Source organism: Clostridium sp. AF17-21AC, assembly GCF_003461365.1.
Lineage (GTDB): Bacteria > Bacillota > Clostridia > Lachnospirales > Lachnospiraceae > Coprococcus > Coprococcus ammoniilyticus.
This window is the reverse complement of the sequence record NZ_QTWY01000001.1, coordinates 403,701-519,043: the sequence shown is the minus strand read 5'-3', so window position 1 is coordinate 519,043 and position 115,343 is coordinate 403,701. Positions and strand designations below refer to the sequence as shown.

Genomic DNA, 115,343 nt, shown 5'->3' with positions numbered 1-115,343 from the left:
ACAGGATGTACACCAGTTGATCGGCATTTCTTTCTTATATGCCAGACCTGCCTTGAATAACTTCAGGAAGATCCACTGTGTCCATTTGTAATATTCCGGATCCGTTGTATTGATCTCACGATCCCAGTCAAATGAATATCCAAGGGAATGAAGCTGTGCCTTAAATCTTGCTACGTTATTCTTTGTTACTTCCTTTGGATGGATCTTGTTCTTGATCGCATAATTCTCGGTCGGAAGTCCAAATGCATCCCAACCCATTGGATAAAGAACATTATAGCCCTGCATTCTTCTCTTTCTGGCTACAATATCGAGTGCTGTATATGGTCTTGGATGACCAACATGAAGTCCCTGTCCGGATGGATATGGGAACTCAACTAATGCGTAATATTTTGGTTTACTGTAATCATCTGTTGCAGCAAAAGCCTTGTTATCATCCCAGACCTTCTGCCACTTCTTCTCAACAACTTTATGATTATATGCTGTTGCCATGTCATTTCCTCCTGAAAAATGTTTGTAAAGTGTAATAGGAGCCTAATCATATATGACCAGCTCCTACTATCTCTCTTATATTCTGATCGAATTAAACTCTTGAAAGATACTCGCCTGTACGTGTATCGATCTTGATCGTATCTCCTTCATTTACAAATAAAGGAACATAGAGTGTTGCTCCTGTCTCAACTACACAAGGCTTTGTAGCACCTGTAGCTGTATCACCCTTTACACCAGGCTCGCACTCTGTGATCAGTAATTCTACAAATAATGGTGGCTCTACACCAAATACAGAACCATTATGGGAAACAAGCTTACAGATCTCGTTCTCCTTAACGAACTTTAATGCATCTCCGATTGCTGCTTTATTCAATGGAATCTGATCGTATGTCTCCGGATCCATGAAGTAGTAAAGATCACCATCATTGTACAGATACTGCATATCTTTTCTTTCGATATGAGCCTTCTCGCACTTCTCTGTTGGACGGAATGTCTTTTCTACAACACCACCACTCTTGATATTCTTAAGCTTTGTTCTTACAAATGCAGCACCTTTACCAGGCTTTACATGCTGGAACTCTATAATCTGATAAATATTTCCTTCAAATTCAATCGTAACACCATTTCTGAAATCACCTGCTGAGATCATCTCTGCCATAATTTTCTTTTCCTCCTTAAGATATGAACTTCTTGTGACATTTTATAATATTCTACAGAATATTTCAACTACTTTTTACCAATTCACGGATTCCCGGACGATTGGTGGCCGTGATATGTCTCTTTCATAAGTCGCTTACGCTCTATTATTTTAAAAACAAAACATTGCGTATTAGTTTTTGCTTTTAATTAAGTACATAGTTTATACTATATTTTGCTTATTATTTCTTCCACTATATGCTCAGGAGTCAATTCTGTGACAGGGATTGTCAGATCTGCCGCACGTTCATATAACGGGGTGCGGTAGGTTAAGAGATCGCGTACCTTATGTTCCGGATTTCCGCCTGCCAGAAGTGGTCTGGTGTTGTCACCGGATAATCGTGATATGACTTCTTCCGGAGTGATCTGTAAATAAACGACTGTTCCAAGAGTTGCAAGCTCTACAGCATTCTCTTCTCGAAGCGGAAGTCCTCCGCCGGTCGAAAGTACCGCGTGTGTCAATGACGTATTTAATTCTTTTAATGTATCTGTCTCCAATTGTCTGAAATATGCTTCGCCCTTTTTACTGAATAATTCTGCGATCGTACAGCCACATTTTTCTTCTATATACTGGTCAGTATCTATAAATGTATATCCATATTTTTCAGATAAAAGCTGTCCAACTGTTGTCTTTCCGGATCCCATAAATCCTGTCAAAATAATATTATCCCGTGTTTTTTTCAACAGTTTCTGATAGATCATATCTGCTGTTTTCTCATCCACCGATATATCATTCCACAGTTCATATGCAATTATTCCTTGATATAACAGCATCTTCAGACCATTATAACTCTTTGCTCCTGCCTGTCTGCACAAAGACATAAATCTGGTACAGAATGGTTTATAGATCAGATCAATTCCCACTGATACCATCTGGTAAAATGCCGGATCTTCAATTATCACCTCATCAATATGCGGATACAGGCCCTTTGAAGTTGACTGGAATACAATATATTTTTTCTCCGGAAGTTTGTGATAGTCTTGAATGCTCATAGCAGTCATATTCTGCTTTCCAAAGAAATCATTCATATGATCTGCGATTGCCTGTGCTTTCGATACCGTACGGTTTAAGATATATACATGTCCTGCTCCATTTGCCCCACACATATAGGCTACAGCCTTTGCAGCTCCGCCAGCTCCTAAAATAATGACATCATGCGCATCAAGTTCTACTCCATAAGATCTCACCTCACGAAGAAGCCCCAGCATATCCGTATTATAGCCTTTATATCCATTTTCTGTCCGCACCAGGGTATTAGCAGCACCGATCGCCTGTGCCCCTTCATCCAGCTCTGACAAATATTTCATAACCTCATTCTTATGCGGTACAGTCACATTTAAGCCCAGAATATTCAGTGCATAAGCTCCTTTCACTGCCTCTCCAAGGTCTTCTGCTTTTGTGTGAAATGGTACATACACATTATTTAGTCCAAGTGTTTCACTTAATGTATTGTGGATCAGCGGCGACATTGTATGCTCTACCGGATCTCCTAACAGACCAAGCGTTCTTGTCTTTCCATCTATCATCATTTACCTCTTCTCCTTATGATCTGTCTTAACCAAAATGGCTTATTTTTTTCTCTTTCTTCCGCTCATATACATATGTCCTCTCACCGCATTATGTAATAAAAAGGAAACATTAACATAGTAGCATCTTCTGTTTGTTCTTACAAGAATTATTCCAAATATACAGAAATAAGGCGGACATTACTGCCCGCCTTGTAATATATAAGATTGTTTGTCAATTCTTATATTTGTTAAGCCAATACAAATTTTTTCGTATAAGCTACATCATTTGCTGCAACCTGAATTGCACTATCTGATTGTGTCAGATTGAACAATGGATCAGATGCTTTTACCTTGATCATTGTATAGATCGGTTTTGTCTTACCATTGTAGTATACTTCTACAACTATGTAGGTGTAGTTTCCACCATATGGTGCGAACAGTTCATCTGTTGGCTTCAGGTTATTGGAATCTGTAAACTTATCCTTAATCTGTATCTTCTTTGTCGATGCACTATCTTCCACAATGCCTGCTTTTTCCTTATCGGATGCCGGTGTATTCCAGATCATACGATCTGTACCCTCTGCATATGCTGGACGATTGTTTGCCATATCTGTATCATCATAATCCAGATCATAGTATACGTTAATTGCATCCACTGTTACATCATTTGGAACATTGATCTTGAAGTCGAATTCCGGTGATGTTGTCTTATCTGCTACTTCATCCAAATATACGGTCTTACCAATTGACTCAGATATCTCTTCGTCCTTTGCCATTTCTTTCTTGAAATCTGTATCAGGATCATAAACATATAATGTAGGTTTTTCCTTTACTGCTTCTGCACTGTTTACAATAACGTTGATGAAGAGCTTTCTTTCATCATTATTTCTTGTTGTAGGACCTGTAACCGATCCATGACCGGCTCCACAGTATGTAATTGCTCCGTTACCATAAGATGTTGTGTAGATGTAGTAGTTCTCCATTCCATCATATGGATCTGCTGCATACAGGGATGATCTCTTCTTCGCATCACTTGAGTTGTTAGAACCTGCCAGTGTATACCATACAGTTACATCGCCTGCTTCCAGATCAAGTGCATATACCTGCTGATGTGTACCTGAAATATTCAGGGAATCACCAATCTTGTATGGATACAATGTGATCAGACCTTCATTTAACTGTTTTGCCTTTACAGTCTGTGAATTTGCTGACTGATCAGCTGTTGATGATGCTGACCATGCTGTCGCACTCTGGAAATCACTCTGTGCATATACATATGGTAAGGTGTATGTTGCACCACCGCCACCATTCTTATCATAGTACAAACTGGTCATTGACAATGCACTTACATACATTCCAATGTTTCCAACCTTGTTATAGCTGGATGCGATCTGTGTCATATTAGCATTAATACTGTTTACAAGACTCTTTCCTGCGATTGAATTATTTACATATGGTGTAAGATAATACAGGTCAGCGTCCTCCGACTTGTATGCCAGTGATGTATTCTTGTCTGAATACGTTGGCTTGCCGCCCTCCTGATAAATGTATCCTGAGGTTCCAGCCTTTGCTTCTGTCTTTGTAAAATATCCGGTATCTACACCGCCCCAGTCGTTGATATATGAATATTGGTCATATGTTACTGCATCCTGATAAATATATCCTGTGGAACCTGCTGTAGCTGCCTTCTTATAGAATGTACGGCTATATCCTGCTGATACATCCATATAAACCTTATCTTTTTCCCAGCCATTCAATGGGCCCTTCCAGTCATGCGTTGTTCCGTATGTTTCCGGTTCATAAATATATCCATCTTCTGTCAATGTACCCTTTACCATTCCGGCCGGAGTACCTGATGAATTCTGTTTTGTATAGATATATCCATCCTCTGTCAATGTACCCTTTACAAGACCTTCCTGCGTAACACCTGTTACATATCCATCATTTACGACCTCATATGTATTGGCATTATTTGTAAGATCTACATGGAATCTGTTCATTCCAACAATATCAAGTAATGACTTTGTCAGATTAACAGCACCTGCATCTGCATACGGTGTCATTGTGTCATGGAAGAAGAATAAATCTCCACCATTTGATACATAATCCAGAATGTATTCACAAGTACGCTGCTTCAAGTCTACCTTGAATCCACCAAAAGAATCGGATGGACCAAGAACCAGAATTGAATACTGCTTCTTCATGAAATTTTTACCATAAGAACGTCTTAAATCTTTCTTATACACATCTAATGCATCTAATTCTTTATCCTTTGCATCTCTGTACTTCTCATACAGTTCTACAAATTCACTGCCGAACATTGTAGATGAAATCTTTCCGCTGGCAAATGTAATATCTGTATTTGTACTGTATACAGGCCAGAATACCATATAGTACTCACCGGTATCGATCGTATAATTAAGGAGATCGATCAGGTCACTGTTTGAAACAGATGACTTGAAACCACCAAGGAACGTATTATAAGTACCTCTTGCTCCATAATTTGTAGAACCTGTATATGTGCCCTGTAAGGACTGAATAGCACCCTTGATGTAGCTATCCAGGTCTTCTTTTGGCTTAACGGTCTCAGATACATATTTGTTATAAGCTGCCAAAGCAATTGTTGCATCTGTTGCATACTGCTTCTTGTTTCTACCTTCTACTGTACCGCCATTCTCCAGCTTATCTGCCTCTTCTACCCAGGTATCCAGACAGTCATATGTGTCTGCCTGATTATCCTTTGTTGTAAAGGCAGCTTTATCAGCTGAAGCTACTACCATATCAAGACTGATATCGTAATCCTCTGCTAAGGTATCTGCAAAATTTGAAAGATAATCATCATTACCCTTCTGTGAACCATAGAACAGATCTGTGTCATATGGAACGATACCAAAACGATTCTCATGACGTCCCAGACATTTATACTGTGCAACATCTGCTGTATCAAGTGCTGTCTGATTTGCATAGGTGTTATACTTCAGAATCTTATGTGCTGTCTGTGACTGAATATCAAAGTACAATGTATCTGTTGCTCCCCAGGATGTTGCTCCCTGTCCTTCTGACATGGTCTGAACCTGTAAAACATTGATATCACTGATTCCGTCTGTGTTGTTTACGATCTTGCAGATACCACGCTCTTCTGCAATGATATTATCCTTACTATCCATAATAAGGATCTGCCAGTATGCAGAACCGAAGAAATCCTGATCCAGTGCAACATTTACTGTCTTATTCTTTACTGCAGAACCGGATGTTCCTGTTGATGTATCTATATCACCTGTTACATAATAGTCAATCGTCTTATCATGATCAAACTGTGTATTCTTATTCTTGTCAATACAGATTGAATATTTATAACTCTTTTCCGATCCTGCTACAGAGAAGGTAAATGATAAATTGGTTGTCTTCAGATATGTGCTTGTAATACCCTCTGAATATTCAACCGGTGCACTTGTAACTGTAAGACGCGCTCTTGATGTAGACTGTTTAACAAGATTGTTAATCGCTGCATTTGTATCCTCTGAGAATACTGTTGCATACGACTTGATAGCCGTCTCATCTGTTGCATCCTTATACCATGTCTTCTGCTGTGCCTCTGAATCAAGCATTGTCTGCTTTTCAGCAATCTTATAAGTGTACAGTGTATCACCATACTGCTTATTTGAATTATCAATCTTCTGTGTATCGGTTGCATCTACGCCCCATAATACATTTGTTCCTTTGGATCTTCTGTTATTGATCACATTCAAAAGGTCATACATTCTGGATGATGGATCCAGATAGAAGTTCTTTCTTTCCAGCTTGCCTGCATTATACCAGTAGCCCTGACTCTTCTGCGCATCTGTAAGACCATTGCCGTCTGCATCTGTTCCATTTACCTTTTCAAATACCGAAGTCAGTTCATTGCCAACCATGATCGGTCTTCCAAGATTAACGTAAGATACAAGCTCATCATACTTATTCTTTGTCAGGTCATTACCATTTTCAACAACATATGTTGTCTTATACTTTGTTGAGCCAATCACCGGTGTTGCCATAAGCTCAGAACCTGTGATTGATCTTGTCATCTTGTAAGAACCGGTACCACCCATCTCCTTCAGAACACCTGTATGGTAATACATAACAAATGTAGGAATTGCGGATACTAACTGTTCTGCGCTTGGTCCGATATAAGCAAATACACTGGAATCGTATATCTTACTCAGATCTCTGTCCAGAGCGCTGATATCTCCACCGATATATACAAGGTCATATGTAGCAGCGATATCATCTGTCATACCGATCAGTGCCTCTGATGAAACCTGTGTAAGCTCAATATCTGAATATGAGATACCATCGATCGCATATGCAATCTTTGCCTTCGTCAGATCAAAATCATAATACTCACTGCCCGGTGAAAGCTCCTCCACTGCATAGCCCTCAGCTACATCCGATGGAACGGTATAATAATTACCATAGATTTTTTCTCCGTGTGTATTGGTACCATTTGTCCATGCACCGGATCCATTCTTAACCGATGAAGATCTTGCGAGTTCTTCATCAATTGGATAATCCGGCTGAATTTCCAGAACTCTGAATTTATTATCACTGCCTCTTCGGTATACACCGGCATTGATAATATCTGCGATCACCTTTGCTGATGGACTGTTGATAATAATCTTATCTGGATCACCTGATCCACCACCATTATTGTTTCCGGATCCAATACCGTCTCCGGCTTCACTGCTTGCGATTACATACACACCCTCTTCTACTGCTGAACATAACTTCTGGTATGCTGAATCACCGATCTCATCTTTATAATCACCTGATTCAATAAAGATAAAATCATACTCTGTAAAATCAATTACATTCGTTCCTGTAACTTTTGGCAACAGGACATCATTTTTATACTTTTTATACTGAGCATCTACATAAGCATATACCTGTTCTGATGTCTCAAAGATAAGATCATCTGTATATACATCTGTTGTATAGTTTGTCGGATCTGCTGTACACTTGTCTGCATATTCTTTATATTCATCGCAGTCATTTGTGTAGTCGTAAGCACCATCTTTGCTTTCTCCCTTTACAGAAACGATGAAATCATAGCCATTGCTTCCGATCACATAATCCTCGGTAATTGCATCCGGATTCGTTGCCGGATCAGAGCCATCGCCTGTGCCGGTGTTATCGCCTGTGCCGGAATTATCGCCTGTACCTGCATTATCACCTGTGCCGGAATTATCGCCTGTGCCGGTGTTATCGCCTGTGCCGGAATTATCGCCTGTACCTGCATTATCACCTGTGCCGGAATTATCGCCTGTACCTGCATTATCACCTGTGCCGGAATTATCGCCTGTACCTGCGTTATCGCCTGTACCGGAATTATCACCTGTACCGGAATTATCGCCTGTACCTGCGTTATCGCCTGTGCCTGCGTTATCGCCTGATGTATCAGAATCATCTCCATTGTCTTCATATGAAGATGGATCCACTGTTGCCTCCAAAAGAACACTGTAATCATAATCAGCATTTACTTTAGGAAATCCATATTCATATGTATAGATACCTGTCTCTTCATCATATGATCCATTTCCATCTTCACCGGTTGTAAGTTCACATGCCAGAACTGTACCATCTGTATTACCAGCCAGTTTGCTTGCTTCTCCCTTTGGAGTTACAACCAGATAAACAACAGAGCCTGCAAGATCTCCCTTAGACTTGATCGTACCGGTAATCTGCTTTGCAGCAACATCCTGGAAATAAGTCTTAGCAAGATCATTTGCTGTATACTTTGCTCCCTTTGAGCTGTCAACCGCATTTAACAGATCCTTACTCTGAATCTGATAGATATTTGCTCCACTTGGAACGAACTTATAACCCTTACCGGCATAAGCATCACTTGTAAAGTCGCTGTTTGGAGCCTTTACTACTGACTCCCATATCTGTTTCTTGCTGTTATAAACATAATTTTCAGCAGAGCACTGCGGTGCATCATTCTTTGATGCCAGTTCTGAGAACATACTGTTTGATGTACCGTCTGTGATCACCAGAACATTTGCATTATCAAATTTCCATTCATGTCTGGAACCTGATATGCCCTGTGTATTTCCAGATATCTTTGCGTATGCAGAATCGACCTTATCGGTCTTATTATTTAAGAAGTTTTCCATCTTATCATCTGTATACCATTTATAATATCTGTTCTTATTGATATAATCCTTTCCGCCTTCTGTTGCAGAACGTTCAGCAGTCAGAATAAAGTCCGATATTGTCTTTGTGGTATTTGTCATTGGATCTGACTTGTTACCACTTGCTTCTTTATAAAGGACATTGAAGAAACCAGGTTCTACACAGAGAACATTATCTGTTCTTCCCTTTAATGTCTTTGTTACATATTTGTATGCCAGAGATCCCATACGATACTGGTCATTATTACCTGTGATCTTTTCAGGCTCCGCTGTACATAATGCATATCGATCAAAGATGATCGGATGCTTTCCTGCATATACATCCAGCCAGTTATATAAGCTCTCGCTGATATCTGTACCGCCTGCAGCATAATCATTTGCTGTTGTTGCAACGATATAGATAAAATCCGCATTTGCAAGTATTTCCTGTGCCTCTGTACCCATGCCGTTCAGATCACTGACTGTTTTAGTCGTCAACTGAACTGCACCCGGTGCCATATCATCTTTAATATTCTTATAACCATTGAAAACTGCATATCTGAAGTATTCTCCATCATATACATATTTCCACAGATCAGATGTGCCTTTATATCCTGCTTCATCACTGATCTTTCCTGAGTAACCGGAAGCAGTCACAATCTCTGTCATTGATGTATCTGCTGTTGCATAAGATCCCAAACCATCCGGAAGGATCTGAACAATGTGATACTTATCCTCTCCTGTCTTCTTCAGACTGGAATCGTTTGAGTTAAGAATCGCCTGATCAATGTTTGAGCTGCCCACCAATGTTGAACTGCCACTTGTGTCCGCTTCACTTTTTTCAACAGGAGTTCCAGAATTAGCCAACGTAAAGTTTACGAATATAGCACATACTATAAGTGTAAATATTATCGCTACAGATGATAATACTACTTTTCTGTTCTTAAACACTATTTCTTTCCTCCTTAATCCCATGTATGCTTTTTAAGCACATATGAATTTCGAATGCCAACAACACCATTTATCTTATAAGATGCCGCCGTTGTTGAATCTTCAAGTTCCAGTGTAATTGCAATACTGTCCTCGTCCGGATTGATCTGTAATTTGAAATCCTTTACATCCTTACAAAGAACAGTGCCATCTGCTTCACTTGCATCAGTGATTCTATCTGATTGCGGTGTTTTAAACACATAAAGCTTTTTTTCGGTCTTATCATATGTGATCGTACAGGTCGTGATAACACTGTCACCGTTACTCTGTAATGCAGATGCATAATCTACTTTCAGATATAACTTCCCAGAATCATCCGGAATAATATATGTCGTGTCATCTGTCGATGGTGATGTGACATCACCAAACGACTTCATATCTGCAATATCATAACATGGACCCTTTGGTGTAAGACCAGCTCCACCCGCTTTCTCGATATAAACAGTACGTCTTCCAATACCACCAGCAGAAATTAATTCACCTCCGCTGCCCTTTGTATCTGTATCATCCGGAACAATAAATACTCCGGAAACCGGGCTGTAAGATGTGACGCCCGCTGATGTAGTAGCCACATATGCGCTTCCCAATATCTTCACATCAGTCGCACCCATGATCATATCTGATATGGTATCATATGTTTCACCGGCTTCGTTCTGTATTTTCTTTCTATTTGTCATCTTTCTATTGGAGGATACCACTGTACCAACAAGTGAGGTTACCGCAACCATGAACACACTTAAAATTCCAATGTACAGTACTAATTCAATGAAAGTGAAACCTTTATTATTATTTTTCTTCACGCTTCACCCCTCCTCATGATCCTGTGTAATGGCTGCCTGTTGCCTGATTCAGTGTTACCTTTCCAACGGCATCATTGGATCCGTCCTTATAAAAGGTATATACACCACTTCCGGTTTTTACAGAACCATCTGACTTATTAAACTTAATGATCATAGATGAAACTTCACTTCCTGCGGAAGAACCATTATTTGAATAGTAAATCGTTACACGATCCAGAATCTCACGATCCTTTGAAGTATCTTCTGTGAAATCCGATCCATTCTTGCTCTTACCATATACCAGGTTATATTTTCCATCTACTTTTTCCAGTTTCATTGCCCAATCGCTTTCCTGTGTTTTTGTCAGGGACTGCAGAGTTGACAATTCCTGATTGAACGACTCCTTTGATGAAGTCGCACGAGCTGTCCGTATCGAAGAAATCGACACTGCCGCAAGTCCTGACATAACTGCGATGATAGCAAGAACAATAATCAATTCAACAAGGGAATATCCGGAATCATTTTTTATTTTTCTTATCATATTCACCCCTCCTACTCTACATTCTTCTTCCAGTTCTGGAATGCAAGAATGTCGCTATAAGAGATGTCTGATAAGCTTGAACCAGAAACCTCTGAATTGTTTTTATCGTCTACTTTAACATAGTTCTTTAAGATCTCTCTTGTGATCAGACTCAGATCTTCTACATCACTCTTGGAACACTCTTCCAGTACAGTTGCTGTAAAGGATGCGTCTGCTGAGATATCTACGCTGCTGTTACAGATAATCTTTGCACCTGATATGATCATTCCTCGGAATGACTTTACACTCTTATCAAATGTTACATTACCACCACAGATAACGATACCCTGTAAAGCACCATCAGCGGCTGTGGATTTTAATGTTACATCATTTGCATTGATGATAACAACTGCATTTGTCTCTGGCTCTACCTTGTTGATACTAAGATTTTTGGAGAAGATCTTATCATAATCAACATATTTGGTAAGAGGTGTCAGACTGTAGTTGTAATCAAATGTATCAAGGTTCTTTCCGTCAGATCCTTTGATCGGAGCGTATGTGTATGTACTTCCGTTCTTTGTATATCCGGCCACTTCCCATGCAGAAACATCTGTATCTGTATCATCCTTTTTATCTACTACAGACAGATGATCTTTCATATTGATATACATATAATTGATCTGATTGCTGACCTTCTCCTCTTTGCTAAGAGTGGTCTGATCACCAAGTGCCTCTGAATTCTTTTTAATATCTGCAAATGTATTATTATTCTCTGTAATACCCTTATTACCAAGTAACACTGAGAATGTCTTTGATCCTGTTGCATTTTTTAATGCTGTATCAACCTGCAGAGATGTATCTGCAGATGCCTTAACAAATAATGAATTGTCACTGTTCTGAGCAGTTACAGCTCCACTTGTTTTGATCTTGCTTCCATCCACATCACCATCTTTGCTTGGCAGAAGTAATTTAACTTCAAAATTTTCATAGTTAGCAACATTGTACAATTTCTTTTTCGTTTCATCGATGCCTGTGTTTAAGAGATCATAATACTTCTCTACAAACTCCTCAGCATCGTTTACTCCATCCTTATCTTTATCGCCATCCTGAATGTACAGATAATAATAATCATGTCCGGAAACTGTCTCCTTGATTGCTTCTACAATATAATTATTAGATGTGAGCTGTTTTACGAAATCAGTATACAGCTTGTTAATTTGGACATCATTTGAAAATGTCTTAGGGAACTTTAATGTTACATGTGTATAACCGTTCTCATCCACAACCTCAGTATTATCATACAGATCCCACTGTGTCAGGAAGATCAACTGATTGGACTTAACATCAAGAGACTGACCGGTTGAATAATCGTTTAATGCTGTGAATGCATAATCAGAATCTTTCGTAAGACCAAAGTTTTTTCTTTCTTTCTCATCTGTGATCGTATTTGCTGCGATCTTGGAGAATTCGATATAGGACTTACCTGCAATATACAGAGATTCCAGACTTGAAAGATCCAGAGTTGAATTCTTTCCATTGACAATGATCGCACTGTCACTGAAGTGTGATTTTAATTTGAATCCTGTTGCAAGGTTACCGGATGTACGAAGAAGGTTAATGCTTCTTACGTCATCTGCTGTATAGCTGTATCCAAAATAAGTTCCTCTTGTAAATGTAAGCTCAGATTTCTCTGCATTCAGCTCTGTATCATCATATACATAAGCATTTGCTGCCGCTTTGATCTGTCCGCCCTCATCACCTCCGATGATGATGTTATCGGTCCAGAGTTCTGATAACAGGGATGTACGTCCTGAAAGATTAATCTTCGCACCATCAAAAGCTGCGAGAGATCCTGAGTTAACGATAATATCGGAGTTCAGTGTCAGATTCGCTCTGTCACCCTGTACAAAGATACCGGAATATGCACTCTCATCTGTTGATCCCCATTTGGTTTCGACTGTACGGCTGTATTCATTTGTTACCTTTGTATCTGTTTTTCCGTTATAATCTTTATTGTAATAGTCAGAAGCAGTATAAATATTACCCTTTATATTTACTTCTGTATCTGCTGCTGTTCCGGATACCTGAAGTCCCATATCAGCAAGCAATGCATAATTATATAAGCTGTCACTGTTTGCACCTGCCATATCAAAAGAAACATTATATTCCGGTTTCTTTAATACAAGATCGGTTGTGATCGTCTGTACATAGGTTCCAGGTGCCATTGCTCCGCTTGCGGAATCTGTGCTGCTTAATGTAATCGTACGCTTTACACCAATATTTCTGAATGTAATCTCTTCGATATTATTCTCATCGATCGTATTGGCGCTTGCTACACCTGTAACTTTTCCATTCTTTCCAGCTACATATTTGATGTACTTTTCACGACCTTCTTTATCCTTGAATACAATTCTCAGATTGTCACAGGCAAGTGATACATCCGGATCTGTAATATAGCCCTTTAAGGTTTCGATCAGAGTTGGCATATTGCTGAATGTCTTATCTGATTTGATACCCTGCATAAAGAACTGCTTAAACAGATCATTCGCTTCATCTTCTGTCAGATTGTTATACTGACCATCCTTGTAATACACAACAATCTCAGCCGTTGTCGTATACGCGGAATACAAATGCTCATTTGTCGCTGCACCAATTCCGGCATATATCTCATCCATGGCTTTTTCAACACTGTAAAAGTTATTCAGGGAATTCAGCTTATAAAAACGAAGTTTATATGCCAAAAGAGTTCCCATTAACAATGCTGACACCAGTATGCTTAAGAAAGTTGCTGATACAATAACAAGGACAAAACTCGAGCCGCGGTTATCCGCTAATTTAAGCTTGTTTTTTAACTTTTTCAGCATCTCTTATTTCCCCCTTGTTCCTGATATTTCTGTCTTATTGCCATTACTGTCTGTCAATGTAACATGAATATCATACAGGTATGTTTCATCACTTGTATCATCTGATGTGTTCTTAACTTTAATAGCAGTTGTATCTGTTTCATCATACTCAGTTCCGAAGTTTGAATATGCCTCAATCTTTCCCTTGGTATCATCACCAGTGCGGTTCACATATACCTTAACAGAAGAAGGCGAACTTGTATGACTGGTGCTCTGGTAAACCAGACTGTCAATACTGCTTACGCCAAGTGTATCGCAAATAATCTCCTCATATTTCGGATCAATTGAAGCAATTGTTTCAAATAAGTAGATCTTTGCTTTTTCATCATCATCAAGTCCTGATGTCTCAACTCTGATATAATCATTATTACAATATACACCATTACATACTGCAGGTGCATATAACAGATAGATTGGAGGAAGTGTCTTGTATTCCTTCTGATATACAATTCCCTCTCCATATTTTCCATCCGGTTTATAGGTATCGCTTGCAATTCCATTCGCGTATGCCTTAATGATAGGATTAAACGATGGTTTATCCTGATATTCTACAAAACACTGTACCATATAACCGGATAAAGTCTTTGAAACCTTAATCGTGGTTGTTTTCTGGAACGAATCATTATCCAGATAGGTAGCACCGGACAGATACTGATTATATAAAACGGAATTTCCCTTTAAGATATCCACTTTCACATCTTTAAAATATGCCGCTGCCTGATTATCCAGACTGTTTCCTTCTATACCACTGGTTGCTCCCATATAGGTTGCTCCAGCAATGATCGCTGACTGCTTGTTATCAAGATTACGTACTGTACCAACACCTGATGTAAGGTGGACATACTCAGAACCGTCTTTCTTCAGGTCATTTGTATTGGCATCCCATACATATCCCTTTGTTGCAACTGCATGCGCAATATCATTTACAGTTACTGTGCAATCATACTTCTCGTATTCTCCCCCGAGCGATATTCCACTGCATGAATATGTATTAATGTGATAATCTACAGTTCCCGCACTTTCCGGGAGGGTATAAGTCTGTGTCTGGGAATCATCCAGACCAAACTCATAATTACCTGTAGAATTGCCATCAGGGATACTGATGGCACTTCCTTTCATATTTGCAGTTTTAAAGCTTTCCATGATCTCTTCAGCTTTTTCAATCGCATATTGTTTCTTTGTTGACTTCGTATTGACATTGATCGCTGAAATCAACTGGGCGGTAAGGGGAGCAATTAATATAGCAAATACTGCTACAGCTATGATTACTTCAATCAAGCTAAAGCCTTTGTTATTATTCTTTGCCATTCTTACTTCTCACTCCGTTCAAATCGAATCTACGGGTTGCAAGTCTACATCCTACTGATTGCTATCTGTAGTTGTAGTTGTCGTACTACTCTTTACGGTTGGATTTCCGAAAATATTATCTTTACCGGTCTGAACATTTACGTTAACCTGATCTGTGGTTCTGTCTCCACCTGTAACAGCATATTCAGAGAATGACATATCTCCTGTGTAATCACCAGTCTCCTCATCAAATGCGATTGAGATAGAGTCAACTGTCATACGGAAATCGCTCTTCTCGATGTAATCAACAACATCTTTAACAGACTGATAAGAACCTGAATATGTAACCGGGAAGCTTGCTGAATAGCAGTTGAAATTATTTTCTCCTGCTACTGCTGCAGTAGCATCTGTGCCAGCGGCTGCAGTCTCTGTTGTAGCTGCTGTTGTAGCTGCTGTAGTATTTGCATCTGTAGAAGCTGTTCCTGTTGCTGCACCATCTAATGTAGCATCACCAACAGCACCGGTTCCAAGTGTATAGAAGAGCTGTTCCTCTCCCATTGATACATCTGTGAAACGGAACTTATATTCGTCCTTGATCCCCTGTAAATACATGATTGTATTTTCCTGATAGATCTCTGATGGAAATTCTGCAAGGATTGCTTCATATTCTTTCTTATAGTTCTCTGTATCCTTGATGTACTGATCTCTGTTTACATCTTTTGCTTTCAGGCTGTTATAATAAACCTGCTGTTCATCCTTCTTTGAAACAAGCTCTTTACGGTCATCAAAATTGCTTAATGCCACAAATCTGATCGGCACAAATAAAATAACAACACCGAGTAAAAATAATAATAAATTTCTTTGTCCTTTTGTCATTGCATCCATGTTCTATGCCCTCCCTTACTCAGCTAATGTAGCATCTGTTTCAGTTGTATCAGCATCTGCCGCTGATGCGTCAACATAGATACACGTTACTGTGAAATCATATGTTATTTTACCTGTGTCTTCATCTACATTTTCTGTGATACTTCCAATGAATGAGTTATCAATACAGTCAATTTCTTTTAAGCTGATCGCAAGTCCTGCAATATCATCATATTCTGTTGCTGTTCCTGAAATTGAAACACCTGTTGAATCGGATTCAAATGCTGTGATATCAGTTCCCTTTGGCATCTTCTCTTCCAAAGCCGTGATAAATGTTACAACATTCTCATTCAAGTTCTTTGTGTAGCTGTACATGCTCATGGCATCAACATAAACGCTTTCTGCATTTTCATAATCCTTTACGATCGTCTCAATATCCTGAATAGAAGCGATCTTCTTATTTACATCATCCAGCTCTGTCTGTGCCTGATTCTTTAATACAAATGACACAGCCGTTAATCCGCCTGCCACTAACACAGCCAGGATCAGGAATGCAACTACCAGTGGAGTTGTATCCATCTGACCTTCCTTCTTGCCGGAAGCTCCGCCTTCTGAAATTGTGAATCCCATAGGTGCAAAAGCAGCACCGATTGGAACCATAAGGTATACAGGATTATATATCTTCAAATCAATCTTTGGGTCAAATTTGATATTGAATAAACTGTCCATAACTCTTGTTGAAACATTGAGCTGTACCTTGAAAAGACCATCAATTCCCTTGATCAGGGCGCCATCACCTGTCAGGAATACATCATCGATCGGCTTATCAGGATTCTTTGATGCAAAGAAATCCATTACACGGCCAATGTTGTTGATCAGGTAACGGAAAGATCCTGTGATCGCATTATCATCAAAATCAACCGTGATCAGTCTTTCATTCTGGAGTAATGTCATTGCTGTTGTAGCATCAACACCCTTTGCATCCATTACTTCATTTACAACAACATTGGTACCATATGGTACAGTTCTCTGTAACAGAAGGATATCTCCTTTTACGATATTAAGTACAGTAGATTCGCTACCTAACTGGATTACCATAGTCGTCATGTTCTCGCTGGTCTGTGTTTTGATCAACTGCAACATGGCATTTCCAATGTAATCAAGAGCAACTACCTTCAGTCCTGCAAGTGCTGCAACTTCATAATATGAACGAACCATACTGGTTGGTGCTGCAACTGCAAGAACTCTTAACTGTTTGTTATTTTCTTCATCAGTAACTGTCTCTAATACAGAATGGGATACTGTGTAATCCTCTATATTAACAGGGAAATACTCTGATGAGTTCGCATTAATAATTCCTTTAATTTTGTTTTCCTTAACGAAAGGTACAAGAACCTCTCTGTTAACGATCTTTGTAGAGGTAAGAACGAATATTGCGTTCTTGTTAGTGATTCCGTTTGCAGCAAGCTGTGATTTGATCGCCTCTGCAATTCTTTCCTTGTCTCTAATGAAACCATCTTCATAAGCATCTTCCGGTGTCTCGAAGATGATGGCATTATGAACTGTGGAAGTCTTTTTTTCAGAAGCTGTTACTTCTGTAATAGTAATACTTTCATTTGTGATGTCGATTGTTAAGACTTTGTTATTACTCGCCATTTTAAATAGCCTCCCTCGCTAATCAGTAGTTTTTTGTGGAATATGTATATTCCAATTGCCTGAGTACCAGCCTACAAGCTGTTCACCCCACTTAAAATAAAATACAATATGCCTGTATGTACAGGCTGAAAGGTAAACAATCTGTCACCTTTAATCATAAGCACACGGATGATTGACCCGTTCATCTTTCATGCCTATTTTTCAGTTTCCAGCTTCTTTTGTAAGCCGGCTGCCGCCATTAGTTCAATGCCGTTGTCATTCGCGTTTCTTCTTTCTACATTTATTCGTTTCAGACACAAACAATATAAAACCGCTGACTGCAAAATAGTCACTCGTATGTTATATAAATCTCTTCTTATTATATAAAGCTTATATAAAACGTGTGACCATGAAAGAGATGCCAACATGCATATTTTTCATACATGTTGACGTTCCATGTTGTTAGACAATTTTGAAGGGCGACAAACAAGATCGAAAAACGAGGATTCTTACCAACTTATTCATCACCCTTCTGATGTCTGACTGATGTAATGATTATCTGTTTAACATCAGATCCTTACATCTGTTCACTATGCCCGCCTTTTATTATGGCTGAGGTGAAACCTGCTGAGAACCAGCTTTAACGATAACTGTGTTACCAGCTACATTGATATCAACTGTGAATTCATTTCCTTTGTCGAAGTACTTTGAAGTAATTGTGCTGTTACCAAGAATGCTGCTGATCTCTGTGCTGAATGCACCGTAGCTTGACTTCAGGTCTGAAACGCTTGCGCCTGTAACGCCTGTTCCGATTGCAACCATTGCATCTTCATCTGACATAGCTGTCTGACATGCTGTACGGATTGTATCAGCATTTGAAATATCAGCACTTCTTCTTGACTTGTTGATGTACTTGATAAGGGCTGGTGCAAGAGCACCTGCAAGAATTGCCATAATAGCGATTACGATAATTAACTCTACTAATGAGAAACCTTTGTTGTTCTTCTTCATAATTGTTCTCTCCTTTTAAATTGATATTCTTTGTTGTTTGTTGATGCATCTTTCGATGCTATATTAAAACCAGCATCCTCGTACTGCCGGATCTAATCAATACTATAATATGTAATAGGACTTGTATTAGTACTGGTCAAGTGCACTGTACATACTCATGATAGGACCGTATACAGCCGCAACGATCATTCCTACGATACATGCAAGGACTACCATAATCAATGGTTCCATCGCTGCTGTCAGCTTGTTTGTTGCCTCTTCTACTTCTTCATCGTAGTAGTCAGCAACCTTACTGAGCATCTCCTCAATATCACCGGTTTCTTCACCGATCTTTGTCATGGCAGAAAGCATTGGGGGAAGCATTTCCATATCCTTTAATGGCTTGGAAAGTGGAATACCTTTTGCTACCTGCGTCTTGGCATCTAACAGACCATCGCGGATGATCTTGTTATCCATCATCTTTGCCACCTGTTCAACAGCATCGATCATGGAAATACCGGATGCCATCAGTGTACTCATTGTTCTTGCAAATCTGGAACATGCTGACTTGATCGTCAGGTTACCAAAAATCGGCATCTTGATCGCCATATTCGCGAAAAGCTGTTCGCCAACAGAACTTCTCTTGAATGCCTTGCAGCCAACAACGATAGCTGCAACGATGATGATCAGCAGCCACCACTTATGTATAATGAAATTACTTGCCGCTACCATAATTCGTGTTGCCAGCGGAAGCTGTGTTCCCATCTCCGCAAACATACTTGAGAAGTTAGGGATAACCATTACCATTACCACGATTACTACGATGATCATAACGATGAACACTACGATAGGATATGTCATCGCACCCTTGATCTTCGCCGATAACGCATTATCTTTTTCAAAGTGCTCTGTCAGTCTGTCGAGGCAGACCTCCAAGTTACCGGATAACTCTCCGGCTGCGACCATGTTGATCATGATCGGTGGAAATACCTCTGAGTTTACACGAAGTGCATCTGCAAGCGTTCCACCCTTTTCAACATATGTCTTTGCATCCATAACTGCTCTCTGCAGTGTTTTGTTTTCTATCTGGTCTCCCATCAGTTCCAGTGCTGATATAATCGTAACACCAGCTCTTATAACTGCTGAAAACTGTTTACAGAAGACTGCCAAATCTTTTGATTTTACCTTCTTCTTAATCAAACCCCCTGAAAATGGACTGTTCTGCTCTGTCAGGCTCATGATCGCATAACCATCTGCCTTCAGCTTCTTCTCCGCTCCATCTCTGTTCGGGGCCTCAATGGTACCTTTTTTATTCTTACCATTTTTGTCAACAACCTTGTAGTTAAATACTGCCATTGTTTCTCCTCCGACCCTGTCATATTTCTTCTTTTTTGTAATAGTTTTCTACTATTACCAGCTAAAAGTGCACGTAAATTCACGGACTTTTACATATACTATACTTGTTATATTACTATATTTCTCAACCACATTCAATAATTTCTTATGATTGCAGTTTTTTTTGTAAGAATTGCACAAAAGGATTGTACATCTTATTGTCCGTTGATCTTCTTTCTGAGATACTGCTGATCCTGTGCATATGTCATAGCCATCTCTCTGGTGATCGTGCCGGACGAGAACAGATCATACAATGCATCATCCATTGTGATCATTCCGAGCTGTCTGCTGGTCTGGATCGTCGACTGGATCTGATGTGTCTTCGCTTCTCGTATCAGGCTCCGAATCGCCGGTGATGCAAGCATTACTTCAAATGCTGCAACTCGTCCCTGTCCGTTCGCTGTCGGAAGCAGTGACTGGGAAATAACACCTTCCAGTACCATTGCAAGCTGTACTCGTACCTGTTGCTGCTGGTTTGTCGGGAAGATATCGATAATACGATCGATCGTACTTGCCGCACCGATCGTATGCAGAGTCGAGAATACCAGGTGTCCGGTCTCGGCTGCAGTGATCGCTGTTGAAATCGTTTCAAGATCTCGCATCTCTCCTACAAGAATAATATCAGGATCTTCACGGAGCGCTGCACGAAGAGCATTCGCATAACTGAGTGTATCCATACCAACTTCTCGTTGATTAACGATTGCCTTGTTGTGATGGTGAATATACTCGATAGGATCCTCCAGTGTAATGATATGATCGGTCAGGTTTTCATTTGCCTTATTAATAATAGAAGCAAGTGTTGTTGATTTACCGGAACCGGTAGGTCCTGTTACAAGTACCAGACCCCTTTTTCTCTTGTATAATTCAACAACCTCTCTCGGAATACCGAGCTGATCCGGTCTTGGAATCTGTGTTTCTACTCGTCTGTATGCCGCAGCCATATTACCACGATCCATATATACGTTTACACGGAAACGACCGGTTTCTGGTGAATCGAATGAGAAATCGACTTCACCTCTATCTTTTAAAATTGCTACATGTCTCTCTTTCATCGTTGCTCCGATTGCTTCAGCCGCATCAGCCGGTGTAAGCGGAGGAACTTCAACTTCTGTCAGTCGTCCATTGATTCTGAGTTTCGGTGGTATGCCTACGGCAATATGTACATCCGACGCTTTTGCCTCAACCGAGAATGCCAGGAGCTCTTTCATATCCAGCATACTGTTTCCTTCCTTTCTTTGTTGCATTCATAATTTCAATTTTATTTTTACAGAGCCTGATCACATATTCTTCTCTGCTAAAAATCTTTTTCATCCATGCCGGTTTATCACCGGACCGGATCTTTTAATATTCATCACCTGTTGTATATACGATCTTCTTCATCTCTGACATGGAGGTGATTCCATTCAGCACATGTTTGGCAGCACCCATCTTCAGAGTAAGCATACCTTCTGCAAGTGCCTGTTTTTCAATCTTATCCGCTGTCGCTCCGGTCGAGATAACCGCCTGCAGCGCTTTGGATACCGGCATCATCTCATATACACCGATTCGTCCTGAATATCCTGTATCATTACACAACGGACAGCCAGACGGCTCATAGATGATAACATCTTCTTCATCCTCCGGCACACCGAGTACTATTCTCTCTTCATCTTCTACGAGACGAGGCTGTTTGCAGGTTGGGCACAGTCTTCTTACAAGTCGCTGGGCAATAACACCTACAACCGCATCACCTACAACATAAGGTTCGATTCCCATATCTTCCAGACGGGTGATCGTACTTGCTGCTGAGTTTGTATGGAGTGTTGATACAACCAAGTGTCCTGTGATAGCGGCCTGAACCGCGATCTGAGCAGTCTCACCATCTCGAATTTCTCCGATCATTATGATATCCGGATCCTGACGAAGAATGGATCTTAAGGCTGCTGCGAATGTCATATCTGCTTTATTATTTACCTGTACCTGGTTAATACCATTGATATTCGCCTCGACAGGGTCTTCTACTGTGATAATGTTTACATCCTCTTTGTTCAGCTCACTTAAGGATGTGTACAGTGTCGTTGATTTACCGGAACCGGTAGGTCCTGTTACAAGGATGATTCCGTGTGGATTACTCAGGATTCCATCAAATACCTTGATCTCATCCTCATCCAGGCCAAGTCCGCTCTTCGGTTTTGTAAGTCCGTCCTTGGAGGTAAGTCGCATAACCGTCTTCTCTCCATATACAGTCGGAAGGATAGATACACGGACATCAAACTCTCTACGATCTACAAAGATCGTGATACGACCATCCTGTGGTTTTCTCTTTTCTGCAATATCCATACCACCGATGATCTTGATTCGGGCTGTGATACCCGCAAGAATACTTAAGTCGTAGGACATAACCTGTTTTAATGCACCATCGATCCTGTAACGGACACGAACACTGCTTTCCAATGCCTCAATATGAATATCGGACGCCCTCTGTCGAACTCCACCTTCTATGATCTGTTTTACAAGCAGAACGATAGGAGAATTATCTATATCTTCATTTACTTCATCTTCATCTCCGCCGCCAAGTGCATCCGCCTGTTCCTGACGATACATCTCAGCCGCTTCCATTGCTTTGGAGCTTCCGTAGTACTTGCCGATGGCATCATTGATCTGATCCTCTGTTGCAAGCATAGGCTCCACCTGCATATTGGTTACAAGCCCAATATCATCGATCGCATTGATATCCATCGGATCTGACATGGCAAGTTTTAAAATATTCGGGTTATCCGGATCGATCTCGATAGGAATAACTTTATATTTTGCTACCATATTCTCCGGAACCAGATGAAGCACCTTTTCTTCTATCTTTGCTCCCTTTAATTCTATGTAATCAATGCCAAGCTGCTGTGTCAGAAGCGTTATCAGAATCTCATTACTGATCATACCAAGATCAACAAGAACATTTCCGAGTTTTCCGCCATTCTCTTTCTGATATGCCAGAGCCTCCTGTAACTGTTCTTCTGTAATAGCTCCTGCCGCTACGAGAATATCACCTATTCTAATCTTTTTACGACCCATTCCTAATCGCATACCGGTCTGTCCCTCCTACATTTCTGAAATATACAAGCATCACTTACAGAGTATAGCACAATCTAATAAAAAATTAAACATTTTGAACAGAATTTAGTCAATTTTTTTTAATTTTTTTCACATTTTACCAATTTTATTTTTTGGGATATGCACTTTTTCCACATTTTAATCATAAAATATATACAAATCGCTAGGGGTCTATTTTCTATGCAGGCATTTAAAAAACCCCTTTTACCGGATCAGGAAGAATATTATCTGAAATTATGCAGGGCAGGGGATGCCGATGCACGCCGGATTCTGATTGAATCCAATATGCGTCTGGTCGCCCATATTGCAAAAAAATACATTGGAACCGCCGACAATGATGATCTGCTCTCTGTCGGAACCATCGGTCTTATCAAGGCGATCGATTCCTACGACCATGCCAAAGGCAACCGTCTGGTCACATACGCTTCCAGGTGTATCGACAACGAGCTGCTCATGATGCTCCGTCACTCCAGAAAATACGCCCGCGAAGTCTCCCTGTTTGAACCGATCGGTACCGACAAAGAAGGAAATGAGATCAATCTGATCGACATCATCAGTCAGGATGAAGCAACCATTCTGGATTCTATGGTGCATACTTACCACATAAACCGTCTTCCATACTGTCTGAAGCACTGTCTGTCCGAGCAGGAAGCCAGCCTTATCATCCGTCGTTATGGTCTATACGGTCACCCTCCACGCACACAGAAAGAGATTGCCAGCCAGATGGGGATTTCCCGTTCCTATGTCTCCAGGATCGAAAAACGGGCATTACAGAAGATCCGCAGGCAGCTTGAAGCCTGACCTATTCCGAAAGCTCCTGCCGTCTGAGTATCATTCCCGCTGATACCGGGCGGTCCAGCTTTACATACAACTGCATCTTGGGATGCGGTGCTGATTCCATCGGTTCCATCCGGTCATTGTAGATCTCCTCAACCCGGCAGACCGTATTGGTTCCATCAAAGTTCATACATTCTATCTCTTCTCCGACCGAGAATTTGTTTTTCTGTTCAAATGCAACCAGTCCGTCCTCTGTAACCTCCTGTACATTGCCTATATAAGTACAGTTTTTAATATATGTGTTATTATCATAGATCTGAGAATCCTGATCTGTTTTTCCAAAATAAAATCCAGTTGTAAACTGACGGTATGTGCATTTTGCAATTTCTGATTTATAATATTCCATATTTGACCGGTACAGCTCCGGGGATTCCATATAGTCATCAATTGCTTTACGATAGGTTCTTGCTACCGTTGCAACATATAGTGCCGTTTTCATTCTTCCCTCAATCTTAAAGCTGTCAATTCCGGCATCGATCATTTCCGGGATATGCTCAATCATACAAAGATCTTTGGAATTAAAAATATAAGTACCCCTGTCATCTTCATTGACCGGCATGTACTCGCCCGGTCTTGTTTCCTCTACAATGTGATACTTCCATCTACATGGATGTGTACATGCTCCATGATTTGCATCTCTGCCTGTAAAATAACTGCTGAGCAGGCAGCGTCCGGAATAGGAAATGCACATTGCTCCATGCATAAAGGACTCAATCTCCATATCCTCCGGAATATGTTCTCTGATCTGTTTAATCTCCACAAGTGACAGCTCTCTGGCTGTGACCACTCGTTTTGCCCCCATATTATACCAGAAGTTATACGTCAGGTAATTCGTGTTATTTGCCTGGGTGCTGATATGAAGTTCCATATCAGGCATGGTTTCCTTTGCCAGCATAAAAATACCCGGATCTGATACCAGAACCGCATCGACACCGGTATCCTTCAACTGTTCAAAATATGCCTTCATTCCTTCAACATCATAATTATGTGCAAATATATTTGCTGTCACATATACCTTTGCATTCTTTGCATGCGCATATTTCACAGCCTTTTTCATTTCTTCAATCGAAAAATTATCTGCTTTTGCACGAAGTCCATATGCCTGTCCGCCAATATAGACTGCATCCGCACCATAATCTACTGCAACCTTTAATACCTCAAGACTACCTGCCGGAACAAGCAGTTCCACTTTACGTTCTGCCATATCTTTCAAAACCCTCTTCTTTTCTTTCCGTACAGATGGCATCACCTTTTAGTCTGTTGCCATCCGCCTGTTAATATCTTCTTGTTTTTTCATTGATCCACTACTTTTTCAATGATCCTTTTTATCAGCCGTTTTTTTCACCGATAGGCTCATTCCATCTCCTATATTCAGGATGGCTGTATCCAGCCGTTCATCATGCTTTAATTCATACAGATATTCCCGCATTCTGGCATGAATTGTCCGGTTTCTTCTGGTTACTGCAAACCGCGATTCCAGTACATCTCCATCCTGCAGCACATTATCACATAGCAGGATTCCTTCCGGCGCAAGTAAAGGAACCACCTTCTGGAAAAAGCTTCCATACTGACCTTTTGCAGCATCCATAAAGACCAGATCATATTGATCCGACAATGTCGGCAGGATCTCATTTGCATCTCCCTCTAACAGAGTGATCTTCTTTTCTGCACCTGCCAGCTTTATATTCTCTTTTGCCCGATCAATTCTCGGCTGATAGTTTTCAATTGTTGTGATATGTCCACCCTCTGCAATAAACCTGCTCATAAAAATAGCAGAAAAGCCTACCGCAGTTCCTATCTCCAGTATATTTACCGGTTTCTTCATTCTCAGAAGAAGCCTGATAAATTCTCCGGCCTCTCTTCGTATGATAGGAACCCCCTGCTCTTCTGCTTCTTTTCTGATAGCAGTTATTGCATCATCATAGTCATTGTTGAATGAATTTATGAAGGATGCAATTCTCTCATCTGTTATCATTTATTATCTCCACTTTTCTTACTGTCACTATCCAGAGTTCCACCTGTTATGATCGTTATGATCTCATCATTTGTATAACTTGGTGCGATCTCATATGTTCCAGGTTTTATCTTTGCTGCATAAGATCCGATTCGGATACGCACCATCAGTGCATATGCATTTTTTACAACTCCGGCATCATCCAGAGTCTCGCATACATCCTTGATCGAAGAATCCGGCAGAACTGTGACTGTGACTACCTTTGTATCAGATTTATCCTTACAGCTATTGCTGGCAAATACATCATAGGCAAAGCTAAAGCCAAACGCAAACACTTTCACAAGTATAAACAGGATAAATACATTTACCAGTAAGCCTATCGCAAACCGCAATATCCGTTTCATTGTTACAGCACTATCTATAGCCATATCTGTTCTCCTTATCTTACGGTGTCCATCCAGACACTTCTCGTAACTGTTTTATCATATCCTACTGCTTTATGTCAACATCCAGACCATCTGCAATCTCATCATACATCGTTTTCAACATCCTGCACAGCTTTCGTTCTGCCCGAAGGAAATCATTCACGATCGTGTCGTGAACGATTGCGTCATACTCCTCAAACAGTGCAACCACCTCATCGTATGGATTATCCACAGAGCCACGGTTCTGGATCTCTGAATTTCTTTTCTTGAATTCATTCAGTCCCCGGAGAAGATCCGGATGTTCATACAGCCGTTCACGGCAGGTCAGATAATTTCTGTAGAATTCTGACTCCTTTATCGTTTCATTCAGTTTTTTGCTGAGTTCAACAACATCACTCATGTCTGTTTCCTCTTTTCTTCTTAACCTGCATCTGTGCATGGACACTATTTTTCAGGACAATTTATACTTCGGTAATGATTGGAAGGATCATCGGGCTTCTCTTCGTCCGCTTCCAAAGGAATTCACTTAAGGAATCCTTGATGGTTGTCTTGATCTTGCCCCAGTCGGTAATATTCTTCCGCAGGCATTTCTCCAGTGCTTCTTCTACTACGGCACGGCAGTCTTCCATCAATGTTTCCGATTCTCTGACATATACAAATCCACGGGAAACGATATCCGGTCCTGCAATCAGGTTATTGCTGTATTTATCGAGTGTCACTACGATGATCAGAAGACCATTCTGCGACAGAAGCTGTCTGTCTCTTAAAACGATATTTCCAACATCTCCAACTCCAAGTCCGTCAACAAAGACTCCCTGTGCAGGAACTTTTCCGGTTACTTCCAGTTTATCCTCACTGACTTCCAGAACATCTCCTGTTGTCAGGATCTTGATATTCTCTTTTGGAATACCCATCTCCTGTGCCAGCTCTGCATGGCGCTTCAGATGTCTGTACTCACCATGTACTGGTATCGCATATTTTGGTTTTGTGAGTGCATAGATCAGCTTCAATTCCTCTCTGCATGCATGTCCGGATACATGTGTATCTTCAAAAATTACATGAGCACCTTTCATTTCCAGCTCATTGATCACCTTGAATACCGCTTTTTCATTACCAGGGATCGGGTGCGAACTGAATATGACCACATCTCCCGGCATGATAGAGATCTTATTATGGATCGATGCTGCGATCCTTGATAAGGCAGCCATGTTTTCACCTTGGCTTCCTGTCGTGATCAGAACCAGCTTCTCATCCGGATAATTCTTGATCTGGCTGATATCGATCAGCGTGTTGTCCGGTATATCAATATATCCGAGTTCAGAAGCTGTACTGATGATATTCACCATACTTCTTCCTTCGATGATTACTTTTCTGCCATATTTATATGCCGAATTGATAATCTGCTGCACACGATCTACATTCGATGCAAATGTAGCAATAATAATACGATGATTCTGATTATCATTGAACAGATTATCAAAGGTTCTTCCTACTGTCTTTTCTGACTTTGTAAAGCCCTCACGTTCTGCATTTGTGGAATCTGCCATCAGTGCCAGAACGCCTTTTTTTCCAAGTTCCGCAAAACGTTGGAGATCGATCATGTCTCCAAATACCGGTGTATAATCAATTTTGAAATCTCCGGTATGGACAAGCAGTCCTGCCGGCGTATAGATCGCCAATGCTGCGGAATCAGCAATCGAATGGTTCGTCTTAATAAATTCTATCCGGAATTTTCCAAGAATGATATTCTGTCCATATTTTACAACCTTACGTCTGGTGTTGTTCATCAGATTATGTTCTTTCAGTTTATTCTCGATCAGTCCCATCGTAAGCTTTGTTGCGTAAATCGGCATATTGAGTTCTTTCTCAATGTAAGGAATGGCTCCGATATGATCCTCATGACCATGGGTAACCACAAGTCCTTTGACTTTGTCCGCGTTTTCCTTAAGGTAAGTGACATCCGGTATTACAAGATCGATTCCTAACATATCGTCCTCAGGGAATGCCAGACCGCAGTCAATGACTATAATAGAGTCCTCATACTCTATTGCAGTAATGTTCATTCCAATCTGTTCCAATCCGCCCAATGGAATGATCTTTACTGCATCACTATTCAATTTTTTCAATGTTCTATACCTCCAAATCTACGTCCTCTAGCAGTTCTTCAAATATCTTCATAACTGCTTCTAATTCTTTGTCATCTTCAACGATATCAAACGCTGCCATCTCACCTTCACTGTCTGAAGCATTCTCCTTCAGGATCAGGAAAGAACCATCATCCTCATCGTCTCCATCTTCTGTAACAAGCAGGTAATTCACTCCGCCAAGAGTTGTCTGCTCCATAACAGAAAAAACAACCTCATTGCCATCTTCATCTGTAAATACTATGCTGTCGTTTTCCATTCTGTTTAATCCTTTCGACTATTCTGTCTGCCCTTCATGAGCCTGACTATCAAGATAATTCTGCAAAATAACCGCAGCAGCCATCTTGTCCACATACTGCTTCCGGTTTTCTCTTCTGACTCCGGTATCCATTAAAATCCGTTCTGCTTCTACCGTAGAGAGTCTTTCATCCCACAGGATCACTTCCAGGCCTGTCCTGCGTTCCAGATCTTCTTTAAACTGTTCGGTCGCTTCTGCCCGTTCTCCAATCGTATTATTCATATTCTTCGGATATCCGAGAACGATCCGTTCCGCCTGATATTCTTCAATGATACTCTCTATTCTCGCAAGTGTCTGTCGAAGCTTGTTTGCTGATTTTCTTTCTATTGTTTCAAGTGGCTGTGCCGTGATCATCAGCGCATCACTGACCGCAACTCCTACTGTCTTTGTTCCGTAGTCCAATCCAATTATCCGCATACTCTTATCCTGTTCTTCTCTCTACCTGATTCGATTATTCTGATGCACTCTTCATCTACTTGATCAGATTATTCTTGATGTAATCTTCAAACAGAACTTCAATGATCTCATCCCGTTCTGCCTTCATGATCAGACTTCTTGCATTCTTATAGCTGGTGATATATGTAGGATCTCCACTCATAATATAACCAACAAGCTGGCTGACCGGATTATATCCTTTTTCTGTCAAAGCCTCATAAACCTGTCCAATGATCTGTGTTACATCTATTGTATTATCTTTCAGTTGTGCAATATGTTGTGTATTTTCTCTATTATTCATATACTCACATCCTTACTTTTATCAAGTGCCATCGGCATCTTTGCAAAAAAATCTTACCCTATAATAATATAAAATCACGCAAAATTCAACCTAAAGCCGCATATTTGTATATGTTCCACGCAATTCATGCATAATTTTCCCCCACCGGCTGTCTATTCCATGCCATATGGAATCTGCACTATATGATTGATGATATCCACTTCTCGTCCACAAATCCTATGCATACATTCTTTCTCTACAAAAATATCTATATAGCGTTCTGTATGTCCACGGTATCCGTCTTTTCCATTTCTCCGGACTTTTTCTTCAATCAGAACCTCCAGAGTTTCTCCCCGAAAAGAAGCTTCATATGCATGTTTGTTCTTTTCAGATAATGCCAGCAGCACATCGCTCCTCTGATTCTTGATCTCCGGTCCGATCTGATCCCTCATACCGGCCGCAACCGTTCCCTGTCTCGGTGAAAATTTAAATATATGCATTTCATACAGATTAAGTTTCGTCAGGTAGTCAACCGTTTCCTGAAATTCTTCATCCGTTTCTCCCGGAAAGCCTACGATCACATCTGTTGTCAAAGCCGGGCGGTCAAATGCCTTACGAAGCATCTCACATTTTTCAAAGTATTCTTCACAAGTATATTTCCGGTTCATCCGTTTCAATACTGTATTGCAGCCACTTTGCAGGCTTAAATGGAAATGCGGACATACCTTTTTATTATCCACAATACGATCTATAAATGTATCTGTAATGATACCCGGTTCCAGAGAACCAAGACGGATCCGTTCAATTGATTCAATTTTTGAGATTGCGTCAATTACATCTGCGAGTCCTACCTCATTTTCCTTATCATTGCCATAAGATGAGATATGGATACCTGTCAGAACAATCTCTTTTACTCCGGTCTGTGCCAGACGTTCTACTTCTTCTGTAATCGATGCAAGCTCCCGGCTCCGGATTCTTCCTCTAACGTACGGAATAATACAATAAGAGCAGAACTGGTTACATCCATCCTGAATCTTCACATATGCCCGTGTATGTTCTAAGGTACTGTTGATCGTAAGCGGTTCATATTCCTTTTCTGCCGCAATATCGAGCATGCCTTCGTCCGTCACTCCGATCTCCAGATAGTCTTCAAGGATCTGCACAATGTCCTTCTTTTTATTATTTCCGATGATAATAGATATCCTGTCATCTTCCATCAGCTTATCTTTTGCCGCCTGCACATAACAGCCCGCTGCTATTACAACCGCATCCGGATTCAGCTTCTTGGCTCTGTGTATCATCTGTCTGGACTTTTTATCTGCCATATTGGTAACAGAGCATGTATTTATCAGATACACATCTGCTTTTTCTTCGAAGGAAACAGCCGTCATACCAGCCTCTTTTAAGAGTTCGATCATACCATCTGTCTCGTATTGATTTACCTTGCAGCCCAGTGTCAGAGGGGCTACTGTTTTTCCCTTCAACATTCCTTATTTTTCCTTTCTTATTATTGACTTTTCCCTCTCCAAAAGATATTATAAATATATAAACATCCGCGGTCATTATGACTCCGGATAATCTAACTTTTAGGAGGGCAATCATGAAAGCATTAATGGTTTCTTTAAATTCAATCGATAAGGTAAAAGCATTCTGCAATGAAATTGCAAAATTCGACGCAGAATTCGACCTCATCTCAGGACGTTATGTTATTGATGCAAAATCAATTATGGGTATATTCAGCCTTGATATTTCAAAGCCAATTGAATTAAACATTCACGCTGATGACAAGGATCTTGCTGATATTCTTGCAGCAATCAAGCCTTACGTTGTTGAATAATCATAACCGCCTATTTGCATACATACAGAATGCCCGTTCCGACAGTCATTCTGCATAAAAAAGCTTGCCGCCTTTGTAGTGGCAAGCTTTTTCATCTTATCTCTGTGATCTGCACATTACAGTTTCTACAGACTCTAACGCTTTTTCATATAACGGTTCGATAATACCGGCAAGCTTTGCTTCCGATTTCTCGATCGCAGATAATATCGGTTTTGTTACCGGGTGCTTTGCTACAAATGTTGTACAGCAGTCCTCATAAGGAAGGATCGAAGTCTCATAGGTTCCGATTTTCTCTGATATGTCAACGATCTCCTGCTTATCCAGTCCGATACATGGACGGAATACCGGCAAAGTACTGACATCATTGATAACAGCAAGACTGAATACCGTCTGGCTGGATACCTGCCCGATACTTTCTCCCGTCACCGTACACTGACAGTCATTTCTCTTTGCCAGCTCTTCTGCTATCTTGATCATATAACGCTTCATAATGATCGTAAGTTCCTCGTGCGGACAGTTATCATAGATTGCCATCTGAACATCTGCAAAGTTTACAACATGTAACTTGATCGCACCTGCATAATCCGCAACCAGACACGCCAGATCAATTACCTTTTCTTTGGCACGTTCACTGGTAAATGGCGGTGCATGAAAATATACCGCTTCCATCTGAACTCCACGTTTTGCAATCATATAAGTTGCAACCGGGCTGTCAATTCCACCGGATAATAATGCCATTCCCTTGCCATTTGTACCAACCGGAAGTCCTCCCGGGCCTGGAATCGTGATCGAATAAATATATACCGTCTTCCGGATCTCTACATTTATGATCTCATCCGGTTCATGAACATCAACGGAAGTATCCGGAAATGCCTCTAACAGATAATGACCAAGCTCCGCATTTACCTCCATTGAGGTCATAGGATAGCTTTTATCATTTCTTCTTGTATTTACTTTAAAGGTAAAGTTCTTCTTACGATATGCCTGATCCACATATGCGATCACCTTTCCTTTGATCGCTTCAAACGATGTATCCTCCTCTACCACGATCGGGCAGATTCCAACGATACCGAATACCTTGGTCAGTGCATTCACTACATCTTCATAATCATAGTCTGATTTTGCTTCAATAAAGATCCTTCCCTGTTCCTTGCGGATATAAAAATCACCATAATTTTTGATCTTACGATTAATGTTTTTTACAAGGATATCTTCAAATATATACCGGTTTTTTCCTTTTGTACCGATCTCAGCATATTTGATCATAAATGCCTTATACTGCATATACTTCTCTCAACCTCCAATTTTCATCCTGTTTATTTATTCTTCACCTGTTTTTTACTATTATAAACAAACTTTCCATTCGTTTGATACTACTTTTTTCTGACATATTTTCTATAAACCGGCAGGATCTCCTCTATCACATCTGCTGCATAGTCTGCCTGTTCCACTGTGTTCTCTGCCGAAAAACTGAAACGGATCGTGGATTCCAACCGATTCTTCTGCAAACCGATCGAAGACAATACATGGCTGACTGCCGGTTTATTCGACGAACATGCCGATCCGGAAGAAACATAGATTTCCCGTTCTTCTAATGCATGCAGCATCACTTCGCTTCGAACACCAACAAATGATACACTTAGGATATGTGGTGCTTCCCCTTCATTGATATATACATCCGGAAGTGTCTTTAGTCGTTCGGTCAAACGGTCTTTTACCGCCCGCATACGAACAATTCTGGCTTCCAGATCTTCATAAACTATCTTTGTTGCCAGTCCAAATCCTGCAAATCCCGGAACATTTTCTGTACCTGACCGCATTCCATCCTGCTGTCCGCCGCCGTATATGATTGGCTTCACCTTCGTACGGTTCTTGATAAACAACGCTCCCGTTCCTTTTGGTCCATGTATCTTATGACCACTTACAGACATCAGATCGATACCCATCCGTTTCGGGTAAATGTGATATTTGCCAAATGCCTGAATCGCATCCACATGAAAGAGCGTCTTCGGATTCTTTTCTTTGATAATCTCTGCAATCTCCTGAATCGGCTCTACTGCACCAATCTCATTATTTACATACATAACAGATACAAGGATCGTATCCTCATTCACTTCCTGTTCTAATTGTTCCAGATCCACGATTCCCTGGTGATCTACATTCAGATATACAACTTCAAATCCAAGACTCTCCAAAAATGCCATCGTACTTGATACGGATGCATGTTCCACCTTAGAAGTTATAATCCGGTTACCACTTCTTTTATTCGCAAGTGCCGCTCCGATCAACGCAAGATTATTAGATTCCGTTCCACCGGAAGTCAGCACGATCTCTTTGCTGTCTACCTTCCATTCTTTTGCAAGAATCTCTTTTGTCTCCTTGATATAGTGTCCTGCATCCAGACCTTTCTGATGCAAGGAAGAAGGATTTCCATAATCTTCTTCCATTAATTTTACTACCAGATCTTTCACTTCCGGAAATACCTTTGTTGTTGCTGCATTATCAAAATATGCTTCCATCTCTATCTATCCTCTTCCAGTTCAAACATTATGATCGACATAACCGCCATTCCTGCCGTCTCTGTACGCAAAATTCTGTGTCCAAGTGTGACCATCTTCGCGCCCATAGCTACCGCTGTCTTGACTTCTTCTCTGGCAAATCCACCTTCCGGACCTATAAATATACCAAGACTTTTCTTTCCTTTGATCGATGCAAAGACCTCTTTCGAATATGCGACTCCTTCTGCTTCCTCATATGGGATCATATTCATATCAAGCTCCTTTGCCATAGCAAGAGCCTCTTTCCATGTTACGGGAGCCGTCACCTCCGGGATTATGCCTCTGCCCGACTGCTTCGCCGCCGCAAGTGCGATTGCCTGATAACGTTCCGTCTTCTTTCCTGCTTTCTTCGCATCCAGCTTGACAACCGTCCGTTTCGTCATAACCGGTACGATCCTGATCACACCAAGTTCTACCGTCTTCTGGATGATCCATTCCATTTTATCTGCCTTTGGAAATCCCTGAAACAACGTAATCCCTGTTTCAAGTTCTGCAAAATTATCACATACATCCAGAATATCTGCAACCACTTTTTCATGATCCATAACTGAAATCTGGCAGCGGTAATCTCTACCCCTGCCATCACTTATTATGATCTCATCATTTACTTTTAAACGAAGAACATTCTTAATATGATTGACATCCTCACCGGTAATATCAATGCTCTTATCAAATTCCCGTCCATCAAAATCTACAAAAAAACGATTCATCTTCCCAATCCTGTCTCTTTATGACTAATTATCCTTCTCAGCTACAAAACTGATCCAGTCTTTCATAGAGACAGTATCCACTATTCTGAAGTGATTGTCAAGAAGTGCCTGTCTGACCTCATCTTCTTTTGTATTGATAATTCCGGAACAGATAAACTTCGCATCATCCTTCATAAACTGCTGTACAACACCGGAAAGTGGGATGATTACATCTGCAAGAATATTCGCAACTACGATATCATATTTCGGCTCAATCGACTGGACAAGCTCTTTATCTGCAAGCACATTGCCACAGAGGAACTGAACCTGATCTTCAGTAATATGGTTGATCTCCCTGTTCTCGATGCTGACATGAACCGCAGTTTCATCTATATCAATTCCAAGAACCTCTTTTGCGCCAAGATTACTGCATACAAAGGAAAGAATCCCGCTTCCGCTTCCACAGTCAAGAACCAGATCTCCTTCTTTCATATATTTCTTCAACTGTCCGATACATAATCTGGTTGTCTCATGGGAACCGGTTCCAAATGCTGCACCCGGATCAATATCGATCACAATATCATCATCTGTTACGTCAGAAGGTGCATCCTCCCAGGTTGGTTTGATAACGATATTATCATACAGACGAAACGGTTTAAAATATGCTTTCCAGTTATTCATCCAGTCCACATCTTCCGTCTCGGATTCTATGATATTACAGGCTCCAACCGGAATAAATTCTGACAACCGTTCCAGTTCGTTTTTGATCTTTGTTTTTATCTCTTCCTTGTCAAAGGAATCATTCAGATAGCAGGAAACCTTTGCTGTTCCGTCATCCGTCGGCATCTCATCCGGCAGAAGATCTACAAACATCGCTGCCATTTCTTCATCTGTCAGAGGCACATTGTCATCGACTTCTATACCCAAAACGCCTTCCTCATCGAGGAAGGCGCTGAGTAAATCGACAGCCTCACACGTTGTTTCAATCGTGATTTGTGTCCATTTCATAATCTATTTACCTATTTCTTCTTTCTTTTTTTGTGATCTCCAAACGAGAATGATGTTCCTACCGAATCTGTTGCAGGTCTGGTCTCAACCAATGTTGCCTGCTCGTATTCATTCAAAATACGCTTCTGTTCTGCAGTCAGCTTCTCAGGAACCTGTACAACCAGTGTTACATAATGATCACCACGCTGAGTAGGATTCTTCAGGTTTGGCACACCTTTTCCCTTCAGCTTAACCTTGGTATCGGTCTGTGTTCCTGGTGGGATCGTGTAATCAATCTCTCCCTCGATCGTATGGATCTTAATATTTCCACCCAGTGCTGCCTGTGTGAATGAGATCGGTTCGGAGGAGTAAAGATTGTATTCCTGTCTCTGGAACTTCGGATGACGATCAACAAGGATCGTAACATGAAGATCTCCTCTTTCACCACCATTAAATCCAGGTTCACCTTTTCCTTTGATACGGATATTGGTTCCGTTATCTACTCCAGGCGGAACAGCGATCTGAATCTTCTTTCTGCTCTTTACATAACCGGTTCCCGCACAGTTGCTACATTTATATCTAATGATCTTACCGGATCCGCCACAGTCCGGACAAGTCGATACATTTCTTACTACGCCAAACAAGGACTGCTGTGTTGTAACGATCTGACCTTTTCCGCCGCATTTGCCACAAACCTCCGGCTGATGTCCCGGCTGTGAACCGGTTCCCTTACATACTTCACATTCATCCTTTAATGGAAGATCCAGTTCTTTCTGTGTACCAAATATTGCTTCCTCAAAAGCAACTCTGATCGTTGTCTTGATGTTAGCACCCTTTACAGGTCCGTTTGAATTTCTCTGTCTGCTTCCACCACCGAACATATCTCCGAAAATATCTCCGAAAATATCTCCCATATCAGCAAAATCAAAGCCGCCGAAGCCACCAAAGCCACTGCCGCCGGCATTTGGATCAAATGCCGCATGACCATACTGATCATATTTTGCTCGCTTCTCCGGGTCACTAAGTACTGCATAAGCTTCCGCTGCTTCTTTAAATTTTCTTTCAGCTTCCGCATCGCCCGGGTTCATATCAGGATGATATTTCTTGGCTACGACACGATATGCTTTTTTTATCTCTGCCTCTGAGGCATTCTTGGTTACACCAAGGACCTCATAGTAATCAGTTTTTGTTTCTGCCATAACTTTTAACCTTTCATCTGCGATATACTTTCATATCCACAGTAAAACAGGAAACAATTTTCCTGTTTTACTGTCAGATATTTACTATAGACTACATTTCATATTATTTCAAGGCTTAAACCTCTGTGAAATCTCCATCTACTACATCACCCTCTGAAAAGTCCGGTGTACCTGTACCTGTTCCTGCATTTGCTCCGGGACCATTCTGCTCATAAAGCTTAGCGAACAGATTCTGAGCACTTTCCATAAGCTTATCCTTAGCCGCCTTGATCTTATCCACATCAAGATCTGTCATATTCTCTGCATCCGTGCTTTCAATTGTTGACTTTAATGAGTCTAAGTCAGCCTGTACGGCAGACTTATCTGCATCTGAAAGCTTATCTCCGACTTCATTCAGTGCTTTTTCTGTCTGGAATGCAAGTGCATCTGCTTCATTTCTTGCTTCAATGCCTTCCTTACGTTTCTTATCCTGTGCTTCGTATTCTGCAGCTTCTTTTACTGCTCTCTCGATATCATCATCTGAAAGTGATGTACCGGAAGTAATTGTAATGTGCTGTTCTCTTCCTGTTCCGAGATCCTTAGCAGATACATTTACGATACCATTCGCATCGATATCGAATGATACTTCGATCTGAGGAACGCCTCTTCTTGCAGGAGCGATACCATCCAGTCTGAAACGTCCAAGACTCTTATTATCTTTTGCAAACTGTCTTTCACCCTGTACTACGTTGATATCAACGGCATCCTGATTATCCTGTGCTGTTGAGAAAATCTGGCTCTTCTTTGTAGGAATTGTAGTGTTTCTCTCGATCAGATGTGTTGCGATACCACCCATTGTTTCGATAGAAAGTGTAAGTGGTGTAACATCAAGAAGAAGAATCTCACCGGCACCGGCATCACCTGCAAGCTTACCGCCCTGGATAGATGCACCGATTGCAACACACTCATCAGGGTTGATACCCTTGAACGGCTCTTTACCTGTTAATCTCTTAACTTCTTCCTGTACGGCGATGATACGTGTAGAACCACCAACTAATAATACCTTATCAAGATCTGCTGCAGTAAGTCCTGCATCTTCCAGTGCTGTCTGAACAGGTACCTTTGTTCTGTCAACCAGATCTGCTGTTAACTCATCAAATTTTGCTCTTGTCAGGTTCATATCAAAATGCTTTGGTCCATCCTGATTTGCTGTAATGAAAGGAAGGTTGATGTTTGTTGTCATAGCGGATGAAAGCTCTTTCTTTGCCTTCTCTGCTGCTTCCTTTAATCTCTGCATAGCCATCTTATCGCTTGAAAGATCAATACCTTCTGCCTTCTTGAACTCATCTAACATATACTGTGTAACAGCATTATCAAAGTCATCACCACCAAGCTTATTATCACCGGCTGTTGCTAATACTTCAATGACACCTTCACCAATCTCTATGATAGATACATCAAATGTACCACCACCTAAGTCATATACCATGATCTTCTGCTCCTGCTCATTATCAAGACCATAAGAAAGAGCTGCTGCTGTAGGCTCGTTGATGATACGCTTTACATCAAGTCCTGCAATCTTACCGGCATCCTTTGTTGCCTGTCTCTGTGCATCTGAGAAGTAAGCAGGTACTGTGATAACGGCCTCTGTAACCTTCTCACCGAGATATCCTTCTGCATCGGATTTCAGTTTCTGAAGAATCATAGCTGAAATCTCTTCCGGTGAATACTTCTTACCATCGATCTCTACTCTGTAATCTGTACCCATATGACGCTTGATGGATGAAATTGTCTTATCTGCATTTGTAACTGCCTGACGTTTTGCAGGCTCACCTACTACTCTCTCTCCTGTCTTTAAGAAACCTACTACAGATGGTGTAGTTCTCATACCTTCTGTATTCGCAATAACAACAGGCTTACCACCTTCCATTACTGCTACACATGAATTTGTTGTACCTAAGTCAATACCAATTATCTTACCCATGATTATATTCCTCCTAAATAAAATTCTGTTTTCTTAATTTAATAAAATTTATATGCTATAGTCATTTGACTATTAGTTTGCAACCTTTACCATGCTGAATCGTAATACCTGATCCTTATACATGTAACCACGCTGCATCTCTTCGACGATCACGTTCTCTCCGTAATTCTCATCCTCTACATGCATTACTGCATTGTGGAACGCCGGATCAAACTGTTCACCCTCGCAGTTCATCGGGGTAACACCGATGGATTCCAGTGAAGTCATGAGTGATTTGTAGATTTTATCAACTCCTGCTTCAAACGGTCTGTCTTTATCCTCTTCCGGAATTGCTGCAATCGCTCTTTCAAAGTTGTCAACTACCGGAAGTAATTTTCCAAGAACATCCTTCGCTCCGAAATCATACATTTTGGATGACTCCTTTTCATTTCTCTGGCGGATATTCTCGCACTCTGCAAGAAGACGTTTATATTTGTCTTCTGCATCCTGACAGCGTTCTTTCAATTTATCATTTTCTTCTCTTAAAGCCTTACTGCCACGTCTGTTCTCTTTTGCAACCGGCTTCGGTTTTGCTGCTTCCGCCTGCTCTTCAGGGACATCCACGGTTTCTGTAACATTCACATCTGTAGTTGTTGTTTCTGCAGTATCTGCTGACTCTGCTGTAACTTCATCTACAATTGTTTCTGCTGCCTTTTCATCTGTCTTTACTTTCTTAGTATCTTTCTTGGTGTCTGCCATTATCGGACCCCCTATTCGTTATTATTAAATATATCATCCAATTCATCGGTCAGATTTTTTAACATCGTAACGACTTTCTTATAGTCCATACGTTTCGGACCGATGATACCTATAGTTCCTTTTGCGCCTTCCGGCATCTTATAAGTTGCCGTTACAAGGGAGCAATCTTTCAGATCCTCACTGGAATTTTCATCACCGATTCGGATCTCTATATCAGAGTTATCTTTATTGATAACTTCTTCTACATATTTTACAAAGTCTTCTTTGTCTTCTATGTCTTCAAAAGTTCCAAGCAGCTTCTCTGCTGTCGCAGAATCCATTAATTCCGGATACTTTAACATGTTGGTCATTCCGCTTGTGTAAACCTTCAGATCATCTGCTTCATGAATGGCTTCCATAATCCCCTGGAATATGGTTTCTAAAATATCTGCATACTCACCTGCCTGTGTCTTCATCGTCTGTATCAGTTCCAGATTAATATCTTCTAATGCAGCTCCCTGAAGGAATGTGTTTAATAAAATATTGAATTTTAAAATCTCGTCATTCTTCAGATCGTACGTGGTATCGATCAGCTTATTCTTTACGATATTTCCATCCACCATGATCACCGCAAGAAGCTTTGACTCAGCAACCTTGGAAAGCTGTATAAACTTCACGGTATTATTATACTGAGGTGTGGTAACCAGTGTGGCATAATTCGTATTTGCCGCTAATACCCGGGCAACCTGCTTCAGCATCTTCTCCATCTTATCAACTCGTTCAAGAAGATTTCCCTTCTCTGTCTCAGCCTCTATCTTCTCATTCATAAGGCTGTCAACGTAGAACCGATATCCTTTGTCCGTTGGAATTCTTCCTGCAGATGTATGTGGCTGACATATATAACCCATGTCCTCCAGATCAGACATCTCATTCCTGATCGTCGCTGAACTCAGATTCAAATCTGTATACTTTGAAATCGTCCGCGATCCTACAGGTTCTCCGGTCTCTAAATAATTGGAAACGATAGCTTTCAGAATTTTGACTTTTCTCTCGTCAAGTTCCATCTGCTCATCCCTTTCGTTTTGTTAGCACTCAAATACTCCGAGTGCTAACCACTAAAATTAATCTAACACCCACTCCCTTGTTTGTCAACATTTATTTTGAAAAAAATCAAGAAAATTTATAACTTTTGAACTTTGAAAAAATGAACGCCGAGACTTGTAGAAATCACAGCATATAAAAGACCGACCACTAGCATGATCAATACATCTGTTCTGTTAAATGCAAGATCACTTGTGGTACTCAAAAGTTCTATGATCCAAATCTGTTTTACTCCGGACGGAAGCTCAAACAGATCCACAAGAACACGATATCCCGGTGTAAATAAGAATACCAGCAGGACTATCGTTGTCATAGACAAGACGGAATGACGGATCAGGGATGTCAGCATAAATACAAACATCACACACGCTCCGGTCACTATAAACTGCAGCACGATCGCAAGCACTGTTTTTCCAGTCCGGGAAGCTACTGACATTTCATGGGAGCTTCTGAAAAATAAAGCAGCTATCACCCCGGAAATCAAAATATATTCCAATAAAATGCCCCAGGCATAAGTAACTGCTGCCAGCATTCTTGCAATATAACAGGCTGTTCTGCTCTTGCTTCTCTGTAATTCACAGCGCAATGTATTCTGTTCATAATCTTCAGATATATGAAGGATAACCGGAAGCATCATAAGAAGGATCAGAAGTTCGGATGCAGAAAAGGAAGAGGCAATATAAGCAATTCCGCTCATCTGGCCTTTGATCGCTGCGACCGTCTGTTCTGAGAAGCCTGCCGCCGCCAGAAAGTCACTGCTTATCCCATTACTTATATAATAAAGAAATGCTGCTGTAAGGCATGCAAATGGCACTACCAGGATCATGATCATCCTGCCATAAAAGCTTTTGCTATACCGAAATACTTCTGCTCCGTAAATATTCATACTGTTGCCTGCTCCTGTTAATTAAGAAATAACCAAAGTTGCCTTCTGTTTCTCTGATGGTTTCTTCTGTATTGATATCCGAATCGAATTTCTTTTGTTTTAAAGATACAATATCCGGTCACAGATCTGTTCCAGATCCCCTGGTATATGGCTGGTAAGGATAACAGCCATCCCCTGCTTTCTCCATTTTCTCAGACAGGAAAGAACGGAAGCTTTGGTAAATGGATCCAATCCGTTTAAAGGTTCATCCAGTAGTGCCAGCTTTGTTTCCCTATGAATTGCAAGACACAGCGCCAGCTTCTGTTTATTACCTAGTGACAGCTTAGATGCTTTGATCCGATCAAATTCATGGATTCCCAGAAGTTCTGCCAGCTTCTCATCCATAAGCCCTTTTTCTCCATTCATACGATCCATCAGTCTCAGATTATCCCGCACAGAAAGATCGGAAAAGAAAGAAGGTCTGTCGATCACACATGCCATATCCCGTTCTGATATTCCGGTAATCATCTGCCCCGAACACCTGTTGATTTCCCATGGAATAAATCCTGCCAGTAGCCGGAGCAACGTGCTTTTCCCGCTTCCATTTTGCCCTGCCAACCCGACGATTTCTCCTTTATCGATCGTAAATGTCAGATTCTTCTCCCATACCGGAGTTTTCGTTCCAGGATAGGTATAATTCAGTTCCTTCCCTTCTATGACAGTCTCTCTCTGCCCATCTGTCTCTTTTTTCATATCCGAACCTGTCCTTCGTCTCTCATTTGTTTTCATCATGCAGAAAATCTACAAGGATCCTGTTGCTTACATCGATTCCCTTTCTCGTTAGAAAGACCATTCCTTTCTCATCCTTCATATGTCCGCTCGCCACATAACTTCTTATAACATCCCCATAGACATCATATAAGGAATGTCCAAACCGGTCATAGAAATCTGCCGCACTGATCCCTCTTGTCATCCGCAGTCCAAAGATCACATATTCCTCCATCAGGGTATCAACATCAACCGTTTCATCAATATGACGGATCGTATCCAGTGCCTGACTCTGATAAATCTCATCGGCCGACCGTTTATCAAATACATCCTCCATCGTCCGGATATACTGCTTCATATCCAATGTATTTGAGTATCTTCTTCCATTAAAAAAAGAAGCCGCACCGATACCAAGTCCGATGTATTCATCCATCGTCCAGTATACAATATTATGCCGGCATTCATATCCGGGCTTTGCATAATTGGAAATCTCATACCGCTTATACCCTGACATCTCAAGCACCTTTCTGGTTGCCTCATACATTTCGCGGTCAGCCTCCTCATCCGGGAGCTTTGCAAGAAGCTCCGTATCCTCTGCGAGCGGCGTACCATCTTCCACGATCAGACTGTAGGAGGAGATATGCTCTGGTCTGCACTTCAATACCCGTTCCAGTGTATCCAGATAGGAATGAAGTGTCTGTCCAGGAATGGCAGAGATCAGATCAATGTTGATATTCCGAAAGCCCGCCTCCCGTGCCATCTGATAGGAAGCCAGGAACTGCTCATATGTATGGATCCTGCCAAGCATGGCAAGCTCATCATTGTGTGCAGACTGCAGTCCGATACTCATACGGTTGATCCCTGCATCCAGATATTCTGCCGCCTTGATCGCGGTCAGGGTTCCCGGATTCACCTCTATCGTGATCTCTGCTGCTTCATCTACCTTAAAGATGCTTCGAAGCGTTGCCAGAATATTCATGATCTCGCCCGGCAAAAGTATAGACGGAGTGCCTCCGCCTATAAATATCGTTCTTACAATATAGTCCTTTGATATACTTTTATAGCTCAATAATTCTCTGCAAACACTCTGGACATATGCTTTTCTGACTGCCCCACTCCGGTTGATCTGCGGATCATCCGCACCAAAAGACAGGAAATCACAATATACACACTTCTTAACGCAAAACGGAATATGTATATAAATACTCAGATTTTTTCTCATGTGTTTTTCCTGCCTTCTCATTTTTCTGTAATTTGCTTTCTTCTTATATCAAAATCACATTTGATTTATTTCATTCTAAGTGTCCCGATATAACCTGCAATTATTTTATATTTATTCCTCATCAAGTTTTAATACGCTCATAAACGCCTGCTGCGGGATCTCTACATTTCCGATCTGACGCATACGTTTCTTTCCTTCCTTCTGTTTCTCCAGAAGCTTCTTCTTACGGGAGATATCTCCACCGTAACATTTTGCAAGGACATCCTTTCTGACTGCTCTTACTGTCTCTCTGGCAATGACCTTATTGCCGATTGCAGCCTGGATCGGAATCTCAAATAAATGTCTTGGAATCTCCTGCTTTAATTTCTCACACATCTTTCTTCCGCGTTCATAAGCAGTGTCCTGATGAAGAATGAAAGATAACGCATCGACCTCTTCTTTATTGATCAGAATATCCAGCTTCACCAGCTCACTTCGTACATAGCCCTTCATCTCATAATCAAAGGATGCATATCCTCTGGATCTTGATTTTAAAGCATCAAAGAAATCATAAATGATCTCATTTAACGGAAGGTCATATCGAAGCAGTGCTCTGGTTTCTTCCATATATTCCATTCCCTGATATACGCCACGTCGTTCCTGACAAAGCTGCATGATCGCACCCACATATTCTGTAGTGACCATGATCTCTGCGGATACAAATGGTTCTTCCATATATTCGATATTCGATGGATCCGGCAGATTGGACGGATTCGTCAGTTCGATCATCTTGCCATCCGTTGTATGCACACGGTAAACAACGCCCGGTGCAGTCGTAACCAGATCCAGATTAAACTCTCGCTCCAACCGCTCCTGTATGATCTCCAAATGGAGAAGTCCAAGGAAACCGCAACGGAAACCGAAACCAAGTGCGATCGATGTCTCCGGCTCAAAGCTTAAGGACGCATCATTTAACTGCAGCTTCTCTAATGCATCACGAAGATCCGGATATTTGGCTCCATCTGCCGGATAAAGTCCGCAATAGACCATAGGCTGTGCCTTCTTATATCCCGGAAGAGCCTCTGCACACGGATTGTCGTTATCTGTAACGGTATCACCGACCGTGGTATCTCTGACATTCTTTAAGCTGGCAGTAATATAACCTACCATTCCTGCGGATAACTCATCACATGGAACGAATCTGCCAGCCCCGAAGATTCCTACTTCCACTACCTCTGCAACTGCTCCGGTTGCCATCATCCGAATGGATGTTCCACGTTTTACCACACCGTCGAATAAACGGCAGAATATGATAACACCTTTATAAGAATCATAAATACTATCAAATATAAGCGCCTGAAGCGGCTTTTCCGGATCTCCTGCTGGTGCCGGTATCTTCGTAACGATCTGCTCTAAGACCTGATCGATATTGATTCCGTTCTTTGCCGATATCCTTGGAGCATCCTGTGCTTCAATTCCGATCACATCTTCAATTTCATTTACCACACGCTCCGGTTCTGCCGAAGGAAGATCGATCTTATTGATAACCGGCATAACATCCAGATCGTGATCGATTGCAAGATATACATTTGCAAGTGTCTGTGCCTCGATTCCCTGTGCAGCATCCACAACCAGGATCGCGCCCTCACAGGCAGCCAGACTTCTTGATACTTCATAATTAAAATCCACATGTCCCGGAGTATCGATCAGATTGAAGATATATTCCTCTCCATCCTGTGCTTTATAGATCGTACGGACGCACTGTGCCTTGATCGTGATTCCACGCTCCCGCTCCAGATCCATATTATCAAGCACCTGATTCTGCATCTCACGTTCAGTCAATAATCCTGTCTTTTCTATAATTCTGTCCGCAAGTGTCGATTTACCATGATCGATATGCGCTATAATGCAAAAATTTCGTATCTTTGACTGATCTATATGAGCCATCCTGTTTTCCTCCGGTATCTGAATTTCTTTTCTCTTTTTTATTTTAAGCATGCATTCCTGCAGGCAAATAATTTCGTGTTCATTATCATAACACAATCTCACTTTCCGCTCAATACTTTGTAGAGAATTGCAGCCAGCGGCTCCATGGCATTTTTTGCTTCTTCTACTGTGTTCGTCTGACTTCCGACTTCTACTAACAACGACCGTGGTTTCAGATCCAGATTATACCGGTAACCCTTAACAAATATCTTTCTTACAAAGGAATCATAATTGGCCTGCGCTGTCAGATACATCTGCAGACTGAATGCAAGATTCTCTGTTTTGTACGGATTGGCAAGATATGCGATATCACCATTCTTATTAAGACGGCTCACTCCGTTTAAGAACATGACCTGTGCTGTTTTTTTGCCATCTATTTCCGTGATCAGATATGTATCTTCGGATACCCCATCCCTGTGAAGATCGATCACGACCTCAATGGACGGATACTCCGCAAGGATCTTCTGGACCCCTTCTCTTGCATAATCATAAGCAGCACTTCGATCTAACTCTCCACCTGTCATATCATAGGCCGTTGTATCATGATAGACTGCTACCCCGTAATTTTCTTCAAGAAGCTCAGTCAGATAGTCTCCAAGTCCGATTACGGTATCCTCAACCCTTCCCGGCTCGGAATCTTTAAAGCTCTCCGTTCCGTGTGTATGGTAGATCAGTACCTTATAATTCTTTTCTTCTGTATCGATCGTCAGATCCATGGAAGCAAGATCCTGTCCATTTAATTCTTCTCTGGATACACTTGTTGTACTGTCTATAACATAAAAATTTGATCTCATATAATCATAATCCGTCAGTTTCTCCCGCATATATCCATATTTGTCTGACATGGCGGCAACTATGGCTTTCGCCCGGTGATCCAGTGCGATCACAGTCTGCGCCGGCAGATTGTCCGTTCCTTTTTCATCCGTCATCTGTCCCGCCGACACAGTCTGATCCTTCTGTCCGCTTCCCTGTACCAGTTCTCCTGCCAGACAATATTCCTGCAGCATATCCTCCAGATATTTCCCGGATGCCGACACGGTTTCCATATTTTCGGTCTGTGTTTCGTATCCATTTCCAAAAAACAGCCAGTTCACCATCCGGTTTACCAATTCCATCCGATATGTTGCGTCACAATTTGCGAACCAGATCAGTATCGACAATCCGGCCCATAAAAGGCAGTATTTTGTTTTTCTTATGATCCGTCTGTTCTTCATCCAGTAAATACTCTTATTTTAGTTATTTACCAGTATATGTTGGTTATGTGAAAATCATGCTGTTTATTGCTTCGGATATTGTGAAGCTTATTCGTTTTACCAGTTCATCGATATTTTTTGGTGTTACAAACATATCCGCAAGCTCCGGTTCAGCCAGATGATATGCCAGCTCATATCGCTGCTGTTCGGAAAAAGATTCCATCAGCTTTTTTCCATAAGACTGGTTAAATGTATCTGCAATAACATCCAGAGAACCATCTATAATGGACGGAACTGAAATAACGGTTGGAACACCAAGAGCGATCACCTTTGCTCCGATCGTCTGTGAATTGATCTCCGTACGATGATTCCCAACACCGGATCCCGGACTGATACCGGTATCCGCAAGCTGTATCGTTTTATTTAAACGTCTGCTGCTCCGGGCGGCAAGTGCATCGACTACAACGACTGCATCGACATCAATATTGTCACAGATTCCACGGATGATCTCCACCGTCTCGATCCCCGTCTGGGCCATGACACCCGGACAGATCGCAGAGATTTCATATTCCGGCTCTTCCTGCAGGTGTATATGCTCCATCTGCAAATGTCTGGTTATAAATAAATGATCGGTCACCAGTGGTCCCAGCGAATCCGGTGTTACCTCCCGGTTTCCCAGTCCCACAACCAGGATGGAACGGGCTTCTCCCAGCATTTTTTTCAGATCATGTGCCAGCTCTTTACAGAGCGGCTTATGGATATCCTCATCAAATTCCCGGATTTCCGGACATTCAATGGTGATATAAGTGCCAACCGGTTTTCCCAACGTATCGGCTCCTGTCTGGTCATTTACATGTATAATAGTCGTCTTTATTTTTTCCTGGCTGATCCTTGTTTCAATTTCGATCCCGTCTATCTTCCCGCGGTCCTTGATATCCTCCCGCAGCTCAATGGCAAGATCGGTTCGTATTGCCCGGTTCATGTATACGCCTCCTATCTGTTATCCCAATACATATAAAATACCCGGGTGAATTTCTTTTTATTCACCCGGGCAGTTTACATGATCTTTTTTAATATACGGCTGATCACCTCAGGATAACCACAGATCGTCATGACCGGCGGATTCCATCTGACATATGCTGTATTATAAAAACAGGTCGATACTCCTACTTCTATACCGCCTTCCATCTCGGCAGATCGTATGATACGCTTGAATTTACTCTCACTCTTTACCAGACTGAAGGCAGCTTCATGGATCGTAAAATCAACAACCGGATACCCTCCGTCATATCCTGTGACCTTCGCATCCTCAATAAAGGAAAACTCCTCTTTCCATACGGAAATTGCTTCTTCAATTGACTCAAACATCGCTGTTCTGTTTCCTCTCTGTTTATTTCTGTAACCATCATACTACAAAATCCACCTATAGTGTAACAAAAAAACTATAAAATATTTGGGATTTATCCGCATTTTTATATGTCTTAATTTTATTTCACATCAGAAGTTTTACTTTATTATTATGTAAATCTCTGCTATAATGAGTTGTATTTATGATTGAACTTAATTTAAGGAGGATTTTCCATGGATTTTAGCAAAAAGGGCGTGGAAAAGAAACAAAAAGCACTTGTTTCCAAACTACCCCGAAATAAACGAAAACTATCGGTTTCGCTGTTCAAAACACTACTGGTCATATTCCTTGCGATCATCGTACTTGGAATCGGTTCCGGTTTTGGTATGTTAAAAGGCATATTGGACGACACACCAGAGGTGAATGCCAAGGATCTGATCCCGAAAGGATATCAGACAACCCTGTATGATCAGGACGGCAAAGAGCTTATGGTTCTTGCGAGCTTTGATGCCAACCGTGAGTATGTTTACTACGATGATATACCGGAAACACTTGTAAATTCCTTCATTGCTATTGAAGATAAACGTTTCTGGGAGCATAACGGTATCGATGTCCAGGGTATCATGCGTGCCTTCGCCCACGGTCTCCAGTCCGGTGACTTTGATCAGGGTGCCAGTACACTGACCCAGCAGCTGATCAAAAACCAGATCTTCAATGTCGGCCTGGATGAAAAAACCATGTTTGACAAGATCGAACGTAAGGTGCAGGAGCAGTATCTGGCAGTTGAGATCGAAAAGGTGCTTCCGAAAAAGAGCATTGCCGAGTATTACCTGAATACAATCTATCTCGGTCAGGGACGTTACGGCGTAGAAACCGCTGCAAAATACTATTTCAATAAAGAACTGAAGGATCTGTCCATATCCGAATGTGCGGTACTGGCAGCCATCCCTCAGAACCCAAGTAAATTTGACCCTATCGTTTTCCCGGAGGAAAATGCCAAAAGACGACTGATGGTTCTTGAAAATATGCTGGATCAGAACATGATCTCCCAGTCCGATTACGATACTGCACTCGCTGATGATGTATATAGCGAGATTGAAAAGGTATCATCGATCAAGAAATCATCCCCTACCAAGGTCAACTCTTATTACATTGATGAGGTCATCAGCCAGCTTGAAGATGATTTCATGGCTATGGGCTATTCCAAGTCAGAGGCAGACAGCCTGATCTACTCCGGTGGTCTGGATGTCCGTACCTGTCAGGATACACAGATCCAGAATATCTGTGATGATGTTTTAAATGATGAAGATAACTATCCGGCTGACAGCTATCAGTTATCCTATGCACTGACACTGGTAGATGACAACGGTGAACAGTACAACTACAGTCAGAATATGATGGTAACCTGGTTCCAGGAAGAAATGGGGCAATCCTCTTTCGACCTAATCTTCTCCAGTGAAGAAGATGCCCGTGCTGCTGCTGACGAATACAAAGCGCACCTGATTGAGACAACCGGTTACAAGGAACAGCTTGAAAGCTATAAGGTCACAGTGGAACCACAGATTTCCTTCACCCTGATGGATCAGGAGACCGGTCAGGTAAAAGCCATCGTCGGCGGTCGTGGTGAAAAGACAGAGGATCGTTCCTTTAACCGTGCTACGGAAGCAACCAGACAACCCGGATCAACCTTTAAGGTTGTTGCCTCTTTTCTTCCTGCACTGGACGGCTGCGGCATGAGCCTTGCAACCGTATACAAAGATGAACCATACACCTATACAAATGGCGGCGAAGTCAGGAACTGGTACAGTGGCTACCGTGGTCCAAGCACGATCCGACAGGCTATTCAGAATTCCATGAATATTCTTGCTGTTAAGACGATCACAGATGTTACTCCGGAGCTTGCTTACGAATATCTGTTAAAGCTTGGATTCACAACCCTAGTAAAAGAACGTACAAATTCAAGCGGAGGGATTGAATCGGATATCAACCAGTCCCTTGCCCTTGGTGGTCTGACAGATGGTATCACAAACCTTGAGATCACCGCTGCTTATGCAACAATTGCAAATGAAGGCAATTATATCAAACCTATCTTCTACACCGAGGTATATGATCATGACGGCAAGCTTCTGATCGATAACAGAACACCGGAAGAATCCCCGGTCATCTCTCCTCAGAATGCATGGTTATTAACAAGTGCCATGCATGATGTAGTTACGATCGGTACCGGTACTGCTGCAAATCTTTCATGTGGTCTTTATACAGCAGGTAAAACAGGTACAACCTCCAGCAACTACGATGCATGGTTCTGTGGATATACTCCATATTACACCGCTTCGATCTGGATCGGTTTTGATGTAAATACTAATTTTGCTGCTGGAAGCTATCATAAGAACATGTGGCGTAAGATTATGGATGCAATCGTGGAAGCAAAGGGTCTGGATACCTCCAAGACCTTTGAAATGCCAAGCGGAATCATACGGGCAACCGTATGTAAGGATACCGGACTTCTTCCTGTTGAAGGCTGTTCAACAATAACAGACTATTTTGCAGAAGGAACCGTTCCTACCAAACGATGTGGTGGAAACAAGAAGGTTGTGATCTGTAATGATTCCCATAAGGTAGCAACCAATACCTGTAAGGAAACAACAACCTATTATTATACAGAAGATGATGACGGCAAGATTGAAATCATTGATGCAGACTTTGAATACGATCAGAACATCCTGAAAGAGAAATGTCCGCTTCATCCGGAGGAAGAAGAAACCGAAGACTCTTCTGATTCTGAAGATCCAAATAAGACTACAGAGGACAACAAGAAGGACAGCTTCAAGATTACTTCCGGTGTAGATGGATCCGGTGGTTCTATCTCCCCAAGTACAACCGTAAAATCCGGCAAGAACACAACCTTCTATATCACACCGGATAAGGGTTATGTGATCTCGGATGTATATGTAGACGGAAGCTCCGTCGGACCGGTTTCACAGTATAAGTTCTCAAAGGTAAAAGGCAATCATACGATCACTGTTAAGTTCAAAAAGGACAAGACAGAAGAACCGCCAACAGAGAAGCCTACAACAGAGGAACCAACAACGGAAACTCCTACAACAGAAGAACCGCCAACAGAGGAACCTACCGATGAACCGCCAACAGAGGAACCTACCGATGAACCATCTTCTGATGAACCTTCCTCAAAAGAGAACAAACATAAAAATACAGAAGAATAAAAACGATATATGTAAAAGGGAGCCATGAGAGATCATTCTCATGGCTCCTTTCCTATTCCCTGGGATCTATATAAAAAAATATACTTTATACTATTTTACCATCTTTGGCTTAAAGATCAGGGATGCCAGATAAGAAAAGATCAATGCTGCCGATGTTCCTACTGCCGCCATCTTGAAGCCTCCCCGGAACAGCCCGATAAATCCATCTTGATCAACTGCCTCTTTTATTCCCTTCCAGAGATTATAACCAAATCCGGAAAGAGGAACCGAGGCTCCGCAGCCGGCAAATTCAAGAAATGGTTCATATATCCCGATTGCTCCAAGAACAGCACCGGAACATACCAGGATCACCATGATCCGTCCCGGAAGCAGCTTCGTCTTATCCATCAGTATCTGAATAAGCACACAGACAGCACCTCCGATCACAAATGCCTTTATATAATCCATAAATAACTTTACCTCCGTTCTATTATAACTGCATGTGCCACGCCCGGTATATTCTGTCCTTCATTATAGCTTACTGTGGAAAGAAGTGCTCCGGTCGGTACAAACAATACCCTCTTCCAGGTTCCGTCCCGTAACTGCTTTAATACATAGCCAGCCAGCGTAATAGCCGAGCATCCGCAACCGGAGCCACCGGAATGTGTATCCTGTTCTTCATTATCAAAGATCTCGATACCACAATCCATATGCTGGTTGCTGATATCTATTCCATTGTCCTTTAAAAGATCAAACAGTATCTTCTGCCCGATCTTCCCCAGATCCCCGGTAATGATACGGTCATAATACGTTGGCTTCCGATCAAAGTCCTTCAGGTTCTGATAGATCACATCTGCCGCTGCCGGTGCCATACAGGCTCCCATATTAAAGGAGTCCTTTACCCCATAATCCACGATCCGTCCCGTTGTAATCCCGGTAATCTGAATTGCTCCTTCTTCCGGCTCTGCCTTACCAACAACAAACGCTCCACTTCCGGTTACCGTCCAGGTCGCAGATAACGGTCTCTGATTTCCATATTCCAGTGGAAACCGGAACTGCTTCTCTGCACTTCCAAAATGACTGGACGTTGCTGCCACTACACAGTCCGCATAACCGGCAGCAACTGTCATGGATGCCAACGACAATCCCTCTCCACAGGTGGAACAGGCTCCATACAACCCAAATACCGGTATATCAAGATCCTTAATACCAAATGTGGTTGCGATCAACTGTCCCAGCAGATCCCCCGCAAATATATACCGGATCTCCTCTTTCTTTTTATCCGCCTTTTTGATTGCAAGCTCGACCGCCTGCCGGATCATCTCACTTTCGCCCTCTTCCCAGGAATCCTTTCCAAATGTAGGATCCTCGGAACGGATATCAAAGTAATCCGCCAGAGGTCCTTCAGCTTCCTTTGGTCCACAGATAGAAGCCGCTCCCAGAATACATGGAGGATCTGAAAAACTGACACTTTGTTTTCCAACCATTTTATTCATTTTTTGCCTCCTTATTTCCATATGTTCTTCTGTTGATAGTCATTTGCTTCTTTTCTTTATTTTATTCATATTTAATATGTTCTGGACAAATCCGCTGATTCGGGGTAATCTATGAAAGAATAAAAACAATCTGGATAGGTATGAATTATGATATTTACAAAAGAATACTGGTTAAATTGTATCGATCGAACAAAACGATACGCAAAAACATTTATTAAATGGCTGATCTGTTCTGCCATTATCGGAATCTCCTGCGGGGCTGTCGGAACAGCCTTTCATTACAGCGTTGAATATGTCACACAGTTCCGTTCCGGGCACAGATGGATCATCTTCCTGCTCCCGGCAGCCGGTCTGTTGATCGTATTTCTGTACCGTGCAGGCGGCATCAAGCATGACAAGGGAACCAACCTTGTTATCGGATCGATTCGGAATCCGGAATACAATGTGCCTTTCCGTATGGCACCTCTGATCTTTATAACAACCGTTATCACGCATTTATTTGGCGGATCTGCCGGCCGGGAAGGTGCTGCCCTGCAGATTGGCGGAAGTCTGGGTGCATCGATTGGCAAATTGATCAAAATGGATGACAGCGATAAACATATTATGACCTTGTGTGGTATGAGTGCCGTATTCGCTGCCCTGTTTGGAACTCCTGTTACGGCCGCACTTTTCAGTGTAGAGGTTATCAGCATCGGAATTCTGTATTATAGTGCACTGGTACCATGTATCCTGTCAGCAACCATTTCCTATGCGATCACAGAAAAATTTCACATCACCCCTACCTATTTCATTCTGAATCAGGTTCCTGAAATGTCACTGGCAACCGGGATCCGGGTGATCATTCTCTCGGTCGCTGCTGCCGTACTCAGCATCCTTTTCTGTATGTCCATGCAGGTCATCGGAAAAACATTTAAGAAATATCTGAAAAACCAGTATCTTCGTATATTGGTTGGCGGTGTGCTACTGGTTCTCCTGACGCTTGCCGTCCGCTGCAATGACTACAATGGTGCCGGTATGAACATTATTGAACAGGCGATCCATGGAACAGCAAAACCGGAAGCCTTCATTCTGAAGCTCCTGTTTACCTGCATCACGATCGGCTGCGGATTCCGTGGCGGAGAGATCGTTCCATCGTTCTTCATCGGTGCAACCTTCGGATGTACCCTTGGAGGCTGGATTGGACTGGATCCAGGATTCGGAGCTGCTATGGGGCTTGTATGTCTCTTCTGCGGCGTTGTAAACTGTCCACTGGCATCTCTGGTCTTAAGCATCGAATTATTCGGTGCAAGCGGTATCCTGCTGTTCGCGATCGGTTGCAGTGTCAGCTATATGTTATCCGGTTATTACAGCTTATACAGTGAACAGAAAATCATATATTCCAAGCTTCGTCCTCACTATGTAAACCTGTATACCAATCAGGAGGTCAAAACAAACGAACACAGTGAAGCGGAATAATTATACTATCAATAACACAAAAGAAAGCTCATATGGCTGCCTGATCCTTACGAACCGGCTTCCATATGAGCTTTTCTTTGTTTCTTTATTTAATCATCTGTCTTTGTATCATTCTTTTTCTTATTGTCTGACTTTTTATCCGATTTCTTATCATCCTTCTTGGAATCGTCTTTCTTGTCGTCCTTCTTTTCTGTCGTATCCTCAGTTGTCTTTTCCTCGGTTGTTTTTTCCTCCGTCTTCTTCTCCTCAGTCGAATTCTCCTCTGAGGTATCTTCCTTCTCTTTGGTTCCACGAAGAACTACTTTATCCCGTTTATCATACACACTGACAGATTCCGGTTCAGATGAGATTACCTCTCCATTTCCGTCATATACCGTCCGGTAGGTCTGATATTTAGTTCCTGTGATACCTGTAACGGAAACTTCCTCTTCACCTTTCTCCAGTGTATCGTCGTCCTCATATTCCGTATCATAATCATAAGTTGCTACCAGTTCACTGGACAGTGACACTCTGAAGTCCTTTAGCTTCGTTCCATAAATCGCACATGACACAACACCACCACTATAGGAGGCGGTCACCTTGAGCGGATAATCCGTATTATTTATAAAACGGTAATCCGGTCCGCCCCAGGATACTGTTGCATCAAAGCCTGCATCTACATAAGTGGATGGATGCGGATGGCAATGACGTTCTGCAATTTCCAGATTCGCATACAGACAGGCATCATAAAGAGTGGATGATACCTGACAGATACCTCCGCCGACTTCATCTACTGATTCCCCATTGACATAAGATGGAGCTGCCTGAAACCCATTCTCAATGGTTCTCTGTCCTACCACATTATTGAATGAAAACTCTTCACCCGGCATCAGTATCGTGCCGTTACAATTCTCTGCCGCCTTTGCAACATTTCCTTTTCTTGCATCCGTTCCACCTACATTGGTACTGAAGGATCCCAGCGTATCACGGAAAAGATAGGCCTGTAATGTCTCCTTCGACAGCTCCGGTTCTGTATAAACCAGATCAAAGCTGACTTCTTCTCCATCGGCTGCCGCATCCAGCTTCTTCCTGGCAGCATCTTTATCAAAGCTGATTCCTACCACAGAATCTGTTACGCTGTAATCATTTTCCGGATCCAGTGTTGCATCCGCCGGTGCTACATAAATCTGATCATATACCAGATCCAGATCGACATCACTGTATGTAAGTGGACATTCAAGCTGCGCATCATATTCTCCCTTGCTGATGCAGGAAGCAATCTCATCTGCCAGCTTATCCGAATCTACCGTATAACCTCCGCGGCCCTTTGTAACAATAACCTTGTCATCCTTCACGGTGTAAGAGGAATCTTCTACCCCTTCCAGCTTCGTCAGCCCGGACTGTTCGATCGCAGTATACAACGGCTTCTTATCCTTCAGCGATGGCCGTGCAGTATATTCTGCCTCACCAAATAATGCCTTAATAAAATTAAAACCTCTTGTTAAAAATCCATGGCTTTCATCGTTTGCCTGTTGTACCGCATCGATCACATCCAGATCCAGAGCTTCTTCGATCGCAATGCAATATGTTTTACCTTCCAACGTTACATCAATCCCGGCGTTATTGTACTCCGTTGCAAACTGATCTTCTACAGCCGCTGCAGCTTCCTTCACCGTCATGTTACTGACATCAATTCCATTTATACTGGTATTTGGAAAAAACTTTTTCTTACCAATAATTCCGCAAAATATCAGATAACACACACACAATGCAACAATAACACATACTGTTGTAGTAACACTTCTTTTTGCTTTTTTCATGATGTATCTCCATTTACTACACATGCGAGTATACGCATCCTGCTAAAGGATACAGATACCTACTATTATTAACTTAACCATTTGTTAAAGTTATCATAGGTATTTTTATCTGTCAATACAGATTCCCCTTAAATCTAATATTTCACAAAACCATCATTTTACCTTAAAACATATGTAACATTTTTGAAAAAACAGGCCGGGAATCATACCCAGCCTGCCAGCTTACAGATCCAGTATATCAGTCCCAGCACCCATGATGTAAAGATACCGTACATGATGACCGGGCCTGCAATCGTAAAACATTTTACACCTTTACCGAAGACCTCACCTTCGGTCTGAAACTCTATGATCGGAGCACAGACACCATTAGCAAAGCCCGTGATCGGTACCAGAGTTCCGGCTCCACCATATTTTGCGATCTTCTTATAGACATTCAGACCTGTGAGTACCACACTGATGAGTACAAGAACGATCGATACATAAGACGAACTGTCATCCTTATCCAGTCCCGCATATTCAAACAAATTAAATAACACCTGTCCGATCGTGCAGATCAGTCCTCCGATGAGAAACGCCCACAGGCAGTTTCTTGCCGAATTGGATACCGGAGTAATCGTTTCAACATACTGATTGTATTCCTTTTCTTTTGGTTCAAACTGCATATACTTTCCTCCTGTCTTACCGGGTTCTATTCTTCAGTATTTTCCATTTGCATGAAAACTATGCATATAAATCGCATTCCTAGACCAGTCCGGTTGATATCAGACCAAGAACAGAACCCACGAGTTTCCCTGCTGCAACCATGTATATGATGTAAGGAATATAACGCCGGATTGAAAACCGTCTGGATATGATCGGAAATACATTCAGCACCTCTGCGAGCGCACCAACCAGACAGCCTGTAAAGATACCGCCAAGCAGGGTTACAAAAGCCAGCCCAGGAATTGCAAGCGGGATCCGGATATTAAATATATATACGATATTTCCTGCCACAGCACCATATGCCAGCAGACATTCCACCAGCATATAGTGCCGGTTGCCTTTCACCTTTTCCGCCAGCTTGGGGAATACTCCGATCAGGGATATAAATGCAAAATAACCACTGGATATAGCTGCCCCTCCGATAAATGCAACCAGTGCATAACAGATATGTCTAATCAGCATCCCGCACATCCTTCTTTCTTACAGAATCCGTGATCACTGTCTGATTGATCTCCTGTTCATACTGCCGCATCTGCACCTGAAGCGGGGTCGGATCATCGGTAAATTTCTTATTGGCTCCATGATTAAAGAATACAATGATTCCAATGAACAAGCCCAGTGAATAGGCAACACCGCCAATCATGGCTCCTGATTCACTGCCTCCGGTAAATACATTCTGAAGCAGATCAAGCTGTCCGACCAGATTCACATCCGAGTTATAGGATATAATTGAAAATCCAGCACCAAAGAATGCGATCAGGCATAGAAATATAAATTTGAACTTCTGCTTTATCCGGTCCGACGGATCGAATGCCTTATAATATACAACGACATCAGGCTGTCCAAGATTCTGGATACACAGCTCCCCATCGCAGTTTTTTCTGATCTCCTCTATGATATCCAATATGGATATGACCTGCTGTTCCTTTGAACTGGTAGAAAAATTCATCAGTTCAATTTTTTCGATTTTATTTTTCAGATCCAGATTGTCGGATACGACCTTCGATACATCCCGGATCAATACCTTTCGTTTTTCCGCCAGAACACTTTCTGCCAACTGCAAATATACCATTTCTGCCATATTACGAAACCTGCTTTCCCATATTCTTACAGGATTAGGGTATCCGCATCTGTTCTTTTTATACACTTTCTTTTAATTTCTCAAGGATCCGTTTTTCCTGCCGGCTCACCTGAACCTGGCTGATACCAAGCAGTTTTCCGGTCTCCGACTGCGTTTTGTCTTCAAAATACCGAAGCTGGATCAAACGCTGTTCCTCCGGCTCCAACCGTTCCAGCATCTGCATCAACGACAAATGATCAACAATCTCCTGGCTATATTCCTCCGTTTTTGAATATACACCCGGAGCATCCAGAGACTCCGGCTCCAACGAAGCCTCCATTGCCATTACGATCTCCCCTGCATCATAAGAAAGGGCAGCAGCGATCTCTTCAATCTCAGGCTCATAGCCCTTTTCCTTGATCACCCGCTGCCGGTATTGCTCTACCTTACTATTCATCTCCTTCAGACTACGGCTGACCTTGATTGCGCCGTAATCCCGCAAAAAGCGGCGGATTTCCCCCTGGATCAGCGGAACTGCATAGGTCGAAAACTTCACATCATAGTCAAAATCAAATTTATCAATACTTTTGATCAATCCGATGCAGCCGATCTGAAACAGATCCTCGATATCATATCCACGTCCTGTAAATCTTCTGGCTACGCTCCATACAAGTCCAAGGTTCTGTTCTACCAGTTTTTCTTTTGCACTGTCATCACCCTTCTTCGCCTGTAAAAGAAGATCCAGATTATTTTCCATTTATACTGCACACCCAGCCCCTATTTTTTTTGCCATCTTTACTGTCGTTCCTTTTCCCGGCTCCGACTCTACCGTAAGCTCATCCATAAAGGCTTCCATAAAGGAAAATCCCATTCCCGACCGTCCATCCTTTCCGGTTGTAAACATTGGCTCCATTGCCTTTTCCACATCCTCGATACCACAGCCATAATCGGTGATCTCTATATACAGCTTCCGCTCTTCTATGTATGCCCGTATCTCGATTGTTCCCTCTTTTTGCCCATAACCATGAATGATCGAATTCGTAACTGCTTCCGACACGGCTGTCTTAACATCAGCGACCTCCTCCAGCGTCGGATTCGTACGGGTCATAAAGGATGCTACGACAACCCTTGCAAAGCTCTCATTTCTTGGATCACTTCCAAACTCTATTTTCATTTCATTTCTGTTCATTCTTTTCTTCTCCTTTTCATTTTATGACATATGTACTTGCTTGTACGCAGTCTCAAAATCCTCTGTCTGCTCTGCGATCTTAAATATTCCGGACATTTTAAGAAGACGCTGCATTCTGTCATTTGCATGGATCACAAACACCTTTCCACCTCTGTCATATACATTCCGGAATCTTCTCGTGATCAGACCGATCCCGGAGCTGTCCATCACGCTTGTATGCCGGAAATCGAATATCACGTACCGGATCTTTCCATCCTGAAATACCTCTTCCGTTTCGTTCACCAGTATCGATGCCCGGTAATCATCAACTTCTTCCGGAAGCTCTATTAACACAGTATCCCCTATTTTCTCATAATTATTCATACGCCACCTCTTTTTTACAAAAAAAGACAAATAAGCAATATTGCTTATTTGTCTTTTGTATGATCTTGATTTCTTTTTATTCATTTGTCGGATCCATATCGGATTCCGTTGTTCCTTCCGAACTGCCTTCTGTCGTGCTGCCTCCATCATCTGTTTTTCCACTCGTTGTGTCTGCACCAGACAATGCTACTGCAACTGTATAATAAATAGAATTTGGACATTTCTGGATAAATGTATCAAAGGCTTCTTTGGCCTTATCCTCATCCTCCGTACCCAGATAGCATAGAGCTTTATAATACAGAGCAACATCATAATCCGGGCTGGTCTCCAGCACCTTGTCGATCTCTGTCATTGCCTTATCATATTGGGTATCATTATAATACTTCATGGCAAGCTGCATCGTAACCTTATCCGTATCTGATATATCTGCCTTGCTTTTTTCCTCATAATCTGCGACCTGCTTCGTAAGATCTTTATTCTTTGTTGTCAGGGAATCAACCTCATCCTGCAGAGAGGAAAGCTTGGTATTCTTATTGGCAATCTCTTCGCTGTAGGCAATCTTAACATTTCTGCTCTCATCATCTGCATTCTTATTATGCTGTGGCATAACAAGGAACCACATGACAGCCAGTCCCAATACCAGTCCTGCCAGAACATAGGCAAGCGAATATTTGTAGAAATTAATATCCTTATATCTGCCAACCGGAGTCGGTCTTCCATTCCGGTCAACATTATCGGATTCCACATATGCCCGTGGCTGGTCTTCCACAAACAGCAGATCCGCATCATAATCATCATCCGGATAATCACGAAAGCTCATGATCTCCTCATCCGTATGCCCCATCTCATTGAAATAGCGGACAGCCAGAGGATTGGTTCTGTCGATCTTGATGACACGTTTTAATGCTTTTCTTGCCTTATCATATTTGTTATCATCGATCAGTAGAAGTGCCATCAGCAGATAACCATTTACAAACTTCGGATTATCCGATAAGACTTTTCGAAGCTGGATAAATGCAAGATCCTTACTGCCCTGTCTGGCATAGTTTACTGCCTGATTGTATTTTCTTGCTGCATTGTTCGTTGTTTCAAGCTTGTGTGGATTGCCCTTCACCTCTTTGATATAACGTTTTGCAACATTTCGTCCGCTGAAATAATTCACACTGATGACCCAGTGGCTTAATGCCAGAACAACTTCACCGGTTTCATAATATACAAGCCCCAGCAGATTTCTGGCATCAATATTCAACTTGTCATATTTAAGGGCTGTCTTTAATGCATCTTCTGCACCACTCATATCACGGACTCTGGCTTTATCCAGACCAATATTATAATAATATTTGGATGTGTTCAGTGCCTTATTTACAAATTCACTCTTTAACCCACATTGGCTGCAATATCCGGTAACAAGGATCTTACCGCCACAATGCTTACAATTCAGTACGTCTGCCATATTATTTCTCCGTTTCCTTTGCTACACGAAGCATCTCCTGCATAATATCTGAGATATCCTTCAGATCATTATGATAAATGGCATCTTCTGCCTGGTCTACTTCCAGAGTCGGTCTGAATTTTTTTACTTCTTCATCAAAGTTTATCATACTATTCCTCCATATTCGCAGATTTCTCTTTTATCTTCTGAAGCCAGCGTTTGACTTCTCCCACCAGATAAAGAGAACCCACACAATAGACTGCTGAATCTGTGATCTGTTCTTTATAGCGGATGGCGGCATCCATTGCTTCTGCAATATCCTCATATGCCTCCACCGTATGTCCTGTGTAATTCCGGAACCTGTCTGCGATCAGAGAGACCGGCGCCTTCCGTTTATTATCTACACTTGTAACTATGATTTTCTCAAACGAAAGTGCTTCTGTCAGATCCCGTATCATCGTATCATAGTCCTTGTCCTTTACTGCTGCAAAGACCAGGATCTTCTTTTTCTTCGTATAAAGCGTCCGAAGTGTTCTGCAATAACATTCGACTGCTTCCGGATTATGTGCACCATCTACAAACAGATCCGGTGCGATCTCCTCCATCCTGCCTTCCCATGAAAAATCAAGTAATCCGCTTCTGACTGCCTGCTCTATCCTGACATCAGCACCTGCATTTTTCCCATATTCTATATCCCTGGTCTGCATCAGGATATCAAAAGAAGCAACTGCAAGGCAGGTATTTTCGACCTGATAAAGAGACGTTTTCGGTATCCTCAAATGGTCATAATTATAATACCGATTATGAAATGAAAAATCAATGGTTTTATCATCTATTTCATTTATTATATAGTTTGATTTTTCGACCGCTGTTACGGCAGAATCCAATTCTTTTGCATGAGTCTCTATGATTCCAGACGAAACCGCATCCCGCTTGAAATATACGACCGGAACTGACGGTTTGATGATCCCTGCTTTCTCTCCTGCGATCTTAGCGATCGTATCTCCAAGATATTCCATATGATCAAGTCCTACCGATGTGATGATGCAAAGCTCCGGTCTTACGACATTAGTTGCATCCAGCCTGCCACCCATTCCGGTCTCATAAATCACATAATCCGGCTGCTTCTTCTCATAATAAACAGCCGCCATCGCAAACATCACTTCAAAAAAAGACGGATGAACGGTGAACTTCTTCCGCACCTGTTCAAATGCCCATGTAAAATCTTCGTCTGAGATCATTTCATCATCGTACCGTATGCGCTCATTGATCGAGACAAGATGCGGTGATGTAAACAATCCTACATGAAAGCCTGCATGCATCAGTATCGTAGCAAGCGCCTTTGCCGTCGATCCCTTACCGTTTGTTCCTGCTATATGGATCACTCTGCTCTTATCCTGCGGATTCCCTAAACGTTCAAGAAGACTGGCAAGATTCTCTGTGCCAATCTTCTGTGCGAACAGTGGAATGCTTAGGATATAATCAACTGTTTCCCTGTAATTCATCTGACATTCCGCCTATCTGTTATCTATCTTTTCCGGATACAGGTCATGATTTGACATTCTGTTCCATGCAACTTCTTCCCATTTTGTTCCCGGTCTTCCGTAATTACAATATGGATCGATCGAGATACCGCCTCTCGGAGTGAATTTGCCCCAGACCTCAATATATTTCGGATCCATCAATTTGATCAGATCCTTCATGATAATGTTCATGCAGTCCTCGTGGAAATCTCCGTGATTCCGGAAACTGAACAGATATAATTTCAAAGACTTGCTCTCTACCATCTTCACATCCGGAACATAGGATATATATACGGTTGCAAAATCCGGCTGTCCCGTGATCGGACATAAGCTGGTAAATTCCGGACAATTGAACTTGACAAAATAATCATTGTCCTGATGTTTATTGATAAAGGTCTGTAACATCTCCGGTGCATAGTCCATGCTGTATTTTACATTCTTATTGCCGAGAAGTGTTACATCTTCCATTTCTTCTGCGGTTCTTCCCATCTTCTGTTACCTCCTTATGCATCTGCTTCTTCTGCTGCCTTTGACACACATTTGATCAGGATCTGAACAGCCTTATCGCACTGTTCCTTTGTTACGATCAGTGGCGGTGCCATACGGATCACATTTGGTCTTACCGCTGTGATCAACAGTCTGTTCTCAACAGCCAGATGCTTTACTTCGTTTGCGATTGGTTTGGTGAATTCAACGCCAACCAGAAGTCCGCGTCCGCGTACTTCCTTCACATACGGAAGGGAATAAAGCTGTTCTGCAAAATAAGCTCCTGTCTCTTTTGCATTCTCTGCAAGATGATTGTCTAAGATCTCATCGATCTCTGCAAGTGCGGCTGCACAGCATACAGGATTGGCTGCATAAGTAGAACCGTGTGCCCCCGGTGTAAATGCACTTGCAAGCTCTGCTGATGTACAAAGTGCGCCGATCGGCATACCGCCGCCGATCGCTTTTGCCATAGATACCATATCAGGTTTCACTCCATAGGTCATAAATGCCATCGTATCTCCGCATCTGCCCCATCCGGTCTGTACCTCATCGAATAACAACAGGATGCCGGTCTCGTCACAGTAAGCACGAAGTCCTTTTAAGAATTCCTCCGTTGCCGGATATACACCACCCTCGCCCTGAACAGGCTCTACCATGATTGCAACTGTGTCTTTGGTACATTTGTTCTTGAAATCCTCAAGATTATTGAACTCTGCATATGTGAAGCCCGGAAGCATCGGCTTGAAACCGATCTGACATGCATTGTCCGGCTGTCCGGTTGCTGATAACGCTCCATAGGTTCTGCCATGGAAGCTGTTAATGGCTGTAACGATATGATAATGCTCCGGTCCGTAATGATCGGTTCCGTATTTTCTTGCCATCTTGATCATTGCTTCATTTGTCTCTGTTCCTGAATTCTGGAACAGAACCTTCTCCATACCGATCGTCTCACAAATCTTCTTTGCAAGCAGGATCATAGGAAGTGTATATGCGTAATTGGATGCATGGATCACATTCTGGCACTGGTCTGCGATTGCTGCCGCAACCTTCTTATTACAGTTACCGGTACTGTTTACTGCGATGCCGCCGAAGAAGTCAAGATATTCATTTCCTTCCTCATCGTACACATACATGCCGTCTCCCTTTTCCTCGATAAAATTCCATCTTCTGGACTGCTCGGCTAGGTATTTGTCTACTATGTCAAGTAATTCGTCTTTTGTATATCCGCTTTCACTAACTTTCATCTTCCTGTCTCCTTTATATAAATACAAATTTTTAGTTCCTACTAATGTGCAAACTGTGAATTGTAAAGGGTGTAATAGAATCCTTTCTGTGCTAAAAGTGATTCATGATTACCCTGCTCTATGATATGTCCATCCTTCATAACCAGTATAATATCAGATTCTTTGATCGTTGACAAACGATGCGCTACGACAAAGCTCGTTCTTCCCTTCATCATCTTCGCAAATGCACGCTGGATCCGGATCTCGGTTCTTGTATCGATCGATGATGTTGCTTCATCAAGGATCAGCATCGGTGGCAGATCAAGCATAACTCTGGTAATACATAAGAGCTGTTTCTGTCCCTGTGACAGTCCGCCGCCATCCTCTGATATCATGGTATCATACCCCTCCGGCAAACGCTTGATAAAGCTGTGTGCGTGGGACTGTTTTGCTGCTTCTATAATCTCCTCATCCGTCGCATCCGGTCTTCCGTATGCGATATTCTCCTTGATCGTTCCGGTCTTTAACCAGGTCTCCTGAAGAACCATACCATAGTTATCACGAAGGCTCTCTCTCGTTACCTGACGGATATCATGGTCATCTACAGAAATGGCTCCGGCATCTACATCATAGAACCGCATTAAAAGATTGATAACGGTACTCTTACCACATCCGGTCGGTCCGACGATCGCTACACGCTTACCCGGTTCAACCTTCAGATTCAGATTCTTGATCAGTTCTACATCTTTATTATAAGAGAAATCCGCATGAGACAGATCCACCTGTCCATCTGCTTTCTCGATCACATAAGCATCCGCAGGCTCCGCGATCTCCGGTTCTTCATCGATCAGCTCAAATACTCTGGCTGCGGATGCAAGTGCATTCTGAAGCTCCGTTACGACGCCTGAGATCTCATTAAATGGCTTTGTATACTGGTTTGCATAGCTTAAAAAGCTGGTAAGCTGACCAACGGATATTCTTCCCTTGATCGCCATGACCGCACCGATGATGCCAACGCCGGTATATACTAAGCTGTTTACAAAACGGGTACACGGATTGGTAATGGATGAGAAGAAGGTCGCATCCAGTCCGGCCTTATTCAATCTCTTATTTACTTCGTTAAAGCTGCCATTTACATTTTCTTCCATGGAAAAGGCTGTTACAACCTTCTGGTTTTCTACCATCTCATTAACAAGTGATGTCATCTCACCCTTGATCTCTGCCTGCTTTCTGAACATATGGTAGGTTTTCTTTGCGATAAATGCCGCAACAAACAGAGAAACCGGAGTGATCACAACAACCGCAACCGTGATCACAGCGTTAATCGATAACATGAAACAAAGCGTTCCAACGATAGTCATAACCCCGGTAAATAACTGTGTAAAGCCCATCAGCAGACCATCTGAAAACTGGTCTACATCTGCGATCACACGGCTTACGATATCACCATGGGTGTGAGAATCCACATAGGATAACGGAAGCTGTTCTAACTTCTTATATGCAGATGTACGGACATCATTTACAACATGATAGGTAACTTTATTATTCAATATATTCATGATCCACTGGCAGACTGCCGTAACCGCAACTACAATCACAAAACGGATTGCCAGTGTCTTTAATGCTCCGAAATCAACGGCTCCTTTTCCGACGATCTTATCTACCATATGTCCGGTAATGATCGGTGCATATAAGGTCAGAACAACGGATATCGCTGCACAGATCAGAGAAAGGACAACTAAGAAACTGTATCGTTTGATATACTTTAATATTCTGCCAAGTGTTTTCTTATTGACAGACGTACTTTTTTCTTTTTTACTCATCGTCGCTTCCTCCTTCCTATGCCATTGCATTTCCGGCAGAAGTCTTTTTACCGGATACTTCATTTGCCGATAACTGTGACTGACATATCTCCTGATATACCTCACAGGACTGTAACAATTCTTCGTGGGTTCCGATACCTGCAACCTGTCCATCATCTAATACGATGATCTGATCGGCTCCCATGATCGTCGATGCACGCTGGGAAACGATAAATACGGTCATACCCTTTGTCTGCTCTTTGATCGCACGCCGAAGAGCTGCGTCTGTTGCAAAGTCAAGTGCCGATGCACTGTCATCCATGATCAGGATCTCAGGCTTTCTTACAACTGCTCTTGCGATCGTAAGACGCTGCTTCTGCCCACCGGATAAGTTCTTGCCACCCTGTGTAATCTTAAAGTTCATGCCATCTGTTTTCTGATCAACGAATTCTTTTGCCTGTGCGATCGTAAGTGCCTCATTGATCTCTTCTTCCGTTGCGTCATTTTTACCCCAGCGGATATTCTCGGCGATCGTGCCCTGGAACAGAACTGCCTTCTGCGGAACTACACCTACCTTCATTCGAAGGGAACGGAGATCATAGTCCTTTACATCCACACCATCGATCTTAACCGCACCACCGGTGGCATCATAGAATCTCGGGATCAGGCTGACCAGAGAACTCTTACCGGAACCTGTACCACCGATAATACCGATCGTTTCTCCTGCTTTTGCCGTAAAGGATATACCGGTCAGTGAATCTTCCGATGCTTTACCATACCGTAAGGCTACGTTGTCAAATACCACCTTAGGAACATCCTGGCCGGCTGCCTTCTGTGCTTCTGATAAAGCAGAATCTTCTTCAACCTCTGTGATCGATGGCTTCGTATCAAACACAACATTGATTCTCTTTGCACATGCGATCGACTTTGTGATGTTAATGATCAGATTGGCAAGCTTTACAAGCTCAACTAAGATCTGTGACATGTAGTTGATCAGTGCAACAACCTTACCCTGTGACAGGATACCGATATCGGTCTGTCCGGCTGCGATCCAGATGATCGCAACAGTTGCAAGATTGATGATCACATATGTGACAGGATTTAAGAATGCCGAGATTCTTCCGACATACAACTGAATATCCATCAGATCATCGGTTGACTTATCGAATTCATCAACCTCTTTCTGCTGTCTGTTAAATGCCCGGATCACACGGGCACCTTCCAGATTCTCTCGGGTCAGAAGCATGACCTTATCCAGTCTTGCCTGTACCTTCTTAAACAATGGAATGCTGACAAGCATAATTCCGAATACAACGATCGACAATGCCGGTATTGTAACCACAAAGGTCATGGCTGATTTGACATCGATCGTAAATGACATGATCATCGCACCGAATACGATAAACGGAGAACGTAAGAACAAACGGAGCACCAGATTGACACCTGTCTGGATCTGGTTGATATCACTGGTCATTCGAGTAAGCAGTGTCGATGTTCCGATCGTATCAATCTCATTATAAGAAAGACTTGTGATATGACGGAACAGATTACTTCGAAGTGCCGTTCCGAATCCGGTCGCTGCTTTTGCGGAAAAATACTGTGCTGTCAGTGAACAGCTCAGGCCGATGATACCAAGTGCGATCATAACGAGACACATCCGAAGAACATACCCCATGTCCTGATTCTTAATACCGGTATCAATAATATGTGCCATTACGATCGGGATCAGCAGTTCGAAACAGGCTTCCAGCATTTTAAATAATGGTGCCAGAACCGATTCTTTTTTATAGTCCCGTAAATATCTTAATATTCCCTTCATTCTACTCTCCTACTCTTGTTGTAAAATGTATATGCTCTCTGCATTTGTTTTTAACATACCATATGCCAGGCGTGCTGCCAAACGGCTTTCTGCCGTCCTGCTGCCTGCCTGGCATACATATATGGTAGAATCTCCACAACACCTTACATAAAATTGCATGTGGATTCTGTGGAAATTCTTTCATGCACAAATGGCATGAACGATATAATTATTCCTCATCCGGAAGATTTGCATTGTGATATACGGCCTGTACATCATCATCTTCATCTAAGAGATCCAGAATTCTTGTAAACTTCTTTACAACCTCAGGATCTGTCAGATCTACATAGTTCTGTGGGATCATGGTAAGCTCTGCTTCTGCCATCTTGATTCCCTCTTTTTCAAGAGCCTCTCTGACTGCTGAGAAATCATCCGGTGTTGTGATGATCTCAAAGCTGTCTTCCTCTTCACTGAAATCCTCAGCTCCGGCATCCAGTGCCATCATCATAAGATCATCTGCATCCATATCACATTCTTCTTTATCGATAATGATCTGTCCTTTATTATCAAACATATAAGATACACAACCGGTCGTTCCTACGTTTCCGCCGCCCTTTGTAAATGCATTTCTTACATTTGCAGCCGTTCTGTTCTTATTATCTGTAAGAGTATCAACGATGATCGCTGTACCGTTCGGACCATATCCTTCGTATGTATTAGCAACATAATTTACTGAGTTTGCATCACCTGCTGCTCTGTCGATACCACGCTTGATCGTATCGTTTGGCATATTGTTTGCCTTTGCCTTTGCGATTACATCACGAAGCTTACTGTTGTTATCAGGGTTTGCACCACCTTCTTTTACAGCGATCGCAATTTCCTTACCGATAATGGTAAAGATCTTACCCTTTGCAGCATCGTTCTTTTCTTTCTTATGTTTAATATTTGCAAATTTTGAATGTCCTGACATTTTTTTACTCCTTAACTCTGTAATTCTATCTTTTGAATATCCATTTTCGGATATCGGTTTCTTTTTTGAAGCTTTATAAGCCCAACTGGTTCATAATATCATACCTGATTTTCATTTTCAACCTTGGTTATCCGCACCTTATCGATCATCTTATCCTTGATCCCAATGGTCTCAAAATTATATCCCTTATATGTAATATCTATTTTTTCGTTCTCATAAGGGAGCCTTCCCAGTTCATACAGCATAAACCCGTTCAGTGTCTGAAAATCCTCATCCGGAAACTCAATTCCCAGATGTTCCGACAATTCATCCAGTTCTGCTCTGCCGCCCACGATATATCCATGACCCGCAAGTGCAATATCATCGTCATCATCGTCGTATTCATCAAAAATATTGCCGACAATTTCTTCCAGAATATCTTCCATCGCTATGATGCCTTCTGTCTGACCATACTCATCCACCACAATAACCATATGGATTTTCTCTTTCTGCATCCGTTTGAATAATTCCGATATATTCTTTGTCGGATGCACAAATAGCGGCTCAACCATGATCTGTTCGATCGTCTGGTTCTTATCCTTTAAATACGCTTTTACGAAATCCTTAAAATAAAGGATTCCGACTATATTGTCCAGATCATCATCAAACACCGGATATCTGGAATAATTATTCTCCAGCATGATCTTGATCGTTTCATCCATTGTAGTATGTTTGTCGATTCCAACTACATCGGAACGCGGCGTCATAACATCCCGGACTTCTTTCTCACTGAATTCAAAAATATTTGTGATCATCTCTACTTCGTCATCATGAATGAGCCCCTGTTCATTACCCTCATTGACCATGGAAATAATCTCTTCCTCAACTTTTTCTTCATCAGCTTTTCTGTTATTAAATAATTTCATATACCAGACAGTCTCTGTCTACAAATCACCTCTCCTGTTCGTTTCATTCTGCATTCACTCTTAATTCCACACGAATGCAAATATAATGGAAATATATCATTAATTCCAACATTCGTCAATTTTTTCATATGAGAATCTGTATAATCCGTATTCATATGGGAATCTGTATAACTGTATGATTATACAATGTCTATAATTACCATGCCACAAAGATCAATACAGATCCAGACTGATCTTTAACGCAATATCTACCTTTTTCAGAATGTCATCTCCCATATGGCATACTTTTTCTTTTAATCTCTGTTTATCGATCGTACGCACCTGTTCCAATAGAACAACCGAATCCTTTGCCAGATCATACCGGCTGGAATCAATCTCAACATGTGTAGGCAGCTTCGCCTTGTTCATCTTGCTAGTGATCGCTGCACAGATCACAGTAGAACTGTGTTTATTTCCCGCTTCATTTTGTATGATAAGTACCGGTCTGACTCCTCCCTGTTCCGAACCAACGACAGGCCGTAAATCAGCATAAAATATATCGCCTCTTCTGATTACCAATTCTTTTCACTCCATTTATTTATTAATATCTTCTGTTGTGAAAAGTATTTCCAATTCTATTCTATGATATTCAGTTCCGACGTAGATAATTCACTTCCCCGACTTCTTTTCCATCCCTAATATAGACTCTTGGTACACGTCTTCCGATATTACAGATCAGTTCATAGTTGAAGCTGTTTGCCGGTTCCGCAACTTCTTCCACCGTGATCTCTTTATCTCCACATTTTCCGATCAGAACAACTGTATCACCGACTGACGTCTCCGGTATATCACTTACATCGATCATAAACTGATCCATACAGACACGTCCGGTGATCGGTGCATACTTACCATGAATGATCACACGCCCGATATTGGACTGTGCTCTTGGATATCCGTCAGCATAACCGGCAGACACGGTTGCTATTCTCATATCATGCGGTGCGACAAATGTCCATCCATAGCCGATACCTGTTCCTGCTTTCACATTCTTCACATGAACTACCTTGGCAAGTAGTTCCATTGCCGGCTTAAGTACCGCGATCGAATGATCGACCTCATCCGATGGATATAGTCCGTATGTTACGATACCGGATCTTACCATATCAAAGCCTTCATTATCCATCTCCATGATTCCTGCGCTGTTTGATATATGCTTTACAGGAATCAATATACCCCGTTCTTCTAATCTGCCGATTACAGACCGGAATAACGCAAGCTGTCCATTTGCAGCTGTTTTATCGTATTCGTCCGCCTTTGAATAATGTGTAAATATTCCCTCGATCTCAATTCCCGGCATATGCGCGATCTCCACGATATCATTGATACCTGCATCATCACACTGAAAGCCGATCCGGCTCATACCGGTATCCATCTTGATATGGATCTTTGCTTTTGATCCTTTCTTTACCGCATCATCTGAGAGAAGGGCACATTCAGCTTTATCATACATCGCAGGTCTTACATCGTATGTGATCAGTTCATCATACTCTGATGGGTCTGTATATCCAAGTATCAACAACGGCTTCTCACATCCTGCATGACGAAGCTCTACCGCCTCATCAATACAGGCAACCGCATAAAAGTCTGTCAGATCAGAAAGGGCTCTTGAAACCTCTACTGCTCCGTGGCCATAGGCATCTGCCTTGATCACGGCAAGCATCTTCATACTCTCCGGCACACATGCCTTCATCATTTTTATATTTTCTCTGATATTATCCAGATTGATATCTGCTTCTATTCTTCTATATTTATTCATTTGTCTGCGCCTCTGCCTATTATATTTTATACATAAGAACTCATGATCGGACCGATCTCATCGATCAGACTGCCGGCGGTTATAGCCGCCTTTCCATACCGTTTCTTTGCACGATCCCCTGCAAGCCCGTGTATATACACCCCAAGTCTTGCTGCCTCTGTCGGAGATATTCCACCGGCAGATAGCCCTGCAATCATTCCGGCAAGAACATCCCCTGAACCTGCTGTTGCCATACCATCATTTCCCGAAGTGTTCATGTAAGTATGCACGCCTCCGTCACTGACACAGGTTCTTGCATCTTTTAATACACACACGAGTGTTTCTGCTTCCGCAAATGTCCTGCACTCACGAACCGGTGCTTCTTTTAATTCAGCCACTGTCTTTCCTGTCAGTCTGGACATTTCTTTTACATGAGGGGTGATAACAAGTGCTATATTCCCTGTCTGTCTGCTGATTTCCCCTGCTGCAAGCAGCTCCTTATGTGCTGACAAAAGATTAAGTCCATCTGCATCAACAACGATCGTTCCTTTGAAATTCTCCAGCACTGTCTTAAGCATACATTCCGCTTCTTTTCCGGTTCCGATACCCGGTCCGATCAGAATGACATCTGCCCATGCACATGCATTCTCCGCACAGATAACTGCTGTTTTCTCATCCTGATATGTCATCATCAATGCTTCCGGCAGATATCCCCCGACAATCACTCTGTTATCCTTATGTGTATATACCTTTACCATACCACTTCCAACCCGGTAGGCTGCTGATGCCGCAAGACAGGCTGCTCCCGATATCTCCTGACTGCCGGCTATGACTGCAACTTTTCCAAAGGTTCCTTTATTTCCATCCGGTCTTCGTTTATTCAGCCGGTTCAGATCCCCTTCATCATATGTAAATATCTCCGGCATCACCATATCAACTGCCTTATCCGGAAATCCGATATCTTTTACAAGGATCTCTCCACAATATCCATGTCCCGGATAAACGGTCATACCGACCTTCATTAACCCCATTGTTACTGTAAGATCCGCCTTTACTGCAACATTCATTACCCGTCCGGTCGTAGCCGATATACCGGATGGGATATCTACTGCTACCACATATGCCGGCATATCATTGATATGATCAATGACCTCTTTATGGATTCCTTCTATGTCACGCTTTAATCCAACTCCAAAGATTGCATCTACGATTACATCATATTCTCCATTCGGAAAATCCTCTGTAATCTTGATCCCAAGCTGTCCAAGTATACTCTCCTGAACCTTATAACTCTCTGTTGCTCTGCTAACCTGTCCGATACAGTACACATCTACCAGATATCCTTTTTCTGCCAGCATCCTTGCTACAGCCAGACCGTCCCCTCCATTATTGCCGCGTTCTGTTACAACAAGGATCCTGGTATATGCTGTCCGTCCGGTATCATGTTCTCCTGTTTTTATCCGTGAAAATCTTTTTTCTATTTCTTCTGTTACAGCAAGTGCTGCACGTTCCATCAACACCAGACCGGGAATTCCAATCTGTTCAATGGAGATCTGATCGATCTTCTGCATTTCCTCTCCGGTTGCCAGGAATCTCATATCTGTCTCCTTCCATGTTATGATTTTTATATCCATTAACTGATGCAGATATTATTTCTACATAACAGCTTATTGCACAAATGCCATGGCAATATCGCCATGGCATCCGTACATATACATATCTGTCCGCATCTCTGCTATTTATCTTTTCTTTAAAAATTCCGGTATTCTGATACTGTCATTTGACTGTACAGTTGGTCTTGCCGGTTTTGGAGACGGAGCTACATGCGGCTCAACCGGAGCAGCTGTTCTTGTTGTATTTGGAACTACCGGCTTTGCTGTCTGTGATGCTGCTCCTGCATCTGACAGGAAAGTAGGACGGATGGAAGATGATCCACCAAGTGCCTGTCCACCATAAGTAGGTGTTGTCTTTCTTGCTTCTCCAAATGATGTTGTATTAACTGTATCAAGCTTTGGAGCTGCAGTTCCTGCGAATCTGCTGACAGGTGTAGTTGTCTCTGCTTTCTCAAGTCCTGTAGCAATGATCGTAATGCTGATCTCCTCACCCATGTTATCATTGTCAACTGTACCGAAGATGATATTTACACCATCACCGGCCTGTTCAGTCAGGTAAGTAACTGCATCGTATGCTTCCACGATACCAATATTTCCTGAGAAGTTTACAATAATATCGGTTGCACCGGATACTGTTGTCTCCAGTAATGGTGAATCCATAGCTTCCTTGATCGCATCAACAGCCTTGTTCTCACCGCTTGCAGAACCGATACCGATATGTGCAATACCCTTGTCTCTCATAACAGTCTGGATGTCTGCAAAGTCGAGGTTGATAAGACCCGGTTTATTGATCAGGTCTGTTACACCCTGAACACCCTGCTGAAGAACCTGGTCTGCTTTCTTTAAAGCATCCGGAATACTGGTTCTCTTATCACAGATCTGTAATAACTTATCATTTGGAATAACGATCAGTGTATCAACATTCTCTTTTAATCTTGCAATTCCTTCCATCGCATTCTTCATACGAGGCTTTCCTTCAAAACCAAATGGCTTTGTTACAACGCCAACTGTCAGGATACCAAGATTTCTTGCCATCTCCGCAACAACAGGTGCTGCACCGGTTCCGGTACCACCACCCATACCACATGTTACGAATACCATGTTGGCATCTTTGATAATATCTGCTATCTCTTCTCTATTCTCTTCAACTGCACTGGCACCGATCTCAGGCTTTGCACCTGCACCAAGTCCCTTTGTCAGCTTCTCACCAATCTGAATCTTTGTTGTAGCTCTGCTTAATGAAAGTGCCTGTTTATCCGTGTTGATCGCTATCAGCTCCACACCTTCTACATTTTCATCAATCATTCTGTTTACTGCATTGTTACCAGCGCCACCTACTCCTATTACCAGTATTCTAGCTGGTGTTCTCTCATCGTTAGACTTTATTTCGAGCAAGGTTGTTTCCTCCTTCTATATATTTCTTTATAATTCCTGTACAGCTCCCTCCCCCGGTTGTCTTCATTCTGTAAGCAAATCACAGGCTGCAGATCTGGCACCTGCAACCCAAAGTACAGGGAGTGTACATCTATATAATCGCATTAATATCTTAATAATACGATTTTTTCATAAATAACGCAACAACTTTTTGTTTTAAATTTTACTTATTTTCCTTAAATATTGCGTTTCCACTGCTTGCCGAATAATCCGACAGATCCAGGGTTCCACTTTTCCCTTCCAGTTTAGAAAGAATGCTTTCCAGATTCATAAGCTTGTCCTCCAGCCCGGATCCGCTTCCAAGCTCTATTTTGATCTTGTCCTTATACAAGATGATCTCATTGTCATTATTAAACCGGATCTCATCGATCAACAGCTTGTTCTTATCGATCAACTGTGTCATCGTCAAGATCTCCTGAAACATATCCTCGTTCGTTACAGGGAGCTTTTCACCCACAACGATACGGTCAAATTTCAATCCCTGAATACACGGAACATCCTCCAGCTTTTCGGAAGACGTTTCAAGCACGCGGCCATCATTATCAAAATAAATATACTGATCCATATAGCTCACACAACCAGCCATGGACTTCTCATATACTGTGATCGTTATGGTATGTCTTCCAATCACTTCAATCTGAAATTTATCAATAAAGGTTACATCCTCTACCGGATGCATTCTGTTGTCCAGATAGAAAAACAGGGTATTATCCGCTTTTTTCCCTTTTGTTACAATATCTATGATCTCATCCTCTGTATAATGCACATTGCCGGACACCTGTATCTTGGTCAGACTGTAGCATTTCAGGATATAGACATAGGCACTAAGGCATATAAGCAGCAGCGCACCAAGAATGATCAACAGAATCTTACCTGCCTTTCTTCCCTTTTTCTTTTCAGTTTCGCTCTCTGTTCTCCTATTCTGCATCTTTTATATCTTCCTATCCATTTTATCTTCCCGGCTTCATCTGTCTGGCAACAGCAAGCACCAGTCCCATCTCAAGAAGCATGAAACATATCGAGCTTCCACCATAACTGATAAATGGAAGCGGTACACCGGTCGGTGGTATCGTATTTGTTACAACACTGATATTGATCAATACCTGAACAGCAACATGTGCCATAACACCGGTTGCGATCAGACCTCCAAACCGTTCACCGGAATTGATTGCGATCAGTGCGCATCTGTATATCAGGACCACAAACATTGCGATTACAAGTGCCGCACCAAATAAACCAAGCTCTTCACAGATAACGGAAAAAATCATGTCATTATGGGACTCTGGTATAAATCCCATCTTCTGGATACTGTTCCCAATGCCTCTTCCAAAAAAGCCTCCGGATCCGATCGCATAAAGGGACTGCATCGTCTGGTATCCATCATCGTATTTTTCCGGTGCAAGCCAGATACGGATACGATCTGCACGATAGCCTGCTGTTGCAATAAATATCACGCACATCAGGATTCCTATCAGCCCCATCAGCACAAACGGCCATTTTTTCGGACTGGCGACAAATACAATGATCACCACAATGCCAAAGCATATGATCGCGGTACTTAAGTTCTCGATCGCGATCAGTATGATCGTTACAAACGGAAGCAGAAGCATCTTCGCCAGACCCTTCAGTGTATTCAGGCTTCTGGGTTTTCTGGTACAGATATCTGCGGTATATACGATCAGCGCAAGCTTTGCAAATTCCGACGGCTGGAATCCAAATGCACCAATATAGATCCATCTGGTCGATCCATGGCTCGCACTTCCTATAATGTAGACCAGCACTAAAAGTGCCATTGCCACATACAGAAAATATTTGGAATATCTTGCATATCTGCGATAATCGATCTTCGATACCAGAAACATTCCAAACAGTGCAACAAGTTCAAAAACAAGCTGTCGTTTTGCAAAATATGTACTGTCACCATACAGTTCATCTGCCCGGTAGGAGCTGGTGCTGTAAACCATGACCAGTCCAAACAGAACAAGCCCCAGTACAATGCCAAGCAGCGGATAGTCAAAGTAACGTCCGCTGTACCATAACGGCTTTCTTCTGCTATCTATCTCATTTGTATCTGTGTTCCTGTTTCTGTCATTCAAATATTTCACTCCTTAAAATCGCGGACATATTCTTTGAACATTCTTCCTCTTTGCTCGTAATTATCAAACATTCCCCAGCTTGCACATGCTGGAGAAAGAAGAACTGCTTCTCCATCCTTTGCATTCTCATGACAATATTTTACCGCTCCTAACAGATCGTCTTCAAATACAATATTATGGAATCCGTGTTTCTTGGCAGTCTCTGCGATTTTCTTCGCCGTCTGACCGATCAGAACCAAACATCTGACTTTTCCGTCAAATGCATCGATCCATTCATCATAGGTAGAGCCTTTATCATAGCCTCCACCGATCAGATAAGTCGGTTTTACCATTGCCTGAATTCCCTTGATGGCTGCATCCGGATTGGTTCCCTTGGAATCATTGTAATAATCCACACCAGCCACTGTCTTTACATACTCTATTCTATGCTCTACGGCTTTAAAACTGACTGCAACATCACGAATGACATTGACAGGCACTCCCATATAATAAGAGATACCAACTGCAGCGAGCACATTTTCAACATTGTGGGAACCGAGCAGGATCAGATCCTTTAATGCAAGGACATCGATCTTTTCTCCATTTGCCTCGATCACAATGTGCCCATCCTCTACATATACACCGCCTGCAGGCTTCTCCAGTCTGCTGAAATATACAACTCTTGGACGGATTCCCTCTGCCATTGCTCTTGTATGATCATCATCATAGTTTAATACAACCACATCATCTTCTGTCTGATTCTTTGTGATCGACTTCTTGACATTTCCGTAATTTTCAAATGTATAATGACGGTTCAGATGATCCGGTGTCAGATTTAAGATTGCACTGACATTCGGATGAAAATCCACGATCGTCTCTAACTGGAAGCTGCTGATCTCTGCCACTGTTGCACTGTCATCATCGGTTGTATCACAAAGCTCGGTATATGGAATACCGATATTTCCAACTACGATCGTCTTCGGATTCCACGCCTTTACGATCTCGCCAACAAGTGCCGTCGTCGTTGTCTTGCCATTTGTTCCTGTGATCGCAGCGATCTTTCCTTTACCAAAATAATATGCAAGCTCAATCTCACTCCATACCGGAATGCCTGCTTTCTTTATATCCTCTACAAATGCAGAATCAACCGGAATACCCGGGCTTATAACCATAATATCTGTCTGCTTTAATACTTCATCCGTTAATTTTCCAAGCAGGATCGTAACAAGTTCTGACTGGGAGAGTTTCTCCATCAGATCATTTTTATCTCTTTTTTCATTTTCATCAAACAGCGTAACCTTTACGCCATGAGCGATCAGCAGCTTTGCTGCACTGATGCCGCTCTTACCTGTACCAGCCACTAAAGCATTTTTAAAATTCATCTTCATATCCTCCGTATTAAACAGCCAGTAAACCTACAACACAAAGTACGGCTGTTACTATCGCAAATATTGATACAACCTTTGTCTCAGGCCATCCGGAAAGCTCAAAATGATGATGGATCGGTGCCATTTTGAACACTCGTTTTCCAGTCAGTTTGAATGAAACTACCTGGATGATAACCGATAATACTTCTATAAAATAAATGAATGCCACGATCAGAATAAATAATGGCATCTTCAGCATGTATGCGATCGATGCTACAAATCCGCCAAGTGCAAGAGAACCGGTGTCACCCATAAACACTCTTGCAGGGTATACATTATATACAAGGAATCCTAACAAGCTTCCCATTGCTGCACAGGAGATAGGTGCAAGACCGGATCCGGTTCCGATCGCAACAACTGTAAAGAATGTAGCGATCAATGCTGTTACGGAAGAAGCAAGACCATCCAGACCATCTGTGAAGTTTGCACCATTTACTGTCCCAAGTACAACAAAGAATAACAAAACGATATAAACCCATTTATCAAGAACAACTGTCTTACCGACAAATGGAATAATGATCTCGTTGTTGATCTCGGTATATTTCTCAATATAATATGCAAAAACTGCTGTTACAACGAACTGTCCGAGCATCTTCTGCCATGCACGAAGTCCCAGGGAACGCTTCATAACGACTTTGATATAATCATCCAGAAATCCGATCAGCCCAAAACCAAGTGTTACAAACAATACCGGAAGGATATCCGGATAATCCTTCATATAAAATAACGAGGTAATCACCAGACTCAACAGAATGATCAGTCCGCCCATTGTCGGTGTTCCTGATTTCTTCAGATGTGTTTCCGGTCCATCATCTCGTACAAACTGTCCAAATTTCAGTTTCTTTAAAAATGGGATCACGATCGGGCTTAACACCACGCTGATTCCAAACGCTATAAGTATCGGTAAAATAATTGAAAAATCCAAGTTCATTTCTTTGTACTCCTTACCCGTCATTTCATTTTGAAATGGCTATATTTTTCCTCACGTATGAGGTAATTTTCTTATTCCTCTTTTGGTATTCCCAGATATGGAAGGATATTGGAAAATACCTCCTGTATGACAGGGGCTGCTATCGTTCCTCCATAATATACTCCTGTCGGTTCATCGATCATAACAAATGCCATGACCTGCGGATCATTTGCCGGTGCAAATCCTAGGAAAGATGATATGTATTTTCCGGTTCCTCTCGGATACTTCTCACTGGTTGCTGTCTTGCCGCCAATCCGGTATCCCTCGATCTGCGCCTTGCTGCCTCCGCCTTCTGCCACAACAGACTCCAACAGATCACGCATTGTCGCCGATGTTTCACTACCGACCGCCCCTTGGGTGACCGGATATTGAAGCTCCGTCATAACCTGGCTCTCCGCATCCACCACCTTCATACCGATATGTGGTGTGATCTTATTCCCACCATTTATAACGGTTGCTGCAGCAGTCACAAACTGGATCGGTGATATCTGAAAGGACTGCCCAAATGACATCGTTGCCAGTTCTACCGGTCCGATATCGGAAAGCTTATGCATAATGGAATTTGCCTCACCCGGAAGATCGATCCCGGTTTTCTGAAACAATCCAAGCTTCTGATAGGTCTGATACAGATTCGTGGCTCCTGTCCGTTCTCCGATCGTCATAAATGCCGGATTGCAGGAATTCATCAGTGCATGCCGGAAGTCCTCCGAACCATGTCCTGTCGTCTTATGGCACCGGATCCTGCGATCCTCCACGATCTTATATCCCGGACAGTAAAAGGTATCCGATAAGGATACGGTTCCAGCCTCAAGGGCTGCTGTCGCTGTCACGATCTTAAAGGTCGATCCCGGTTCGTACGTATCACTGACTGTAAAATTACGCCACATATTGTTTAACGCATCCATCTTCTCACCGTCAGTCACACTCTCGTATCCAGCCAGATCCATGTTCAACTGAAATGGCTGGTTCAGATCATATTCCGGCACATCAACCATGGCATAGATCTCTCCATTCTGCGGATTCATAATGATCATTGCCACACGTTTTGCCTGCTTCTCTTCCATAACGGAAAGAGCCGCCTGTGTTGCATATTTTTGTATTGTCAAGTCCAGTGAAAGTACCAGGTCATCTCCCGGTACAGGACTTACTCTCGTTTCTTTTACATTCGGCAGTTCGATTCCCTTTGCATCCGTTACTGTATGAATGCTTCCGTCCTCTCCTGCCAGAATTTCATTATACCAGACCTCAAGGCCAACGATTCCCTGATTGTCTGCTCCTGTAAAGCCAAGAACCTTGGATGCAAGGCTTCCATAAGGATAATACCTTTTATAGTCCTCGTCAACCTTAATTCCGGCAACATTTAATTCCCGGATCTGATCTCCGGTTTCCTTCGCAACGTTTGTTGCGATCAATTCACGGGAGGATACCTTGATTACTTTTTTGCGTATCTCCGCTTCTTCCTTATCCAGATATTCATTCAGAACCTGTATGACTGCTTCTTCATCCTCAATCTGGCTGTGGATGACCGATACGGAACAGACTGCTTTATTATCAGCCAGGATATTTCCATTTCTGTCGTATATCCTTCCTCTTGGTGCTTTGATGCTTCGTTCTCTTTCATGAAGCCCGGTTGCTGCACGATTATAATAATCCGCTTTTGCAACCATCAGATAAGCAAGTCTTCCCATCAGAAAAACCGCAGTCATTACGATCGCTATACATGTAAAATATATCTTTCTCCGATTATAACTATAAAGCTTCATTCTGCCCGCCGGATTTATTTATCCTTATATCTTATTACTTTTTCCGGACAAATATGCCTTTTCTGTCAGTCTGCCAGATATTCCCTTGTTTATTCATCCTGAACTTTGGCTTCTGTTGTTTCTTCGGAGGTTGTTTCTTCTGAAGTGCCATTTTCAGATACTGCTTCTGTTGTTCCCTCAGAGGTTACATTCTCTGAACCGGTATCTTCCGCTGTTGTATCTCCCTCTGCAGTGCTTCCTTCTTCTGTTGTTCCCTCGCCTGTTGAATCTTCTACATTGCCTTCAAATGGAGAGCTGATCGGCTCATCTTTTCCATTATACGTTACATCTTCATCACTGCTCTGATATACATTCATATATGGGAGCAGATCTTCCATGATCGCATGGAATAACAGTGCTCCGGCACCGGATGTAGACTGACTTTCTACATTTGGTTCGTCAACTGCAACATACAGCATGATCTGTGGATTCTCTACCGGTGAGAAACCGATAAAGGATAATACATAATTGCCCTGATTTCTAGGAATCTTTTCTGCTGTACCTGTCTTACCGCCGATCGTATATCCATCAACGGCTGCTCTGGAACCGGTACCTTCTGTAACAACACCTGCCATATACTGCTTCATCAGATCTGAAGTTGTCTTTGAAATCGTCTTGCGGACAAGTTCCGGTTCATTATTCTCTATAATACTTCCATTTTCATCTAAAATCTGTCTGACGGTGTGAGGCGTATAATAATTTCCTCCATTGATCAGTGAACAGAACGCTGCTGCCATCTGGATCATTGTTACATTAATACCCTGCCCAAAGGATGAAGTCGCAAGCTCGACCGGATTCAGTCCTTCTTCATCATACACCAGACCGCTTCCCTCACCGGAAAGATCAATTCCGGTCTGATTACCAAAATTAAATATATCCTGATATTTGGAAAATGTTTCTCTTCCTTCTGATTTTGCGATCTGCATCAAAGCGACATTACAGGACTGCTCTAGCGCCTGCTTTAATGTAATCGTGCCATCACCACTTCGGTTATGACAATAGATCGGAGATGTTCCCTCTGCAACGATCTCATAGCCTTTACAGAAGAATGTATCGCCGTCTTTCACAATTCCGTCCTCAAGGGCACCTGCAATCGTAAAAGGCTTAAATGTAGAACCCGGCTCCAAGATATCACTGATGCAATAATTTCTCCATACAGCATCTAATGCTTCATACGTCTGATCACTTGTCAGGTCATCAATTGCTTTCTGGAATTCATCATCTGTCATAGATGAAAAATCATATGTGATCTTTTCCGGGTCTTTCTGTTCCTCGGTTGTTGCTTCTGTCGTATCTTCAGAAGAACCTTCCTCGCTGCTGTCTTCTTCTGTTGATGGTTCTTCCGTACTTTCTGTAACGGTAACCTCCATATTACGAAGTGCATCCGTATTCATCGGTTCGTTCGGATCATATCCATAAGAGGTACTCATGCCAAGAACCTCTGCCGTATCCGGATCCATTGCGATAACACCGATCTTCTTTGCACCGGTCGTCTGCATATATTCTTTTATATTATCTTCAATGATCTTCTGGATATTCAGATCGATCGTAGACACTACAGTATAACCATTCTGTGCAGGTACTGTAACGGATTCTACGGTATTATCATTTGTCAGATATCCATATGTCTTTCCATTTACACCATTCAGGTAACTGTTATAATAACCTTCGATTCCACCCTGTCCGACATTTCCGCTTACGGTATATCCAAGCAGGTGACAGGCAAGACTGCCATTTGGATATTTTCTTTTGTATTCCTCCTCAAACCGCACACCAACGACATCTGCACCATCTCTTGTATTGCAATATTCCTGAAATGCTTTTACATCTGCATATTCAAGCCCTTTCATGGCTACCTTATAAAAGGAATCTGTGTTCTGCATACATTCATCGAACTTTGCATCTTCCATTCCAAAATATTTGATCAGTGCTGCCTTTGTTGCCTCTTTTCCCTTATCCGTACGCAGGATATTTTTGGGCTCCAAAATCAGATTGTACACTTTCTCACTGGTGGCAAGAATATTTCCATTTCGATCCACAATGTCTCCCCGTTCAAACGGAATATCCAGACTGTCGTAGGTCTTCTGATCCAGTACCTCTTCCTGATACTCCTGTCCTTTTGCAAGGCTGATATAGATCACACGTCCGATAAGCACAACAAAAAAGAGTAATGCGATACCAAATATTATAACCAGTCTCTGTTTCATTCTCCTAAGAAAATTCTTTGCTTTTGTCGACATATTTTTCCACCTTTGATTTTATTTTTATATTCTGTATCTTAACAGGTTCGGGTATAACGCAAAATTTCCTGAGACTTATTTGGTCTCAGGAACATTTTTGTACTGTATAACATAATCGTCACTGTTCTGTGGATAGTACACAGTCTGTCCCGGCTTCGAATATACCATACCAAGCTCAGTTGTTGCAATCTTATATATTTCATCCAGATCTGTCATGCTGTCAAGTCCTGAACTGTATTCTGCATTTACATTTAACTGTTCATTCAACTGGCTCTGCAGTGTACTAACTTCATTTTTTCCTTCTTTTACATCTGCCATTAATTTCAGCATTACAAAGCACAAGCCTACTGCACATATTACAGCAAATGATAAGAATAATCCATGTCTTAATTCATCGACCCATCTTCTGTCTCTCTGTCTGACAGCCGGCGCCTGTTTGGTTCTTACCTGTTTCTTTCTCTGTGGCATCTGCTTTCTTGCAGGTGTTGCTGTCTGTTTCTCCTGTCTTCTTCTGGCAGGGCGTTCTGCCGGCATCTCTGTTCTTCTTGCCGGTTCATATTCTCTTCTGACCGGTTCTGCTGAATAATCCAGCTTCCGGACTGTACTTCCATCTATGTAGTAGTGATTCCGTCTTTCTGACATTTTAAAACACCCCTTTTATATATTCATACCTTTTTCAAATACCCGGAGTTTTGCGCTCTTGGATCTTGAATTTGCTTCCATTTCTTCTTCTGTTGGAAGAATTGGTTTCCTTGTTATCACTTTTCCTTTTGATTTTCTTCCGCATGTGCACACCGGAAAATTCGGTGGGCAGATACACGGATTTTCATTTTTACGAAATGCATTTTTTACGATTCTGTCTTCTAATGAATGGAATGTGATGATACATAATCTTCCGCCTGGTTTCAAACAGTCAATCATTCCATCAATGGAATTCGTTAGTACTTCAAGCTCATGATTTAATTCAATACGAATTGCCTGAAATGTCTGCTTGGATGGATGTCCCTGTGCATTTCGTACTTTTGCAGGAATTGATCCACGGATGATATCGTTTAATTCTTCTGTTGTTTCAATCTCTTTTTTCTCACGATACTTCACAATATGGTATGCAATACTTTTTGCAAATCGTTCTTCGCCATATTCTTTGAGTATATGAAAGAGTTCCTGCTCGGTATATCCATTTACGATATCCTTTGCAGTCTTTGTCTGGCGGTCGTCCATCCGCATATCAAGGGGCGCATCAACCCGATATGTGAATCCTCTATCCGCATTGTCGAGTTGATATGAAGATACGCCAAGATCCAGCAATATCCCGTCCACTTGAAGTATATTTAGCTCGTCTAGTATGCTTTTAAAATTCTGATAGTTATCTCTTACGACTGTAATGCGGTCACCGTACTCCGCCAGTCGTTCTTTCGCTGTCGCGATCGCCTCACCATCCTGATCGATGCCGATCAGATGTCCATCCGATCCAAGTCTTTTCGCTATTTCTCTCGAATGTCCGGCTCCCCCAAGGGTTCCATCCATATAAACACCATTCGGTTTGATATTCAGATTTTCAATGGTTTCATCCAGTAAAACCGATGTATGTTTAAATTCCATAACTACCACTTCTGTCCTTATATTCTGAAATCCAGTTCGTCCAGCTTGTCTGCAATCTCATCCATGTTCAGGGATTCTTCATTATTAATCTCATCCCATGCTTCCTTATTCCAGATTTCTGCTTTTTCTCCGTTTCCTATGATGACAACATCTTTTTCGATATTGGCAAATGTACGAAGTGTCTGTGGAATGATCACTCGACCCTGTGCATCCGTTTCGCACTTTACTGCTCCTGAGTTGAAGAAACGCTTGAACTGTCTTGCACTCTTATTCGTCATCGGAAGCTGGTTCAGCTTGTCCGCAAACTGCTGCCATTCATCATTTGGATAAACGTACAGACAATTGTCCAGACCTTTTGTGATCATGAAGGTGCAGCCGAGTTCCTCTCTAAGCTTGGATGGCATGATAAGTCGCCCTTTGGTATCTAATCTGTGTTCATATTCACCTGTTAAACACTTGGACACTTATTCCACCTTCTTTCGACTCATTTCCTCCACTTTGTGGCACTAATCCACCACTTCACTCCACTTATAGGGTAATTCTATACTACTTAACTAAAAAAAGCAACCACAAATATGAAAAATTCACATTTGCGATTGCCTTAATTTTTCATGTAATGTCTGGAACTTCAAGATGGTATGGCACTGTATATAAACACACGACCTGCTGCGTTTCTATTCGACTCGCACGCCGATTTGTCAGCAGTCGCCCTAACTCACCCTTATGGGTTCAAACAAGGGCTTGGTGCTGACAGCTAGTGCAAGTCTCATAAACGAAACTACGCAAACGTCGATGTTGTTTATATACAGCGCCATACCATTCTGAAATTCCAGACTTTTTAAAAAAACAAGCAACGTACCCCTTAATTTTATCTTTACCATATAAAAAGGACATCCACGCCATTGTGGATGTCCCGTTTGTATGTTTGTATGTGTTTTTACACCTGAGTGTACATTCCAGTGGGGGATGATCCCATTTTTAGAAACACGCAACCTTGTACATATTCTTTCTGCTGATCACACCTATGTCTTCCAGAGTGTTCACCATTCTGTATACCGTTGCGATTCCTATGCTGTCATCTCTTTTGACAGCCTTGTAATATATTTCCTTACAAGAAGAACAGTCTTCATCCAGAATAATATCTAACAGAATGCATCTCTGTTTTGTAATGCGAAATCCCTGTTTTCTAAGCTTCTCGATCACTGCATCCTTCCGGTTTGGTTCTCCCTGATATCTTACATAACCAAACACATTGTCATTACGGATTTCCTGAACAATCATTTTATTCCTCCATTTTATATCAATAAATATAACTACTACGTTCTTATGTTGGTTAGTATATTCTAACATTCGTTAGTTGTCAATAATTATTTATATATTTTGTGGACAAATAACTGTTTTTTCCGAATCCCGGTAACTACTGTTCAATATCTATGGCTTCTGCAGCTTCTGTCTGATCCACATCCTGATCTTCCTGTGGTTCTTTACAGTATGCAAATGCGATCACAGCCTTAAACAGATCTCCATCGATCACGATGTTAAAATCCGCATGTTGAAGCTGACACAAGCTTCTTGTAATGGATAAGCCGAGTCCGCTTCCCTCTGTATTTCTGGAACTGTCACCTCTTACAAAGCGTTCCATCAGTTCATCACTTGAAATATTCAGTGGTGCTTCTGATATGTTCTTGAACTCTATACATACCTTCGCAGGTTCTTTGATGCTCTTTGTAAGATCACGGATCACATTTCCATCTTCATCGGTTATATAAGTATTTACATATAACCGAGTCCCCGGCATCGTATATTTGAATGCATTATTTAACAGATTATCAAATACTCTCCAGAGGTGTCTGCCATCTGCTTCGATCCCTGCGCGATCCTTTGCGAGATTCGTTACCAGCGTGATGTTCTTCTGCATCAATTTGTCAATATATTCACCGGATGCCTGTTCTGCGATCATATTTGCATCCATATTTACAAGCTCTACCTTTACATTTCCGGTCGAAGCCTTAGAAGCATCCACCAGATCCACGATCAGCTTCTTTAATCTTGCCGACTGTCTTGCTATTACTTCTATATAAGAAGCCTCAGGTTCTTTTTCGATATCCTCCTTCTGAAGCAGATCGACATAGTTAATAATCGAAGTAAGCGGTGTCTTGATATCATGCGATACATTCGTGATAAGCTCCGTCTTCATCCGTTCACTTTTCATCCGGTCATCTACCGCAAGCTGGACACCTTCATTGATATGATTCAGATTCTCGCCATGTTCTTTGAACTTTCCAAACATGAATCTTGTATTTACCTTGTGACCGTACTCGCCCTTTGCAAGCTGGTCTCCACCCATGAAAAGCTCCTGCATCATACAGACAAATCCCATATAGGCAATTGCACAGACAATCTTCAGCAGCATTAATACAATAAATCCAGCTTCATTTATATATACAGCATTAATAACAAGCAATGCCACTATAATTTCAACGATCGTAATTACGATATACAAAAGGAACGCTTTTATTATAAATGGAACCTTGCTGAATACATACCGGAAAAATGCGGTTATCTTTCCCGATTTTCCAAATAGTTTGCGACCCAGTCTGACAATCCATGATGTATTAAGCAGATTCGACTGTTTGACTCTTGCGATCAGATTGTTGATCAGTAAAAGTCCGACCGTACAGATACAACCCAAACCGATCAGACATACAATAGTCTCAATATCATGTCCTGTAATATTGCTATCAATAAAATAATGAAGCCGGTCTGTATCGCTGTAACTATAATAAGCATATGATAAGGAATAACTGATATTCTGTGCAAAAGCAATCAACAGACTTATCAAAACGACTATTCCAGTCAATATAATTTCAACCGGAACCTTTTCTGTTTTTCTTACAACACCGTCTTTACCGGATAATACCATACTTGTGATCATGAATATGATACACAAAACAAAATCAAGTCCAAAGAAGAGCAGGATTCTGTTCTTTCCCGAAGCAGCCTTGCTGATCGCCTGTAGGCTCTTATTCATACGTGAAGAAACGTCAGATGTGCCGTCGATATATAAATTACCGGAAGCATATATCGTAATATCGTCTCCTGCATAATTGCCAACGATTACGGTATATCCATCTTTTATGATCGGATAATACATATCATTCTCCGCATCATACTCATACTGCTTTGTCTTTCCGTTTGCTGTGATCGTTATCTGATCACCGTTATAGGAAATCGTTACTCCCTCCGGCGTGCTGTATGAACCGGAGCTCTCTATTTCCTCCTCCATTGTTGTGGAATCTTCTGATGTTGCAGACTCTTCCGATATTCCTGAATTCTTGGTTTCGGCTTCCGTCTCTGCTTCCGCATCTGTGGTATATTCCTCCAGATCACTCAGATCAATTCCATAATCATCAGACACCTCTGACCTGGAAAGAGCTGCTTCATCCGGCATACGCAGGTTAACATAATCATAATTGTTTCCTTCTTTTTCCACACCGATACTCTGTGCTTCCTTATAGGTATCATAGCTCAGGATCTTTCCGGTAGGAATACCGATCGTTGTACTGACAACTGCTTTCTCTCCTAAAACTCCATATACTAATGCTTTTTCCGGCAAATTATCTGTCTGTGCCAACATAACGGAATTAGATTCACCCGTTTTTGAAGAATCCCAATCATCACCAACACCCACATACAGATCTGTTTTCGCATATCCATATGTTTTCTCCAAATCCTCTTCATAGGTACGATCATATTTATTAAATGCATTTTCCTTTTCCGATAACAGCATCAGAAAATCACTTGCATCGACAACATTATCATGATTCATATCCTTTTTCTGCAAAGCATCGGGATCGTATTCATAGTCTCCCCATTCATCATCACTGTAACTGATATCCAGAGTATTTCTAACATACTCGGCACCACGATTCATACAGTTAGTCAACATCTCGCTCTGATAATCCGCTTCCAGCTCTGCCCGCAGCTCCGATTCCGATCTGCCCTGAAAGATTCCGGCTTCATACATATCAAGCAGTACATAACCCAATATAAATCCAACGCTGCAGGTGATAAAAAATAACGTATAGATCAGTAATTTAAAGGGATTGTTATTTTTTAACTTATTCATGTTTCACATTCTCTATTCCTGTCAGACTGTATAGAGGTTTACTGATATTCCATCTTATAACCTCTGCCCCAGATCACCTTGATATATCTTGGTTCTCCGGGATTGATCTCTATCTTTTCACGCAAATGACGGATATGGACAGCTACCGAACCTTCGGCTCCAAGCGGTGTTTCTTTCCAGACTTCCTTGTAAATATCTCTCGGTGAAAATACCTGTCCCGGATGTTCCATCAGAAGTCTTAAAATATCATATTCTGTCGGTGTCAGACTGACCAGTTCGCCATCGACCGTAACCTGTTTGGAATTATCATTCAACTCAATTCCCCCGATCACGATCGCATCTTTCTTGATCTGTCCGCTTCCAAGCTGCATATATCTTCGAAGCTGCGATTTCACTCTGGCGATCACCTCTACCGGATTAAACGGCTTGGTAATGTAATCATCTGCTCCAACCTCCAGTCCAAGGATCTTATCTGTATCTTCACTCTTTGCGGTCAGAAGGATAACCGGCAGATTCGTCTCCTCGCGGATCTTTAACATCGCTGTGATCCCATCCATCTCCGGCATCATGATATCCATTAACACCAAATGGATGTCATGCTCTTTGATCTGCTCTAACGCTTCTTTTCCGTTGTAAGCTTCATAAATATTGTAGCCGGATGTTTTCAGGTAAATCTTTAAAGCTGATACGATATCTTTCTCATCATCGCAAATTAATATATTATACATTTTTCTCTCCTCGTCTGAAAATATGATCGTTGTCTGTATCTTATGGGGTACGTGTGCGCACCACGCATTCCTTTTTAGGATACAGCAAACCGCTGATATTTTCCATATCTTTCTTTGACGGTATCATTGTAAGGCTTTCTACCATTAAGATACAATTTGGGATATTCTTAAGATTTATTAAGATGTGTCTATAAATAACCGAACGATAGAAGTATGGAATGATATATCTTCATTTCGAAAATCTATCAAGCAAATTTTTGAATCAAAATGAAAGATACATTACATATTATTCCGTAAGACGCTTCCGCTCGTATCTTCGTGCAGCGGTACATAAAGTTGCAAAAGACGCAACTTAAGTACCGAGGCGAGTAACTGAGACCTTAGCGAGGCTTGCCGAGGTTAGTTCGAAGTTACACAGAGTGGATAATGCTTACTACATAATAGTAATGATATCTTTCATTTTTCCTTAAAGCATTAACACACAGATAGATTTTCCGCATGAAATATATCATTTCAGACTTCTATCTGTATATTGGTATGGCAATATAATTATTACACATTTGTTTTTACAAATCTAAAGTACAGTTTACAAGGGACTACACAGGGTAACGGTCTGACGGGAGGTGTGCCGCCCGTCAGATTTTCCATGTGATGTTCAAGCTGTCGCTTGTAGCGGCTATGGTGGTAATCATCAAATCCACCACCCGCCGCTTGTCGTCAAAGGATACATTGTCCCATGTGTCGAGGTAGCCGGAAATCTGGCTGACCTGTTCCGGGCTGATGGCTTCCACCGTCAGCTCAGCTATCTGCTTCACAAGTTCCTGCTTGCGTCCGTCCAGTTCCGCTATCTTCACATTCACATAGGAGAGCAGGACATTGTTTGCACCCGTCAGACTGTCCACCAGCTTTTCAATCTCGCTGTCCACATGGGCAAGCTCCACTTGCAGTGCTGCAATTTTCGGGTTTGCCTTTGCCGCTTTCTTTCTGCCTGTCAGCGTCTTGTAGCTTGCCAGTTTCTTTACCATCTGCTGATAGACCACCGCTTCCAGTTCGGAAGTGATGATTTTCCCGCACCCCGGACAACTCTTGTTATCCAGCCGTTTCGTACAGCGAAGGTATTGCTTGCCGGAGGGATTGAAGATACTCATAAGGGCATACCCGCAGTTCCCGCACTTGATTTTTCCCGCCAGCCATGTATGGGTGGCTTTTCGGGCAGACTGGATTTTCATGTTGTTCATCAGCTTCTTGCGGCAGGTCAGCCAGATGTCGGAGGGGACAATGCCCTCATGGGGAGCCAACACCAGCATTTGGTCTTTCAAGTCGTTCTTTTTGCTGGGCTTCACATCTCGCCCTTGATACAGATAGCAGCCGTTCATACCCGTAAAATCGGCAGCGTCATTGACAATGACTGTCCCTTGACTTTTGAAAAACTCGTACACATCAAGGTCTGCCTGCACATAGACAGGATTGCGTAACATCTGCGCCAGCGTGGGGCGTATCAGTTCTTTACCGTTGAATAAAATCCCCTGTTCGGCAAAGTACCGGGTAATGTCCCCGTAGGAGGTTGTGGGCTGGGCGTACATCTCAAACATCAGCCGGATATTTGCCGCTTCATCTGGATTTACCACCAGCTTCTTTGTGTTGATACCGTCCATCTTAATCGGCTCTGTATGGAAGCCGTAAGGGGCTTTCCCACCCATCTTGAAGCCTCGCTGGCTGCGGGAATAGTAAGCGTCCGTTACCCGCTTCTGTATGGTTTCCCTCTCAAGTTGGGCGAACACGATACAGATATTCAGCATCGCCCGCCCCATCGGGGTGGAGGTATCAAACTTTTCCGTAGAGGACACAAACTCCACATTGTATTGCTGTAACAGCTCCATCATATTGGCAAAGTCCAGAATGGAACGGCTGATACGGTCGAGCTTGTAAACCACGACCTTTGCAATCAATCCCCGCTTGATGTCCCGCACCAGTTCTTGAAATTTTGGACGGTCTGTGTTTTTGCCGCTGTACCCTTTGTCTGTGTATTCCTTGCAGTTACCGCCTTTCAACTCGTATTTGCAAAATTCAATCTGGCTTTCAATGGAAATGCTGTCCTTTTTGTCTACCGATTGTCTTGCATAAATTGCGTCTATTCGATTGTTCATATTGTCGCTCCTTTTCTTAAAAAAGAAACGGAGCTGCTGACAGTTTTATTATACCGCCAGCAACCCCGCAAATCAACGATGGCTTCGGAAAATCTTATGCCCCGGCTTCCTCACTCTGCCGCTTGTCGGCATACTTGCGGAACACCTCATAAAGCTGCTGTTCCAGATCCCGGCGTTTTGCCGCCTCCTGCTCCGGCGTGAACACCGGGGAGAGATTTTCCAGCGTGATTTCCTTTCCCTGAAAAGTCACGACTTCGGTTTCTTTCTTGTATCTGATATGCTCCATAGTACCTCCGTATTTAATTTTCAAAGTGCAGTGCCGTCATGCTGCGGCGTGAAATGTTTTCTGTCATCAATCACCGTTCCCTTGTGTGTCGCTGCTGCCGTTTCAGTTCTGCCAGCACCTCCGGCGGGATACGGTCTACCAGCCGTTGAATGTCTTTCAGTTCGCTTTCCAGCTTTGCCCGTTCCATCGTATCTTTCATCTTGCCTTTTTCGCTGGCTTTGGCTCTGGCTTCCAACTGTTCATTTTCTGCCAAAAGGTCGTTTATTGTGACCTTGTATTTTTTGAGCTGACCGGAGAAGTTCTCCATCTGCGGAAACCACTTTTTCAGCAGGGAGAGGGCTTCCTCTTTCTTCTTTCCGGCGTTGAACGGGGTAATACCGTCCAGCGTGGCTTCAATGGCTCTTGCCTGTTTGGAGAGATTGACCGCCTGCTTGAACAGGCGGGTGGGGATATACTTCCTGCCTGTCTTACTGGCACTTTCCCCACGCTCCAAGTCGGGATATTTCTCCACCATATAGGCGTGAAAATCGTCCTGCCATTTTGTGAGGTTGGCTCTGTTCCCGATGATTTCTTTTGCACACAGGCGGTTGTCCTCTGTCAGCGGGACAAAGACCAAATGCAGGTGGGGCGTTTTCTCGTCCATGTGTACCACCGCCGACACGATATTTTCTTTCCCTACCCGCCCGATTAAGAAATCAGCCGCCCTCTGGAAAAATTCCTGTATCTCCTTTGGGGACTTCTTCTTGAAAAACTCAGGGCTGGCGGTAATCAGCGTATCCACAAACCGGGTGCTGTCCCTGCGGGTGCGGCAGCCAGCTTGTTCAATGCGGCTTTTAATGAAGTGATAGTATCTGCTCTCCGGCTTGATGATGTGGAAATTGTACTTGCTCCGGCTGGTGTCAATGTCGGGATTGCTGGCGTACTGTTCCTTTTGTCGTTCGTGGTGGGCTTCCAGCGGTCTTGCCGGATTGCCCTTGTGTTTTTCAAATCGCAAAATTGCGTGTTGTGCCATGAAACCCCTTTCCCCATTCCGTTCCCTTCCGGGACTTTTTCACAGGAAAATCCTGCAGAAAATATCTCGGATAGGAAGGGAATGGATAGAATATAAATCAATATTTTTATCTCTGTATTTCTATATACCGTCCGATTTTCGTACTTCAAGAGGATTGATTATCGTACTTGTGGGGTACGCTTTTCAGCCCTCCGGCGTACCAAAACGGGATTTCTTGAAGTCGGTGTTTGAAACCGCTTCATAGGATTTTGGGTAAATACAGTTGGGTTTTCCACAGCCCTGCTTCTTAATCTCAATCAACTCCGCATACTGCAATTCCCGCAGGGTGTTGACGGCTTTCTGCCGCCCACAGTGGAGCAGGGCGACCACCTCGCAGATGGGATAATACAGGTAAATGCGCCCGTATTCGTCCGCCCAGCCGTTCTTGCGGGATAGTTCTGTCCGGCGCAGGATAAAGGCGTACAGTATCTTCGCTTCGTTGGACAGGGGCGTAAATGTAGGTGCTTCAAAGAGGAAATTCGGAAGCCGGGTGAAGCTGACCGATTTCTCCGGCTGATGAATATAAATCGTGTTTGTCATAATGTGCTTTGTGGACAGTTAGAACGGCATTTCCGGGGGTGGACGATACTTTATACCACCTGCCCCGTTTTGGGGCTTGCAAAGCCTGATAAATCAAGGCTTTTTTCACTCCTAACTGTCCACAGCAGACCTCCTTTTCCGTTCACTTTCTGTTTTCTGCCGCCTGTGAACTCTGGCGGCACAGCCGGGGCAGTATTTTGCCCGGTTGGATTTGGGGACGAACACTCTGCCGCAGACCGCACAGCGTTTCAAGTCCTTATCCCGGAAAATCTCTGCTTCCAGCGTCCCGATTTGCGGCAAGACCGACCAGCGGAACCACTTACAGCAGACCGAGAAAGAAATGGTCTGGGGGCAGGTGTGGGTGTCCCCATCGTCAAGGAGCATACAGTTCCCGTCCTCATAACAGCAGCACTCCCGGCGGATCAGGGTGTTTGCCTGTTTCCTCTGTGCCGGTGTCATGCGGTAAAGGGAACCGTCCTGCCTGCGTTCTATGGGCGGCAGTCGTTTATATGGGGTCTCTCTCATGTGTTCCCTCCATTTTTCCTTAGCCGTTCTCCCCGAAAAGGCTTCCTGCCCCATTCCTGCGGCGTGTTCCAGCGTTGGCACGCTCCCCGGACTTCGGGACATTTTGTCCCTAAGTGGCTCGTTGCGGTGCTTCCCCTGCCGGGGTATTCCTTTTCGGACGGTCATTCATTTTTTAAGGTGCAGCTCATCGATGAACTACCCTAAGTCTACACCTAAAAGACCGCCCGCCCCGTATATCCATAAGGTCGGAAATCACCCCGGAAAACTCTCTATTTCCACGCTCTCGGAATTGTGGTAAAATGGAAGAAACGGAACAGGAAATCGAAATTTGAAAGGAGAATTGTGATTATGATAGAGTTGGGTACATTCAAAAAAATATTGGAAGAAAATGAAGAACGTTTTCCATTACTAACGCTCGATGAATTTTTCAATGGAAATACAGAAGAGGACTCCATTGCTCCGAACCAATGGGAATTTGGGCGACCGACTCTTTCTGAAATATGGGATATGCTACAAAAGATTGAGTTAATGCCTAACATAGCGTGGGTGCGTGTTGCTCTGCACGATGATACAGAAATCGTAGAAAACAATGGGGCAGAAGAATTAGTTCTTGCAGGAGATTCAATCGTGATTTGCACAACCATTTTGCCTACGGAATTAGAAAAATTAGTAAATTGCGAATGGCTATGCTCTGACGGAGTAATTACAATAAAGGCATCTGAATTAAATATTTATTCGTGTGTACCACCAATTCCAGAAAACTTTAATTGTTTGGAAATCGTGTGGGACTAATCTACAACTTTCAGTTTATCAAGCAGACAAGGAGGGAGAGCATGGAACTTTCCATACAAGAACGATTGAAAGACCTGCGTGTGGAGCGTGGGCTGACGCTGGAACAGCTTGCGGAGCAGACGCACCTCTCCAAGTCTGCATTGGGCAGTTATGAAGCGGAGGATTTCAAGGACATCAGCCACTATGCCCTTATCAAGCTGGCGAAGTTTTACGGCGTGACCACTGATTATCTGCTGGGGCTGTCCCAAACAAAAAATCACTCAAACGCCGATCTTGCAGACCTGCATTTGAGTGATGATATGATTGAATTATTGAAAAGTGGGCTGGTGGATAATTCCCTCTTGTGTGAACTGGCGGTACACCCGGATTTCCCCCGGCTGATGGCTGACCTCGAAATCTATGTAAACGGTATCGCTGGCAAACAGGTGCAGAGTGCAAATGCCATTATAGACGCTGTGAGCGCAACCATTATGAAGCAGCACAATCCCGGCTTGTCCGACCCGCAGTTACGACGGCTTATTGCCGCCCATATTGACGATGACAGCTTTTGCCGCTATGTGATACAGCAGGACATAAACAAGATAGCCCTCGATCTGCGGGAAACACATAAGGACGATTTTTTCAGCGTCCCGGAGGATAACCCACTGGAAGATTTTTTGCAGACCGCCGAGGAAACTGCCAGTCCAGACAGCGACCCGGAGCAAGCGGCTTTGGCGTTTATCTGTAAGCGGCTCAAGCTGAATTTGAAAAAGCTGTCCGAGGAAGAAAAGAAGTGGCTGAAAAAGATTGCACAGAAGTCGGACTTGCTGAAAAATCCAAACCCACAGCGGGGGAGGAAATAAAAGAAATATATTACGGAGGAAATACAGATGAGATTTTGGGTCAAAGACAGAAAACAGGATAACAGAAAAAATATTTGGATTGAGCATCTCAATATTGATACAGGAAATTGGTTTCAAGTGTTTTCAGCTTGCTTAGGTAAAATGATAGCAATACAGACTGCTTGTAGTGAGCAGGTGGTAAAGGGGCAGGACTGAAATGTTGATTTTTCAGAGGGCGTAATACTTTTTGGAAATCAAAAGTATCCGCTTCAATTCATCGGAAGCGAGGCAACATCAAGTAACACATGGCTGTGGGGATGGGAAAATATCAATGGATTTTCCGAGAAAATTATTCAGGTAGCCACACACGCAAAAGTAGTGGGGGAATGCTGGAATTTAGAGCCACTAACGACAGCAGAATTTACATTGGACGATACATTCAACGGGCATAACCTGTCTATCGTAACTTGCGGCTTAGTTGATAAGTATTGTTATTACAGAGGTCCACATTCTGGTGGATCAATTTTTGTTGCATTTTCAGGTGTTCCTGATAGTGTGTTTGCCTCCATCGATGTTCAAAAATTCGTATCTATAACGATGCAATGTATTCAACAATTTCATATTGATCACAAAATTTTTGTGGAGGGATTTCTCTCGTGGAACAATACGCAATATGAATGGGACAATCAAACATTACTCGCTCATTTTCAGCAAGATTTGAAAATTGAGTTTGAACAAGTAAATAATTTTTGGCGTATTTGCGCTATGAATACCATTTTATCTGGAAAATAGCAAAGCCAGCCGAGCCAGTCAACGGTCAAGATGAACGGCACATTTTATGTGCCGCCGTTGACAGTCCTGCCCGTCTTTGCTGATGGGCAATCAAGGCGGGAAAGCCCTAAAATGGCTTCCCGCCCATTTCAATTTTTGCGGGAGTATGTCCACAAGTTCGGGACATTTTGTCCCGAAGTCCGGCATGGGACGAAGGACGGGAGTTTTCATATACGTCCTGTCTGCTGATGAAACCAGCCTTGCGCTTGTGGCTTCACGCCACGCAATCACAGCCCTGTTTTCCTGCCGTTTCAAATGCCCTTGCCCTCCCTGTGGCAACCGCATTTTCGTAGCAACGTCGACAGAGCGTATAACACACTACACTTTGCAAGCAAAGTCGTGTGCCAAAGGGAATGCCCCTTTGGAAACCCCGGACAACAAAACAGGCTGAACACCTCGCACTTTTCCTGTGCTTGATATTCAGCCTTTATTTGTTGTCAGCAGCTCCCGTTTCGTGGTCTGCGTGTAGTTCCTTGTAAACTGACCTAAATATCATTGTTAACCATGTAAAATATTAAAAGTTATAGATGTCAATTCTTGTCTTTGTTTTTTTTAGGTGATACACTTATTAGGCTTATTTAAGATTTTTCAAATGCATAGAATGCATGAAACACATAATGCACTATTAAAGTTTTTATAAAGGAGTTTGATACATATGACAAAGAAAGAGGTTCTGGAAATCCGGCATCAGTTTGCGCAGGCTACCTGTTCGATCGATAAGATCTGTGGCTGCTATGTGGATGGTGACAGACGTAAAATTGCGACAATGAAGGAAGCGTTTCTCTCTCTGCCGGAGGAGGAAGCTTTTAAATATTTTGAGATTTTTAAGAAGAACTTGTCCGGCTCGATCGGAAAGAATCTGATCACGATGCCGTTTCCCACAGATTCGGAATTTGACGGCGGTACGCAGGAATTTCTGTTAAAGCTGCGTAACAGCAAATTAGAAGATGATGAACTGATCGACCAGTTCTATGATAAGGTAATCGAGAATTATGATTATACCGGAAACTATCTAATCCTGCTGATCCATGATACATATGACGTACCCGGAAAGACAACAGACGGACTGACAATGGATGATGCCTCGGATGAGATCTACGAATACATCATGTGCTGTATCTGCCATGTAAATCTGTCAAAGGCAGGACTTAGTTATTTTGATTCGGAGAACACCTTCCACAACCGTATCCGTGACTGGATCGTGGATGTTCCTGATATCGGTTTCCTGTTCCCTGCATTTATCGACCGGACAGCCGATATCCATAATGTCCTCTACTATACGAAGAAGCCGGAGGAAATCCATGAAGAATTTATCCGATATATTCTCGGAACGGGAATGCCTGTAACTGCCGGTAATCAGAAAGAGGCGTTCCAGACGATCATCACCGATACACTCGGAATGGACTGTGATTATGAAGTGATCCGGAATATCCATGAGAATCTGAATGAAATGATCGAGGAACAAAAAGATAGTCCGGAGCCACTGACCTTATCCAGAAATTCATTAAAGAATCTTCTGGAAACCTCGGGAGTATCCGAAGAAAAACTGCAGACCTTTGATGCAAACTTTGATCGCGCCGCTGCTGCTTCCGTGAACCAGCGTCCGGTTGCCGAAGGTTCCGAAGAGACTCTGCCTGCACCGGCTCCGGGAAAAGTACAGCTCTATGCAAATAATATCGCCAGTACAAAATCATTTGAGGTAAAGACTCCGGAGGTTGTGATCAAGGTCAATCCTGACCGCGCCGATCTCGTAGAGACCCGTGAGATTGACGGGCGAAAATGTATCGTAATCGAGATCACAGATGAAGTATCCGTAAACGGAATTCCTGTAAAATATTAAAAAATGCCCCACTGATCATACAAATGCCTGTAAGCAGATATCTTCCTATGATCAGTGGGGTATATTTTTTTACACCTGTATCTCCACATGACTGCCGCCCTGATGATCCTTAGTAACCAGGATCTGGCGGTCGATACGATGCTTCAGCTCTTCCACATGAGATATGATACCAACCAGATGATCGGACTCGGACAACTCAGCCAGTACATTTAATGCCTGCTCCAGAATATCAGAATCCAAAGAGCCAAAGCCTTCATCGATAAATAATGTATCAATTCTTACGCCTGCCGCATTTGCAGATACAATATCGGCAAGTCCAAGTGCCATAGACAAAGATGCTACAAATGCTTCCCCGCCGGACAGTGTTTTGACATCTCTTTCTTTTCCTGTCCGATGATCCAGCACGAACAGATCAAGCCCTCTGTTTCCTGCAGTCTTCTGTCCGCGTTTCAGCTCAAACTGGTTGCATACGATCTGGCGCAGTCTGTGATTCGCACTGTCTATAATGCGGTCAAAATAGACCTCCTGTATATAGGTTTCCAGCTTATAATTACCAAGTGCAGCCTGTGAAAGATCCTGAAGCTTACTGTATCTCTTATAGATATTCAGATATGCTCCATAATCCTTCTTTAATTTGCTGTATGCTGCCTTATTCTTAACTAATCGTTCCGCGATCGCATCATGCCTGATGGCAACACTGTTTTTCTTCCGGATCGTGCGTTCTATCTGCCCGGATATCTGTTCAAGCAGAACCGTTGATGCCGTACAGAAATGTGTATAGCATTCTCCGTAGCCGCCTGCCTGCTTTTCCAGTTCCTGTTCATCTGCAAAATCATTTTCTTGATTGCTGTCAGGAAGCTTCTGTATCACACTTTCGTCATTTACAGATGTGTTCATTTCTCCGCTGTCCGTTTCAAGTGCAGAAAGAACATCTTTCTCCAACTGCCATTCCTGTCTGTATTGCATATTCTGATCTTCTGCATCACGTTTCAGATTTGTTTCCAGTGCAGAGAGTTCCTTTGCAAGTTTATTATAAGTATCTCTTGCCTCTGTCTTCTTCCGGTTCACCTCGGCAATCTCATTTCTCACCTGTTGCAGTTGCTTCAGGATATCCGACTCATCCCCCCGGATCTCCTGTCGCATCTGTGCCGCGGCTGCCTGCTTTGCCGTGTAACTCCGGTCTGCCTCCTGATATTCCTCTGTTACCCGCACTTCCGTTTCTTCCAGTTCTTTTATCTGCAAACGAAGCTCGCCAAGCTGCCTTTTATGTTCTTGATAACTTCTGTGCTCTTTCTCAAGTGTCCGCAGTCTGGCTTCTGTTTTCTCTGTCCTTTTCTCCCAGATCACATGCAGTTTTCTGACCTCATCTATCAGAACATCAGCCTGTACCGTCTGATCCGGTATAGTAAAGGCTGCCATCTCCATAACCGCTGCTGTTGTCTGATTCCGTTTTTCTTCCAGACGACCATTCAGGCTTCCAAGCTCATTTTCTTTTCGTCTGAATGAAGCATCCGCCTGATCAAATGCAGCCCGGAGCTTCTTTACCATTTCTTCTGTTACAACAGCTCCGTCACAATGTGCCTTTTCCGGATGTGTCTTACTTCCACAGACCGGACACGGTGTTCCCTCCTGTAGGTTCGCTGCCAGTTCTCCACAGATCTGATCATTCCGATTTCTGATAGCTTCCTCGTAATTCGCATTTGCCTGATTCCGCTTCTCAAATGCACTCCGATTATCAACCACCATCTGCTGTTTCTTAATTTCCAGATGATCAATCTCCTGACATTCTTTTTCAAGCTCCTGTAACCGCTGCATACGTTCTGCAATCTGTTTCTTTTCTGTCTGAACCTTCTCAAGCTTCACCTGTGAAGTGTCACCCGGATTCACGATCTGTTCCAGCTCCTCGGTCTGCTTCTGAAGTTTCTTCTTTGTTTCAAGAATATCCTGTCTTTTCTTTCCTGCCTGATGGCATACCTGCTCCACAAGCAGCAGTTCTTTCTCCATCTCATTTAACCGCACAAAAGAATCTGCCTGTTTCTGAAGCTCCGCCTGTCTCAGCATAAGCGGTTCTGTAGACTGTGCTTCCATACTATGATTCTGTGCTTCTGCACTGACAAATTCCTGCTTCACCTGTCTGTATGCATCGAGATGTGCCACATAGCCATCATAGGTCTGACCGATGATTCTCTTATTTTTCTCGATTGCTGTATACCAGTTGTCATATTGGTTATTGGTCTGTGTATAACTCTCGATCTGATGATGCAGATCTTCCGCCTGCTTTTCTTCGATCTGATTCAGACTGTGCAGCTCTTCCAGAATATCATCAAATGCCAGATGACGGTTTTCCAGATGCTCCGGCAGATCCTGAAGTCCTGTTTTATAAAGCTCCGTTTCATCCGGCAGCTCTACTCCCTCTATCGTACGATCTACCTTTGCAACAAGCTCTGTATAGACCCCCTCTGCCTCTTTACAGTCCTGTGCGATCCTGTTCTGGATATATTCATAAATCTTCGTATCAAATATCGTCTTAAAGATATCGCTTCGGGTCTTCGTATCGGCAACTAACAGCTTCTTAAAATCTCCCTGTGCGATCATCGCAACCTGTCGGAACTGATCGGCCGTAAGTCCCAACACCTCTCTTACCCTGCCGATCACCCCTGCTGTCCGCTTACCATCAATATCTGCCGCTTTCAGCTCTGTCTCCTGTCCATCCTCCATCCAGCGCACTTCTGCCTGCTTCATGGATTTGTATCCCGGTCTCTCATACGCTGGACTTCGCCAGACCTTATATTCATGACCGCCGCTTTCAAATAATAGCTCTACATAGGTAAGCTGCTTTGGATCTGCAAAATCACTTCGGAGCATTTCACCGTTTCGTCCGGTGTTATTCTTCCCGCTTCCTGCGCTGGTCTCTCCGTAAAGGGCATACATGATTCCGTCAAATATCGTTGTCTTTCCCGATCCGGTATCTCCCGATATCAGAAAAAGTCCCTGTTTCCCAAATTTTCGAAAGTCAATCTCCGTTTTTTCTATATACGTTCCAAACGCTTCCATTGTAAGTACCAGTGGCCGCATCATCTTCACCCCTGTCTCTGTTCATAATAATCCCGGATCAACTGTCTGATATAAACTGCATTTTCATCGGACAGCTCCCGTTTCATCTTTCTGTTATAGAAATCCGCAAATGCCTCATCAGGTGCAAGATTCTTCACGTCCTCAAGTGTCCGTTCCTGTTCCGGGCTGCTGCCATCTGCCATCTGGAATTCTACTGACATCAGGTTCTCATACACAGTCCGAAGTCTCGCTTGAACATCAATGATCGTTTTCTTATCCGTTAGCACAATTCTCGCATAATCTTCATTTGCTTCCCGGCTCATGGCTTCATCAAGTGTACCCGTAAAATTGTACCACGCATGAAGCTGGTTCAGGGGCAGTTCACGGATCGAAAGCTTTCCTTTTTCTCCAAGCTCTACCACTGTGACAGATTTCTGATCGTCAGCTTCCGACATAGAATAGATAACCGGTGTGCCACAGTACCGAATCTCCGGCTTTCCGATCTGCTGTGGAGAATGGAGATGTCCAAGTGCCACATAGTCAAATATATCAAATACCGTACGGTCAATATTATCCAGTCCACCAATCGATATTGTCTCCGAATCCGACCGCCGGTTCACTCCACTATTTGTTACGTTCTGATGGGCGATCAGTACATTCCTTTTCCCCGGATCAACTTGCATGGCTGCAACTGCCTGCTGCATGGCTTCTGTATATGTTAAGGCTGCTGACTCTTTCTCCGGTTCTTCTGTTAAATCCGATAATGTATTTTTTACGTTTGACGGCTTTACAAACGGCATCAGATAAAAATTCACATCTCCCCATTTATCCTGCATCGTCACCTTCATGGCTTCTCCACCATAGGTTCCTTTCATATATATATTCTGCTTTTTCATGATACTGCTGGCAAAATCCAGACGTTCTGCCGAATCATGATTGCCACTGATAATGAGGATGATTGTTCCGCTGTCTGCAAGTTCAGTCAGGAATTCATCAAATTCTGTTACTGCTTTTGCGGATGGAACTGCTTTGTCATAGATATCTCCTGCGATCATCACAGCATCCGGCTGTTCTTCTCTTACATATGCAAGGATCTGGTCAAACACATAACGTTGGTCTTCCCACATCTCATATCCATTTACGATCTTGCCAATGTGCAGATCCGACAAATGAAACAGCTTCATCGTTGTTATCTCCTTTCCCATACATGTTTTCCATGTTCCCCGGACGAAAGTTTCTATCCTTAGTAACTTATTACGCAAATCGCTCTCGCTCTGTTTTCATGCAGCGGTTCTAAGCTCCCACTTCGTAGATCGCTAAGTACCGGCATTCAAACAGGTTTGTTCCATAAGTTCTAAGGATAGAAACTTTCTGTCTCTGAAATGAATACCTGTTTTTCAAGTATATTCAGTTTATCATTATGAATTAACGAGGTCAACTTTCTTCGAACTTTCGAAATCGCTTCACACATGCGCATTCCGGACTATCGTCCTTCATGCTTATGTGTGTTTATCCGTCAAATAAATAAGCAGCGTTGTCTGTACACAGACACGCTGCTTATTTGCTTGACAGATTTATTTTTACATCTTGAACATTTTCTTTTTCTTGAGGATTAGCGCTATGATAATGCAGATCAGAACGATGATTCCGCATACAATATAGAAACCATATGGAGTCTTTGCAAGAGGCATCCACTTACCTGATACGTTCATTCCATAGATACCGGATATGATCGTCGGGATCGCCATTACGATGGTGATAGCCGCTAAGAACTTCATGATATTGTTCAGGCGGTTATTAATAATCGTCGTCATCAATTCTCTTGTACCGCTTATGATATCTCGATAGATTCCGGTCATCTCGATAGCCTGTTTGTTCTCGACCATAACATCATCCAGAAGCTCCTGATCCTCCGGGTACTGCTTGATACTGCTGTATCTTGCAAGCTTATCTAATACAACTCCGTTTGCACGAAGTGATGTTGCAAAGTATACAAGGTTGGATTCCAGTTCGTGAAGATCAATCAGATCCGCATCCTCTGTCTCATCCTGGATCCGCTGCTCGATCAGGTTTCTTCTACGATCCATAACTCGCAGATAATACTGATAAGTCATGCAGTTTCTATATAAAATCTGGTACATGAAACGCATCCGTTTCTTTGTACTGAATTCCTTTACCTTTGACTCAATAAATGCATCCAGAACAGGTGTATCCTCCGCGCATACCGTGATCAGAATGTCCTTTACGAGGATAATACCCAAAGGAATAGTTGTATATGCTTCGCGTTCATTTCTCATCTCGATCGACGGAATATCGACAAGGATCAGTGTATAACCATCTTCGACCTCCACACGGGAGCTCTCCTCATCATCCAATGCGGCTCTGACATCTGCCAGATCAATCTCGAAATCTTCTGCAATCAGTTTGGTCTCATCTACTGTAGGCTTCGTCATACAAACCCACATATTGTCTTCATATTCTGTTATCTCTGACAAAACCTTATGATCTGTTCTATAGAACTTTATCATGCCAAACTACCCACTTCCATATAAGGATTTCTAACCGAATTTATATTAGCACAAAAGGCCGCCATGTTCAATCTCAAACCTTATTTTTTATATTCTGTCTGCCGCAGCAAATAGAAAGCTGCTTCAAAAGAAACGGTTGTTTTTCCTTTCGGAGATGTTTATAATGATGGCATTGAGATTTTATGAAATGAGGTTTTTCTATGGATGCCTATACGAGCTTTGCACAGGTATACGACGAACTGATGGACAACATTCCTTACGATGAATGGATATCCTATATCACCAGTCTGCTTCATGAATATAATATCACTGATGGGCTGGTTGCCGAGCTTGGTTGCGGAACGGGAACAATCACGGAAGGGCTTGCCGCCGCTGGCTATGATATGATCGGAATTGATGTATCTCCTGATATGTTGGAGATTGCGAACGAGAAAAAGAATGCGAATGGTTTCTCATCCATTATGTATCTCCAGCAGGATATGTGTTCCTTTGAATTATATGGAACAGTAAATGCCATTGTCTGTGTCTGTGACAGTATCAACTATCTGTCAAATACAGACCAGATCACTACCGTTTTTTCTCTTGCAAATAATTATCTGGAAGCAGATGGCATCTTTATCTGTGACTTTAAGACCAAACACTATTTCCGGGATGTCGTTGCAGATTCAGTGATTGCTGAGGACCGGGATAATGTCAGCTTCATCTGGGATAATTATTACGATGAGGAACAGAATGTCAACGAGCTTGCACTCAGCCTGTTTCTGAAAGAGAATGACGACCTGTACCGAAAAACGCAGGAATTCCATTACCAGATCGGACTGACCTGTGAGGACATGATTCGTTGTGTAGAACAGGCAGGTATGGAGCTTCTTGCCATGTATGATGCATTTACGCACACGCCAGCAACCGATGACAGTGAACGTGTCTATGTGATAGCCAGAGAAAAACATCACGAAGGCAAATTATATATCTGATCTCCTGCCGTAGTGATTTTAGTCATCAATTTATTATTAAGCACTACTTTTATAGATACAAGTATTATTTTGTTATTAATCAGCACTTTATAAATGCAGGTATTATTTTTAAAAAGGCACCTTAAAAGTGCAATATTTTACATTATATATAGAAAGAACGAGGAATAACATATGAGTGATTATATTATCAGAGGTATGGCGGCAGATGGACAGGTTCGTTTCTTTGCCGGCACCACAAAGAAAATCGTTGAAACAGCAAGAAGTATTCACAATACCAGTCCGGTTGCCACTGCCGCCCTCGGTCGTCTGCTGACTGCAGGTGCATTGATGGGGGCTGCATGTAAGAACGACTCCGATCTGCTGACGCTCCAGATCCAGTGCAGCGGTCCGATCGGCGGACTGACAGTGACTGCTGATGCGCACTGCAATGTCAAAGGCTATGTCAACAATCCGGAGGTTATCCTGCATGCAAATGATAAGGGAAAACTGGATGTCGCTAAAGCTCTTGATATGGGCGTGCTCTCCGTGATCAAGGATATCGGCTTAAAAGAGCCTTATATCGGTCAGACCCAGCTTGTTTCAGGTGAGATTGCAGAAGACCTGACATATTATTTTGCAACCTCAGAACAGATTCCAACTTCTGTAGCTTTAGGGGTTCTGATGGAGAAGAACAACACAGTAAAACAAGCCGGTGGCTTTATCATTCAGCTTATGCCATTTGCATCCGAGGAACTGATCTCTGATCTGGAAAAACGTCTGGGTGAATTCACATCCATTACCGCTCTCCTCGACCAGGGTATGGAACCGCTTGATATCGTGAAGCAGATCTTTGAAGGCTATAATGTAGAAGTTACCGATACCATTCCTACGAAGTGGCACTGCAACTGCAGCAAGGAACGTTTCTCACAGGCTGTTATCAGTCTCGGTAAAAAGGAGATTGCAAATCTGCTCGCAGACAATAAGCCGATCGAGGTAAACTGCCAGTTCTGCAACTCCTCTTACACCTTCTCACCAGAGGAACTGGAAAATATGTTACTTGGCAAATAAAACAGAAAACGCTGATCTGTTCCTATGTGAATACTACCAAAGAGTTTATTGACAATGTGAACAGATCAGCGTTTTCTATATTCTTTGAATTGTCTCTATTATTTATCACTTCTTATTATGGTAACGAGTGATGTCAGCAGCAAGAACATCGGATAAAAAAGCTTCGGCATGATCTGAAAAGCAGAAATGGAATCACCCAGTTCTCCTACCGCGGCAATTGCAACTAACATCTGCGCACCATATGGGATCATCCCTTGAAAGATGCAGGAAAAGGTATCAAGCAAAGAGGCAGTCTTCTTCGGAGAGATTCCATATTCCTGTGCCATTTCTCCAGCAATCGGATTTGCCATAACGATCGCTACCGTATTGTTTGCAGTTGCAATATCCATTGTTCCGACTAACAACCCCATTCCGAGCTGTCCGCCTTTCTTTCCGCGAAAAATCCTGTGTATCCAACTGAGAAGTGCATCGAAACCACCATATTCCCGGATCAGTGCACATAACGCCGCTACTAATATTGCTACCATACAGGTTTCAAACATTCCGGAAACACCGGAGCCCATATTTGTCAGAAGATCAACAGGTGCAGTATGTCCCCATATCAGCATAATAAATGCTCCGGATACAATTCCCGTAAGTAATACGATAAATACATTCAGCCCTATAATTCCACCGATCAACACCAGAACATACGGTATGATCTGCACCAGATTATAAGTCTGGCTGACCTGCCCCTGTATGTCGGTCTGAAATGAAAGTACAAGAATTAATATCAGCGTTATAACCGCTGCCGGAAACGCGATCCAGAAATTCTCCCGGAATTTGTCTTTCATCTCACATCCCTGTCCATTACATGCCGCAATCGTCGTATCTGAGATAAAAGAAAGATTATCCCCAAACATTGCTCCACCCATAACCGATGCAACACAAAATGCCATATCAAAGCCAGACGCCCTCGACACTGCAACAGCAATCGGCGTTAACAATGTGATCGTTCCAACCGAAGTGCCCATAGCAACTGATACAAAGCAGGCAACAACAAACAAAACCGCTACTGAAAATCTTGCCGGGATCAGTGTCAGCATAAAATATGCTACGCTCTCTGCGCTGCTTCTTCCGACTACCCCGACAAATGAACCCGCTGCCAGGAAGATCAACAGCATCGTTATAATATTCTTATCCCCAACTCCCTGTGCCATAATCTCAAGCTTCTTATCAAATACCAATTCCCGGTTCTGGATACATGCGACCAGAATAGCTGCAAGAAATGCCACGATGATAGGCACATTATAAAAGCCCATTGGAATTTTCATCACATATTCAAATATAATCCCAAGTCCCAGATACAATACCAGAAATACACCGATCGGCAACAGTGCGATCGCTCTGCCCTTTTTCTCATTCATTTTAATACCTCTCCAAATCACTTATTTAGCAGGAACCGTTCCCGCCTGTCATACTTTCTAATAATAACATATTTTTGTACAGTTCGGCGCATTTTACCGAATATTTTGGTGTAATTTTCGGCTATCATTTCCATTGAAATGCTTTTTTTCGTATGCTAGAATGGTAAACGTTGTATTGTAAGTAATTTTAATATCATAAAGAAAGAGTGAAAAAAATGAAGATTACCAGAGATGATATCAGAAATGTTGCGATTATTGCCCATGTTGACCATGGCAAAACAACATTAGTGGATGAACTTTTGAAACAGAGTGGTGTATTCCGTGATAATCAGGAAGTTACCGAACGTGTCATGGACTCAAATGATATTGAACGTGAACGTGGTATCACGATTCTTTCCAAAAACACTGCCGTCCGTTATGGTAAGACAAAGATCAACATTATCGACACTCCGGGACATGCTGATTTCGGTGGTGAAGTAGAACGTGTCCTGAAGATGGTAAATGGTGTTATTCTTGTTGTTGATGCTTTCGAAGGTGCCATGCCACAGACCAAATTCGTTCTGAAGAAAGCATTGGAACTGAACCTCAGTGTTATTGTATGTGTAAACAAATGTGACCGTCCTGAAGCTCGTCCTAAAGAGGTTGTAGATGAAGTTCTTGAGCTTCTGATCGAATTGGATGCAAATGACGATCAGCTTGACTGCCCATTTGTATTTGCATCAGCAAAGACAGGTGTTGCTTCTCTTGATCCAGATGAACCGGGTACAGATATGAAGCCACTGTTTGATACCATCGTTGATTATATTCCTGCTCCTACCGGTGATCCGGATGCAGGTACACAGGTTCTGATCAGCACGATCGACTACAATGAATATGTAGGCCGTATCGGTGTTGGCAAGGTTGACAATGGTAAGGTCGTTGTAAATGAGCCTGTTGTTATTGTAAATGAACATGACCCTGACAGAATGTTAAAGGTTAAGATCGGTAAGCTCTATGTTTACGAGGGTCTGAATAAAGTAGAAGTAAATGAAGCAGACATCGGATCGATCGTAGCCATCTCCGGTATTGCAGATGTTAATATCGGTGATACGATCTGTTCTCCTGAAAATCCGGACCCAATCCCATTCCAGAAAATTTCAGAGCCAACCATTTCCATGACATTCATGGTAAATGATTCTCCTTTCGCCGGTAAGGAAGGAAAGTTTGTAACCTCCAGACATTTACGTGACAGATTGTTCCGTGAATTAAATACAGATGTCAGTCTCCGTGTAGAAGAAACAGAGACAACAGAAGCTTTCAAGGTATCCGGTCGTGGCGAACTTCACTTATCCGTCCTGATCGAGAACATGAGACGTGAAGGATATGAATTTGCAGTCAGCAAAGCCGAAGTTATCTATAAGACAGACGAACGCGGTAAGAAGCTTGAACCATTTGAGATTGCATATATCGATGTTCCGGATGAATTTACCGGAACAGTTATTAATATGTTAAATTCCAGAAAGGGTGAGCTTCAGGGTATGGCTCCTACCGGAAACGGTACAACCAGACTGGAGTTCCTTGTACCTTCCCGTGGACTGATCGGTTTCCGTGGTGACTTCATGACTGCTACAAAGGGAAATGGTGTTATCAATACGATCTTTGATGAATATCTCCCATATAAGGGTGATATGAACTATCGTTCACAGGGTTCTCTGATCGCATACGAGACCGGTACTTCTATCACTTATGGTCTGTTCAATGCACAGGAAAGAGGTACACTGTTCATCGGACCAGGTGAACCTGTATATGCCGGAATGGTTATCGGTGAAAATGGACGTACCGATGATATCGAAGTAAATGTCTGCAAGAAGAAACAGTTGACCAACACCCGTTCTTCCGGTGCTGATGATGCATTAAAGCTGACACCTCCTAAGGTACTCAGTCTGGAGCAGGCACTTGACTTCATCGATACAGATGAGCTTCTTGAGATCACTCCTAAGAGCTTCCGTATCCGTAAGAAGATCCTTGATCCTACACTTCGTTTCCGTGCCAAGAGAGATGCCGGAAATAAATAAGCATTTATGTTATAATAATAAATATTACAGTAAGACCGCAGGCAGCCTGATCGCTACCTGCGGTCTTTTATTTGTAGGATAACAAGAAAAGCCCTGTATTTTCATACAGAGCTTTTCTTATCAGATTTATTAATCCTCCCATGGGCGGATTCTGTATTTTGCACCGATCGAATCACAGATTCTCCGGCATTCTTCCTCTTCCTCTTTTGTAATCGTGGTATCTACAGTCGTCATAACTACATTTGGTACATACTTTGTAGAACTTCTTGCAAAGTCAAGCATCGCATCAAAGGATTTATCTCCAAACTTACTTCTGACCAGTTCATGATACCGATCTGCATTCGGCGTATTCAAGCTGATCGATACCGTGTCGATCAGGCCTTCCATCTCCGGTGTGATATCTCTGCCATTTACAAGATTTCCCAGCCCATTCGTATTCAAACGTATCGGCATATGATAAGTCTCCTTTACAAATGCCGCAACCTTCTTCAACACCTCAAAGGCTTCCGTCGGTTCTCCAAATCCACAGAACACAACCTCATTAAACCGGCTCATATCGAATTTTGCAAATTCAGCAATCACTTCTTCTGCTGATGGTTCCCGCTCTAACCACAGACTCTTTGATTCACCAACATGATCCATGTTCTGTCTGAGACAGAATGTACATGCACATGGACATTTATTTGTCAGATTTACATACAGATTATTATGAACTTTATATAATATCTCCATACTATTCGCCTCCTGTTATCTGGCAAGCTTGTACAGACATTCCTCAAAACACACTCCATCGGTCAATGGAAGCTCCATCTCAACGGAACGTTTGATACATTCTTTAATAAATACACTTGCCTTCTTAACTGATTCTGTAAAATCTACATTATTTACGGCATCCGCCGCAAGAATCGCCGAAAAGACATCTCCGGTACCGGAGCGCGACTCTCCGATCTTCTTCGTCTTCACAACGGTTACTTTTCCATTTTCATAGCAGAAGTTAGCAAGGAAGCTTCCCCGCCTGATTCCTGTTATCACAACTTTTACCTGTCTGCTCTCTGACTGTGCTACCAGCTTCTCCGCCATAGCTTTCAGTTCATCCATATGCCAGTCATCCTTATATGGTGTATCCGTCAGAACACATGCCTCTGTGGTATTTGGAGTAAGGATATCAGCAAACCGCACCAGCTTTTTCATCTGCTGGCACAGTTCGTCTGTATAGGTCGGATATGGTTTGCCATAGTCACCCATTACCGGATCCACGATCACCTTTGTCTCCGGTCTTTTAAAATCCGTAAGGAACCGTTCCACTATACTGATCTGTTCACTGGAACCCAGAAATCCGGTACAGACACCGGAAAACTGCAGATCCAGCTTCTTCCATTCATCGATATACCTCTGCATATGATCTGTAAAATCTTCATAATAGAAGCTGTCAAACCCCGTATGATTGGAAAAAATCGACGTTGGAACCGGACAGCACTGAACCTTCATTACAGAAATGATCGGCATTGCTACTGCTATAGAGCAGCGTCCAAATCCTGAGTAATCATTTATAACTGCTATCTTTTTCTGGTTATTATGCGAACCCTGCATATCTTATGCACCTTTCTAACATAAAATCTTGGGTGTATATCAAAATAATCTTCTATCCGGTAATCTATACATAAATACCTGATTTTCTCTGTTACTGTCTTACCTTGATATGAACCTCACGGAGCTGCTGCTCTGTAACCTCACCAGGGGCACCACACATCAGATCCTGTGCATTTCCGTTCATAGGGAACGGAATAATCTCACGAATATTTTCTTCATTACGAAGGAGCATGATCATACGATCAACACCGGGAGCCATACCGGCATGTGGTGGTGCACCGAACTGGAATGCATTGTAAAGTGCTCCAAACTTTGTCTTCAGATCTTCTTCTGTGTATCCTGCGATCTCAAATGCTTTTACCATGATCTGCATATCGTGATTTCTGACAGCACCGGATGAAAGCTCGATACCATTGCATACGATATCATACTGGTATGCGAGAACATCTAACGGATTCTTCTCATTTAGAGCTTCCAGACCACCCTGTGGCATGGAGAACGGATTATGTGTAAAGATGATCTTCTTTGTTTCCTTATCGTACTCGTACATAGGGAAATCGTTAATATAGCAGAATCTGTATGCATTCTTCTCGATCATATCAAGTCTTGCACCGATCTCATTACGAAGCTGTCCTGCAAAGGAAGCTGCCAGTTCTTCTACATCGGCAATGAAGAAAATAGTATCACCTGCTTTCAGATTTGCAAGCTCTGCGATCTCACTCTTCATATCATCCGGAATGAACTTATCGATCGGTCCCTTGTATGTCATATCGTCCAGAACTTCCAGATATCCAAGACCTCCCATACCGATAGACTGAGCATACTTTAAGAGCTTCTCATGCTGTCCCTTTGACAGTTTCTTCGGTACATTGATCGCACGTACAGTCTTGCCATGGAATGGCTTAAATGTACATCTCTGGAAGAAATCTGTCAGATCAATGATACGAAGCGGATTACGAAGATCCGGCTTATCCGTACCGAATTCTAACATTGCCTGCTTATAGCTGATGATCGGATAAGGAGCCTGTGTTACAACAGAGCCTTCCGGTGCGAATTTCTCAAATGTTGCTGAGAGAACTTCCTCTCCTACTTTAAATACATCTTCCTGTGTTGCAAAGCTCATCTCAAAATCGAGCTGATAGAACTCACCCGGTGAACGGTCTGCTCTTGCATCCTCGTCACGGAAGCATGGTGCGATCTGGAAATATTTGTCAAATCCTGCAACCATCAGAAGCTGCTTGTACTGCTGTGGAGCCTGTGGCAGAGCATAGAACTTGCCTTTAAATTTTCTGGATGGAACAATATAGTCTCTTGCACCTTCCGGTGATGAAGCACACAGAATCGGTGTCTGGATCTCTAAGAATCCCATCTCTGTCATCTTCTGACGAAGGAAGCTGATCACCTGTGAACGGAAGATCATATTATCCTTTACTTTTTTATTTCTAAGATCCAGATATCTGTATTTGAGTCGGACATCTTCTCTTGTCTCCTTGGATGTCATGATCTCAAACGGAACCTGCTTGTATACTCTTCCAAGCACTTCTACGGAATGTGCCTCCAGTTCGATCGTTCCTGTCGGGATCTTTGGATTGTATGTCTCCTCATCTCTGTGCTCGATCACACCTGAGATGGATACACAATCCTCTTTTGTAAGTCCATCTAATAATGAAGTGTCTCTCATAACTACCTGAAGAACACCATACATATCTCTCAGGTCGATGAAGGATACACCACCATGGTCACGGATGTTCTCGATCCATCCTGCCACCTTCAGCTCTGCGCCAACGTCGCCTTCGCTGATCTCATTTAAGGTTCTGTTACGATAAATGTTTGAAATGGTCATTGTCTGCATTATCTCCTTTGACTGATTTTTATATTTCACAGGTTGCATAAAAAAAGAACTATGCCTGCCCTGCATCCAGGACGAACATAATTCATATCCGCGGTACCACCTGATTTACTGTCTCTTATCTGACAGTCCCTTTCCTTGTTTCACGCACAATTGCGGCGCACCTACTACTGTGAGATCCATTTCGCAGAACAACCATCTCGCATTTTCCGGTCATCTCTGCAAATATCTTCTTCACGGGTTCAGCTTGCAGCTGTTAGAGTGTTATTCACGCTTATTCATTCTGCCGGATTCTCACCACCGCCGGCTCTCTGGGAGCGATAAAAAGCGCTACTTCTCTCCGTCTTCGCCTTTTCAATGTGTCAATTATATAGCAGGGAAAATGGCTTGTCAACGGACTTTTCTTAAAAATACAACCCCATTCAAAAAAAAATACTTGCCACATAAAAACAATTATGCTAGTATTGCTTTAAACCGTTGAAGGAGAGTAAGTACATGATGTGACAAACATCCCAGAGAGCTGCCGCCGGTGGAAGGCAGTATGTTTTCCATGATGGAATGGACTCCCGAGGGCAAGCTGAACGATGTGGTACGATTCCTGTATATGCATTCTGTATGTAAGCCGGAGATGATACTCCGTTAAGAACGAGATATCTGTAATGTATGTATTTGCAGACAATGAGCGGGCGTATCCTGATACGTCAAGCCGGGTGGCACCGCAGGAAACAGTTTCTAATGAACAATCTCCTGTCCCAGCATTTTTATACTGGGGCAGTTTTTTATGTCTTAATATCTATCACAAATCCATGCAAAATTCTTTGCCCAAAAGGATGATGATTTTGCAAAATGCATGACATTATAAAATTCCCCGGAACATATTTATATATCCCATCAAAGATAACCGGGATAACTTAAACTATTTATACAATGAATCAAGCATTGGAGGGTTATGATTATGAAAAAAGATGCAAACATTCCTTACAAAATCTATTTAAGTGAAAACGAGATCCCAAAAGAGTGGTATAACGTACGTGCCGATATGAAGAACAAGCCGGCACCTCTGTTAAATCCGGGAACACTTCAGCCAATGACAGCCGATGATCTTCGTCCTGTATTCTGTGACGAACTGATCGCGCAGGAGCTGGATGACACCACTCCATACATCCCGATTCCACAGGAAATTCAGGACTTCTATAAAATGTACCGTCCTGCTCCACTGGTTCGTGCATACTGTCTGGAAGAAAAACTGCAGACACCAGCTAAGATCTACTACAAATTTGAAGGAAACAACACAAGCGGCAGCCACAAATTAAACTCCGCTATCGCTCAGGCTTATTATGCTAAGCAGCAGGGTTTAAAGGGTGTTACAACCGAGACCGGTGCCGGTCAGTGGGGAACCGCCCTCTCTATGGCATGCTCCTACTTTGATCTGGACTGTCAGGTATATATGGTTAAGGTTTCCTATGAACAGAAGCCATTCCGTCGTGAAGTTATGCGTACCTACGGTGCAACCGTAACTCCATCTCCTAGTACCACAACAGAGGTTGGCCGCAAGATCCTTGCTGAGCATCCTGGAACAACCGGAAGCCTTGGCTGTGCCATCTCAGAAGCTGTTGAAGCAGAGTCCAAGCAGGAAGGCTATCGTTATGTACTCGGAAGTGTACTGAATCAGGTATTACTTCACCAGACTGTTATCGGTCTTGAAACAAAAGCAGCACTTGACAAATATAACATCACACCGGATATCATCATCGGATGTGCCGGCGGCGGTTCAAACCTCGGTGGTCTGATCTCCCCATTTGCAGGCGAGGTTCTCCGTGGCGAGAAGAACTACCAGATCATCGCTGTAGAACCGGCATCCTGCCCAAGTCTGACAAGGGGTGTCTATGCCTATGATTTCTGTGATACCGGCAAGGTATGTCCACTGGCAAAGATGTACACCCTCGGAAGCGGATTCATTCCTTCACCAAACCATGCAGGCGGACTTCGTTATCACGGTATGAGCCCGGTTGTATCCCAGCTCTATCATGATGGCATCATTGAAGCCAGAAGCGTTGAACAGACAGCAGTATTTGAAGCAGCAACCCAATTTGCAAGAGTGGAAGGTATTCTTCCTGCTCCTGAAAGCAGCCACGCGATCCGAGTTGCTATCGACGAGGCACTGAAATGTAAAGAAACCGGAGAAGAAAAGACGATCGTCTTTGGTTTGACCGGAACCGGATACTTTGATATGGTGGCTTACGGCAAATATAACGATGGTGAGATGAGCGATTATATTCCTACCGACGAAGATTTGAAGGCAGGTTTTGACGGAATCCCTCATTTTCCCGGAAATGAGTTCTAAACTTCCCCTATAAAAAAGGAAGCTGGCAATACATAGTATTGTCAGCTTCCTTTTTCTAGTATTCAACTTATAGGATATACTTCATGCTAATATCTTTTTTTCATTTTTATTCTGTTTTCTTCATTACCGCAACAGCTTCCGGACTTCGGTGTTGTAGGTATCCGGATCGTTGGCTTTGCGGATCTTTTTTAATATCTTCTGCTGGTCGGGAGCTTCAAAGAGACATCCCATAAACGACCACAACTCTTTCATCTTAAACATGACATTTCTCGCCCCAAGTCCTGCTTCCATATAACCGGCAAACAGTTCATCGTGGAATACCAGAAGGATTCCTGCGTTATAGCAGCACCTCTGTTCTGCAATCTCCTGAGGAAGAAATGGAT

At 42.5% G+C, this 115,343-nt stretch carries 96 protein-coding genes and 1 pseudogene (2 of these 97 cut by a window edge); 12 read left to right on the top strand and 85 right to left on the bottom strand.

Features of this window, described 5'->3' with window-relative positions:
- The 14 genes from leuS to DWW85_RS02270 form a co-directional block, all read right to left on the bottom strand.
- On the bottom strand, positions 1-489 hold the 5' end (the start) of the coding sequence (leuS, locus tag DWW85_RS02335) for a leucine--tRNA ligase (RefSeq protein ID WP_021943381.1). It extends 1,929 nt beyond the left edge of the window; the window shows 489 of its 2,418 coding nt (coding positions 1-489); the start codon lies at positions 487-489; its stop codon lies off the left edge, out of view.
- Positions 490-580: 91 nt separating this feature from the next.
- A complete protein-coding gene (gene efp / locus DWW85_RS02330) occupies positions 581-1,138 on the bottom strand; it encodes an elongation factor P (RefSeq protein WP_044946272.1) in 558 nt (185 codons plus the stop codon).
- 215 nt (positions 1,139-1,353) lie between these two features.
- Positions 1,354-2,715 carry a shikimate dehydrogenase gene (aroE, locus tag DWW85_RS02325; protein ID WP_117807376.1) on the bottom strand — a complete coding sequence of 454 codons (1,362 nt, stop codon included), beginning with the start codon at positions 2,713-2,715 and terminating at the stop codon, positions 1,354-1,356.
- Between the two features lie 227 nt (positions 2,716-2,942).
- Positions 2,943-9,797 (bottom strand): DUF5057 domain-containing protein, encoded by a 6,855-nt coding sequence (locus tag DWW85_RS02320; RefSeq protein WP_117807375.1) that lies wholly within the window; start codon positions 9,795-9,797, stop codon positions 2,943-2,945.
- A gap of 14 nt (positions 9,798-9,811) precedes the next feature.
- Positions 9,812-10,636 (bottom strand): prepilin-type N-terminal cleavage/methylation domain-containing protein, encoded by an 825-nt coding sequence (locus DWW85_RS02315; protein WP_117807374.1) that lies wholly within the window; start codon positions 10,634-10,636, stop codon positions 9,812-9,814.
- A 13-nt stretch (positions 10,637-10,649) separates the two neighbouring features.
- Positions 10,650-11,156, bottom strand: a complete 507-nt coding sequence (locus tag DWW85_RS02310; RefSeq protein ID WP_021943481.1) for a prepilin-type N-terminal cleavage/methylation domain-containing protein — start codon at positions 11,154-11,156, stop codon at positions 10,650-10,652.
- Positions 11,157-11,167: 11 nt separating this feature from the next.
- Positions 11,168-13,999 carry a hypothetical protein gene (locus tag DWW85_RS02305; RefSeq protein ID WP_117807373.1) on the bottom strand — a complete coding sequence of 944 codons (2,832 nt, stop codon included), beginning with the start codon at positions 13,997-13,999 and terminating at the stop codon, positions 11,168-11,170.
- Positions 14,000-14,002: 3 nt separating this feature from the next.
- Positions 14,003-15,346: a prepilin-type N-terminal cleavage/methylation domain-containing protein gene (locus DWW85_RS02300; protein ID WP_117807372.1), complete on the bottom strand. Its 1,344-nt coding sequence runs from the start codon at positions 15,344-15,346 to the stop codon at positions 14,003-14,005.
- 51 nt (positions 15,347-15,397) lie between these two features.
- Positions 15,398-16,210, bottom strand: a complete 813-nt coding sequence (locus DWW85_RS02295; RefSeq protein WP_117785446.1) for a hypothetical protein — start codon at positions 16,208-16,210, stop codon at positions 15,398-15,400.
- 15 nt (positions 16,211-16,225) lie between these two features.
- Positions 16,226-17,845 carry a type IV pilus assembly protein PilM gene (pilM, locus tag DWW85_RS02290; protein WP_117807371.1) on the bottom strand — a complete coding sequence of 540 codons (1,620 nt, stop codon included), beginning with the start codon at positions 17,843-17,845 and terminating at the stop codon, positions 16,226-16,228.
- A 585-nt stretch (positions 17,846-18,430) separates the two neighbouring features.
- The gene (locus DWW85_RS02285; RefSeq protein ID WP_021943486.1) at positions 18,431-18,835 is read right to left on the bottom strand and encodes a prepilin-type N-terminal cleavage/methylation domain-containing protein; all 405 of its coding nucleotides are present in this window, start codon (positions 18,833-18,835) and stop codon (positions 18,431-18,433) included.
- A gap of 126 nt (positions 18,836-18,961) precedes the next feature.
- Complete coding sequence (locus DWW85_RS02280; RefSeq protein WP_117807370.1) at positions 18,962-20,170, bottom strand: type II secretion system F family protein; 1,209 nt, start codon at positions 20,168-20,170, stop codon at positions 18,962-18,964.
- A gap of 194 nt (positions 20,171-20,364) precedes the next feature.
- Positions 20,365-21,453 (bottom strand): type IV pilus twitching motility protein PilT, encoded by a 1,089-nt coding sequence (locus DWW85_RS02275; RefSeq protein ID WP_278286973.1) that lies wholly within the window; start codon positions 21,451-21,453, stop codon positions 20,365-20,367.
- 97 nt (positions 21,454-21,550) lie between these two features.
- The gene (locus DWW85_RS02270) at positions 21,551-23,269 is read right to left on the bottom strand and encodes an ATPase, T2SS/T4P/T4SS family (protein ID WP_117785448.1); all 1,719 of its coding nucleotides are present in this window, start codon (positions 23,267-23,269) and stop codon (positions 21,551-21,553) included.
- Positions 23,270-23,416: 147 nt separating this feature from the next.
- Here DWW85_RS02270 and sigK point away from each other — a divergent pair, with 147 nt between their 5' ends.
- Positions 23,417-24,097 carry an RNA polymerase sporulation sigma factor SigK gene (sigK, locus tag DWW85_RS02265; RefSeq protein ID WP_117807369.1) on the top strand — a complete coding sequence of 227 codons (681 nt, stop codon included), beginning with the start codon at positions 23,417-23,419 and terminating at the stop codon, positions 24,095-24,097.
- A gap of 1 nt (position 24,098) precedes the next feature.
- Here the strand turns inward: sigK and DWW85_RS02260 are convergent, their stop codons facing one another.
- From DWW85_RS02260 to mtaB, 9 genes are all read right to left on the bottom strand, one after another.
- A complete protein-coding gene (locus DWW85_RS02260; RefSeq protein ID WP_117807443.1) occupies positions 24,099-25,337 on the bottom strand; it encodes a U32 family peptidase in 1,239 nt (412 codons plus the stop codon).
- A gap of 108 nt (positions 25,338-25,445) precedes the next feature.
- Complete coding sequence (locus tag DWW85_RS02255; RefSeq protein ID WP_021943455.1) at positions 25,446-26,108, bottom strand: O-methyltransferase; 663 nt, start codon at positions 26,106-26,108, stop codon at positions 25,446-25,448.
- The gene (locus DWW85_RS02250; protein WP_021943456.1) at positions 26,105-26,515 is read right to left on the bottom strand and encodes an endolytic transglycosylase MltG; all 411 of its coding nucleotides are present in this window, start codon (positions 26,513-26,515) and stop codon (positions 26,105-26,107) included. The genes DWW85_RS02255 and DWW85_RS02250 overlap by 4 nt, the downstream gene beginning before the upstream one ends.
- Before the next feature lie 61 nt (positions 26,516-26,576).
- Positions 26,577-26,912: a YlbF family regulator gene (locus tag DWW85_RS02245; protein ID WP_117785451.1), complete on the bottom strand. Its 336-nt coding sequence runs from the start codon at positions 26,910-26,912 to the stop codon at positions 26,577-26,579.
- Positions 26,913-26,973: 61 nt separating this feature from the next.
- The gene (locus tag DWW85_RS02240; protein ID WP_021943458.1) at positions 26,974-28,638 is read right to left on the bottom strand and encodes a ribonuclease J; all 1,665 of its coding nucleotides are present in this window, start codon (positions 28,636-28,638) and stop codon (positions 26,974-26,976) included.
- A 4-nt stretch (positions 28,639-28,642) separates the two neighbouring features.
- Positions 28,643-28,915, bottom strand: coding sequence for a DUF1292 domain-containing protein (locus DWW85_RS02235; RefSeq protein ID WP_117807368.1), 273 nt, complete (start codon positions 28,913-28,915; stop codon positions 28,643-28,645).
- An 18-nt stretch (positions 28,916-28,933) separates the two neighbouring features.
- On the bottom strand, positions 28,934-29,371 hold the full coding sequence (gene ruvX, locus DWW85_RS02230) for a Holliday junction resolvase RuvX (RefSeq protein ID WP_021943459.1): 438 nt from the start codon (positions 29,369-29,371) through the stop codon (positions 28,934-28,936).
- Between the two features lie 55 nt (positions 29,372-29,426).
- Positions 29,427-29,690 (bottom strand): IreB family regulatory phosphoprotein, encoded by a 264-nt coding sequence (locus DWW85_RS02225; protein WP_021943460.1) that lies wholly within the window; start codon positions 29,688-29,690, stop codon positions 29,427-29,429.
- 152 nt (positions 29,691-29,842) lie between these two features.
- Positions 29,843-31,156 carry a tRNA (N(6)-L-threonylcarbamoyladenosine(37)-C(2))-methylthiotransferase MtaB gene (gene mtaB / locus DWW85_RS02220; RefSeq protein WP_117807367.1) on the bottom strand — a complete coding sequence of 438 codons (1,314 nt, stop codon included), beginning with the start codon at positions 31,154-31,156 and terminating at the stop codon, positions 29,843-29,845.
- A 113-nt stretch (positions 31,157-31,269) separates the two neighbouring features.
- On the opposite strand from mtaB, the gene DWW85_RS02215 reads away from it, so the two are divergent.
- Positions 31,270-31,506 carry an HPr family phosphocarrier protein gene (locus DWW85_RS02215; RefSeq protein WP_021943462.1) on the top strand — a complete coding sequence of 79 codons (237 nt, stop codon included), beginning with the start codon at positions 31,270-31,272 and terminating at the stop codon, positions 31,504-31,506.
- 96 nt (positions 31,507-31,602) lie between these two features.
- On the opposite strand, the gene thiI is transcribed toward DWW85_RS02215, so the two are convergent.
- From thiI to DWW85_RS02140, 15 genes are all read right to left on the bottom strand, one after another.
- Positions 31,603-32,790 carry a tRNA uracil 4-sulfurtransferase ThiI gene (thiI, locus tag DWW85_RS02210; protein ID WP_117807366.1) on the bottom strand — a complete coding sequence of 396 codons (1,188 nt, stop codon included), beginning with the start codon at positions 32,788-32,790 and terminating at the stop codon, positions 31,603-31,605.
- 89 nt (positions 32,791-32,879) lie between these two features.
- Positions 32,880-34,025, bottom strand: coding sequence for a cysteine desulfurase family protein (locus tag DWW85_RS02205; RefSeq protein WP_117807365.1), 1,146 nt, complete (start codon positions 34,023-34,025; stop codon positions 32,880-32,882).
- A gap of 2 nt (positions 34,026-34,027) precedes the next feature.
- Positions 34,028-34,774, bottom strand: a complete 747-nt coding sequence (locus DWW85_RS02200) for a 16S rRNA (uracil(1498)-N(3))-methyltransferase (protein ID WP_117807364.1) — start codon at positions 34,772-34,774, stop codon at positions 34,028-34,030.
- A 24-nt stretch (positions 34,775-34,798) separates the two neighbouring features.
- Entirely contained in the window at positions 34,799-35,761 is a 963-nt protein-coding gene (prmA, locus tag DWW85_RS02195) for a 50S ribosomal protein L11 methyltransferase (protein ID WP_117807363.1), read from the bottom strand.
- An 11-nt stretch (positions 35,762-35,772) separates the two neighbouring features.
- Positions 35,773-36,939 (bottom strand): molecular chaperone DnaJ, encoded by a 1,167-nt coding sequence (dnaJ, locus tag DWW85_RS02190; RefSeq protein ID WP_044946265.1) that lies wholly within the window; start codon positions 36,937-36,939, stop codon positions 35,773-35,775.
- Positions 36,940-37,054: 115 nt separating this feature from the next.
- Positions 37,055-38,902: a molecular chaperone DnaK gene (gene dnaK / locus DWW85_RS02185; protein WP_117807362.1), complete on the bottom strand. Its 1,848-nt coding sequence runs from the start codon at positions 38,900-38,902 to the stop codon at positions 37,055-37,057.
- 72 nt (positions 38,903-38,974) lie between these two features.
- Positions 38,975-39,640, bottom strand: coding sequence for a nucleotide exchange factor GrpE (grpE, locus tag DWW85_RS02180; RefSeq protein ID WP_021943469.1), 666 nt, complete (start codon positions 39,638-39,640; stop codon positions 38,975-38,977).
- Positions 39,641-39,651: 11 nt separating this feature from the next.
- The gene (gene hrcA, locus DWW85_RS02175) at positions 39,652-40,683 is read right to left on the bottom strand and encodes a heat-inducible transcriptional repressor HrcA (protein ID WP_021943470.1); all 1,032 of its coding nucleotides are present in this window, start codon (positions 40,681-40,683) and stop codon (positions 39,652-39,654) included.
- A gap of 116 nt (positions 40,684-40,799) precedes the next feature.
- A complete protein-coding gene (locus tag DWW85_RS02170) occupies positions 40,800-41,606 on the bottom strand; it encodes a hypothetical protein (RefSeq protein ID WP_117807361.1) in 807 nt (268 codons plus the stop codon).
- A 99-nt stretch (positions 41,607-41,705) separates the two neighbouring features.
- A complete protein-coding gene (locus DWW85_RS02165; protein ID WP_117807360.1) occupies positions 41,706-42,377 on the bottom strand; it encodes an ABC transporter ATP-binding protein in 672 nt (223 codons plus the stop codon).
- Positions 42,361-43,575, bottom strand: coding sequence for a radical SAM family heme chaperone HemW (gene hemW, locus DWW85_RS02160; RefSeq protein ID WP_117807359.1), 1,215 nt, complete (start codon positions 43,573-43,575; stop codon positions 42,361-42,363). Before hemW ends, DWW85_RS02165 begins: the two co-directional genes overlap by 17 nt.
- A 111-nt stretch (positions 43,576-43,686) precedes the next feature.
- On the bottom strand, positions 43,687-45,501 hold the full coding sequence (gene lepA, locus DWW85_RS02155) for a translation elongation factor 4 (protein WP_008403015.1): 1,815 nt from the start codon (positions 45,499-45,501) through the stop codon (positions 43,687-43,689).
- 98 nt (positions 45,502-45,599) lie between these two features.
- Entirely contained in the window at positions 45,600-46,754 is a 1,155-nt protein-coding gene (spoIIP, locus tag DWW85_RS02150; protein ID WP_117807358.1) for a stage II sporulation protein P, read from the bottom strand.
- Positions 46,755-46,797: 43 nt separating this feature from the next.
- Positions 46,798-47,715, bottom strand: coding sequence for a GPR endopeptidase (gene gpr / locus DWW85_RS02145; protein WP_117785464.1), 918 nt, complete (start codon positions 47,713-47,715; stop codon positions 46,798-46,800).
- A 74-nt stretch (positions 47,716-47,789) separates the two neighbouring features.
- Complete coding sequence (locus DWW85_RS02140; protein WP_021943476.1) at positions 47,790-48,101, bottom strand: hypothetical protein; 312 nt, start codon at positions 48,099-48,101, stop codon at positions 47,790-47,792.
- A gap of 213 nt (positions 48,102-48,314) precedes the next feature.
- On the opposite strand from DWW85_RS02140, the gene DWW85_RS02135 reads away from it, so the two are divergent.
- Positions 48,315-51,305 (top strand): PBP1A family penicillin-binding protein, encoded by a 2,991-nt coding sequence (locus tag DWW85_RS02135; RefSeq protein WP_117807357.1) that lies wholly within the window; start codon positions 48,315-48,317, stop codon positions 51,303-51,305.
- Positions 51,306-51,395: 90 nt separating this feature from the next.
- On the opposite strand, the gene spoVAE is transcribed toward DWW85_RS02135, so the two are convergent.
- Both spoVAE and spoVAD read right to left on the bottom strand, forming a co-directional pair.
- Positions 51,396-51,752: a stage V sporulation protein AE gene (gene spoVAE / locus DWW85_RS02130; protein WP_117807356.1), complete on the bottom strand. Its 357-nt coding sequence runs from the start codon at positions 51,750-51,752 to the stop codon at positions 51,396-51,398.
- An 8-nt stretch (positions 51,753-51,760) separates the two neighbouring features.
- Positions 51,761-52,780, bottom strand: coding sequence for a stage V sporulation protein AD (spoVAD, locus tag DWW85_RS02125; RefSeq protein ID WP_173783365.1), 1,020 nt, complete (start codon positions 52,778-52,780; stop codon positions 51,761-51,763).
- Positions 52,781-52,927: 147 nt separating this feature from the next.
- Between spoVAD and DWW85_RS02120 the strand changes: the two genes are divergently transcribed.
- Complete coding sequence (locus DWW85_RS02120) at positions 52,928-54,235, top strand: chloride channel protein (RefSeq protein ID WP_117807354.1); 1,308 nt, start codon at positions 52,928-52,930, stop codon at positions 54,233-54,235.
- Positions 54,236-54,324: 89 nt separating this feature from the next.
- Here the strand turns inward: DWW85_RS02120 and DWW85_RS02115 are convergent, their stop codons facing one another.
- From DWW85_RS02115 to DWW85_RS01935, 37 genes are all read right to left on the bottom strand, one after another.
- A complete protein-coding gene (locus DWW85_RS02115; protein WP_173783364.1) occupies positions 54,325-56,034 on the bottom strand; it encodes a VanW family protein in 1,710 nt (569 codons plus the stop codon).
- A gap of 203 nt (positions 56,035-56,237) precedes the next feature.
- Positions 56,238-56,696 (bottom strand): stage V sporulation protein AC, encoded by a 459-nt coding sequence (spoVAC, locus tag DWW85_RS02110; protein ID WP_021944472.1) that lies wholly within the window; start codon positions 56,694-56,696, stop codon positions 56,238-56,240.
- Positions 56,697-56,775: 79 nt separating this feature from the next.
- Positions 56,776-57,198 (bottom strand): stage V sporulation protein AB, encoded by a 423-nt coding sequence (locus DWW85_RS02105; protein ID WP_117785469.1) that lies wholly within the window; start codon positions 57,196-57,198, stop codon positions 56,776-56,778.
- The gene (locus DWW85_RS02100) at positions 57,188-57,817 is read right to left on the bottom strand and encodes a stage V sporulation protein AA (protein WP_021944474.1); all 630 of its coding nucleotides are present in this window, start codon (positions 57,815-57,817) and stop codon (positions 57,188-57,190) included. Before DWW85_RS02100 ends, DWW85_RS02105 begins: the two co-directional genes overlap by 11 nt.
- Before the next feature lie 58 nt (positions 57,818-57,875).
- The gene (locus DWW85_RS02095) at positions 57,876-58,553 is read right to left on the bottom strand and encodes a sigma-70 family RNA polymerase sigma factor (RefSeq protein WP_021944475.1); all 678 of its coding nucleotides are present in this window, start codon (positions 58,551-58,553) and stop codon (positions 57,876-57,878) included.
- Complete coding sequence (gene spoIIAB, locus DWW85_RS02090) at positions 58,554-58,985, bottom strand: anti-sigma F factor (protein WP_021944476.1); 432 nt, start codon at positions 58,983-58,985, stop codon at positions 58,554-58,556.
- Positions 58,986-59,006: 21 nt separating this feature from the next.
- A complete protein-coding gene (locus DWW85_RS02085) occupies positions 59,007-59,348 on the bottom strand; it encodes an STAS domain-containing protein (protein WP_117807352.1) in 342 nt (113 codons plus the stop codon).
- A 76-nt stretch (positions 59,349-59,424) separates the two neighbouring features.
- A complete protein-coding gene (locus DWW85_RS02080; protein WP_117807351.1) occupies positions 59,425-60,801 on the bottom strand; it encodes a tetratricopeptide repeat protein in 1,377 nt (458 codons plus the stop codon).
- 1 nt (position 60,802) lies between these two features.
- Complete coding sequence (locus tag DWW85_RS12645; RefSeq protein WP_021944479.1) at positions 60,803-60,949, bottom strand: hypothetical protein; 147 nt, start codon at positions 60,947-60,949, stop codon at positions 60,803-60,805.
- Between the two features lies 1 nt (position 60,950).
- The gene (locus DWW85_RS02075; RefSeq protein WP_117807350.1) at positions 60,951-62,285 is read right to left on the bottom strand and encodes a folylpolyglutamate synthase/dihydrofolate synthase family protein; all 1,335 of its coding nucleotides are present in this window, start codon (positions 62,283-62,285) and stop codon (positions 60,951-60,953) included.
- 12 nt (positions 62,286-62,297) lie between these two features.
- Complete coding sequence (gene queF / locus DWW85_RS02070; RefSeq protein WP_008402990.1) at positions 62,298-62,792, bottom strand: preQ(1) synthase; 495 nt, start codon at positions 62,790-62,792, stop codon at positions 62,298-62,300.
- Positions 62,793-62,806: 14 nt separating this feature from the next.
- Positions 62,807-64,033 (bottom strand): acetylornithine/succinylornithine family transaminase, encoded by a 1,227-nt coding sequence (locus DWW85_RS02065; protein WP_117807349.1) that lies wholly within the window; start codon positions 64,031-64,033, stop codon positions 62,807-62,809.
- A 41-nt stretch (positions 64,034-64,074) separates the two neighbouring features.
- Entirely contained in the window at positions 64,075-65,835 is a 1,761-nt protein-coding gene (locus DWW85_RS02060) for an ABC transporter ATP-binding protein (protein WP_117807348.1), read from the bottom strand.
- Between the two features lie 16 nt (positions 65,836-65,851).
- Complete coding sequence (locus DWW85_RS02055; RefSeq protein ID WP_117807347.1) at positions 65,852-67,633, bottom strand: ABC transporter ATP-binding protein; 1,782 nt, start codon at positions 67,631-67,633, stop codon at positions 65,852-65,854.
- Positions 67,634-67,841: 208 nt separating this feature from the next.
- Positions 67,842-68,582 carry a YebC/PmpR family DNA-binding transcriptional regulator gene (locus tag DWW85_RS02050; RefSeq protein ID WP_008402983.1) on the bottom strand — a complete coding sequence of 247 codons (741 nt, stop codon included), beginning with the start codon at positions 68,580-68,582 and terminating at the stop codon, positions 67,842-67,844.
- 98 nt (positions 68,583-68,680) lie between these two features.
- Entirely contained in the window at positions 68,681-69,487 is an 807-nt protein-coding gene (locus DWW85_RS02045; protein WP_021944484.1) for a hemolysin family protein, read from the bottom strand.
- A gap of 213 nt (positions 69,488-69,700) precedes the next feature.
- A complete protein-coding gene (locus tag DWW85_RS02040) occupies positions 69,701-70,045 on the bottom strand; it encodes a type II toxin-antitoxin system PemK/MazF family toxin (protein WP_008402980.1) in 345 nt (114 codons plus the stop codon).
- 70 nt (positions 70,046-70,115) lie between these two features.
- Positions 70,116-71,282, bottom strand: coding sequence for an alanine racemase (gene alr / locus DWW85_RS02035; RefSeq protein WP_117807346.1), 1,167 nt, complete (start codon positions 71,280-71,282; stop codon positions 70,116-70,118).
- Positions 71,283-71,308: 26 nt separating this feature from the next.
- Complete coding sequence (locus DWW85_RS02030; protein ID WP_117807345.1) at positions 71,309-72,859, bottom strand: NAD(P)H-hydrate dehydratase; 1,551 nt, start codon at positions 72,857-72,859, stop codon at positions 71,309-71,311.
- 141 nt (positions 72,860-73,000) lie between these two features.
- Positions 73,001-74,269 carry a cell division protein FtsZ gene (ftsZ, locus tag DWW85_RS02025; RefSeq protein ID WP_021944487.1) on the bottom strand — a complete coding sequence of 423 codons (1,269 nt, stop codon included), beginning with the start codon at positions 74,267-74,269 and terminating at the stop codon, positions 73,001-73,003.
- A 202-nt stretch (positions 74,270-74,471) separates the two neighbouring features.
- Positions 74,472-75,236, bottom strand: a complete 765-nt coding sequence (locus DWW85_RS02020) for a cell division protein FtsQ/DivIB (protein WP_117807344.1) — start codon at positions 75,234-75,236, stop codon at positions 74,472-74,474.
- A gap of 22 nt (positions 75,237-75,258) precedes the next feature.
- On the bottom strand, positions 75,259-76,413 hold the full coding sequence (ftsW, locus tag DWW85_RS02015) for a putative lipid II flippase FtsW (RefSeq protein ID WP_226800980.1): 1,155 nt from the start codon (positions 76,411-76,413) through the stop codon (positions 75,259-75,261).
- Positions 76,410-77,765 carry a UDP-N-acetylmuramoyl-L-alanine--D-glutamate ligase gene (murD, locus tag DWW85_RS02010; RefSeq protein WP_021944490.1) on the bottom strand — a complete coding sequence of 452 codons (1,356 nt, stop codon included), beginning with the start codon at positions 77,763-77,765 and terminating at the stop codon, positions 76,410-76,412. Before murD ends, ftsW begins: the two co-directional genes overlap by 4 nt.
- A gap of 16 nt (positions 77,766-77,781) precedes the next feature.
- Positions 77,782-78,741, bottom strand: a complete 960-nt coding sequence (gene mraY, locus DWW85_RS02005) for a phospho-N-acetylmuramoyl-pentapeptide-transferase (RefSeq protein ID WP_021944491.1) — start codon at positions 78,739-78,741, stop codon at positions 77,782-77,784.
- A gap of 71 nt (positions 78,742-78,812) precedes the next feature.
- Positions 78,813-80,543, bottom strand: coding sequence for a penicillin-binding transpeptidase domain-containing protein (locus tag DWW85_RS02000; RefSeq protein WP_117807343.1), 1,731 nt, complete (start codon positions 80,541-80,543; stop codon positions 78,813-78,815).
- An 89-nt stretch (positions 80,544-80,632) separates the two neighbouring features.
- Positions 80,633-82,789, bottom strand: coding sequence for a penicillin-binding protein 2 (locus DWW85_RS01995; protein ID WP_226800979.1), 2,157 nt, complete (start codon positions 82,787-82,789; stop codon positions 80,633-80,635).
- A gap of 108 nt (positions 82,790-82,897) precedes the next feature.
- The gene (locus DWW85_RS01990; RefSeq protein WP_021944494.1) at positions 82,898-83,464 is read right to left on the bottom strand and encodes a cell division protein FtsL; all 567 of its coding nucleotides are present in this window, start codon (positions 83,462-83,464) and stop codon (positions 82,898-82,900) included.
- 15 nt (positions 83,465-83,479) lie between these two features.
- Positions 83,480-84,424: a 16S rRNA (cytosine(1402)-N(4))-methyltransferase RsmH gene (gene rsmH / locus DWW85_RS01985; RefSeq protein WP_117807341.1), complete on the bottom strand. Its 945-nt coding sequence runs from the start codon at positions 84,422-84,424 to the stop codon at positions 83,480-83,482.
- A 17-nt stretch (positions 84,425-84,441) separates the two neighbouring features.
- Positions 84,442-84,888, bottom strand: a complete 447-nt coding sequence (gene mraZ, locus DWW85_RS01980; protein WP_021944496.1) for a division/cell wall cluster transcriptional repressor MraZ — start codon at positions 84,886-84,888, stop codon at positions 84,442-84,444.
- A 514-nt stretch (positions 84,889-85,402) separates the two neighbouring features.
- On the bottom strand, positions 85,403-85,705 hold the full coding sequence (locus tag DWW85_RS01975) for a transcriptional repressor (RefSeq protein WP_008402965.1): 303 nt from the start codon (positions 85,703-85,705) through the stop codon (positions 85,403-85,405).
- 136 nt (positions 85,706-85,841) lie between these two features.
- Positions 85,842-88,553, bottom strand: a complete 2,712-nt coding sequence (locus DWW85_RS01970) for a HAMP domain-containing sensor histidine kinase (protein ID WP_117807340.1) — start codon at positions 88,551-88,553, stop codon at positions 85,842-85,844.
- Between the two features lie 38 nt (positions 88,554-88,591).
- Positions 88,592-89,281, bottom strand: coding sequence for a response regulator transcription factor (locus tag DWW85_RS01965; protein ID WP_117785483.1), 690 nt, complete (start codon positions 89,279-89,281; stop codon positions 88,592-88,594).
- A gap of 635 nt (positions 89,282-89,916) precedes the next feature.
- Positions 89,917-91,428 (bottom strand): recombinase family protein, encoded by a 1,512-nt coding sequence (locus DWW85_RS01955; protein WP_117807339.1) that lies wholly within the window; start codon positions 91,426-91,428, stop codon positions 89,917-89,919.
- Positions 91,429-91,522: 94 nt separating this feature from the next.
- On the bottom strand, positions 91,523-91,714 hold the full coding sequence (locus DWW85_RS01950; protein WP_117807338.1) for a hypothetical protein: 192 nt from the start codon (positions 91,712-91,714) through the stop codon (positions 91,523-91,525).
- 70 nt (positions 91,715-91,784) lie between these two features.
- A complete protein-coding gene (mobV, locus tag DWW85_RS01945; protein ID WP_117807337.1) occupies positions 91,785-92,726 on the bottom strand; it encodes a MobV family relaxase in 942 nt (313 codons plus the stop codon).
- A 183-nt stretch (positions 92,727-92,909) separates the two neighbouring features.
- A complete protein-coding gene (locus tag DWW85_RS01940) occupies positions 92,910-93,305 on the bottom strand; it encodes a replication initiator protein A (RefSeq protein WP_117807336.1) in 396 nt (131 codons plus the stop codon).
- Positions 93,306-93,416: 111 nt separating this feature from the next.
- Positions 93,417-93,830: a cysteine-rich VLP domain-containing protein gene (locus DWW85_RS01935; protein WP_117807442.1), complete on the bottom strand. Its 414-nt coding sequence runs from the start codon at positions 93,828-93,830 to the stop codon at positions 93,417-93,419.
- A 348-nt stretch (positions 93,831-94,178) separates the two neighbouring features.
- On the opposite strand from DWW85_RS01935, the gene DWW85_RS01930 reads away from it, so the two are divergent.
- The 4 genes and pseudogenes from DWW85_RS01930 to DWW85_RS01910 all read left to right on the top strand — a co-directional run bounded on the left by DWW85_RS01930 (position 94,179) and on the right by DWW85_RS01910 (position 98,114).
- On the top strand, positions 94,179-94,622 hold the full coding sequence (locus DWW85_RS01930; protein ID WP_002596449.1) for a hypothetical protein: 444 nt from the start codon (positions 94,179-94,181) through the stop codon (positions 94,620-94,622).
- Between the two features lie 41 nt (positions 94,623-94,663).
- The gene (locus DWW85_RS01925) at positions 94,664-95,464 is read left to right on the top strand and encodes a helix-turn-helix transcriptional regulator (RefSeq protein ID WP_117807335.1); all 801 of its coding nucleotides are present in this window, start codon (positions 94,664-94,666) and stop codon (positions 95,462-95,464) included.
- A gap of 207 nt (positions 95,465-95,671) precedes the next feature.
- Positions 95,672-96,235 (top strand): annotated as a pseudogene (locus DWW85_RS12755) (DUF6882 domain-containing protein); the annotation flags it as partial.
- A 694-nt stretch (positions 96,236-96,929) separates the two neighbouring features.
- A complete protein-coding gene (locus tag DWW85_RS01910; protein WP_117807334.1) occupies positions 96,930-98,114 on the top strand; it encodes a DUF4317 domain-containing protein in 1,185 nt (394 codons plus the stop codon).
- Positions 98,115-98,183: 69 nt separating this feature from the next.
- Here the strand turns inward: DWW85_RS01910 and DWW85_RS01905 are convergent, their stop codons facing one another.
- From DWW85_RS01905 to DWW85_RS01895, 3 genes are all read right to left on the bottom strand, one after another.
- Positions 98,184-101,192: an SMC family ATPase gene (locus DWW85_RS01905; RefSeq protein WP_117807333.1), complete on the bottom strand. Its 3,009-nt coding sequence runs from the start codon at positions 101,190-101,192 to the stop codon at positions 98,184-98,186.
- A gap of 2 nt (positions 101,193-101,194) precedes the next feature.
- Positions 101,195-102,373 (bottom strand): exonuclease SbcCD subunit D, encoded by a 1,179-nt coding sequence (locus tag DWW85_RS01900; protein ID WP_117807332.1) that lies wholly within the window; start codon positions 102,371-102,373, stop codon positions 101,195-101,197.
- A gap of 375 nt (positions 102,374-102,748) precedes the next feature.
- The gene (locus DWW85_RS01895) at positions 102,749-103,696 is read right to left on the bottom strand and encodes a magnesium transporter CorA family protein (RefSeq protein ID WP_117807331.1); all 948 of its coding nucleotides are present in this window, start codon (positions 103,694-103,696) and stop codon (positions 102,749-102,751) included.
- Positions 103,697-103,896: 200 nt separating this feature from the next.
- On the opposite strand from DWW85_RS01895, the gene DWW85_RS01890 reads away from it, so the two are divergent.
- On the top strand, positions 103,897-104,670 hold the full coding sequence (locus DWW85_RS01890; RefSeq protein WP_117807330.1) for a class I SAM-dependent methyltransferase: 774 nt from the start codon (positions 103,897-103,899) through the stop codon (positions 104,668-104,670).
- A 171-nt stretch (positions 104,671-104,841) separates the two neighbouring features.
- The gene (hslO, locus tag DWW85_RS01885) at positions 104,842-105,717 is read left to right on the top strand and encodes an Hsp33 family molecular chaperone HslO (protein ID WP_117807329.1); all 876 of its coding nucleotides are present in this window, start codon (positions 104,842-104,844) and stop codon (positions 105,715-105,717) included.
- Between the two features lie 98 nt (positions 105,718-105,815).
- On the opposite strand, the gene DWW85_RS01880 is transcribed toward hslO, so the two are convergent.
- Entirely contained in the window at positions 105,816-107,123 is a 1,308-nt protein-coding gene (locus DWW85_RS01880) for a Na+/H+ antiporter NhaC family protein (RefSeq protein ID WP_117807328.1), read from the bottom strand.
- Between the two features lie 215 nt (positions 107,124-107,338).
- Between DWW85_RS01880 and typA the strand changes: the two genes are divergently transcribed.
- Positions 107,339-109,177 carry a translational GTPase TypA gene (gene typA / locus DWW85_RS01875; RefSeq protein ID WP_008401819.1) on the top strand — a complete coding sequence of 613 codons (1,839 nt, stop codon included), beginning with the start codon at positions 107,339-107,341 and terminating at the stop codon, positions 109,175-109,177.
- Positions 109,178-109,306: 129 nt separating this feature from the next.
- On the opposite strand, the gene DWW85_RS01870 is transcribed toward typA, so the two are convergent.
- From DWW85_RS01870 to aspS, 3 genes are all read right to left on the bottom strand, one after another.
- Positions 109,307-109,909 carry a TIGR04100 family radical SAM protein gene (locus DWW85_RS01870; RefSeq protein WP_117785488.1) on the bottom strand — a complete coding sequence of 201 codons (603 nt, stop codon included), beginning with the start codon at positions 109,907-109,909 and terminating at the stop codon, positions 109,307-109,309.
- Positions 109,910-109,924: 15 nt separating this feature from the next.
- Positions 109,925-110,767 (bottom strand): pyridoxamine kinase, encoded by an 843-nt coding sequence (locus DWW85_RS01865; RefSeq protein ID WP_117807327.1) that lies wholly within the window; start codon positions 110,765-110,767, stop codon positions 109,925-109,927.
- 91 nt (positions 110,768-110,858) lie between these two features.
- On the bottom strand, positions 110,859-112,610 hold the full coding sequence (aspS, locus tag DWW85_RS01860; RefSeq protein ID WP_021943673.1) for an aspartate--tRNA ligase: 1,752 nt from the start codon (positions 112,608-112,610) through the stop codon (positions 110,859-110,861).
- A 961-nt stretch (positions 112,611-113,571) separates the two neighbouring features.
- Here aspS and DWW85_RS01855 point away from each other — a divergent pair.
- Positions 113,572-114,960 (top strand): TrpB-like pyridoxal phosphate-dependent enzyme, encoded by a 1,389-nt coding sequence (locus tag DWW85_RS01855; protein WP_117807326.1) that lies wholly within the window; start codon positions 113,572-113,574, stop codon positions 114,958-114,960.
- 123 nt (positions 114,961-115,083) lie between these two features.
- Here the strand turns inward: DWW85_RS01855 and DWW85_RS01850 are convergent, their stop codons facing one another.
- Positions 115,084-115,343: the 3' end of a tRNA-dihydrouridine synthase family protein gene (locus DWW85_RS01850; RefSeq protein ID WP_242995987.1), read on the bottom strand. 679 nt of this gene lie beyond the right edge of the window; the window shows 260 of its 939 coding nt (coding positions 680-939); the start codon falls outside the window, past its right edge; its stop codon occupies positions 115,084-115,086.

Excerpts from the sequence above, each read along its gene's own strand:
- efp (WP_044946272.1), bottom strand. The coding sequence starts at position 1,138 with ATGATCTCAGCAGGTGATTTCAGAAATGGTGTTACGATTGAATTTGAA.
- aroE (WP_117807376.1), bottom strand. The coding sequence starts at position 2,715 with ATGATGATAGATGGAAAGACAAGAACGCTTGGTCTGTTAGGAGATCCG.
- DWW85_RS02310 (WP_021943481.1), bottom strand. The coding sequence starts at position 11,156 with ATGATAAGAAAAATAAAAAATGATTCCGGATATTCCCTTGTTGAATTG.
- DWW85_RS02305 (WP_117807373.1), bottom strand. The coding sequence starts at position 13,999 with ATGCTGAAAAAGTTAAAAAACAAGCTTAAATTAGCGGATAACCGCGGC.
- DWW85_RS02300 (WP_117807372.1), bottom strand. The coding sequence starts at position 15,346 with ATGGCAAAGAATAATAACAAAGGCTTTAGCTTGATTGAAGTAATCATA.
- DWW85_RS02295 (WP_117785446.1), bottom strand. The coding sequence starts at position 16,210 with ATGGATGCAATGACAAAAGGACAAAGAAATTTATTATTATTTTTACTC.
- pilM (WP_117807371.1), bottom strand. The coding sequence starts at position 17,845 with ATGGCGAGTAATAACAAAGTCTTAACAATCGACATCACAAATGAAAGT.
- DWW85_RS02285 (WP_021943486.1), bottom strand. The coding sequence starts at position 18,835 with ATGAAGAAGAACAACAAAGGTTTCTCATTAGTAGAGTTAATTATCGTA.
- DWW85_RS02280 (WP_117807370.1), bottom strand. The coding sequence starts at position 20,170 with ATGGCAGTATTTAACTACAAGGTTGTTGACAAAAATGGTAAGAATAAA.
- DWW85_RS02275 (WP_278286973.1), bottom strand. The coding sequence starts at position 21,453 with ATGCAACAAAGAAAGGAAGGAAACAGTATGCTGGATATGAAAGAGCTC.
- DWW85_RS02270 (WP_117785448.1), bottom strand. The coding sequence starts at position 23,269 with ATGCGATTAGGAATGGGTCGTAAAAAGATTAGAATAGGTGATATTCTC.
- sigK (WP_117807369.1), top strand. The coding sequence starts at position 23,417 with ATGCACTTTTTCCACATTTTAATCATAAAATATATACAAATCGCTAGG.
- DWW85_RS02260 (WP_117807443.1), bottom strand. The coding sequence starts at position 25,337 with ATGGCAGAACGTAAAGTGGAACTGCTTGTTCCGGCAGGTAGTCTTGAG.
- DWW85_RS02255 (WP_021943455.1), bottom strand. The coding sequence starts at position 26,108 with ATGATAACAGATGAGAGAATTGCATCCTTCATAAATTCATTCAACAAT.
- DWW85_RS02250 (WP_021943456.1), bottom strand. The coding sequence starts at position 26,515 with ATGGCTATAGATAGTGCTGTAACAATGAAACGGATATTGCGGTTTGCG.
- DWW85_RS02245 (WP_117785451.1), bottom strand. The coding sequence starts at position 26,912 with ATGAGTGATGTTGTTGAACTCAGCAAAAAACTGAATGAAACGATAAAG.
- DWW85_RS02235 (WP_117807368.1), bottom strand. The coding sequence starts at position 28,915 with ATGGAAAACGACAGCATAGTATTTACAGATGAAGATGGCAATGAGGTT.
- ruvX (WP_021943459.1), bottom strand. The coding sequence starts at position 29,371 with ATGCGGATAATTGGATTGGACTACGGAACAAAGACAGTAGGAGTTGCG.
- DWW85_RS02225 (WP_021943460.1), bottom strand. The coding sequence starts at position 29,690 with ATGAATAATAGAGAAAATACACAACATATTGCACAACTGAAAGATAAT.
- mtaB (WP_117807367.1), bottom strand. The coding sequence starts at position 31,156 with ATGTTGAAGGGAAAAACAGTAGCCCCTCTGACACTGGGCTGCAAGGTA.
- DWW85_RS02215 (WP_021943462.1), top strand. The coding sequence starts at position 31,270 with ATGAAAGCATTAATGGTTTCTTTAAATTCAATCGATAAGGTAAAAGCA.
- thiI (WP_117807366.1), bottom strand. The coding sequence starts at position 32,790 with ATGCAGTATAAGGCATTTATGATCAAATATGCTGAGATCGGTACAAAA.
- DWW85_RS02205 (WP_117807365.1), bottom strand. The coding sequence starts at position 34,025 with ATGGAAGCATATTTTGATAATGCAGCAACAACAAAGGTATTTCCGGAA.
- DWW85_RS02200 (WP_117807364.1), bottom strand. The coding sequence starts at position 34,774 with ATGAATCGTTTTTTTGTAGATTTTGATGGACGGGAATTTGATAAGAGC.
- prmA (WP_117807363.1), bottom strand. The coding sequence starts at position 35,761 with ATGAAATGGACACAAATCACGATTGAAACAACGTGTGAGGCTGTCGAT.
- dnaJ (WP_044946265.1), bottom strand. The coding sequence starts at position 36,939 with ATGGCAGAAACAAAAACTGATTACTATGAGGTCCTTGGTGTAACCAAG.
- dnaK (WP_117807362.1), bottom strand. The coding sequence starts at position 38,902 with ATGGGTAAGATAATTGGTATTGACTTAGGTACAACAAATTCATGTGTA.
- grpE (WP_021943469.1), bottom strand. The coding sequence starts at position 39,640 with ATGGCAGACACCAAGAAAGATACTAAGAAAGTAAAGACAGATGAAAAG.
- hrcA (WP_021943470.1), bottom strand. The coding sequence starts at position 40,683 with ATGGAACTTGACGAGAGAAAAGTCAAAATTCTGAAAGCTATCGTTTCC.
- DWW85_RS02170 (WP_117807361.1), bottom strand. The coding sequence starts at position 41,606 with ATGAATATTTACGGAGCAGAAGTATTTCGGTATAGCAAAAGCTTTTAT.
- DWW85_RS02165 (WP_117807360.1), bottom strand. The coding sequence starts at position 42,377 with ATGATGAAAACAAATGAGAGACGAAGGACAGGTTCGGATATGAAAAAA.
- hemW (WP_117807359.1), bottom strand. The coding sequence starts at position 43,575 with ATGAGAAAAAATCTGAGTATTTATATACATATTCCGTTTTGCGTTAAG.
- lepA (WP_008403015.1), bottom strand. The coding sequence starts at position 45,501 with ATGGCTCATATAGATCAGTCAAAGATACGAAATTTTTGCATTATAGCG.
- spoIIP (WP_117807358.1), bottom strand. The coding sequence starts at position 46,754 with ATGAAGAACAGACGGATCATAAGAAAAACAAAATACTGCCTTTTATGG.
- gpr (WP_117785464.1), bottom strand. The coding sequence starts at position 47,715 with ATGAACCGGGCAATACGAACCGATCTTGCCATTGAGCTGCGGGAGGAT.
- DWW85_RS02140 (WP_021943476.1), bottom strand. The coding sequence starts at position 48,101 with ATGTTTGAGTCAATTGAAGAAGCAATTTCCGTATGGAAAGAGGAGTTT.
- DWW85_RS02135 (WP_117807357.1), top strand. The coding sequence starts at position 48,315 with ATGGATTTTAGCAAAAAGGGCGTGGAAAAGAAACAAAAAGCACTTGTT.
- spoVAE (WP_117807356.1), bottom strand. The coding sequence starts at position 51,752 with ATGGATTATATAAAGGCATTTGTGATCGGAGGTGCTGTCTGTGTGCTT.
- spoVAD (WP_173783365.1), bottom strand. The coding sequence starts at position 52,780 with ATGAATAAAATGGTTGGAAAACAAAGTGTCAGTTTTTCAGATCCTCCA.
- DWW85_RS02120 (WP_117807354.1), top strand. The coding sequence starts at position 52,928 with ATGATATTTACAAAAGAATACTGGTTAAATTGTATCGATCGAACAAAA.
- DWW85_RS02115 (WP_173783364.1), bottom strand. The coding sequence starts at position 56,034 with ATGAAAAAAGCAAAAAGAAGTGTTACTACAACAGTATGTGTTATTGTT.
- spoVAC (WP_021944472.1), bottom strand. The coding sequence starts at position 56,696 with ATGCAGTTTGAACCAAAAGAAAAGGAATACAATCAGTATGTTGAAACG.
- DWW85_RS02105 (WP_117785469.1), bottom strand. The coding sequence starts at position 57,198 with ATGCTGATTAGACATATCTGTTATGCACTGGTTGCATTTATCGGAGGG.
- DWW85_RS02100 (WP_021944474.1), bottom strand. The coding sequence starts at position 57,817 with ATGGCAGAAATGGTATATTTGCAGTTGGCAGAAAGTGTTCTGGCGGAA.
- DWW85_RS02095 (WP_021944475.1), bottom strand. The coding sequence starts at position 58,553 with ATGGAAAATAATCTGGATCTTCTTTTACAGGCGAAGAAGGGTGATGAC.
- spoIIAB (WP_021944476.1), bottom strand. The coding sequence starts at position 58,985 with ATGAACAGAAATGAAATGAAAATAGAGTTTGGAAGTGATCCAAGAAAT.
- DWW85_RS02085 (WP_117807352.1), bottom strand. The coding sequence starts at position 59,348 with ATGAATAATTATGAGAAAATAGGGGATACTGTGTTAATAGAGCTTCCG.
- DWW85_RS02080 (WP_117807351.1), bottom strand. The coding sequence starts at position 60,801 with ATGGCAGACGTACTGAATTGTAAGCATTGTGGCGGTAAGATCCTTGTT.
- DWW85_RS12645 (WP_021944479.1), bottom strand. The coding sequence starts at position 60,949 with ATGATAAACTTTGATGAAGAAGTAAAAAAATTCAGACCGACTCTGGAA.
- DWW85_RS02075 (WP_117807350.1), bottom strand. The coding sequence starts at position 62,285 with ATGAATTACAGGGAAACAGTTGATTATATCCTAAGCATTCCACTGTTC.
- queF (WP_008402990.1), bottom strand. The coding sequence starts at position 62,792 with ATGGGAAGAACCGCAGAAGAAATGGAAGATGTAACACTTCTCGGCAAT.
- DWW85_RS02065 (WP_117807349.1), bottom strand. The coding sequence starts at position 64,033 with ATGAAAGTTAGTGAAAGCGGATATACAAAAGACGAATTACTTGACATA.
- DWW85_RS02060 (WP_117807348.1), bottom strand. The coding sequence starts at position 65,835 with ATGAGTAAAAAAGAAAAAAGTACGTCTGTCAATAAGAAAACACTTGGC.
- DWW85_RS02055 (WP_117807347.1), bottom strand. The coding sequence starts at position 67,633 with ATGAAGGGAATATTAAGATATTTACGGGACTATAAAAAAGAATCGGTT.
- DWW85_RS02050 (WP_008402983.1), bottom strand. The coding sequence starts at position 68,582 with ATGTCAGGACATTCAAAATTTGCAAATATTAAACATAAGAAAGAAAAG.
- DWW85_RS02045 (WP_021944484.1), bottom strand. The coding sequence starts at position 69,487 with ATGAAATTATTTAATAACAGAAAAGCTGATGAAGAAAAAGTTGAGGAA.
- alr (WP_117807346.1), bottom strand. The coding sequence starts at position 71,282 with ATGAATAAATATAGAAGAATAGAAGCAGATATCAATCTGGATAATATC.
- DWW85_RS02030 (WP_117807345.1), bottom strand. The coding sequence starts at position 72,859 with ATGAGATTCCTGGCAACCGGAGAGGAAATGCAGAAGATCGATCAGATC.
- DWW85_RS02020 (WP_117807344.1), bottom strand. The coding sequence starts at position 75,236 with ATGCAGAATAGGAGAACAGAGAGCGAAACTGAAAAGAAAAAGGGAAGA.
- murD (WP_021944490.1), bottom strand. The coding sequence starts at position 77,765 with ATGAATTTTAAAAATGCTTTAGTGGCTGGTACAGGTAAGAGCGGCATC.
- mraY (WP_021944491.1), bottom strand. The coding sequence starts at position 78,741 with ATGAACTTGGATTTTTCAATTATTTTACCGATACTTATAGCGTTTGGA.
- DWW85_RS02000 (WP_117807343.1), bottom strand. The coding sequence starts at position 80,543 with ATGAAGCTTTATAGTTATAATCGGAGAAAGATATATTTTACATGTATA.
- DWW85_RS01995 (WP_226800979.1), bottom strand. The coding sequence starts at position 82,789 with ATGAAACAGAGACTGGTTATAATATTTGGTATCGCATTACTCTTTTTT.
- DWW85_RS01990 (WP_021944494.1), bottom strand. The coding sequence starts at position 83,464 with ATGTCAGAAAGACGGAATCACTACTACATAGATGGAAGTACAGTCCGG.
- rsmH (WP_117807341.1), bottom strand. The coding sequence starts at position 84,424 with ATGGAATTTAAACATACATCGGTTTTACTGGATGAAACCATTGAAAAT.
- DWW85_RS01975 (WP_008402965.1), bottom strand. The coding sequence starts at position 85,705 with ATGATTGTTCAGGAAATCCGTAATGACAATGTGTTTGGTTATGTAAGA.
- DWW85_RS01970 (WP_117807340.1), bottom strand. The coding sequence starts at position 88,553 with ATGAATAAGTTAAAAAATAACAATCCCTTTAAATTACTGATCTATACG.
- DWW85_RS01965 (WP_117785483.1), bottom strand. The coding sequence starts at position 89,281 with ATGTATAATATATTAATTTGCGATGATGAGAAAGATATCGTATCAGCT.
- DWW85_RS01955 (WP_117807339.1), bottom strand. The coding sequence starts at position 91,428 with ATGAACAATCGAATAGACGCAATTTATGCAAGACAATCGGTAGACAAA.
- DWW85_RS01950 (WP_117807338.1), bottom strand. The coding sequence starts at position 91,714 with ATGGAGCATATCAGATACAAGAAAGAAACCGAAGTCGTGACTTTTCAG.
- mobV (WP_117807337.1), bottom strand. The coding sequence starts at position 92,726 with ATGGCACAACACGCAATTTTGCGATTTGAAAAACACAAGGGCAATCCG.
- DWW85_RS01940 (WP_117807336.1), bottom strand. The coding sequence starts at position 93,305 with ATGACAAACACGATTTATATTCATCAGCCGGAGAAATCGGTCAGCTTC.
- DWW85_RS01935 (WP_117807442.1), bottom strand. The coding sequence starts at position 93,830 with ATGAGAGAGACCCCATATAAACGACTGCCGCCCATAGAACGCAGGCAG.
- DWW85_RS01930 (WP_002596449.1), top strand. The coding sequence starts at position 94,179 with ATGATAGAGTTGGGTACATTCAAAAAAATATTGGAAGAAAATGAAGAA.
- DWW85_RS01925 (WP_117807335.1), top strand. The coding sequence starts at position 94,664 with ATGGAACTTTCCATACAAGAACGATTGAAAGACCTGCGTGTGGAGCGT.
- DWW85_RS01910 (WP_117807334.1), top strand. The coding sequence starts at position 96,930 with ATGACAAAGAAAGAGGTTCTGGAAATCCGGCATCAGTTTGCGCAGGCT.
- DWW85_RS01905 (WP_117807333.1), bottom strand. The coding sequence starts at position 101,192 with ATGATGCGGCCACTGGTACTTACAATGGAAGCGTTTGGAACGTATATA.
- DWW85_RS01900 (WP_117807332.1), bottom strand. The coding sequence starts at position 102,373 with ATGGGAAAGGAGATAACAACGATGAAGCTGTTTCATTTGTCGGATCTG.
- DWW85_RS01895 (WP_117807331.1), bottom strand. The coding sequence starts at position 103,696 with ATGATAAAGTTCTATAGAACAGATCATAAGGTTTTGTCAGAGATAACA.
- DWW85_RS01890 (WP_117807330.1), top strand. The coding sequence starts at position 103,897 with ATGGATGCCTATACGAGCTTTGCACAGGTATACGACGAACTGATGGAC.
- hslO (WP_117807329.1), top strand. The coding sequence starts at position 104,842 with ATGAGTGATTATATTATCAGAGGTATGGCGGCAGATGGACAGGTTCGT.
- DWW85_RS01880 (WP_117807328.1), bottom strand. The coding sequence starts at position 107,123 with ATGAATGAGAAAAAGGGCAGAGCGATCGCACTGTTGCCGATCGGTGTA.
- typA (WP_008401819.1), top strand. The coding sequence starts at position 107,339 with ATGAAGATTACCAGAGATGATATCAGAAATGTTGCGATTATTGCCCAT.
- DWW85_RS01870 (WP_117785488.1), bottom strand. The coding sequence starts at position 109,909 with ATGGAGATATTATATAAAGTTCATAATAATCTGTATGTAAATCTGACA.
- DWW85_RS01865 (WP_117807327.1), bottom strand. The coding sequence starts at position 110,767 with ATGCAGGGTTCGCATAATAACCAGAAAAAGATAGCAGTTATAAATGAT.
- aspS (WP_021943673.1), bottom strand. The coding sequence starts at position 112,610 with ATGACCATTTCAAACATTTATCGTAACAGAACCTTAAATGAGATCAGC.
- DWW85_RS01855 (WP_117807326.1), top strand. The coding sequence starts at position 113,572 with ATGAAAAAAGATGCAAACATTCCTTACAAAATCTATTTAAGTGAAAAC.